The organism is Natrinema sp. DC36, assembly GCF_020405225.1.
Lineage (GTDB): Archaea > Halobacteriota > Halobacteria > Halobacteriales > Natrialbaceae > Natrinema.
In genome coordinates this window covers 1,557,909-1,671,997 of sequence record NZ_CP084472.1, presented here as the reverse complement: position 1 = coordinate 1,671,997, position 114,089 = coordinate 1,557,909, and the positions used below count along the sequence as shown (strand labels likewise).

Below are 114,089 nucleotides of genomic sequence, written 5' to 3'. Positions count from 1 at the left end.
CGGTGAACGAGCGATGATCGGGGCCGGCGCGATCGTGTTGCCCGGCGTCGAGATCGGTGAGGAGGCCCGGATCGCGGCGAACTCGCTCGTGACCCGCGACGTCCCGCCCGGGGCGACGGTCGCCGGCGTTCCGGCGGAAACGATGGGTGAGTCGACTGGCGAGACGGCCGCCGAGGATCGGGACTGAACGGGCCGTCTCGAGCGCAACAGTAGAGTGCAGCGCTGCTCGCTCCAGCGAACCGATCGGCTTCGAGTCCCTCACGCCGTACGGGTTTCGCTGGCGTGACCGTCGACTAGCGGTCAGTGACGGTCTAACAATCTACGAAGAGTCGAGGACGAAACAACCGCCACTGCTCGAACGGCAACAGCCAAAACAGGCTTAGAGAGACGACCAGGATCGGCGGGCGACGTTCCAGGATGTGATGTCCGCGATCCAGCGGGCGGCGATCATCTTTTTCAGGTTCTTCGCCGGGTAGCCGCCGAAGGTGTCGACGGGGAGGGAGATTCCGAAGGCGGGCTTGACGCCGTGGGCGACGGCCTTCTCGCCGACGGAGATGACGGTCCCCTTGTCCTCGAACTCCCAGGTTTTGAGGGGGCGGTTCTCGATCGCGCGGGCGATGTTCTCGCCGGCGACGTCCGCGGCCTGCCAGGCGGCCTGTGCCGTCGGCGGTGCGGGCTGGTCGCCCTGGTCGATGATCGCCGAGTCGCCGATGGCGAACACGCGCTCGTCCGAGGTCTGGAAGTTCGCCCCGGTGGTCACTCGGTTGTGTTCGTTCTCGAGGTCGGCGTCGTCCATCGCGTCGCGACCCGTGATGCCGCCGGTCCAGACGAGCACGTCGTGATCGAGCGGTTCGCCCTCGTCGAACTCGATGTGGTCCGCGGTGGCCTCGGTGATCGGGTCGTCCGTGTGGATCTGGACGCCGGCCTCCTCGAGCAGGTCGCGCAGCGCCTGCTGGACTTCCGGATCGTTGCCGGGGAAGATCTCCTCGAGCGCTTCGACGAGGTGGATCTCGATCGGCGCGCGGTGATTGTCGCGGAACTCCGCGATCTCGCCGGCGGTCTGGATGCCCGAGAGGCCCGCACCGCCGATGACGACCTGTGCGGGGTCGCCGCGCGTCGCCTCCTGGCTCGCTTCGGTGACGGCCTCGTTGATCTCGAGGGCGTCGTCGAGGCTCTTCAGCGTCAGGGAGTGCTCCTCGAGGCCGGAGATGCCGTAGTAGGCGGTCTGGCTGCCGAGACCGACGAGAACGTAGTCGTAGTCGACGTCATCGCCGTCGGCGAGTTCGACGGTCTGTTCGTCGACGTCGAGACCGGTGACTTCGTCCTGAATGAACCGGGTCGACGGGTCCGCGATCCGGTTGACCGGGAACGTGATGTCCGAGCGGACGTCCGGATCTCGGATCACGCGGTGGGATTCGTGCAGAACGAGGTGATAGTCGACGTCAGCGATCCAGGTCAGCCGAGCGTTGCCTTCGAGCTCCGATTGGAGTTTGTTGACCGCACCGGTACCGGCGTAGCCAGCACCGAGCACGACGACGTTCTCAGTCATATGCAACACTGCGAAACACTATGATACAAAGGTGTTGAAACGGGAATCAGTGTGTCTTCGGTTCTCATGCCGGAGCACCGCTCGTGGAGCCGGTTCAAGACATTTCAGCGAACCGATTAAAGAATGCGTTTCCCGAACGTGCTCGCCGTCAGTTCGGCCGCGAGTGTCGCCGTCTCGTTCGCCTCGTCCAAAATCGGATTAACCTCGACGACGTCCATCGATCTGAGTATCCCGTCGGCCTCGTCGCGTCGAGAAATTACCTCGAGCGCGGCGTGGGCTTCCCGGTAAGTGACGCCGCCGCGGACGGGGGTGCCGACACCTGGGGCCGCCTTGGGGTCGAGCCAGTCGAGGTCGAGGCTGACGTGGACGCCGTCGGTCCCGTCGGTTGCGACCGCGAGCGCGTCTTCGACGACCGCGGAGATGTCCCGCTGGTCGATGTCGGACATGGTGAAGGCCGTCATCTCGCTCTCTCGAATCAGTTCGCGCTCGCGGTCGTCGATGCTCCGGAGGCCGACGTAGGCGATCGACGACTCCCGGAGTCCGGCCGCGGGTGCCCACTCGGTCTCCCCGAACGCGCCGCGTCCGAGTGCTGCGGCCAGTGGCATCCCGTGGACGTTCCCGCTGGGTGACGTTTCGGGCGTGTTGAGGTCCGCGTGGGCGTCGAACCAGACGACGCCGAGATCTGCGGCTCGCGCCGAGCCGTCGAGCGACCCGATCGCGACCGAGTGGTCACCGCCCAGCACGAGGGGGAACTCGCCGTCGGCGAGCGTCGCCGCGACTCGATCGCCCACGCGCGAACAGACATCCTCGACCTCCCGGAGGAATTTCGCGTTTCCCCGACTGGGCTGGTCGGCGTCCGGATCGCGCTCCTCGGCGCGCGGCATCGAGAGGTCGCCGTCGTCGATCGGCTCGACGCCCGCTCGCTCGAGGCCGTCGGCCAGGTCCGCGTATCGAATCGCCGAGGGCCCCATATCGACACCGCGGCGGTTCGCCCCGTAGTCCATCGGTGCGCCGATGATTCTGACGGTTCGTCCCATACGTGCGCTACGCCGTCGACGGGCTTGGTCGTGGCGATGTCGACGATGGGTGTCGTGGCGACCCAGTCGATGAGTTTCGCGGTGGTTCGCCGGGAGCGACGATCCGGTCCGACGCTGGCGATAGCTTTAGGGTTAGACGCGTCTAATCCCGGGACAGCATGATGCTGAGCGACGTGATGGAAGACTACCTCAAAGCGATCTATCAGCTCCAGCGCGAGACCGACGATCGGATCAAGACCTCCGAGATCGCGTCCGAGCTAGAGGTCACGTCGCCGACGGTCACGAGCATGCTCGATAAACTCGAGGCGCGCGAACTCGTCGACCGCGAGAAGTACCGCGGGGTGACTCTGACCGACGAGGGCGAAACCGTCGCCCTCGAGGTCGTCCGCCACCACCGGCTGCTCGAGGCGTACCTCACGGAACACCTCGATTACGACTGGTCGGAAGTCCACGCGGAAGCCGACCGGCTCGAGCATCACATCAGCGAGAACTTCGAGGCCCGCGTCGCCGACGCCCTCGGCGAGCCGACGGTCGATCCCCACGGATCGCCGATCCCCGGCGCGGACCTCGAGCCGCCGGAACGGCCCGACGGAGAGGCCATCACCGAGTTCGAGGCGGGGACCGTCGTGACCGTCGCCGAAGTCGCCGACCAGGATCCCGACGTGCTGTCGTACCTCGCCGACAACGGCGTCCAACCCGGTGTCGAACTGGAGATTCTCGAGATCGCACCGTTCGGGATGGTAACGGCTCGCTCGAGCGAAGCCGACGAGCCGGTCTCGCTTCCCGAATCCGTCGCCCATCACGTCCGAGTTGCGACGCCTACGGAGCCCACACCGTCGTCATAGGTGACGGGAATCACTCGAGCGGTTCGATCAGAGTGGGGCGGTTCCAATCGAACGGATGCGAATTGCTGTAGAGCGAACGAACCGAAACTTCTTCCTAGCGCCGGCTCAACCGTCACAATACTGCCAAAACGCTCGGCTCACCCGCCGGGTTTAAGGAATCCAAATACGAATATATCACTATGTCATCCATCGAACTCACCCCCAGCCAGAAGAAAATCCTCCGCGCGCTAACGAATCTCCACAAAGAGACCGAAGACGCCATCAAGGGGGAGGACATCGCCGAACAGGTCGACCGCAATCCGGGGACGATCCGCAACCAGATGCAGAGTCTCAAAGCCCTGCAACTGGTAGAGGGCGTACCGGGGCCAAAAGGCGGTTACAAACCGACGGCCGCCGCCTACGAGGCGCTCGAGATCCAGCAGATGGACGAGCCCGCAGCGGTCCCGATGCAACACGAGGGCGAACCCGTCGACGACACCATCATCGAGGAGATCGATCTCTCGAGCGTCCACCATCCGGAACTCTGCCGCGCGGAGATTCACATCCAGGGTACCCTCAGCGACATTCACGAGAACGACTCCGTCACCGTCGGCCCGACGCCGCTTTCGAAACTGGTCATCGAAGGCACGGTCGACGGGAAAGACGATACGAACAACATCCTCATCCTGCGCATCGACGACATGGTCGCGCCCGCCGAAGAACCGGCACACTGAACGACGATCGGCCGCGTTCACCACGCTTCTTCTACGAGCGCCTGCGCTGGCGTTCGACAGTTGCGACGCGAAAACGGTCTGGAGTCAGCGTCAGTATCGCAACGGGATCTCGAGCTGTCAGTTCGGGTCGTCGACTGCGTCGTCCGCGTCGGCGACCGCCGACGCCGGGATCACGTCGACGCTCGCGACCGCGTCGCCGTCCTCGACTTCCATCACGATCACGCCCATCGTGTTCCTGCCGACGGTCGAGATTTCGTCGACTCGCGTCCGGACGATCTGGCCGCGCTCGCTCATCATTACGAGCTGATCGTCCGTGTCGACCGCCTTGACGGCCGTCACGGGCCCGTTGCGTTCGCCCGTCTTGATGTCGATTAGCCCCTTGCCGTACCGGGACTGGGTACGGTACTCGGAGAGCAGCGTTCGTTTGCCGTAGCCGTTTTCCGTGACCGTCAGCAACGCCTGTCCGTCGTCCTCGTCCGTCGCAACCAGTCCCGCCACGGCGTCGCCGTCCTGGAGTTTGATACCGTTGACGCCGCGGGCGTTCCGTCCCATCGCGCGGACCTCGTTCTCGTCGAAGCGGATCGTCATGCCGCCCTCGGTCGCGATAACGAGGTCCTGGGAGCCGTCCGTCACGTCGACGTCGACCAGTTCGTCGCCCTCCTCGAGGTCGGCCGCGATGATCCCCGTCGAGAGGATGTTATCGAACTCCTCGCCGGCGGTCCGCTTGACGTAGCCGTGTCGGGTGGCCATCGTCACGAACTCGTCGTCGCCGAAGGCGTCGGTGTCGACGATGGCCGTGATGTCCTCGCCGGGGTCGAGATCGAGGATGTTGATCGCCGATTTCCCGCGCGCTGTCCGGCCCATCTCCGGAATCTCGTAGGTCTTGAGTCGGTAGACTTCGCCCTGATTCGTAAAGCAGAGCAGGTAGTCGTGAGTGTTGGCCCGGAAGACCGTCGTAACCCTGTCGTCCGCTTTGACGTCGGCACCGATGATCCCTTTCCCGCCGCGACCCTGGGGGTCGAAGCCGTCGATCGGCATCCGCTTGACGTAGTCGTCCTCCGTCATCACGACGAAGACCTCCTCCTCCGGGATGAGGTCCTCGTGGGTGACCGTCCCCTGATCCTCGACGATCGAGGTCCGGCGGTCGTCGGCGTACTCGTCTTTGATCTCGCGGAGTTCGTCTTTGATGACGGAGAGCAGTTCGGACTCGCTCTCGAGGATCGCGGTCAGGCGCTCGATTTCGACCTGCACGTCCTCGTACTCGTCCTCGATCTCGGCGGCCTCCATCGAGGTGAGGCTCCCGAGTTGCATCCGGACGATGTGGGTGGCCTGCTCCTCGGAGAAGTCGTAGGCCTCCCGCAGCGCCGCTTTCGCGGCCGACCGGTCCTCGCTGTTCCGGATCAGTTCGACGACATCTTCGGCGTTCTCGACGGCCGTCATCCGGCCCTCGAGGATGTGCGCTCGGTCTTCCGCCTCCTGGAGGTCGTACTCGCTGCGCCGCCGGACGACCTCGCGTCGGTGGGAGATGTACTCAGCTAAGGTCTCCTTGAGCGAGAGCACGCGGGGCTGGCCGTCGACCAGCGCGAGGTTGATGACGCCGAAGGTCCGCTCGAGGTGGTTCTCGAGCAGTTTGTTCTCGACGACCTCCGCGTTCGCGCCGCGTTTGAGTTCGACGACGACGCGGACGCCGTTGCGGTCGGACTCGTCGCGCAGGTCGGAGATGCCCTCGATCTCGCCCTCGTTGACGTCCTCGGCGATCCGCTCGACGAGGCGGGCCTTGTTGGCCTGGAAGGGGAGTTCGGTGATGACGATGCGCTCGCGGTTCGACTTCCACTCCTCGACTTCGAACTCGGCGCGGACCCGAATTCGACCGCGGCCGGTCTTGTAGGCGGAGTAGATGGCGTCCCGGCCGACGATGTTCGCGCCCGTCGGGAAGTCCGGCCCCTTGACGTGCTCCATCAGGTCGTCGACGGTCGCGTCGGGGTCGTCGATCAACTCGATCGTCGCGTCGATGACCTCTCCCAGATTGTGCGGCGGGATGTTCGTCGACATCCCGACCGCGATCCCGGAGGAGCCGTTCACGAGGAGGTTCGGGAACGCCGCCGGCAACACGTCGGGTTCCTGCAGGCGGTCGTCGTAGTTCGACGAGAAGTCGACCGTGTCCTTGTCGATGTCCTCGAGCAGTTCCTCGGCGAGCGGGGCCATCCGCGCCTCTGTGTATCGGGGCGCGGCGGCCGGGTCGCCGTCCATCGAGCCGAAGTTCCCCTGGCCGTCGACCAGCGGATAGCGCATCGAGAAGTCCTGGGCCAACCGAACCAGGGTATCGTAGATCGCGCTGTCGCCGTGGGGGTGGTAGTCACCCATCGTCTCCCCGACGATCGAGGAGGACTTGCGGTGGCTGCTCCCGGAGGAGACGCCCATCTCGTGCATCGCATAGAGGATGCGCCGGTGGACGGGCTTGAGCCCGTCGCGGACGTCGGGGAGGGCGCGACCGGCGATGACGCTCATCGCGTAGTCGATGTAACTCTGCTCCATCTCGTTTTCGATACGGACGTTTTCGACTGACCGTGCCTCTACGTCCGTCGGATCGGGTACGTCTGAACTCATGTCTCTCGTAAACTCGCTATATGTCGATCCACTCTGCTTCCGGCGCGTGGTCCTTGATGAACTGCTTGCGGGGTTCGACGGCGTCGCCCATCAGGACGGAGAACATCTTGTCCGCCGCGGCCGCGTCCTCGATCGTGATCTGTTTGAGGATGCGGTTATCGGGGTTCATCGTCGTGTCCCAGAGCTGTTCGGGGTTCATCTCGCCGAGGCCCTTGAACCGCTGGACCTGCGTCGCGCTCCCGTCGCACTTCTCCTCGATGATCTCGTCGCGTTCCGCTTCGGTCATCGCATCGTAGGTTTCGCCGCGATACCGGATGCGGTACAGCGGCGGCTGGGTCGCGTAGACGTAACCGCCCTCGAGCAGCGGACGCATGTGCCGGTAGAAGAACGTCAACAGCAGCGTCCGGATGTGCGCGCCGTCGACGTCGGCGTCCGTCGCCATGATGATCTTCTTGTAGCGGACATCCTCGACGTCGAACTCGTCGCCGATTCCCGCGCCGATTGCGGTGATCATGTTCCGGATTTCGTCGTTCTCGAGGATTCGGTCCAGGCGGTGCTTCTCGACGTTGAGAATCTTCCCCTTGATTGGGAGGATGGCCTGGAAATCAGGGTTTCGGGCCTGCTTTGCGCTGCCGCCCGCGGAGTCACCCTCCGCGATGAACAGTTCCGCTTCGTCCGGATCTTTGGTCTGACAGTCGGCCAGTTTGCCGGGCAGGGAAGTCGAATCGAGCGCCGATTTCCGGCGCGTCAGTTCCTCGGCCTTCTGGGCGGCCATCCGGGCTTTGGCCGCCTCGACGGCCTTCATGACGATCGCCTGGGCGGTGTCGGGATGTTCCTCGAAGTAGGTGCCGAGTCCCTCGTGCATGGCGCTCTCGACGATCCCGCGGACTTCGCTGTTGCCGAGTTTCGTCTTCGTCTGGCCCTCGAACTGGGGATCGGGGTGTTTGATCGAGATGACCGCGGTGAGTCCCTCCCGGATGTCCTCGCCGGTGAGATTGTTATCGAGATCGGAGAGCAGGTCGTTCTCGTTGGCGTAGTCGTTGACCGTCCGGGTCAGCGCGGTCTTGAACCCGGTGAGGTGGGTCCCGCCCTCGCGGGTGTTGATGTTGTTCGCGAAGGCGTGGATCGACCCCTGTAGCTCCTGGGTGGCCTGCATCGCCACTTCGATCTGGACGTTCTGGTCCTCGTCCTCGAAGTAGATGGTGTCGTCGTGCATCGCCGAGCGCGTCTCGTTCAGATACTTGACGAACTCGCGGATGCCACCGTCGTACTCGTAGGTCTCGGAAACGGGTTCGCCCTCGTCGTCGTCCTCGCGCTCGTCGCGGAGCGTGATGCGGACGCCCGAGTTGAGGAAGGCCAGTTCCCGAAGCCGGTTCGAGAGCGTCGAGAACGAAATCTCGCCCGTCTCGAAGATGCCGGTGTCGGGCCAGAACCGGATCTGGGTGCCCGTTTCCTCGTCCGGTTCCATGTCGCGGACGCGCTCCATATCGCCGACGGGTTCGCCGCCTTCGAAGGCGTGGCGGAAGACGCCGCCGTCGCGCTTGACCTCGGCCTCGAGTCGCTGAGAGAGGGCGTTGACGACGCTCACGCCGACCCCGTGGAGGCCGCCGGAGACCTGATAGGACTTGTTGTCGAACTTGCCGCCGGCGTGGAGGACGGTCAGAATGACCTCGAGTGCGGGGCGGTCGTATTCTTCGTGTGTGTCGACGGGGATGCCGCGGCCGTCGTCGGCGACGCTCACCGAGCCGTCTTCGTGGATGGAGACGGTGATGTCGTCGCAGTGGCCGGCCAGTGCCTCGTCGATCGAGTTGTCCACCACTTCGTAGACGAGATGGTGGAGGCCTCGAGAATCGGTAGAGCCGATGTACATCGCCGGTCGCTTTCGCACAGCCTCCAGGCCTTCGAGGACCTGAATCTGTCCGGCGCCGTACTCGCTTTCCTGGGACATGTAAAACCTGCTTTCGGGTAGCGCCCCTGCCCTAATAAAAGTCACGTGTACGCGCGCGAGCGCGAGCAGTCGGGCGGCCGAGGCGGCGGTCCACTACCCGTCGAAACGGCCTAGATAACCGCGTCGAAGTCGTTGTGGCCCTGGATGTCGACGCCCTCGTCCGTGACCTCGGCGAGGAAGACGCCGTTGCCGGAGCCGGTGTCGCGCTCGACGGCGCTCTTGATGGCTCGAGCCGCGACCGTCTGTGCCTCGTCGAGCGAGAGGTCGTCGGCGTACTCGTTCTCGAGGAGGCCGTATGCTAGCTGCATCCCGCTGCCGGTGACCGTGTAGTCGTCGGCCATCACGCCGCCGGCGGGGTCGATACTGTAGACGTGGCTGCCCTCGCTATCGACGCCGCCGAGGATGGGATTGATCGCTCGGAACGGGCCGCCGCGGGCGAAGTTGCCCGCGAGCGTCGCGAGCGCCTCGATCGGCATCGTCTCGCCGCGACGGGATTCGTAGAGGTTGACCTCAGCGCGCAGCGTTCGGATGAACGACTGTGCGCCGCCGACCGAGCCGACCAGCGTCAGCGCGCCGGTGGGGTGGATCTGCTCGACCTTCTGGACGTCCTTGTTCGAGACGAACCGCCCGCCGAGGCTGGCGCGCATGTCCGTCGCGATGACGACGCCGTCGTCGGTCGTGATGCCGATCGTCGTCGTTCCCGTGGAGTTGACGTTCTCGCCGTAGTCGTCGCTCTGGTTGCCGTCGGGGAGCGAGCCCAGTTCGGGTTCGTACGGCGACGGGTCGTCGTTGCCCTGCGGCGTCGACGGCTGGGTCCAGTTATTCATCGGTCTCCTCCTCCGTCTCGTCGATCTCCGCGAGGATCGACTCGAGATGGTCGGTCTCGACCGAGTGGAACGACTCGTCCTCGGTCGTGATCGTCGCGACGTCGACGTCTTCGGCATTGACGACCCCGTCTTCGGGTTCGCTGAGCGCGCTCACGGCGAGTTCGATGCCGCCGTCGACGTCGAGGTCTTCGCGGTAATTCTCCTCGAGGTAGCCCTGAATGGTGTCGCGGTCGCCGCCGATGGCCGCCGCCTTCCACTCGTAGTCCGTCCCCGAGGGGTCGGTCTCGAACAGTTTCGGCTCGCCGGCGTCGATTCCGCCGACGAGGAGGGCGACGCCGAACGGGCGAGCGCCGCCCGTCTGCGTGTACTCCTGAATGTGATCCGTGACCGCTCGCGTCAGCGTCTCGACGCCGATCTGCTGCCCGTAGCGGAGCTGTTCGCCCTGCGCGCGACGACGGGCGAGGTCGACGAGCTGGCGCGCGTCGGCGACGTGGCCGGCGCTCGCGACGCCGATGTGGTCGTCGGTCTTGTGGATCTTTTCGACGCTCTCGCGCTCCATGAGCGGCGAGCTAACCTGTCGATTCGCGGCGAGGACCACGCCGTCGGGCGTGCGGAGACCGACGCTCGCGGTTCCGCGTTTGACGGCCTCGCGGGCGTACTCGACCTGATAGAGACGTCCGTCCGGGGAGAAGATGGTGATCCCCCGATCGTACGCCTGCTGATTGGATTGTCCTTGCATTAGTCTTCACCTCGGGTAAGGGATAGACATTTATAGGCCTTCTTCTGAAGGCAACTTCGTGTGTACTCTTCCCTTCGCCCCGGATTCCCAAGAAGGTGATGTCGGCACTCGTTGTCGCTCTGTGGCCGTTCCGTCGTCCGAGAGTGTCCGCTGGACTCACGTGTCGCACTCGGTAAATACCGAATTACTCGAGCCGGCTATTCGAGAGGTCGTCTGCTATCTCAAGCTTTCCGCTCAAACAAGTCCCAGTCCTTGCTTCAGGTACAGGATTCCGTACCACAGTACACAGGTAAAATCCGCCCGGCTGAGCCGACTCGAGGCCCGCGACCGGTGTGGCCTCGAGGGGCCAGACACCTGCGACTTTTCGGAAGACTACCATACATGGAAGACCACTGTACCGCGGTCGATGTCCCCGTCGAATCGGTGACCGAAACCATTCTCAAACGCGGGCTCGGGCTCCACCTCCCGGCGACGTTCTTCGGGGCCGGGTCCGCTTCCGCGCTGAGAGGACCCGACTGGCAGTCCGGATATCGCTCGTCGAAGTCCCTCCCGCCGTCGACCGACTGCCGATCGACGGCGTCCGAGCCGTCCGCTCGAGGCGCAGCGACCGCCGGAGTCGCGCTCGAGCCTCGGAGTGATCGCGCATGAGCAGCGAGTCGGCCTCGGCGTCGGCCTTCGTCAAGGCCATCCCCGGCGGTGAAACGATACACGGGGCGCTCTACAGATACGGGCTGGGAATCATGTTCGCTGCGAACGTGTTCGGAGCGGGGTCAGTCTATATCCTCGCCGACACGGGTGCGAACTTCGCGTACTCCCTGTTGTGGGTACTCCCGCTCGCGTTCCTCATCGATATCGCACTGCACGACATGAGCGCCCGACTCGCCGTCGCCGACGAACCCCTCGCCGATTATATCCTCGACGCCGTTCCGATCGGGGGTCGACCGCTCCTCATCGGAGTCTCGCTGATGTCCGCGCTGTGGGCCGTGTCGAACTACGCCGTCGCCGGAGCGGTACTCGCCTGGCTCGTTCCGTTCTTCGACAACGTGCTTGTCGGCATCGTACTCGCGGCCGGGTTCGGCATCGCCATCGTGCAGATGAAGGTCTACGATCGGATCGAAGCGGTTATCGCCGTGATGGTGTTCTCCGTATTCGGTTCGTACGGACTGCTCCTCGCGGGGCTCGACGTTCCGTGGCAATCCGTAGCGGCGGGGCTCCAGCCGGCGCTTGCAACCGATATCGGCTACCTGACTGCGGTCATCGCCCTGCTGGGGACGACGGTCTACTGGCCGAACTTCTTCATCCAGTCGAGCATCCAGCCGACGAAGGAGTGGTCGAACATCTGGGATTACCGCCGAGACAACGCCGCCGGAATCGCGACGACGCTCACCATCGGCAGCTTCGTGATGATCGTCTCGGCAGTCACCCTCTCCGAGGGGGACATGACGCTGACCGGGCCCGGCGTCCCGCTCGCGGAGATTATCGGCCAGGGTGCACTCGTCCTGTTCATGGTCGCGGTGCTCTGTGCCACCATCACGTCGGCGACCGGAACGCTGTTCGGTGCCGGGTTCATCATTCCGCAGTCGCTCGGGCGACACACGGTCTTCGGTGATACCGCGTTCCGACGAACGGTCATCGCACTGGTCGTCCTCTCGGCTGCGACTGCCCTGCCGATGCTGATATACACTGGATTCGGTCCCGTCGAGATGGCGATCATCATGCCGGCCGTCAACGGCGCGGTCGGGCTTCCCCTGACCGTCTTCGCCCTCATCGGTGCCGTGAACAGGTACTACGACATCGAATGGTACGAGAACGCCGGGTTCCTGGCCGCGGGGATCGTCCTGCTGATCGGGAGCCTCATGACGGTCCAGTCGCTCTACGAGACGATCGTAACCATTCTCTAACCGCGAACTAACTTCTCTAACCGCGAACGGACGACACCGGTTTGGTGAGCACGCTAGTTCTGTTCTCCGCTTTAACCGCCCACAACGACCCCAATCGGGTCTGCTCCCCCTATCGATATTCGCTGCCGTGTCAGTAGATCCGCAACCAATCGCGTGATCGCGACCATCCGGACTGCTTTTTCGGTCACGGGAGACAGTGATCCGCGATTTGCTCGGTAGCTGACCGAAAGAACTCGAAATCAGAAGAGTTAGTTCGATCGGCACGGACCACTGGATAACTCCTCTGATTTAATGCTCGGATTGCCCTTCGAACTCTCCCTGGTCCTGTTGCTCGTCTCGATCGCCTTCTTCTCGGGGATCGGCATCACTACCATCGGCCCGGGCGGAATCTTCGTGACGATCGCGCTCTACTCCCTGACGTCGCTGCCCTCGAGTCAGGTCGCCGGCACCGCCCACGCCACGTTCGTCGTCACTGGACTCGTCGGGAGCGCCGCTTACCTCCACTCCGGGGAGATGAACACCGGCGAGAGCCGCACGATCGCGATCGTCCTCAGCGGCGCGAGCATTCTCGGCGCGCTCGTCGGTGCGTACGTGAACACGTTCGTTCCACGCTCGGTGTTCGGGTTCCTGCTCGGCGGCGTCGCGATGGCCGTCGGCGGGATCATCTGTTACCGCGAGCGTCGCGGGTTCAGCCCGATCTACGACCTCGAGCCCCTGACTCGAGGCGGCCGGATCGTCCTGGCGGGACTCGGGTTCGTCCTCGGGGTCTGCAGCGGCCTGCTGGGGATCGGCGGGCCGGTGCTGGCCGTACCAGCGCTGGTACTGGTCGGCGTCCCGATGTTGCTCGCCGTCGCCGTCGCACAGGTCCAGTCGATTTTCATCGCGACGTTCGCGGCGTCGGGCTACTTCCTGCAGGGGAACGTCCTCGTGCCGCTCGCGGTCGTCATCGGCATGCCGCTCCTGTTCGGCGTTGTCGTCGGGTGGCGAGTCGCCTACGCTATCGATCCCGAGAAGCTGAAAGTCGCGCTGGGGGTCGTCCTTCTCGGCGTCGGCCCCTACCTCGCCCTGTGAGCGGCGGACCGGCGCGTCGGATGGAATCGGACTAACGTCGGAGAACCAGACTGAAGGCGATGCGCGTGGACGTCGACACATCCCCATGCCACCGCGGATCCTCGTCCCGTTCGACGATTCCGAACCCGCTCGCGACGCTCTCGAGTATGCGTTCGATCTGTTTCCCGACGGCGAGTTCGTCGTACTGGTCGTCGTCGATACCACCTCGTTGCCGTACATTCCGAACACCACCGACGATGCCGAGACCTCTGACGAGACGCAGGAGCTACTGGCCGACGCCGCTGACTTGCTGACCGAGGCCGAAGCCACCGGCGACGAACGCGGAACCGATGTCGAAACGCGAACGCGACTGGGAACGCCGGCCCAGGAGATCCGCGAGTACGCCGAACGCGACCCCGTCGATCACGTCGTCATCGGCAGCCACGGACGGTCCGGCGTCGCACGGATCCTGCTTGGCAGCGTCGCGGAGGTCGTCGTCAGACACTCGCCGGTGCCCGTGACGGTCGTTCGGTGAGTTCCTGCGGGCTAGATCGGCAGTCCCGCCTCGGACCCTTGCACACACGGGCAGCGCGTTCTTTGCGCCGAGGGAGGTGACGAGCCGAGAACCGCGATGAGCGACTGCGACGGCATGGAGAACCCCGAAACCCCATGGCGGTCCGACGTCACGGTCGTGTTGCTGTCGGTTTCGGTGACAGTGGCACACTCCGGCAAAATCCACTTATCCCCTGTTCTGGTACAGTGGTCCGATGCTTCCGCTCGTCGCGATAGTGCTCGCTCTCGTCGTCGGTGCGGTGATTCTCGAGGCCGTGTCGTATCGAGCGCTCGAACGGATCCCTTCGGTCGCCACCGAGGAGTTCCCCGAGATCGATCGGGAGTTACTGGGAAAATTCAGTAGCTTCGATCCCGAACTCGGGTGGGTACCCCAGCCCAACCGGGAGAAACAGAAGGACACGGGGGATCACCTTCCGGGCGAGGAGGTCCGGACCACGGTTACGTACTCGACCGACGAGTACGCGAGTCGGGTCTGCCCGGCGAAGGAACGCGATCCCGACGCCGACCACACGGTCTCGACCTACGGTGACTCCTACTGTTTCTGCCGGGAGGTCGACGACGACGAGACCTTTCAGAACTATCTCGCACAGGAGCTCGACACCCACGTCGCCAACTACGGCGGCGGCAACTACGGTCTCGACCAGGCCCTTATGCGCCTCAAGCGTCAGTACCCGGACGATCCGACCGACCACGTCTTCATGGTCGTCACCGCCTCATCGATCGCGCGCATCCTCAGCGTCTGGAAACACTATCAGGAGTTCGGCAACATTCTCGCGGTCAAACCCCGCTACGTCCTCGAGAACGGCGACCTCGAGCGCGTCGAGAGTCCCGTCGACGAGAAGGAGGAACTGCTCGACCTCGAGTCGAAGGCCGACTTCCTCCGGGAGTACGACTTCCACTACGACCACTGGTTCAGGCCCCACTTCGCGACGCGGCCGTACACGGCGGACTTCCTCGAGAAGAACGAACACCTCCGGTACGCCGGTTATACGGCCGGGAAGGAACTCGAGCGCCGCCTCGGCCGGTCGGTTCCGGGAGTCGACTTCGATCTGGCCCAGACCCAGTCGGCGCTGCGACTGGAGCAGCCCCGCGTGCGGTACCACGAGCGGCTGTTCGATACCCACGAGGACCTCTTCGACGCGCTCATCCAGGAGTTCGTCGACTACGCGGACGAGCAGGACTTCGAACCGACCTTCGTGATGGTTCAGCAGCTTCGGTACGCGACGTACGAGTCCGAACACGGCCCGATCTACGGCGACTTGATGGATCGACTCGACGAACGCTACGACGAACTGACGACGATCGACATGGCGACCCATCTCTCGCCCGACGACGGCGACGTCGAGTCGCTGTACGTCGAGCGCGGGGAGGGCGGTCACTACAGCCCCGAAACGAACGCCGAAATCGCGAACGTGCTGGCCGAGGTCGTCGAGCGTCGGGCAATCGTGGAATGAATCCCGTCTACCTCGTCGCCGGGATCGTCCTCCTCGCGGGTGCAATCGTAGACATCCTCTGGACGACCCTCTGGGTCGACGGGGGATCCGGTCCGATTTCCGGCCACCTGACGACCGCTATCTGGCGCGGTCTCCGGATCGTGACGGGGGATCACAACAGGGCCCTCAGCCTCGCCGGGCCGATCATCCTCACCGCCACGCTCGCGATGTGGATCGGGCTCATCTGGATCGGTTGGACGCTCATCTTCGCGAGCGAGTCGATGGCCGTGGTGAACTCGCGCACCGGCGGCCCCGCCGACTGGTGGGGGCGATTCTACTACGTTGCCTATACGATGTTCACCGACGGTAACGGCGACTACACCCCGGTGTACGGCGGTAACGTCTGGGAGGTTGCCAGCGCGTTCACGACGGCCTCCGGCATGGCCTTCGTCACGCTCGGGGTCTCGTACGTGCTCACCGTCCTCGGGGCCGTCTCCGACAAACGCTCCTTCGCCAGTACCGTCACGGGACTGGGAGATCGAAGCGAAGCGCTCGTCCGAACGGGCTGGACCGGCGAGGATTTCCAGGGCCTCGAGTTGACCGTCGAGTCGCTCGCGTCGGAACTGAGCATGCTCGCCGAACAGCACAAATCCTATCCCATCCTCCACTACTATCACAGCGAAGACGGCGAGCAAGCCGCCGCCGTCGCCGTCCCCATCCTCGACGAAGCGCTCATGCTCTTTCGGTACGGAATTCCGGACGACCAGAGCCTCGATCCCGCGATCATCGCAACCGGTCGCTCGAGCGCACAGAGTTTCCTCGAGACGCTCGACGAATCGTTTATCGAACCCGAGCCGGCCGTCCCACGCGCGCCGGATCTCGGTCGGCTACAGGAGGACGACATTCCGACCGTCTCCGACGAAGAGTTCGCCGAGGCCCTCGCGGAGGTGACCGATCGACGCCGTCGCCTGCTCGCCGTGGTCGAAGCTGACGCGTGGGAGTGGCCGCCGCTCGAGGAGTGAAACGGGCTGCTGTCCCGCGTATCGGCGCACTCGCATGGCGGGTCTCGAGTGCGCCGGAACTGACTTCCAGTCGTCCGTCCGAGCAGGACCGAGAGTCATCGTGAGCAGGGTCGAGATTCATTGCGTTCGCAGTCACCCGATCTAGTATGGAGGAGTACGACTTTCTCGTCATCGGCTCCGGCTCCGGTCTCGACGTGGCGAACGCGGCGGCGAACCAGGGACAGTCGGTCGCGGTCGTCGAGAAGGGGCGGCTCGGCGGTACCTGTCTCAACCGCGGCTGTATCCCGTCGAAGATGCTGCTGTACCACGCCCACGTCATGGAGACGATCGAGCGTGCCGGCGAGTTCAAAATCGACGCCACGGTGAACGACGTTCGGTTCGCCGACATCGTCCGGGAGGTGACCGAGGATGTCCACGGCAGTTCGGACTCCATCCAGCGCGGTCTCAGCTCGTCCGACCGCCACGAACTGTACGAGGCGGAGGGTCGGTTCGTCGACGACCGAACGCTCGAGCTCGTCGGCGGAGATCACGACGGCGAGCGCCTCTCCGCGGACACCGTCCTCGTGGCGGCGGGCACGCGGCCGGCGATTCCACCGATCGACAGCATCGATACTGTCGACTACCTCACCAGCACCGAAGCACTCCAGTTGGAAACCCCGCCGGATCACCTCGTCATCGTCGGCGGCGGCTACATCGCCGCCGAACTGGCACAATTCTTCGGCACGTTCGGCAGCGACGTGTCCATTATCGGCAGACGGCCGAACTTGCTCCCCGACGCCGACGAGGAAGTGGCCGCAGCGTTCACCGAACGCTACGCCGACCGGTTCGACGTGTACACCGGCTACAAAGCGACCGCCGTCTCCGGAGACGACGATTCGATCACCGTCGAGGCACAACCCTTCCCCGAGCCGGACGGCGACGCGGCGAGCGAGGTTGATCCCATCTCCGTCACCGGCGACGAACTGCTCGTCGCGGCCGGTCGCGTTCCCAATACCGACACGCTAACCGTCGAGGCTGCCGGTATCGAAACCGATCAGGCCGGGTTCGTGCAGACGGACGAGTACCTGCGGACGACCGCGGACGGCGTCTGGGCGCTCGGCGACATCGTCGGCGAATACTTGCTGAAACACAATGCGAATCACGAGGCGCAGGCGGTCGCACGTAATCTATTTGGCGACGAACTCGAGCCGGTCGACTACTCGGCGATGCCCTTCGCCGTCTTCGCCTCCCCGGAGGTCGCCGGCGTCGGGCTGACCGAACAGGAGCTACGCGCTGCAGACCGGGAGTACGCGAAACGCACCTATCGCTACGAGGAGACGGCCCGCGGGAGCGCGATGAAGGCTGAGGGATTCGTCAAGCCACTCATCGACTTCGAGGGCGAGATCCTGGGTTGTCACATTATCGGTCCCGAGGCGTCGAACCTGATTCAGGAGGTCGTCGTGGCGATGACGGCCGGCTCCGGGACGATACGGGACATCAGGGAGTCCGTTCACATTCACCCCGCGCTCTCCGAGGTCGTTCAGCGCGCGTTCTCCGGGCAATTCACTCGGGGAGGCGGGCACGACCACAGTCACGGCCACGACCACGATCACTGAAACCAGCCGTTAGTGAATCGAGACTCGGTCGGCGTTTCCGATCCGCGCGACCGTTTGTTCCACTGTAATTCCGCAGGCGGCGGATTTGCGTCCGTTGCACACGACCGCATTCCCCTTTTGTGAACCCGCGACCGAATACTGCCCGTAATGACGAAAGTAGCGATTATCATTCTGGCGGGTACCGAATCACACAGCGACCTCGGCCGTCTCGTCAATGGACTCGAGGCAGCGAAGGAGTTCTCCGAGAACCCCGAGGACGACCTCGAGCTCATCTTCGACGGTGCCGGGACCCAGTGGATCCCGGAACTGGAAGACGAGGAGCACGACTACCACGATCTCTACCAATCCGTCAGCGACGAGGCCGCAGCCTGCGACTACTGTTCCGGCGCGTTCGGTGTAGACGAAGCGGTCGACGACGCCGGCGTCGTTACCATCGACGACAACGACGGTCACCCGAGCATTCGCTCGATGATCAACGACGACCACGAGATTGTCACCTTCTAATCGAGGTTCCGAGCCGGCAGCGGCCTCTCGTCTTCACCTCGAACCGCTGAAAAACCCCGTGTAGATTCACTTTCACTCCGGTAGCACACACCTTTTAGCCTCCCCGTTAGTAAGGGACAACGATGACGTCGTTACAGTCGACACTCGGTGACGAGCCGGGGATCGCCGAGGAGCTGGCAGAAAGCCAGCAGTCGATCTCCATCGCCGAGTTCTTCGAGAAGAACAAGCACATGCTCGGCTTCGACAGCGGCGCTCGAGGCCTCGTCACGGCCGTCAAGGAGGCCGTCGACAACGCCCTGGACGCCGCCGAGGAGTCGGGCATTCTCCCGGACATCTACGTCGAGATTCAGGAAGCCGGCGACTACTACCGCCTGATCGTCGAGGACAACGGTCCGGGACTCACGAAAGAAACGCTGCCGAAGGTTTTCGGGAAGCTCCTCTACGGCTCTCGCTTCCATGCACGCGAACAATCCCGCGGTCAGCAGGGGATCGGTATCTCTGCCGCCGTTCTCTACGCCCAGCTGACGAGCGGGAAACCCGCGAAGATCACCAGTCGAACCCAGGGCTCGAGCGAGGCCGAGTACTTCGAGCTCATCATCGATACCGACGAGAACGAGCCCGAGATCAGCGTCGAGGGAACGACCTCCTGGGATCGGCCCCACGGAACGCGCATCGAACTCGAGATGGAAGCCAACATGCGCGCCCGTCAGCAGCTCCACGACTACATCAAGCACACGGCGGTCGTCAACCCCCACGCCCGCCTCGAGCTGCGCGAACCACAGGAACACTTCAAGTTCGAGCGGGCGACCGACCAGCTGCCCGAGGAGACCGAGGAGATCCGCCCGCACCCCCACGGCGTCGAGCTCGGCACCGTCATGAAGATGCTGACGGCGACGGACTCCCAGACGGTTTCGGGATTCCTGCAGGAGGAGTTCACCCGCGTCGGGAAGAAGACCGCGGAGTCGGTCATCGACGAGTTCCGCGACCGCCACTTCGGCCGCGAGATGCGCTGGCGGCCGCCGGCGAGCCACGAGGGAATCGATCTCCACGCCGCAGTGGAGGACGCGACCGCGAACAAGGGCCACGACGCGACGGCTGCGTTCGCCGATTCCATCGCCGACGCAGTCACCGATTCTGACCGAATCGCTCACCACGAACTGGTTGCGGCCGTCGAATCGGCCGCCGACGCGGTCGAGGACGATCACGGAACGACGTTCGGCGACACCGTCCGCGAAAACGCCGTCGAGGCCGTCTGGCTCGAGCTGATCGACGCCGTCGGAGCGGACGGGAAGACGGCAGCAGACGCAGGGGACGGCGAGGACGGGACCGGGTCCGACGGCGAGTCGCGGCTGGTCGCCGATCTGTACGACCTCGCGGACGACGCGACGAGCACCCGCAAGGACGACGAGGTGATTCACGCCTTCGCCGACCGACTCACGGCCAAGTTCGAGGACGAACACGCGGACGAGAACGTTCGCCACCGGCTCACTCACAAGCGACTCCGAGCGCACGTCGATCGAGCCGCGGATCTCACCGAGGAGTACGACGACGTTTCCTTCGGCGAGACGGCCCGCGAGAACGTCATCGAAGCCATCTGGAGCGTCATGGCGACCGTCCCGGACGATCCGCCGCTGGTTCGCGAACTGAACGGCGACCGCGACGCCACCAGCAACCTCGTCGACGCGATGCGCGCGACCGACATCATGGCGCCGCCGACGCGGTGTCTCGCGCCCATTTCCGAGGATCTCATCACTGCCGGCCTCGAGAAGGAGTTCGACGCCGAGTTCTATTCGTCCGCGACGCGCGACGCCGGCGTTTCCGGCGGGGATCCGTTCATCGTCGAAGCGGGGATCGCCTACGGCGGCGAGCTCGAGGCCGACGGAACCGGCCAAGTTATGCGCTTTGCGAACCGGGTCCCGCTGGTCTACCAGCGCGGTGCCTGTGCGACGACGGACGTCGTCAAGTCGATCGGCTGGCGCAACTACGGGCTCGACCAGCCCGGCGGCTCCGGCCTGCCCAACGGGCCGGTCGTGATCATGGTCCACGTCGCCTCGACGAACGTTCCCTTCACCAGCGAATCGAAAGACGCCGTCGCGAACGTTCCCGAGATCGAAGACGAGATCGAACTCGCCATTCGAGAGGCGGCCCGAGAGCTCAAGAGCTTCCTCAACAAGCGCCGGTCGATGGAAAAGCGTCGGAAGAAACAGAACGTCCTCGGGAAGATCCTCCCGGAAATGGCCACGAAAGTCGCCGAGGTCACCGGCCGTGACGAGCCGGACATCGACGATGCCATCGCACGCATCATGAACAACGTCCTCGTCGAACGCGAGGTCGAAGAAAACGGTGACGGAACGGTCGTCTCCGTCGTCGTCGAGAACAACTCGGGGACGAACGAGTCCCTCGAGGTGACCGACATCGTTTCGGTCGAGCCGACGAACCTCTCCGACGGGGCGACCGTCGTCGAGATGGACGGCGAGTGGTTCATCACGTGGGAACCCGAGGTCTCGAGCGACGACGAGGCGGCACTCGAGTACGAGGTACCCGAGGACGCGACGTACGATCTGGACGTCAAGGGCGTCGAGAGCGAGAAGCTGACGGTGAAATCATGAGCACGGACGATAACCAGCAGGCACGAGAGCAGTTGATCGATCTCGCGGCGCAGTTTTACGACCAGTTCGAACTGGGCGAGATTCCCCACATGTCCGTGCCGACGCGGACGAAGAACAACATCGAGTACGACGAGGACATGTCCGTCTGGGTCTACGGCGACCGCGAATCGACCCGATCGGCGAACTCCGTCCGGGGCGCGCGCAAGCTCCTGAAGGCGATCTACACCATCGAGTTCCTGTCCGATCAACTCGAGCAAGATCGCTCGTCGACCCTGCGTGAACTCTACTACCTCTCGGAGAGCTGGGACAACGACGAGGCCCAGTTCAACGATCAGGATGAGTCGAACGGCATGATCGAAGACCTCGAGATCGTCTCGGGGGTCACCCGCGAGGACTTCCACATGCGCCCGGAGGAGTCGGGTGCGACGATCATGGGACCGCTGCACCTCATCGAACAGACCCGTCGCGGCGAACGCGAGATCCACTGTCAGGAGGACGTCGGCGAGGGCGGCTACCAGATTCCGAACAACCCGGACACGATCGAGTTCCTCGACAGCGACGCCGACTTCATCCTCGCGGTGGAGACCGGTGGGATGCGCGACCGGCTGGTCGAGAACGGGTTCGACGACGAGTACAACGCCCTGATCGTCCACCTCAAGGGCCAGCCTGCACGCGCGACCCGCCGGATCACCAAGCGGCTCCACGACGAACTCGACCTTCCCGTCACCGTCTTTACAGACGGCGACCCGTGGTCGTACCGGATCTACGGCTCCGTCGCCTACGGCTCGATCAAGTCCGCCCATCTCTCGGAGTATCTCGCGACCCCCGAGGCGGACTTCATCGGCATCCAGCCCTCCGACATCGTCGAGTACGAGCTGCCGACCGACCCGCTCTCGGATTCGGACATCAACGCCCTCGAGAGCGAACTCGAGGACCCGCGCTTCCAGACCGACTACTGGGAGGAACAGATCGAACTACAACTCGATCTCGGGAAGAAGTCCGAACAGCAATCGCTGGCGTCTCACGGGCTGGACTTCGTGACGGATACGTATTTGCCCGAGCGGTTGGACGATATGGGCGTCCTGTAGCGAGGCTCCCAACTCGGAACGGATCTTGACCGGAGTGACCGACGTCTCCGCGTTTTTACACCGTACTGAGGCTCGCGCTCGAGGAGAGTCACTCCAGTTTGCGCAGTATGGTGTCCCGGTTCGGCCGTGGTCCCGATTCCGCGGACGACGTGAGCGGGCGATCGTAACGGAACCGGCCATTCGTCACGGCTCTCGTTGGACCGAGTTGTTTAGTATAGCAGCCAGCACGGTTCGTTCGAAATCGAGAGTTCAGTCGTCGTGTCAGCCGATGAGTCCGAGCCGAACCGCTGCTCCCATCGCACCGAAGAGGAGCACGAGAACGAGGCTGACGACGTAGTAGGCGTGCCAGGCCCGCGACGGGCGGAACGGCTCGGGCAGGTTCTTCTCGACGACGTACCAGTTGGCCGGATAGAAGAAGATCTCCGTGACCGCGAGGACCGCGGCGACGTAGAGCAACAGCGTCAGCGGGATCTCGCCCAGCGCGACGACCATCGCGCTGCTGACGACGACCACGCCGAGGACGACCAGTTTCCGTACTCGTTCGCTGTCGATATCGTCGTTCTCGAGTGCCATCGGAAGAATGTCACCGGTGGCGCGCGCAGCGCCGTCCAGTAGCGTGATGACGGTCGAATACAGCGCGGCGAACCCGCCGAGCAGCATGGCGTAATACGACCACTCCCCGAACGAATCGCGTAGAATGTTGCCGATCGCAAAGGCGAGGTTCGCGTCCGTCGGCGGTTCCGGATAGAGGACGTTCGACGCCAGCACGACCATCGCGACGATCAACAGGAAACTAAACACGTAGCCGATGTTGAAGTCCCGGCGACCGGTTCGGATCCACGCACGGATGTAGTCGTGGTGCTTCGGGTCGTCGGGATCGAGTCCCTTCTCCTCGAGTTCGCTCGCGCCTTCGTCTTTCGCCATGCTCCAGCTACCGATCAGGATGCTCGTACTGAAGCCGGTCGGTGCGAAGCCCGCGGCGGCGGCGAACAGTGCGATGAACACCGGGCCGGTCAGGTCGGGCACCGCGAAGGCCGTCTCGAGGACGACGTCGCCCGAGGGCGGACCGACGAGGACACCGAGCAGGACGAGGACGCCCAGCGCGATGGTAAACGCGATCAGGGCCGTCTCGAGCAGGCTATAGCGAGACGCTGCGACGAGCAGTCCAGCGCCACCGACGAAGACGATGTACGCGATGGTAGCGGTGAACCAGCCGGGGGTCAGTGCGGCGACGAACGCGGCCGTGCTCATCCCGACGCTGGCCGTGATGAACGTGTACATGCCAGTAAACACCAGGATCGTTACCCACAGCGCCCAGTTCTTGGGACCGGGAAGCTGATCGTAGGCCTCGATCGGGTTCGCGCCGACGCCGTAGTTGTAGCGGATCCCGAGTTCCCAGGCGCCGTACTTCGCGGCGTAGATGAGGCCGAACATCCAGATCGCCACGAGTCCGAACGTTCCGCCGAGAGTGGGAGCCAGCACGATGTGACTCCCGCCGATGCTGATCAGCGCCCACAGCATCGACGGCCCGAAGTGTTCCCTGAAAAAGCCGCGCCAGTCCCGTTCCGGATACTCGAGGTCCGCCCCGGAAACGTTCGTCGCCCCTTCACTGCCCATCGCGATCACCGATCACAGGTGTCGCCATCTCGGTTTCCGAAACCGGCGAGATAGGGAGGTTCGTCGCATTTACTGTGCCAACGCGAATCATAGGTGTCGAAGAATTCCCCAGCCACCACTTATATCGTGCGAATCGCCGAGGGCAACCGCTTCTTGCATGGAGGACAACACCCACATCACCGGGATGACGGAGTCGACATACTTTCCCGTCGCTCTCGTCGGGAAAAGCGACCGGTTTGGTGGCGAGTCCCTGTGACTGCAGGTACAACCGGTTCCCGTCTGTGGAGAGTGCTATCATCTAGACTGGTATGTCCGACGACAAAGACAGCGAACAGCCGATGCACAGTGATCCGGACAAGGAGGCGATCGACGAACCCACGACCTCCAGCGCGCAGGAAGCCGACGAGACCGCGTGGATGATGAAAGAGGGCGTCACGATCGGTCTCATCGCGATCGGTGCGATGCTCCTGCTCGCACTCGGTCTCCTCCAGGGAACCGGTCTCGTCGACGTCTTGGCACCGATCGCCGACACCAATTTCGGGCAGTGGATCGCGTTCGGCGTGCTGGTGCTCGTCGTCATCGCGGTGTTCGCCTGGTCGCGCGTCGGCGTCTGAACGCCAGCACCGAGCCGCTCCCCTCACTCGTCGAGGACGACCGGAACGCCGCGGTGTGCGACGTCGACGACGAACGCGTCCGCGTCGATTTCGATCGCCGCGAAGGTATCGTAGTGAACCGGGAGCACGAGGTCCGGCTCGAGTCGGTCGGCCAGCGCCGCCGCCTCGCGCCGATCCATCGTAAACGTGCCGCCGATCGGCGGAAGCAAAAGATCGACCGGGACGTCCTCGTGAACCGGGAGGACGTCGGTGTCGCCGGGCCAGAACGCGGTGATGCCGTCGACGGTGACGCCGAAGCCACAGCCCTGCCCCTCGGGATGGTACGGCGTCCCGTTTTCGTCGGTGTGCGGGCCGTCGGGGTCGTTGTACGCCGGCGTCGTGAACAGGTCGAGCGGCCCGAGGACGAACGACTCGTCGGCAGCGACGCGTTCGACCTCGAACGCCAAGTCCTCGGGCCTCTCGTCGACGCGATCGATATCGCCCGCGTCGATCGACTCGTGAACGACGACCAGCGCGTCATCACGGGCGACGCGTCGAATCGACTCGGGGTCGTAGTGGTGATCGTGGGAGACGAGAATCAGGTCGCCGTCGCGAGGCTCGATATCGTCCAGCGCGCCGTATTCTTCGGGGCCAGGGTCCAGATAGACGACTGCGCCGGTTTGGCCCTCGAGGCGGACGGTCGCGAGGCCGAACCAGTCGACGGTCACCGCGTCGAATCGGACGGTCATGTCCGCCCTGTTCCTCGAGCAGGCCGAAAAGTGTTCGACTCGCGCTCGGCCGCGACTTCGTCCGGACCGGGTCAGAGAATCCGAACCGAGTGCTCGAGCGTGCCGACGCCCTCGACTTCGATCTCGATCTCGTCGCCGTCGGAGAGCGGGCCGACGCCCTCGGGCGTGCCGGTCGCGATCACGTCGCCGGGCTCGAGGGTGAGATAGGTCGTGATCTCGGCGATCAGTTCGGGGATCGAGAAGATGAGTTGCTCGCGGGAGCCGTCCTGCTTCGTTTCGCCGTTGACGCGTGTCCGAACGGCGGCGTCCGCGGGGACTTCGTCGGGGGTCGCGAGGACGGGCCCCATCGGCGCGGCACCGTCGAAGGCCTTGCCGCGGATCCAGTTCTGTTCCTGCCGCTGGTCGTCGCGGTTCGAGAGGTCGTTGACGCAGGTGAAGCCCTCGACGACGTCCATCGCGTCGGCTTCGGGGACGTGGCGACACTGCTCGCCGATGACGACGCCGAGTTCGGCCTCGTGGTCGATGCGCTCCTTGCCCGCGGGCAGGGTGACGGTGTCGCCGTGAGCCGCGAGCGCGTTCGGCGGCTTCAGGAAGAGCATCGGTCGGTCGGGCACCTCGGAGTCGAGTTCCGCCGCGTGGTCGGCGTAGTTCTTCCCGATGCAAACGACCTTCGAGGGTTCCGACGGCGGCAGGACGTCGATCTCGTCGCTCTCGAGCGAGTAGCTCTCGTTCGCGAAGTGAACGGTTCCGTTCTCGTACTCGCCGCGGCGAACCGAACCGGCCGGATCGCGAAATCGGACGTATTTCATAGTCGGTGGATGGTCGCAGGGGATAAAAAGGATTGAGAAGGCGGCTCGCTCGAGGGTGTTCGAGCCGGTGGGTCGGTCCGGCAGGGAGGGACGCTACACGTACTCCACGAGCGCCTCGAACGCCTCCCGCGCCGCGCGGTCGGGTTCGTCAGGATAGGTGTAGAGCTCGAGCGTCGCGAACCCGTCGTAGCCGATGTCCTCGAGGGCGTCGAATATCGCTCGGAAGTCGATGTCTCCCTCGCCGGGGATCCGGTGATAGTGCTTTCCGCGGCGGCCGCCGACGATGTCCTCGAGATGGACGCCCGTGATGGAGCCGGCGCTGGCGCGGATGCTTTCGGCCGCGTCCTCGCCGTAGACGGCCGCGTGGCCGACGTCGAGGTTGACGCCCAGCGAGTCCCGCCCCATCTCGTCGATCAACTCGAGCACCTCGTCGGTGTTCTCGATCAGCAGTTCGGGTTCGAACTCGATACCGACCTCGATATCGCGGGCCTCGGCGTAGTCGAGGACCTTGTGGAGCGACTCGCGGAGGGAGTCGCGGGCCTCCTCGGGCGTCGTTCCCGGAAGGGGACGGCCGGTTGCCAGACAGACCGCCGGCGAGTCGACCGTCTCGGCGAGATCGATCGCTCGCTTCGTGTACTCGACGCGCCACTCGCGGGCCTCGTCGTCCGCGCGGATCACGCTCGGCTCGAAAAAGGCCGACGGCGGCGCGTCGTCGTAGTAGCCCATCGCCGTGTTCGCGTTGATATTCGAGACGGCGAGATCGGTGTTCGCGAGGGCCTCGAGCAGCGCGTCTCGATCGGCGTCGTCGAACGCTGGAAAGTAGGCGTGGGGGTCGTCCCCGAGCAGTTCGACGCCGGCGTAGCCGTGGTCGGCGATTCGGCGGACGGCTTCGGGGAGCGAGTGACGGGTGTACGCGTTCGTCGAGAAAGCGAGTTCGACCATCGATCTGGACCTCGTACACCGGAGGGACACTAATTCGTTGGCCCGTCACACTCGAAGCGCGAACAGTGATCGGTCGTATTTGTACAGTGGCACGAAACGAAGTCGTGCGAGGTCGTCACGAGTAGTGCGGGACCGCCGGTCCCGCACACCGTGCGAACGGCCGTTTCGCGGCCGTGAGCAGACGGAGCGAGTGAACCGGCTGAGGAGGGCGTGGAGATTCCCTGTCACCAGTATGAACAGCTCTTTCAAGTAGATCGTAACACGCTTTCTTTATTTAGAAAAACCCGTGCAACTTGCGGCAAGTACAGATCAAGGCCTTCCCGGAGCGGCTATCTACCTATCCAATAGCTGGCAAAAACAGCGTGCTGAGTACGGAGGATGAATTCAGCGACCCTCTATCATTTGTTCCAATCAATTTGTGCTAAATAAGCTGTATTGTTTTCGTCCTCACTCTTTCATTGAAGCGATCCGGGTGAACGAGGATTGAGAGCGGTTGATTGACACTACAGTTTAATCGGCGCTTCGAGCGAGGGATCGGCATCAAGGATCGTAGACAGGGTCGGCTGCACCTGATCAAATTGCTCGGTCGGTTCCACGAGTTGGCGTTCTGGCTCATAGTTTATGAGTCCTTCCGAGACCAACTTCGGGAGGTGGACATGATATAACGAGTGCCGAATCTTTGTTAGCACATCCTCAGCCACCTCTGTAATTGGCGTTTGATGGTTGTACTTGAGGACGATTTTCGTAAGGTCATTGAGCGTTAACGACCGCTGTTCTTCTGTGAACGCCCCAAGTAGGATCCGACGGTGCTGGTGTTGACACAGGTCGAGTACCGAGTCGAAGGCGATAGAATCCTTACTCATTATACGAATGCAGATGGCCAACGGAAATCACGCTGACTTTTTCATATACAAACCAGCTTTAAGCCCCTGATCAGGATCGGACTGTCAGGGCGGGGAGCGTGCTCCCGAGGACGTGCTTGGTCCCCCCTCGGATGCGGGAGCCGACGGCCTGCTGTGAGATGCCGAGTTCCTCGCCGAGGGCTTCCAACGTGACCTCGCGGGGGGACTCGAAGTACCCGTGCTCGTAGGCAAGCACCAGCGCCTCTTGCTGGGTGTCAGTGAGGGCGGCTTCGGTCGCCGTCTCAACCGGCGTCAGTGCGTGTAACTCCGTCAACGTTATCGGAATATCCCGCTCTAGACAACGTTGTTGAAAGGCGGCAATGTCACTTCGGTTATCACCGCGGAGTTCGAACGTCCACTGTTGGTTTGTACCGGTGGCCTCGATCAGTGGAACCTCCGTCTCCCCCAGTACGGTCATCACGTCGTCGTAGTCCAGCGCCCACTCGACGCGTAACAGGTACTCGTCCTCAACAGAGTCAACGAGCCGAATATCCTTCACGCCCGGGTGCTCAGTGAACGCGTTCTCGATGTCGTCAACTTCGGCTCCCCGAACCCAGAAGTAGGGTATCACCACGTCCCGTGCGGGGATAAGTCGCTCCAGTTTGACCGTCACGTTCGGCAGTTGGTGGAACACTGTCCCCAAGGGGAACTGGTCTGACGGAACCGTGAACGTCGCCTCAGTAGCCATCGTCCGTACCGTTGGCTTCCAGTGTAAAGGTCTGCTACTGATCAACTACCGTTCTCGTGATGCCACTGTACCCGAGCGCGTAATCTCTCGGCCTAAGAATCGGTACTAGGTGCATCTTGACCCAAACAGTGGGATCACTGCTACGGTATCCGAGGTCGTTACCAACTCCCTCTATACGTAACATCGAAGACCGAGAAGATGGAAGGATCGACACGCGCTGTGTATCTCGCACGACTTGACGAACCTGGCCCATACGTACCAGAAATTTCGGTGTTCGGTTCGCACATTACTTACCGAGTAGCGTGTCCGCGAATCCCGTCCTCGAGGACAGTGATCAGTACAGGGATGCGTGTATCACCAGCTTGTTCCGGTGTTACTACTCGATCTTGCGTCTGTCCGAATGTGATTTTTCGGGTGAATGAGGGAGTTATCCGTAAGCCCCCTGTTTTTGCTATGAGATCCGTCAATGAGCCAGGAAACCCAAACTGTCACGACCGAAACAGCATTACGGGTAGTGGCAGATCCATGTCGGCGATCAATCCTCACCCAGTTGATCGACAGCGAGGCGACCACGGTTCCGGCGGATACCCTCGTCGATCGCATCTCTCCCGAGATCCCCTCTTCGGAGACCGCTGCAACTCACGCTGACTCCCTTCTGGTCGACGTACACCACATCCATCTCCCAAAACTCGAGGAGGCAAATTTGATCGAGTACGACCCGCGTACGAAAACGATCCGGTATAGCCCGAACGGGCGCGTCGAGAGGGTGCTCCAATTCGTCACCGAAGAGTTAGAATAGGGGACTCGAAACGGCGGTTGCCTTTTGTCCTCGACAGGTCACTAGTTACTATGGTGAGTTTTGAAGAGGAGCAGGCCGAAGCCGAGGCGCTGGAGCGATTGCAAGACCTTGGGCTGTCCCAGTACGAGGCTCAAACACTGATCAACCTCATACGGCTCGGGACTGGAACCGCACAGGACATCACGCGAATCAACGGTGTCCCCCGGACTCGCGTGTACGAATCGGCGGAGCGACTCCACGAGTTGGGACTCATCGACATCCAGCACACGACACCGCGAAAATTCACCGTGACCTCCGAGGAGACGCTCATCCGAATGCTCAACATCAAACGCGAGAACACGATTACCGGACTCGCGGAGTCTCTCGAGGAGATCGGCCCCGCCCAGCCACAACGCGAACAGTTCGGCGTCTGGACGGTCACTGGACGGGAGGCGGTGTCATCCCGCATTGATGAGTTCATCGCCGACGCTGACGAGCAGCTCGTCTACATGACTATCGACGACTTGGTCACCGACGAACACCTCGACAGGCTTCGGGCTGCCGCAGAGCGTGGTGTCGAGATTTACTTGGCGGGGATCTCCGAAGAAGTCGAGGAACGTATTCAGGAGACGATACCGGAAGCTGAACTGTTCGAGACCCTCTGGGAATGGGAGGAGACGCCCGCTGGAAACCTGCTGATCACGGACGAAGAAACGGCGCTCGTGAGCGCGCTCGTGGACGATATGTCCACTAGCGAAGAGATCGAGGAGACGGCGATATGGGGTGCCGGTGAGCGAAACAGTCTCGTCGTCGTCCTGCGGGCGATTTTCACCTGGCGACTCAGCGGGAACCAGCCGTCGTAAGGCTACTCGACGGTTCACTCAGAAAATCACACTACACTCTTATTTCTCGATCCCATACAAAGAGTATGGCCGCAGACCGAGAAGGTGCCGATCAATCTGTCGATGCACGCGAGCCAGTATTCCGCCGAACGTACGATTGGTCGGATACAGCGGCAAGTATGGCCACGATCACTGCCCTCGGAACACTCGAAGAGGTCGATCCGGTGGAACTCTCCGATGTTCTCGGTACCACACTGTACGATTACGTCGATCCCGAAGCGTTAGACACGCTTGTCGCTGCCGAAGAACTCGTCAACCTATCGTTCCTAGTAGACGACTATCGGGTGCAGATCGATGGTGAGGAGTTGACGATTACTCGCCAGTGAGGTCGCTACCGATCTCCTCGCGAGCAGTTCGCACACGTAGTGACCAAATCGGCTATTTCAGTTTCGCGCCGATTCTGAATAAAGAAATCGTACTATCAACGACTGCTTCTTTAAGGTTCTATTGCGACACAGGTTTCCTGCTCACGTGGCCACGAGGAATTTCCACTCCCTCCCCAACCGACTCGGTCGGTCGCGATGCTCCCTCATCCCGTACCACCACATGTGGGTAGTCACGTCACGTCGAAGACGTGCGAGAGACCCACCGCCGGAACGAGAAAGACGCCGGCAGCGAGTCCCCACCGAACTCCGGCCGCGGTGGCGAAGGCCGCGTCGAGTAGCACGAGCCCGAGGACGCACGCCCCGACCGCCGGGCCGACTGTACTCGGTACCGGATCGGCGTACGCGGCTCGCAGGGGCCGACCGACCCACCAGCAGAAGGCGACGGCGAACGCGGTCGCGACTATCGCCTCGAGCGCGGTCGGACTCCCACTCACGAGGAACCAGCCGACGGTGAGCACCGCTGCAACCGCACCCGCAACGGCGACCGCCACGGCAGCCCGGTTGCCGCCCTCGGTCTCTCGAGCCGCCATGAACGTGACGGCGGTGATGTAGCCGGTGACGACCGCGGGAACGGCGAGCAGTCGGAGCGGAAACCCGAGGACCACACCCCCCGCTGCGGTCGTGCCCAGTACGACGTTCAGCCCGCGCGTCGCACCCATCGCGAGGAAGCCGGCCGCGGATCCCTTCAGGAGCCCGTCGTAGGCGACGATGGCGACGGCGACCAGTCCGGCGGCCGCGGCAGCGGGGCCGCCGGCGACGATGAACGCGATCCCGACGGCGACGAACAGCAGCGCGAATCCGAGTCCGAACGCGACGCGTCGGGACACGCGACGGGAGGGTATCGGGCGTTCGGGTCGATCTCGAGCGTCCATAGGCGCGTCGAACGCGTCGTTGAGGGTCGTTCCCCCGGCGTAGAGGCAGACGGAACCGATCGCGAGTCCGGCGACAGTGGCTGGGACGAAATCGGAGCCGGCAACGCCCACCAGTGCGGCTCCGAGGATCACATCCGGCGGCGCGGTGAAGAGGTTCGGCACACGGACCAGTTCGCCGACCGCGCCGAGGGTTGCCCGCAGACTGCGTTCGGGTTTGGTTTCGCTCTCGCCGTCGATTTCGTTCGCCTCCGCGTCTGCGTCCGCCTCTGCGTCTGCGTTCGACCCCGCGTTCCCGTTTCGGTCCGACGACAGCCCGCCGGCCACCCTACGCCCACCCGCGTTCCTCGAGGGAGGCCATCGCCTCCCGTGCGGTCTCGATCGGCGTCTCCTCGTAGGGGTAGAGTTCGACGGTGACGAAGCCGTCGTAGCCGCGGTCCGCGAGTTCGCCGAGGAAGGCGTCGATGTCCATCGCGCCGTCGCCGAGCTGGGTGTGTTCGTGTGTCCGATCGGCCGGGATGTCCTCGAGGTGGTAGTGACTCGTGTGCTCCCAGAGCGGCTCGACGAGTTCGGCCGGATCCTCGCCGACGCAGTAGAAGTGGCCGGCGTCGAAGTTGCACTTCACGCGCTCGGAGTCGACCCGCTCGAGCAGGGCGAGGAACTCCTCGCTCGTCTCGATCAGCAGGTCGGGCTCGGGCTCGACGAGGAGGTCGACGCCGACCGCCTCGGCCGTCGGGATGACTTGCTCGAGGCTGTCGACGAAGGTGTCCATCGCCCACTCGCGCGACTTTCCGTCGGGAATCGGCCCGCCGGGTTCGATCGAGATGTAGGGAAGTCCGAGGTCGGCCGCGGTCTCGAGCGCCGCGAGGGTGTAGTCGATCCGCCGCTGACGGTACTCCTCGTCGGGCTCGATGTAGGACGGATGGTGAAAGTCCTCTATCGCGGTCAGCATGAAGGCGTTACCGTTGCTGACGGCGATGTCGTGTCGCTCGAGCACCTCTGCGACGCGGTCGCGCTCCTCGTCGGTCGCGGTCGGCGGGTAGAGGTGGGGCTCGTCGAGCAGCAGTTCGACGCCCTCGTAGCCCGCGTCGGCGATGGCCTCGATCGCGTCCTCGAGTTGGTACTCCCGGAAGGCGTTGGTGGAGAAGCCAAAGCGCATCTCAGGCCTCGTAGTCGAAGTTCGGCGACTGGTCGAAGAACTCGTAGGGATTCTCGAAGACGACCTTTCGGACCTCCTCGCGGTCCCAGCCCCGGTCGAGCATTCGGTCGCGAGCCTTCGGCACCGCCAGCGGATCCGAGGGGTCCCAGTCCGCGGCGCTGTTGAAGATCACGTTGTCGGTGCCGTACTCCTCGAGCAGGTCGATCGCCGACTCGGTCTCGATCTTGCCCGGATAGAGCGTGAAGCCGATCCAGCAATCCGTCCGCGTCGAGATATCGATCGTATTCTCCGTGTTGTGATCGATGATGATCCGCTCCTGCGTGACGCCCATCTCCTCGATGATCTCGACGATTCGTTCGGTGCCAGCGGGCTTGTCCGTGTGAGGCGTGTGAACGATGACGGGGAGTTCGCGCTCTTCCGCGATATCGAGTTGGCGACGGAACGCCCACTCCTCGTCGTCGGTCACCTGATCGAAGCCGATCTCGCCGACGCCGACGACGGGGTCGCGCTCGAGGTACTCCGGGATCCGGTCGACCACTTCCTCGGCCATCTCGCGGTAGTTCGCTTCCTTCGGCTCGAGACCGATCGTCACGTAGTGGTCCATCCCGGCGGCCCGCTCGGCGCGGTCGGTCTCGTGCTCGATGATCTGCTCGAAGTAGTCGAAGAAGGCACCCGCGTGGTGTTTGTCCTGACCGCTCCAGAACGCGGGCTCGATACAGCACTCGATACCCGCCCGCCGCGCTCGCCGGTAGTCGTCGGCCGAGCGCGATACCATGTGCATGTGAGGATCGATAATCCGCATACGGGCAGTCCGACGACGAAACGGTTTGGTGCTACTGGTCGTTCGATCGCCAAACCCGAGGTTGATGACGGCGAATCGATAGCTCTCACCGGCGGAATACGGTGTTACGAGCGGGCAAAACCGTATTACTCCCGCTACGCGAGTCATAACGAAAGTCGTTCGGCCCCCACATTCGTGGGAATGACCCTGAGCGACCGAGCGACGGCAGCGAGGAACCCGCCGTGGATCGATCCCGAGGAGAGGTCGGGTGAACGTGCGTCGGCAGTCCGGACCGAGCAGCCGTCGGGAGGGGATGCGACCCGATGAGTCACGGGGAGGACCCAGCGGTCGACGACGCGGACCGAACGGGCGTCTGGCTCGTCGGCGCGCGCGGGAACGTCGCTACGATGTCGATCGTCGGCGCTCGCGCCATCGCCAGGGGAGCGACGGACACTACCGGGATGGTCACCGAGCGTGACCCGGTCTCGAGCCTCGAGCTCCCGTCAGTCGAGGGATTCGTCTTCGGCGGGCACGACATCGAACCGGAGTCGCTCGTCGCGCAGGCCGAACGCCAGCGCGATCGAAACGGCGTTCCGGACGCCGACACGCTCGAGACGGTTCGAGACGATCTGGTCGCGATCGACGAGCGGATCGAGGTCGGCACGGCGGTCAACTGCGGTGCCGCCGTTTCCGATGACAGCGAACAGCTGGACGAGACCCTGCCGATCCGCGACGTCGTCGATCAGATCCGAGACGACTACGAGACGTTCCGCGATAGCCACGACCTCGAGCGACTCGTCGTCGTCAACGTCGCCTCGACGGAACCCGAACTGCCGGAGCCGGAGCGATACGACACGCGCGACGCGCTCGAGCGAGCGATCGACGAGGACGACCGCGACCTCCCTGCCAGTGTCCTCTACGCCTACGCCGCGATATCCAGCGGGTATCCGTTCGTCAACTTTACACCGAGTACGGCCGACGCGCTCGGGGGAGTCCGCGAACTCGCGGCCGAAAACGAGGTTCCGCATATGGGACGCGACGCGAAGACCGGCGAAACCCTCGTCAAGTCCGCGCTCGCACCTATGTTCGCCGGCCGCAATCTGCGGGTCATGAGCTGGGAAGGTCACAACATCCTCGGCAACAAGGACGGCCTCGTTCTCGAGGACGAGGAAAACGCCGCCGGCAAGCTCTCGAGCAAGGGCGACGTGCTCGATTCGATCCTCCCCGACATCGGCCACAACCGGGTCCGGATCGACTACACGCCTTCCCTGGCCGACTGGAAGACGGCCTGGGACTACATCCACTTCGAGGGCTTCCTCGAGACGGAAATGAAGATGCAGTTCACGTGGGAAGGGTCGGACTCAGCGCTGGCCGCGCCGCTCGTGCTCGATCTGGTGCGGCTGATCTCACACGCCGACGAACACGGCGACGGCGGGCTCCAGCCACAGCTCGCGTCGTTCTTCAAGGCCCCCATCGGCGTCGACGAGCACGACTTCTCCCGGCAGCTGGATCGACTGTACGACTACGCCGAGGAGCATCGCTGATTCCCAACGATACCCACCGACTCCGTTCCATCCCGACACGCCCCAAGTGACCCCATGACCGCACCCACGATTCCCGAAACGACCGAGACGGCCGGCCGAACGATCGTCCTCGACGTCGTCGGCCTCCAGCCCCAGCACATCGACGCCGACCGTACGCCGACGCTCGAGTCGCACTTCCCGAGCGAACGCGTGACCGACCTCAGGCCACCGTTTCCGGCGGTCACGGTTCCGGCTCAGACCACCCTCGCGACCGGGCGCGGTCCCGGCGAGCACGGCGACGTCTCCAGCGGCGAGTACGACCGCGAGCGAAAAACCGCCGAGTTCTGGGAGCGCGACCGCGGCGGTCGCGATCGGATCTGGGAGACCGCGAGCGACGAGGCCGGGCTGACTACCGGCGTCCTGAACTTCCAGCACCTGATCGGGACGAGCGCCGACGTGGCGGTCACACCGTCGCCGATCGAGGACGAGAACAACGACATCCTCGAGATGAACTGCTGGACGAACCCCGACGGCTTCTACGACGACCTTCGGGAGAAACTGGGACACTTCCCCCTGCACAACTACTGGGGTCCCGGAGCGAACGAAGAGGGGAGCCGCTGGATCCTCGCGGCCGCGAGCGAAGCGATCGACCGGTTCGATCCTGACCTGCTGTGGATTTACGTTCCCCACTTGGATTACGCCGGCCAGAGCGACGGCCCCGACAGCGACGCCTTCGCGACGGCACTCGAGACCGTCGACGATCTCCTCGAGACGTTCCTCGCCGATTGCTCCGACACGGACCGCTGGGACGAGACGGTCCTCACCCTCGTCAGCGAGTACGGGTTTCACGAGGTGGATCGACCGATATTCCCCAACCGCGCGCTACGGGAGGCCGAGTTGCTCGAGACGGACGCGGGCGGCGACGCCGACATCCCCGATTCGAACGCGTTCGCGATGGTCGACCACCAGATCGCACACGTCTACGCTGACGAGGGAGCGCTCGACGCCGCGCGCGATGCGCTCGCGGGGCTCGAGGGGATCGACGCGGTGCTCGACGACTCGGGGAAGGCCGAGCGCGGGATCGACCATCCGAACGCGGGCGACCTCGTCCTCGTGGCGGAGCCCGACGCCTGGTTCCAGTACTACTGGTGGGACGACCGCGCGAACGCGCCGCCGTACGCGACCGAGATGGACATCCACGCCAAACCCGGCTTCGACCCCTGCGAGCTGTTCTTCGGCGACGAGGGGCTCGTCTCGCTGGACGCCTCGCGGGTGAGCGGCTCCCACGGTCGCGTCGACGAATCCGCGTTCGGTTGTTTCGGCCTCGGCGGACCAGCAGCGCCCGAACTCGAGGGCGACGGGCCGGTCGACGCGACGGACGTGACGCCGACGATCGTGGAGTTACTCGGGCTCGAGGGGGGTCACTCCGACAATCTTGAGTGAAACTAGATGCCTGTGTGATAGCATAACATCTCCAGTCCGGAACGGAACCCTTTTTACTAGCCCCCGGCAACGACCAGTTGCACACAGCGCGTGTGGCAGATGGCTCCGTTGCTGAGATGGATGAAGTCCGTCGATGCTCGGGGCAGAGAGCGTAGCGATATGCTCCGTTGGTGTAGTCCGGCCAATCATTTCGGCCTTTCGAGCCGATGACCTGGGTTCAAATCCCAGACGGAGCACTTTTCAAGCGGAACGTAGCACCGCGGAGTGGAGCGAAGAAAAGCGCGCACGCTCTGGGATTTGAATCAGAGAAGTCGCAGTCCGCGAGCGAACGAAGTGAGCGAGTAGGAACGTCTTCGCGTGGTCCAAATCCCAGACGGAGGCTACTGAACGGTGTGTACTTCACCGGTATGCAACAACCCCTTTTCTCACGTTCGCATTTTGCTCGCTCGTTGTCTCTATATTGGTATCTCCGGGAGAACGCCAATATAAAAAAGGCGATCGAAGCGATAACTGATCCTACGGCGTATGTCCCAGATGTGATCATCTGAGACCTCAGATTCTTTCAACCCGGTGATAAATACAAGACCAAGAACTACTTCTTCCACCATCTATTTATTAGTATATTGAAGATAATTATATCTATTTGTTCGTCAGTATGAAGTGTCTTTTCAACTGTTTGACGCTCTGATTAAGACGTTCACAATTACGTCAGTCGTTATCCGGAGAGGCGATTTTGGTATCGAGGACTGGGGTCGATGACCCAGTTGTCTGTACTGAGCGATCACCGACTCTCGTAGATTGCCTCCATCTCGCCGCACTATTAACCCGGGGAGTTGGAATCGTAGAAATTATTATAATGGTCCAAATTATTAGTAACACTGATGGTCCAAACCACGCGACGAAGACTGCTCCAGGGGGCAGGCGCAAGTGCGGCTACGGTACCGGGAATGGCAGGTTGTCTGGGTCGAAATGGCGGCTCACTCGAGTCAGTGACTGTCGCGTACATCCCTATTTATCCGAATATGCAGCACTACGTGATGGAACAAGAGGGGTACTACGACGATATCCCCGTAGATGTCACTATGGAACAGTTCAGCTCTGGACCGAACGTCGTCAAGGCCTTCGCCAGCGGAGACGTCGACGTTGCGTTCTTTGGAATTACCCCTGCGATGATACTTGTCGATAAGGGTACCGAAGCCGGTATTCTCGCGGCAAACTCGAAAAATGGCTTCAAGATCATGGCGACAACCGAGCTCGTCGATCTGTACGAACAGGAAGGGGCAGGCGCGTTCGAGCACTTCGAGCAGGAGCACGGCCGCAAGATACGATTCGGTGCCCCTCCGGACGGGAGCGTCCCCGACATCGTGCTTCGGTACTGGATTCAGGAGGACCTCGACCTCGGTGAGATGGAGGCCGCCATCAACAAGTCGAACGTCTCTCCGGCGAAGGCGGTCCAGACGATCCAATCGAGCGACATCGATGCGACGATCATCCAAGAGCCGTTCGCGACGATCATCGGCCAGGATGACGACTTCGGCGAACTCGCTTGGTCCGGGACTGTTTTTGAAAACCATCCGGTCACGGTGCTGTTCGCGAACCAGCAAGTGATCGACGATAGCGAGGTTTCGCAGTCATTGGTCGAACAGCATACGGCGGCAACCGAGTTTACGACGGACTCACCGGATGCAGCCGCTACCGATGCTGCGTCGGTGATCGGGTCCGGAGTGAGCGAGAATCTCGCTACGGCGGCCATGGACTCACAGGCGTCAGATTTCCTCTCGGACCCACACGCGATTACTGACCAAACCGCGACGATGGGTGAGTTCGTCTCGAACGTCGGAAACATCGAGGAACCGATTGCGGCCGAGAACCTGTTCGCGTTCGACCCCTACGACGCTATCCAGTAATGAGCTGCCAAACCGATACCAGTTCCGACACGGTGGTCGCGGCCAGATTCGAGGGAGACGTACGGAGGTATCTACGCGGTCTTGGCGGTCTGCTCGTGTTCCTCCTCGTCTGGTGGGTCGGCGCGATGACGACCCAGCCGTCGTATTTGGTACCGGGGCCGGTCGATTCGGTGCGCGCGTTCATCGATCTGTTCGCAACGCCAACTGCAATTGTAGTTCCCCTCTTCGGGTCGGAACTGGTACTTCCAACGGGGCTCGCGCACCTCGCAGAGACGTTGTTCCATTACGTTCCTGGCCTCCTCCTCGGAGCTAGCTGTGGGATCTCGCTCGGGTTGGCGATGGGCTGGAACGGAGTGCTCTACGACTGGTTGCGGCCACTCGTCCGAGTACTGCGGCCGATCCCGCCACTGGCGTGGGTCGTCTTCGCGATCGTCTGGTTCGGCATCCATCACACCGGCGCGGCGTTTATCGTCTTCGTCGGCGCGTTCTGGATCAACTTCTATGGAGCGTACGGTGGCGTCGAGGGCGTCTCGAGCGAGTTGACCGACGTCGCGTCGACGCTCGGTGTGGAACGCGATCTCTCGATGCTGAAACTCGTCGCGCTCCCGAGCGCAGCTCCGCAGGTGTTGACGGGGTTCCGGACGAGCATCGGTCGGTGCTGGATGATCGTCGTCGGCGCCGAGTTGTTCGGCGCACCCGGTGTGGGCTACGAGATTATCAACGCCTCGAACAACCTCGCGATGGCGACCAGCGTCGCGTACATGTTCCTGATCAGTCTGGCGTTCCTCTGTATGGACGTCGGGTTCCGGCTCGTCGAACGGAGGGTACTCGTATGGCGCTGAGTACGGATCCGTCCAGCGAGAAGATCACTGTACGGAACGTCAGCAGATCGTACGAGTCGACGCAAGCGCTCGCAGATGTCTCGTTCTCGGTTACGGAGGGTGAGTTCTGCTGTATCGTCGGTCCGTCCGGGTGTGGGAAGACCACGCTGTTGCGGGCAATCGCTGGGCTCGACGACCCGGACAGTGGGTCGATACTGGTCGGCGGAGATCCGGTTACCGGTCCCGGGTTGGACAGGGGAATGGTCTTTCAGGAGTACGCACTGTTCCCCTGGCGAACTGTCCGCGGGAATATCCGGTTTGGCCTCGACCGGCCTGCGTGTGATTGCCCCGACTGCGAGGCACGGGTCCGAGAGTTGATCGACCTGGTGGGGCTCGACGGTTTCGAGGACGCGTATCCGAAGGAACTGTCCGGCGGGATGAAGCAGCGCGTCGGCATCGCTCGTGCCCTCGCCGTCGATCCGGAGATCCTGTTGATGGACGAACCGTTCGGCAGTGTCGACGCTCGGACGCGCGACCGCTTACACGCCGAATTGCTCGATATTTGGACGCAAACCGGACAGACCGTCGTGTTCGTCACGCACAACATCGACGAGGCGGTGACGCTGGCTGATCGCGTGGTCGTCATGGACGCCGACCCAGGAACCGTGCAGTCGACCATCTCTATCGACCTGGAGCGCCCACGTGACCGAACGGCTCACGATTTCGTGGACTACGTCGCGCGAATCAGGAATGAACTCGGAAGTCCAGTTGACACTAGTCACTGATATCCTCTTGCAAAAGTATTATTAATAGTACTACTCTGGACCGCTACTTCTACCATCTTTAATATATGCCTCTCGTGAGCTCTTCGATGACGGAGCGACTCCGGGACGATCTCGATACGGTTGCGGACGAACACGGCTACAGCGGACGGAGCCAACTGAAAACTACAGTGGCCACTGAAACGAATGACACACTGATCGCATAGTCCGCGACTCTCACTCGCGGTACTCGCTCCGAATCCCGCTCCCGTCGTGCGATCGGGTGTATATTGACTTCTACTTCACGACTTGTCCCACGGATTCCAACCGCAGGAACAAGTGGAAGACTGCAACCCGTACTCTCCCAATCCAGCGGTGCGGTGCCGTGGGATTCCTCCGCGTTCACGCCGAGACGGATGCCAATCTGAGCAGCGTCAGTACGCAGGTTTATAAGCTTTAAATACATCTTTTTGAACGTCTTATGGCTGACCCGAAGGAATCCATCAACATCGAAAACGTGGTGGCGTCGACCGGTATCGGGCAGGAACTCGACCTCCAGAGCGTCGCAATGGACCTCGAGGGGGCCGACTACGACCCCGAACAGTTCCCCGGTCTCGTCTACCGCACCCAGAATCCCAAGTCCGCCGCACTGATCTTCCGTTCGGGGAAGATCGTCTGTACTGGCGCGAAAAGCACTGACGCCGTCCACGAGAGTCTCAATATCGTCTTCGACGAACTTCGTGACCTCCAGATCCAGGTCGAAGCGGATCCAGAGATTATCGTCCAGAACATCGTCAGCAGCGCTGATCTCGGCCGCAACCTCAACCTGAACGCGATCGCCATCGGGCTGGGGCTCGAGAATATCGAATACGAACCGGAGCAGTTCCCCGGACTCGTGTATCGCCTCGATGAGCCGAAAGTCGTTGCCCTCCTCTTTGGCTCCGGGAAACTGGTAATCACCGGCGGGAAGAAGGTGGAAGACGCCAATCAGGCCGTCGACGTGATCGTGAGCCGCCTCGAGGATCTCGGCCTGCTCGAGTAACGCGTCTTCTTCCGTCGCTGAACCGTGTTGTTTGTACTGGTTCCCATCTCAGGAGAGCTATCGCAACAACTGAACGGTTCACACACCGACTGCACAGTCCGCGGTTCTCGCTCACTGCGTTCGCTCACGGCTCGCTTCGCTCACCGTTCGCGTCCCCGCGGTTCTCGCTCACCGCGCTCGCTCCGAACCGCGCTACTATCGTGCGATTGGGTGTGCAGTGACTTTCAGCTACTAGAGGGCCAAAACCCGCTGTGATACGTACAGACGAAGGCGTTACCGCGACGAGCGTCTGCAAACATAGTGAGCACGTCACGTATCATCGACCAGAGGACTACCGGATGAGCTACGATCCCGCTTCGATGAGTTCCGCTTCTCCGTGCGTCTCATCGACGGTGGTAACGCGAACCGTGGCCTCGATCGCTGCAATGTCTTCCTCGAGAAAGAGGACGAATCCACTCTCGGTTTTGCAGACGAGCGTTCCGTCGGATTTCTCATCGACGATATCGACGGTGACCTTCTCTCCGGGCTCGGGTTTCCCGCCGAGGGGCTCCCCACACCGCCAACAGTCCGTTTCGTATTCTGCAGACCCTTCTGGGGCATTGTTTGCCCCACATCGAGGCGTATCACACTTGATGAACGAGTCGTGTTTCCCTGGATGATAGCGTCCCACGTCGCAACCGATGCCGGTAGTCCCTAAAAATATGCCGCTGATCACCGGTCGTGTTTCGTTTGTAGCATTGTGCCAGACAGCGAAGGCTTGGAGCCATGACTCTGCTGTTGATGATTTTGCGTGACTGAAGCAGTTTGGGAACGAAGAGGTACGTCGTTTTATCTCACGAAAGACACGTTCTACAGCGTTCCGATTTCCATGTTTTTCGTATCGAAATCGGAGCCCAGATCGATGGAGTGCAGTCTGGAGATGTTTTGCTCCATCGACGAGAAACACGGCATCGTCGAGGTCATGTTTCTCAGTGAGTTCCTGCAGAACTCGTTCTGTCAACACGGCCTTAGTCGTCGAATACAGCCGTATATGGTCGATTTTGTTCGTTTCCGGATCGACAGTAGTGAACAGCCAATACCGATATTCATCGAGTTGAATCACTGTCTCGTCAAGCGCGACGTGATTCGGCTTCTCATCATCTGCCGGCTGTAGATCGCACTTATGAACCCAATCGTGGACTGCCTTGCGACTCCGTTCGACACCGAACTTCTCCAATTCTCGAACGGTATTCGAAAGCGAAAAACCTGCAAGATGGAGCCGAATACCGAGCTCCATCAGCTGACGCGGCGTCCGCTCTCGCTCCACGAAACTCAAATCGATCCAGTCGCTACATCCACTGAGGCGGTGGATTTTTGGCATAGAGCACCACAAAATCGTACCGCCTCACTTTTCACGCTTAACGAAACAGAACCACCCTGACACCTGCTAAGATTCAATATAAGGGCCGTCTAAGAGTGAATGATATGGAGTTGCCGCGCCTCGATCATATGGGTGTTGTTGTCGATGACCTTGACGCTACGGCTGCGTTCTTCTTCGATCTGGGATTCGAGCGCGAGGGCGGCGGGCCGGTCGAGGGTGAGTGGGTGGACGAGGTCGTCGGGCTCGACGGCGTCCGAGTGGAGATCGTGATGGTGCGGACGCCGGACGGCAGCGGCAAGCTGGAACTCATCAAGTTCCATGAGCCGGCTGACACCGAGGGTGCGAACCCCTTACCGGCGAACCGGCTGGGCTTCCGCCACATCGCTATCGCGGTCGATGACCTCAACACGATCGTCGACGGACTGCGAGCCAAAGGCTTCGACACGGTCGGCGAGATCCGTGATTTCGAGGACACGTATCGCCTCTGCTATGTCCGCGGTCCTGAAGGATTGATCGTCGAGCTCGCCGAGCAGATCGCCTCCGAGGGAGCGAGCTAGGCGGCCGTACGGCTCTCGGCTTTTATATCTGGCCGGGACGAGCGGCGATATCGCGGACGAGGATCCCCGCTCAACGTCATCGGCGGTACCCGCCTCGGGTACGTCCGGCCGCGAAACCATCGACGCCGCAGCTGGTTTCGTCAATTCCGCGAACTCGTCCTCGTCGCCTTCGTATACAACAGCAACTGGGCGATTCAGCGTTGAATCCCGTCGCCGTCTTGGGATCCAATTGAGCCCTTTCAACAGATTCCCCCCGAGAAAACCTCTGTCGGACGGGAATACACATGACTCGGCGCTTGTCCGACACGTTAAATCCGTCCGTTCGTTCTCGGAATCCTTAACTGCTAACACACGGAAACTTCGATATGCACGATCTCACTGGTTTCCAGCGCGACCTGCTGTATACGATCGCCGGGCAAGACGACCCGCACGGCCTCGCGATCAAAGACGAACTCGAGAACTACTACGAAAAAGAGATCCATCACGGGCGGCTCTATCCGAACCTCGACGAGGTCGTCGACAAGGGCCTCGTCGAGAAAGGCGAACTCGACCAGCGAACGAATTACTACACGATTACGGCTCGCGGTCGGCGTGAACTCGAGGCTCGCCGAGAGTGGGAAGACCAGTACGTCGGCGAGTTGCTTTCCGAATCGGAGTAACGGATCGCAGTAGGCGAATCTCCGTACTCGACAGTGCGTGGAGCTCTCGTGACACCGCTCTCCGTTCTTAAATGGGGATATCACCCTCTCTCAGTTCTCTATTGCGTTAGCTATACGAACCTCAGCGCCGCTGAATCGATCCCCGCTCGAGGGAGGAGCACAGGAGTGAATCCCGCTCAACCGACAACGGACACGTTCAGGACGTCTCTGACTCGTCCTCTGGTGACGGGGGACGCTGGGATAGCTCGTCAAATCGCCGTTGGGCTCGCTCAGAGCGCTCCACCGTCTCACGTTCTTCGGACGTGATGTCGATCACTTCTTCGTCCTCGAGTTCGACGCTCACTACTGCATCGACGTAACGAGCGTCTTCAGGGAGTCGCTCCGTGTCGAGGACTGCTTGGTCGACCGCGTCGCCATCGTCCTCGAGCAACAATACCGCGAGGTCGTCCTCAAACCGGTCCACGACCGCCGTATAGATTCCGTCGGGTGTCATTAGTATTCCTCCTCGAGTACGACGGTCCCGCTGTCGTTTCGCACGGTAACGGTATCGCCGTCGTTGTTCCAGATTGCACGGCCCGAATCCCAGTAGAGACCGCTCGATGAATCCGTTCCGCTGCCGGTGTGGAGGGTGACCTGTGCGCCCGGGTCGAGCGCGAACTCGCTCGGGAACGTGTAGGTGTGATCCGCTTCATCGGCGACCGACCAGCCGGCGAGCTCGAGCGGTTGGTCGCCGGTGTTTTCGAAGACGATATACTCGTCGTTCAGGTTGTCGCTCTCGTCCCCGGAGGCGTCCTCGTGGATCGTGGCGATCGACAACGCTCCCGCTTTCTCTGTCGGCTCTGTCGGCTCTGTTGGGTCGGTTTCCGTTCCACCATCGGGCACGGCCGGTGCTGTCGTCGACTCCGTAATCGAGATCACTGTCCGAATCTGGAGATCATCATCGACACCGGGTTCGATCGGCTCCCCGTCTCGAAGTGCCAGCGGCGCAGTCGGTGCATCGCGCTGGGTCGCGACCGTGATCGCGGACCCGTTGCTCGTCAACCGGACGTTTCCGTGCGTCGCCGTCCAGTAGGTACGAATCGACTGCTGGGAAAACCGATCGAGGACCGATTCGTGGGGATGGCCGTACTGGGAGTCGTACGCGCTCGAGACGACGGCGATGTGCGGGTCGGTGACGTCGAGGAACTGGCTTCCCGAACTCGATTGACTCCCGTGATGGCCGGCACTCAAGACCGTCGCGTTGAGGCCGGCCCCGTATTCGTCGACGAGGAACTGCTCACTGGTCGTCCCTCCGTCCCCGGGAAGCAGGAAGCTCGAGCGGCCGAAGCCGAGCCGAAGGACGATACTGTTCTCGTTTCGATCACCGTCCGCGATATACCCCTCAGGCGGCGCGAGCACTTGCGTTTCGACCCCCTCGAACGGAATCGGGTCACCCGCTCGCGTCTCGTACAACGTCACGTTGTGTTCGTCGATCGCATCCAGATATCCCTCATAGGTCTGGGACGTCGACGTGATCCCGGAATCGTACACGGCGCCGATTCCATCGCCTTCCGTCTCGAAGTAGTCGATGACGGCCTCGTGGCCGCCGATATGATCCGCGTCGGCGTGTGTCGTCACGAGGGAGTCGATTCGATCGATATTGTGCTTCTTGAGAGAGGCGAGCACGTCTTCGCCGTCGTCAGACCAGTCCCCCGAGTCGATGAGCATCGTCTCGTTCGTCGGGCCGACGATCAGCGTACTCGAGCCTTGGCCCACATTGATGAACGTGACCGACAGGGTTCCGTTCGGACTCCCCGTTCGCTCGTCCCGTGTCTCACCCGGCGATTCAGGTGTTGGCCCCGTCGTTTCATCCGGCGACGTGGATTCGTCACTGATCACTCCACCACACCCTGCGAGAGTGACGAGGACGATAACGATGAGTACGCTGAGGAGCCGCCTCCGCATCATGGGTCCCTCACAGGACGGAGATGCATAGCTGTACCCGCCATCGACGACGGAGAACGGACTACTCTCACACGTTGTCACTCGTACTCGATCTGACCGTTCGTCGCCCCGATAGCCGACTCCCACTCGTCGAGTACGCCCGTACCCACGCTTCGTCTCAGGGGAACGGGCCGGCTGAGCCGACAGGGCGCGTCTTTGTACGGAATACGGTTGCCAACCCTGTTCCGTGCTGTGCCCAGTGACCGAAACGGGACTCGAGAGAAGAGCGGTTAGAAGTAGAGGTCGCCGATGCGATCGGCGGTTCGCAGTGCGAGCGCCTGCCCGGTGTTGGTCGGGTTCGGGCCGCCGACCCCGTTCGCCAGCGCGGAGTGGTCAGCGACGAACAGCCTCGAGACGTTCTTCGCCTCGGCGTTCTCGTCGAGGACTTTCCCCATTCGCATCGTGGACTGCATGTGGAGCAGCAAGGGTGGCCACTCGCTGCGGTGGACGTGTTCGGCGCCGGCCTCTCGATGGATGTTCGCGGCGATGCGTGCGAGTTCGTCGCGCTTCGCGTCGTCGTCCGGATGCGGTTCGTACTTGACCTTCGGGACCGGCCCGTGCTCGTCGCTGAAGGTATTGTCCAGCGAGACGCCGTTGTCCTGGCGCGGGAGGTCGTCAGTGAGAATCAGGAGCGCCTTCGTCTGCCTGTAATCCGACATCTTTCGCTTGAGCTCCTCGCCGACGACGTAGCCGCGGGTGTCCCACGGCTCGCCGGGGTCGACCGGGGTGTCGAAGCTGTACCCGGCTTCGGTGAAGAGGTAGTCGGCGTAGGAGACGAGGCCGGGAGACATGCCGATGTCTTCCATGCCGCCGACGCCGGGCTTGTCGAACCGAACTGCAGAGTTGTGCCCCACGTAGGGGTCCATGTGTTCGTTCTCGGGGTTGATCTCGGCGACGGTATCGTCGTCGTAGACGCCGACGACCCAATCGAACCAGTGGGTCGTGAGCCCCTTTCCGACCCAGCCGTCGTCCGGCAGGCCCGAGTTGAGCCAGAGCCGTGGCGACTCGATGCAGCCGGCAGCGAGGACGACGGCGTCGGCCGAAACGGTTTGTGAGGAGCCCGACCAGGAGTCGCGGAACGTGACGCCGGTCGCCTCTATCGTCCCGAACCCGTCGTTCGTCTCGATATTCGTGACGAAGGCGTTCGGGCGAATCGCGACGTTCCCCGCGTCGGAGTTGTCGTTGGTGTCGAGCGCTCGCGGAACCCAGCTCACGTTGGCGGACTTCCGAGACTTTTCGCGAACCGGTGCGTCGACGGGTGTCGACCCACCCTGGAAGTGATCCCCGACGAGCGTGTCGCCGCGGAACCCGTCGTCGTAGCTGAACGACCCCTCGTAGTCGGCGTCGAGCGGTTGGTTAGTCGCGGTCTCCTCTCCGGGGTCCGAGACTGCGTTCGCCTGGGGTCGCCAGCCCGTCTCCGTGACGTTTTTCGTGTCGATCCGCGGGTAGCCGACGTTCGTCGCGCCCTCGATGAATACCTCCTCCTTCGCCGTCATCGGCGCTTGCTGGGTGCTCGTCACTTCTTCGTTGAGCTGGTAGTACGGGACGAGTTCCTCGTAGGAGATGGGCCAGTGATCCTGCTCGTCGATGGCGTGGGGGTATGCTCGAGGATGGTTCGCGAAGTAGTGGAGCGAGGTGCCACCGACCGCGCCGACCTGCCAGATAAACGCGTTCTGGTGGAGGTTTCGGAACCACGGCGCTCGCGAGTGGTCCGCCGGCCCCACGCGGAGGTACCCGTGGGTAGGGTCGTTCGCGTCGGCTTCCCGGTGGGTGAACTGCTCGTCCAGGAGCTTTCCGTCGAGGTCGTCGGGATCCGTACTCACCGTCCCGCCGGCGTCGGCGTGTGGCTCGGGCCACTGGTCGTTGCCGTGCCACGGGCCACCCTCGAGGATAAGAACGTCGAGGCCGTGCTCGCGGGCGAGTCGTGACGCGGCGGCGGGACCGTCCGCACCGGCACCGATCACGACGACATCGGGATCGTTCATCAGGTGTCACCTCCGATCCCGTCGATGACGTCGTCGCCGGTCAGATCGTCCGGAAGGTTCAGGTTCTTCGCTTTCGGGTCGCTGAATCCGCCCGGAACGGCGTGGCGCCAATCGGCCGCGTACCCCGGTGCCGGCCCCGGATAGCCGCTTTGCTGGTGACTCTGGACTGCTCCCGGTTCCGTCTGCATTTCGCGTTCGTTGGGCGTGTTCGTCTTCGTGTCACCGTATCCCGACCACTCGGTGTAGTAGCCGAAGCCGTGGAGGCCGTTGACCGCCATGACGACGTACTTCAGGATGCCGGCGTCGGGCACGAGCGGCGACAGGAGGTCGTCGAGCCTGTCGATGACGCCCCCGTCGATGATGGTCCACAGACACCGAAGTCGGTCCTCTCGAGAGAGCCTGGTGAACGTCCCGCCGCCCGGGAACTGCTCGTTCGGCGAAACGGGGTCTTCGTTCTTTCCGAGCGCGACGAACTCCGCGGCTGCGAGGTCGAACACGAGCGTAAAGAGCGCCGCATAGGGGTAGTTTTGGAGGACGCGGTGGACGGTCTCGTTGGCCGTCTCGACGACTAAGTCGAACTCGGCCACTCCTTCGGCCGCATCGTCGAGGTCAGCGAACCCGATCTCGAAGCGTTCGATCGGTCCGAACGTGAGGTGTTCCTCGAGGGCTTCGCCGTCCAGATCGAGGTCCAGGAGGCTGATATCCGCGAGGTCCAGGAGCGCATCCAGATCGGAGCCGAGCCCCGTCGTATCGACCGTTACCTCGAATAGGCTCCGCGGCATCTCCGGTCCCGAATCGCTGGAGAGCGTACTCTCGAGGAGGTCGTCCTTCTCGGTCACCATCTCGGCGCGGATCTCCTGAAAGTGGTTGAAGTCCCAGATGAGGAACTTCTCCAACTCGACGTCGATACCGCCCGGAACGTGCTCCGGCCCGAGCTCGTCCTCGAGCTGTGGCGTCCGTGGCACGATCGCGTCGACGATCGATCGGTACGTGTCCGCGGTGTGCGGATCACTCTGTAGTGGCGAATCCATCGCTGCCTGTGCAGTCGCGAAGGTCGCGTTCGACATGGACAGCGCTGCGAGTCCGCCGATGCCCTTCACGACTCCCCGTCGGCCTATCTGACTCCTATCGTTCTCTTGCATGGTGTGTCCGGGCCACGTCAGCAACTATCGGTCAGTCACTGTGTGACTCCATCACAACTGAACCAGAATATAGCGTATAAATCTATGCAACTGATACAAACTACATTATTATAGAGTTACACCATCATATATGTGGGCCATATAGGGCGACCAATAGGCGTTATAGGTTCTATAATAATATCTCTAACCGCCATATCGAATTCAAAATTTCCGCCTCGTAGTAATACTAGTATTTTTATATTTCCTAATTTCTGTAATACTGAATGTGTGTAATTGAGGCAGTTCCGTCCCACAATGTCGCACAGTTTCAAGGGGAGCCAACACCCACGAGAGTATATGGACGAGGACCCATCTGTCCCGATCAACTCGATAAAACGGTCGTATACGATCGTCGACGAGATCTGCGACCGTGACCGAGCGGGGGCGACCGAGCTCGCGGACGCGCTGAGGCTTCCGAAGAGCACCGTTCACAACCACCTCCGCACGCTCGCGACGCTGGGCTATCTCGTCGAAGAAGACGGGACGTACCGCCTCGGGGCTCGATATCTCCACCTGGGGCAGAAATCGCGAAACTCGCGGGCGGTATTCCAGCACGGTCGCGACGCCATCGAGGCGCTCGCGGAGCAATCCGGCAGATACTGTCAACTCGCCGTCGAGGAAAACGGAGAGACGGTAGTCATTCAGTCGACGCAGTGGGTTCCCGACGAGGGAGCCCGGCCCGTTCAACGGACGTATCCGATGCGCGCGTATCTCCACACGAATGCGCCGGGCAAGGCGCTCCTCGCTCACCTGCCGCCTGAACGGATTACGGCGGTGATCGATCGGACGGGTCTGGCGCCCCGGACGGAACTGACCGTAACGGACGAGGACGAGCTCCGATCCGAACTCGAGACGATACGCGAGCGGGGGTACGCCGTCGATCAGGGAGAACTCGTCAGTGGAATGCTCGGTGTCGCCGCTCCCATCGCGACCGAACGGACCGTTCACGGCGCAGTCGCCGCATACGGCGCTGGGCACGAGATGCAAGAGGCACTCGACGAGGGGCTTCCCGGCCTCGTTAAAGAAACTGCGGACGACATCAGGGCAGACATCGTCTTCGATAGCCTCGAGTAAGCTCAGTCTCGAGAAGGGTCCTGCCGCGTGGTCTCCATCACGGAGTTCGCTCGCACTTCCGTCCCACAATATGGCACACGTAGGGGAATTTCAGATCAGCGCGTGAGTCGAAATCTCGAAGTAAACGACTTACAACTAGTTATGAGTTTAATCTGACATGTAGCTGGTTTTTCAAAAAGTCAGATGGTCCGGTAGGTAATTCGTCCGCCTATGAACTTCGGAAACGTCGTCGACCACATCGCGAGGAATACTCCGGATGCGCGGGCGGTAGGGGACCCGGAGCGGCAGTTAACGTACGCTGAACTGTCGGCAGCGTCCAACGCAGCAGCGAACGTCTTTGCGGCGCGCAGTGTGGCGCCCGACGACCGCGTCGCAATCTGTCTCCGAAATCAGGTCGCGTTCCTGACAGCGTACCTCGGCGCGATGAAGCGCGGGGCCGTCCCCGTTCCCGTCAACACGCGATTCACCGACGAGCAGATCCACTACGTGCTCGACACCAGTGACAGCTCGGTAATTGTGACCGACCAGGCGTTCGAATCGGTTGCAACTCACGTGGAAACAGCGGTAACTATCGATGGAAGTGTGGGTGCTAACTTCCATACCTTGCTCGAGGAAGCAGCCGACACGTACACTGTACATCCGCGGCGGAGCGACGAGACGGCAGCGGTCGTCTACAGCAGCGGGACGACCGGGCGGCCGAAAGGCGTTCGGCATACTCACGGCAACGTCATCGCCAACGCGCGCGGAATTCGTATCTATCATCGCCTGACGCGGGACGATGTCGGTCTAACGGTGAGTAACTGTTTCCACGTCACTGGCCTCAACGTCACGACGACCCCACTACTCCTCGCCGAGGCGGAGAACTGGCTTCTGCCGAGCTGGGATCCCATTTCCGTCGCGGAGACCATCGAAAATCGCAACGTCACCTACACTTTCCTGACACCGGACATGATGAGCTCTCTGCTTGCCGATGACGACGTCGACGACTACGATCTCTCGTCACTGCAGCGGGTCGTCGTCGGTGGTGCACCGATGCCGACGGAACAGTTCGAGGATGCGGAGGCGACACTCGACGCGACGGTGCTCGAGGGGTACGGGATGACCGAGACGACACCGCTAGCGGCGTTCAATCGACCTGATACGGCGGTGCGAAAGCCGGGTAGTGTCGGCCCACCCGCTCGCGAAGTCGTCGACCTGCGCATCGAAGATATCGAAACGGGGCAGCCGGTCGACCGCGGTGAGCGCGGCGAACTGCTCTGGCGGGGCGACACGGTGACACCGGGATTCGAGCGACGACAGCGCGAGGCCGAGTCCTTCGTCGAGAGGGATGGAAACCGATGGCTCCGCTCGGACGATATCGGATACCTCGACGAGGACGGTCACCTCTTCGTCGTCGGTCGACGCGGGGACATGTTCACCGTCGGTTGTGCGAACGTCTTCCCGCGCGAAATCGAGGAGGTCCTCTACGAGATCGACGGCGTCACGGGGGCGGCGATCATCGATGCCCTCGACGATCGTCAGGGAGCAGTCATCACGGCCATCGTCACGCGTGACGGAGATATCACCGAAGCTCGAATTCGCGAGGTTTGTGCCGCCCAACTCAGAGAACACGAGGCGCCGGAACGAATCGAATTCGTCGACGACATTCCTCGGACGGCGACAGGGAAGATCGATCGCGTCGCGCTCGGGGAACTGTTTGGGACACTCTCGTCTACCTGAATCCGGGCTTTTGCTCTCAACGATCTGCGCTTCACTGGATCGGGTCGTCGCCGTTGAACAGTGCGTTCGGAAAGTACAGACTCGATACTGATCCTCGAGGGTATGTTGAAATCCCACCATTCAGGTATGTTTTAGCGCGGAATACACGCTCACTATACGTTCCAACATTTTGCTCTGCGCTCCCTCGCAAGCGCTCGGTCGCTCGGCAAAATGTTGATTAAATGCACTCCTCCCTCCCCTACGGGTCGGTCGTCGGCCCGCTCGCTCACTCGGTTCGCTCGCGGTGAGTGTGCACTTCTCCGCCTATACGTACCGCGAGTTTCGTGAGTTCTTCTGAATACCGAAACCGTGCTACTATCCCCTGTATAGAGTTCTCAGGAGTGAACCCTCAAGAATTGGCCGCTGACGAGAAGGGCAACGAAGAGTACCGTGCTGGTTGCTACGATACCGCCCCGACTCATGGTGGAGGTGGAAGTAGCCTGATTACGGAGGCAGGAAGCAGGCTACCGATTCATTCAATTTCATTATGCAACGAAACTAATGCCACGCGCGATAAGGGAGCGGATAGGACCGGTATCCGCATACTCAACTCCGTCGATTGTATCCACTGCTTCGAGATGTGGTTGAAAGAGAGCTAATCGGTCAGTTGGTCGGACGATTCCGCGTTGCTGGTTGTATTCAATAATTCCCTTCGTATCGAGTTTCGGGAGATGTTCTTGGTAAAGCGGGATATAGACGCGCTGGCGTTGGGTGGAGGTTAGCTCTGCGACAGTCGTATCGTGTTCTTTTGCCGAAACGATCTCGGCGAGGTCCCCCATCTTGATCGGTTCATCGTTATCCATCAGGTAGGCGATTACATCTCTTCTACGGCTTGCTTGGAGGAGATGAAAGATTTCGTCTTTGGAGAGTTTCGATATCTCGTCCGGTTTTCCATCGCTAGAGGAAAAGTCTTGTTTGCCCATCATTTCGTTCATTAGGTGGTTGATTAGAGAATATACTTCAGGGGTGAAAACACATTTTCCATTGTAATTTGGTATTAGAGAATGTCACTATTACTGGCGAAACGCTTGGGAAATTAAAGGTAATATCTACTACGAACGCCTTTTTCCACCTTGTGTCAATAGATAATACCCCGATTGCATACTACTACTGTCCTATCCTATGGATGACGCTTCACGGAAGCAGAGCCTTGGCGTGATGGGCTGAAACCAGTATACCATGGCTTCGATCGTTCTCTTCGGAACGCTCTCGGCCTCCGCTCGCCACAATCGTCACGACGCCGGTCGTCATTACTACTCGTACCATGCGATAATGCTATGTTGGTCACCGCTGATGACTCAGTCTCAACGGATCCGGCATCCTACTCCGAACGTATTACATTCTTCTTGGTGACAAAGAGCGTGACGACCAGAAAATCAAGCGACTTGCCCGTCAATACGAGGTACGTCCACTGATCAAGCATTTGAGTTCACCTCGTTTGTCGTTCGATCCGAAACTGTACGCGGCAGGGAATTTCCAACTCTGGCGCACAGAACGAACTCAATTTTCTGACACCGTTACACGAAGTTCATCATCGACTTCGTAGAAGTAGCCCCGCTCGAGCAGTCGGGTAATTGCATGGTCCGCGTCCGCAGACTCGAGTTCCAGTTCGTCGGCTTCGAGGAGGATCTCGAACGCTTGCTCGCGCGAGATCGACTGCACGTCTTCGTGATCGTCCGAATCGTGGCTGTGAGTACAAAGGAGGTCGTACGAATCCAAAATCCACTCCGGAAGCGGTGGCCGCGGATCGGTGAGATCGTTCATCTCGGGTTCGTGTGAACACCATCGCTCTCTCATTGCTTAAGAATACTCCCCAGAATGCGTAAATTAGCTACACGTACGAAGACGGTCTCGAGAAACGAATCACACGAGCAGCGATCCCAATCTCAAGGGAGGCTACTGGTACGACCGGAACTGTAGCCAGACCGGAATCGTCGTGACGAGTTCAGTAACCAGCGTGAACCACTAGCACTACTGACTCCACTCGAGGCCGGTGGCTACCTGCTCAACGAGCCGCGAACGTATTGTGCACTGTGCGAGGCCGTGGACATCTGCTTCGCCGCGGTTGGCGTCCAAATTTGATGAATGTCAGGTGCGCGAGCACCATCGTATGCAGCCGAACAACGTAACGCGAAGGTGAACGATCCCGATCCCTCATCAGCCGTTTCTGGTCCGTGTTGTTGTAAAAGTCTGAAATCAAGTAGTTATGAGGATTCATCTCTTTATTTATATTTCTACACGGCTCCGGTTTCCGTCTCTGTAACCGAAACCGTATCGTTGACAGGTGCCGTTCAACGATCGCTCTTTATCGACGAGCAACACGGCATCCTCGACGTCTTGTCTCTCGATCGAGAAAAACGGATTACAATACCCTCGTTTCTGTGCGCCCCAACGGTTGTATATTCAAATTCGCTCGTTTCGGGATCGTCGGTGGCGTATAGCCAAGATCCTGCGCTGTCAGGACAGATTGCCGTCTCGTCGACCGCGGCATGATTCGGGCCATAGCCAGTATCGGGATGCAAATCGGCTTTATCTACGACTGTTGATCGCGCCGGTTAATACCGAACCATTCTAGAACCTTAATAGTATTTGAAAGAGAAAGCTTAGCAAGATGAAGTTGGATATTGAGCGTCTACTGGTTGCGGCGTTCCATTTCGCTCCACGAACGTCTGGTTTAGATAGCCGATACGAGGACCGAGTCGTGCGTTTTAGAGCATGGACACGTTGAAACGCCACGCCGTACTCTTTCAACTATCTCTGCACACCGTCACGAGGTGGTCTCGTGATGGAGCGTCGCAGAAATCAGAAAGTTATAGTTTCTCTAGGTAGTATGTGGCATGGGTATGGAGTACACAGTTGTCGATAGCGAGGATGTACCGCTTACCGACCTCTCTGAAATCGACGAAATGCCGCCGGATCTGGACGTTCGGGCCGTCGACGAGGAGCTCGACTGTCAGAATAGTGCGGTGAAGATCTGGTACTTCGACGAGGGCGAAGAGATCGGATATCACGCGCACACGGAGCAGGAGGAACTCTTCTACGTCCTCGAGGGAACGTTCTCGCTGAAACTCGGCCGCTCGGGAGAGGAGGAGTTCGTCGAGGCCGACGAGGGGACCTTCTGGGTCGCTGCCCCGAAGATCGGCCACGGCCATCGCTGTATCAGCGAGGATGGTGGCGCTGTCCTCGCGTTCGGCGCGCCATCAGTCGACGACCCCGGCCGTGATCCGCACTCGCTTTCCGACGAAGAGATCGACGACTGATAGCCCGTGACATCGACTGTGTTGCCGCTAATCTCCCTCGAATTTTCGGAACTGGAACGGTGGTGTGGGGTAGTCCACCTGAGCGAGCGGAAGGGGCGAGACGATCCCAGCCAGACGGCTGTTGCCATGGATCCCGTCGCTCGAGTCGTCGTTCCGACTTACCCACAATCGGTCACGTATCGCCGTTGTGGGTATGGTCGTGTTCGTGCCCATGCTGGTGTCCGTGCCCCGCATCCGGCGTTTCGAGAACGTCCTCGCACTCGACGTTCGTGTACCCGGAATGGAACAGTTCGACTGAGCCACCGTCGGCGTCGAACGCGTGCCGTTCGATACAGCCGACATCCGCACCGAGCAGGTGTACGCTGACGCTGGGTTCGTCCGACGTCGTCTCGACGGAGTGGATGTCGTTGTTCGGCGGGATCAGTTCGTAGTAGTCACCGCGTTCCATGCGCTCGGTCCGAATCCGTTCGAGTTCCGCCTCACCTTCGTCGTTCGTCCCGTCATCGACCCGCCGGTAGAAGTCCTCGCGCTGCGTTCCACCGTAGATTCCGACGAGTCCCCAGGCGAGATGATCGTGGACCGGCGTCGAGGCGCCCGGCGGAAGGACGAGCGTGAACACCGACAGTTTGTTCCCCTCCCGGTACAGCAGCCACTGGGCGATGTCCTCTCCCATGTTGCCCTTATCGTCCACGTCGTCCATGGCGAGTTCTTGATACCGTTCAGCGAGCCAATCATCGTCCGCGAGGAGTTCCTCGAACGGGTCCGCCAGCGACTCGAGTAGCGGTGGAACCTCCTCGTGTTCGTCGGCGGTCGCTTTCACCGTCTCGACGAATTCTCGCAGTCGATTGGTATCGTCGATGAACTCCGGTTCGGGGTCCGATTCGGTTGACGCCATCGTGTCGTGGTGCATGTCATCAGCGATCATAAACGCTCGCCCGTCGTCCCACAGTCGGAATTCTCCGATCCCTCGAGTTCACAATCGGCGCGAGTAGCCCCGTCCCGTTCGGAGCGGCAGCCGAACGCGACTTCTTCGACGAGGGGGTCACGATACAGACCGTCTCTGCGGCCGGAATGCTCCACCTGGCGTTTCAAATTCCCGAAAATTGATGCTCGTTGCGACGACCGGTACACGGTAACCGCCCGTCGCGTCCGAGTCGGAGAACTGCTCACAGCAAGCGAGTCCTCCGTCTCGCCCGGAGACGCCGAAACGGAGCGTCGATCGACGAATCCCTCGTTCGCAGCGCTTCGCACCGCAAACCGACTGTCGATAACTCGTCTCGCCAACGACGACACAATACTTTTACCACGTTCCACCGATATGCGACTGATGGCCCACCTCCTCAGCGACGCCGTCACGCTGACCGAAAGTCAGCAGTTGGTACAGACCAGCGTCCGCGACGTTTGTTCGAACTTCGACCGCCAGTACTGGCGCGACCAGGCCGAAGCTGGCGAGTATCCTCGAGAATTCGTCGATACGCTTATCGACCACGGATGGATGGGCGTCCTCATTCCCGAAGCGTACGGCGGTGCCGGAATGGGGACCCGGGAAACCGTCGTCATGATGGAGGAAATCGCCGCGAACGGCGGCGGATTCAGTGCCGCACAGGCGGTCCACGGCGGCGTATACAACTCCGTCCCCATCGTCGAGTACGCCAGTGAGGAACTGAAACGCGACCTACTTCCCCGGGTCGCGGACGGCGAGGCGTCGATTCAGGCGTTCGGCCTGACCGAGCCGAACGCGGGCTCGAACTCGACGGCGATCGAAACACGCGCGGAGAGAGACTTCGCCAAGGAAACCTCGGCTGACCCCTCGGAAGCCGTCGCTTCCGAGGATGGGGACGAGTACGTCATCAACGGTCAGAAGATCTGGACCTCCCGCGTCGACGTCTCCGACTACATCGTCCTCGTCGCGCGGACGACTTCGCTCGAGGACGTCGACAAGCGAACGCACGGAATCTCGATGTTTCTCGTCGACATCGAGGACGCCATCGAGCAGGGTGCACTCGAGATGGAGGCGATCCCCAAGTCCGCCAGCGACTTCGTTCACTCGTTCGAACTCTGGTTCGACGACCTGCGCGTCCCCGCCGAGAACCTGATCGGCGTCGAGGGCGAGGGGTTCTATCAGGTGCTGGACGGCCTCAACGAGGAGCGGCTCGTCATCGCCGCCGAGTGTATCGGACTGGGGCGACTGGCGCTCGAGCGGGCGGTCGACTACGCCAACGAGCGAGAGGTGTTCGACCGTCCGATCGGTTCGAATCAGGCGGTCCAGCATCCGCTGGCGGAGGCCTACGCGCGGTTGCAAGCGGCCAAGCAACTGACGTACAACGCGGCCGACCGAGCGGCCTCGGACGAGGACGTCGATCTCGGCGCGTACGCGAACGCGGCGAAGTTCCTCGCGGCCGACGCGGCCTACGAGGCGGCCGACGCCGCGGTCCAGACCCACGGCGGATTCGGCATCGCGACGGAGTACGACGTCGAGCGCTACTTCCGCGAAGCCAGACTGACTCGGCTCGTGCCGATTACTCAGCAGCTCGCCCTGAACTACCTCGGCGAGAACGTACTCGGCCTGCCGCGCTCGTACTGATCGAAACACGACTCACGGCCCACGATAGAAACCCATGACGGACCACAGCGAGACGACGGACGACAGCGAGGAAACGACAGATAAACGGCTCGTCGAGGGCTGGCACGGCCGCTACTACGAGGACTTCACGGTCGGCGACGTCTACAAGCATCCCTTCGGCCGGACCGTCACCGAGACGGACAACGTCTGGATGACGAACGTGACGATGAACCTCAACCCGATGCACTTCAACGAGGCCTATGCCGAGGAGACGGAGTTCGGCGAGCGCCTCGTCGACGGCACCTTCGTCATCGCGCTCGCGGTCGGGATGAGCGTTATCGACGTTTCCGTGAACGCGACGGCGAATCTCGGCTACGACGATATTCGTCACCACAGCCCCGTCTTCCACGGAGACACCCTCTTCGCCGAGAGCGAGGTCCTGAGCAAGCGAGAACTCGAGTCCCGCGACCACGTCGGCATCGTGGAAACCGAACTCCGGGCGTACAACCAGCACGACGACCTTGTACTCAGCCTCGAGCGCACGCCGATGGTGCTGAAACGCTCACACGCCGACCCCTCCGCCGCGGAGCCGCCGGGCTGGCCGGAGGGGATCGGAACCCAACCGGAGGACCTCTGAGCATGTTCGCACTCGACGAAATCAGGGCTCAGCCTCGAGAACGGAATCAGCGCGCCGCTGTGAACGATTGCCAGCGGTTTTACTCGCCATGGTCAGCTGTCTCCCTGAAGAACGAAAGACGTTGAGTACCGCGGGCGGGATCGTGATTCGCGTGAACGGACGCCACAAGATGTTCAGCAGTACGGAACACACTTCCCAATCGCGTCTTTGTTCTTCTCCCATACACTCTACTACACTCTAGAAAATATGCCATTCATGCCGCGGGACGGATTAGAGAGCATCGACGCTATGTATTACAGCTGTAAGATTGTAAATACCGGGCCCGTTCGATGATCGGGGCGTGGTAAGAATACTTGTCAGGGTCTATATCAAGGAATGCCGGCGTAACAGGAATAATTGCTCACTTCTGAACTGAGGATTGAGTAAGAGGGGTATCAGTCGCTGTGGGTAACTCGCCAGGGGTGTCGAAGAACCGAGTGCTGAGAGGGAGTTGCAGCTATCGCCTACACGATTTGACTGAATTCGGTTCCGTCGAATACGCCGGCAGCGCGACGATTACAAGGTCATCACTGACCTCGCGGCCTGTGACAACCGACGCCAGCAAGTACGGTGCTCCATCCAGAACTAGGATCGAGTCATCTTCGAATACGTTGTATACTGCAAAAGTGAGATGTTCCGGATGGGTTGCGGTAACATACGCTTCGGATCGAAAGAAAAAAGGGATCACCATCCTCGGTGATCACGCCCGGGAGACACGTCCAGCCGCATTGCCTGAATACTTCGACAGACAGCCGCGAACCGTGCGGAACCCACGCGGCTTGACTTGGACGGATTTCTTGGTTTGGTCAAGAGAGACCACCATGGCGTCCATTTCCCGCCGCTTTTTTCGGGTTCCTTACGAAACGTTTCTTGCTTGTCAGGCTCATATTCCGCGGCTGTACGGCGGGTTTTTGACACCTCAATTTCGCTTCTTTGAGCAGCCGCCGACAACTCGGGATCGAGTAGTCGACAGCAGAGCTTTCGTCGAGATATTGCAGGACGAGTACTGGCGTCCACGCCGGCGCATCGAAACCAACTTCCTCGGGTGATTCGTGGACAGCTTCCTCGAATTCGTATTGATATTTTTCTCATGCTTTTCATTTCATCTCAGATTATGAACATCATACTGCCTGCTCGAGCGACTCGTCAGTGTCGAGTCGTTTGAGCCAGCTATAGATTGTCCGTCGTTGAACGTCGTACCACTCGGCTAGCTCGGTCTGGCTGAGACCATTTTTGTGCGCTATTGCCGCTAATAGACGTTGTGTCGGCTTCTTCTCTCTACGTTGTCGAGGGCATCTTGTGATTCTTCGACAGCGATCTCGTCGTCACTCGCTGGTGAAATCAGAAAACAGGTAGACGATACGTCCGTTCAGGACATCCGTGATCAAGCCCAGCGCAACAGCGATCGGGTGTAACCTTCTCTGACACCGCGAGATCTTCGAGAACCGTGAGAACGTTCGACTCCCACTGTACAGCGGCTGTAGTGACGTGCAGGGACGATTCCGAGAAAGTTGGAATTGGGACGAAATTGATAAAAGTCGCACCGAATAGTCTCACCGTCGCGTTTCCCACTACGCGACATGGACGATCCAATTGCACCCCTAACATTGTCCCAGCCTCACCCGGCGGCGGCCGTTGCCCCCGGCTCTCCGGGTCTTTTGAGGCTTCTCGAGAAAACCACCACCGAATCTCGAGCGACGTCCCTCCGATGTATATCTGGTATCGTGAGTAGAACCGTCTTCATGGTAGATCGGTACCTCGAGAAATGCCGGCCGGTGGCCAGCATTTGAGCCTCCATTCCCACGCTGTGTCGATCTAAGAGTGGGTCCGAGATCGGTGTAACAACGTGGGTAGTGGCTTCACGTCGGAACGTGATTCGATCTCGGAAGGAGGGGATCCGCATTTCTCGGAGTGGATCGCTACCGACTCACCGCGTGATCCAAACCCACAATGGTGGCCGTTCGCGGTGCCGGCCGCCCTTGAGGAACTTGGACCGGACATCTTCGTCCCACGGGCCGAGATATCTCAGTTACCTGCTACGTTCCCTTGAGAAGGTGGGTCACGCCGACGGTTTCGGCGATGATCCACGTGACGAACAGGCCGTAGGCCAGGAGTAGCACGACCGACTCCCGCCTCGTAACCGAGAGATCGGTGCGCAAAAACGTGAACAAGAGAACGGTGGCCAGGGTGAGGACTCCGAGCATCGGGACGGCTACCGCGAAATCGACGGACACGCTCCCGACGATGAGAACGCCGATCGGAATCGCTACCAGGAGATCGAACGTGTTCGACCCGAGCACGTTCCCGAGACTCGTGATCCCCTTGTCCGCCTTGGCAGACCGGACGCTCACGAGCGTGTCCGGAAGGCTCGTCGCCGCCGCGATGATGGTGACACCGGCGAGGAACTCGGGGATACCGAACGTGTGGCTAAGCGACTCGACACCGCCGACCAGCTGTTCGACGGCCACGAGGATGACGAGTAAGCCGACAGCGAGTTTTCCCCACTCGCGACCGACGGAAATCCCGGCAGGTGCGTCTTCGCCCTCGTAGTCGCTGACGTCTTGCCACTGGATGAAGAGATACAACCCGTAGAGGAGGAGGGGGAGCAACGCCAACGGACGCGTGAGCCGTCCGGCGAATTCGGGTCCGTCGGGAACGGGAACGTAGATGACGGCGAGTGCGAAGGTGATGATCAGCGCGGCGACGGCGATCATGTAGAACTGTGCTTCCTTGTACACGATGGCCCGGTTCGTGTCCAGGTCGCCGTCCGTCGCGATCCCGGAGAGTGCGGGGATGACGAGAATGTTGAAGATAGCGGAACCGACGATCGCCCCGATACCCATGTTGAACGTTCCGGCGAGCGACGTGAAGACGACGCTCGACAACTCGGGAAAGCTCGAGCCGATAGCGACGACGATCGATCCCTGGACGACTGCTGGCAATCCGTAGTACGCCGAGAGGTGTTCCGCCGAGTCCTCGAGCCAGTTACTGCCAAACCAGATGAAGCCAGTTGCGACGACGATGACGAGCCCATTGACAACGGGCACGTCCGGGAGTACACCACCGAGGGGCATTGCCTGTCGATACCGACTCGGATCCTTTTAATGATTCTATTACCCCTTGCATGGGTTCGTTGCAGAGACCGTCGGGGAGCGTATGGGAGATGGTATCACTGATTGATAACTAACCGAGAGTAGCCACTGAAACGAATCACACACTGATCGCATCATCGGCGGTTCTCGCTCACTGTGTTCGCTCACGGCTCGCTTCGCTCACCGTTCGCATCCCCGCGGTTCTCGCTCACTGTGTTCGCTCCGAACCGCGCTCGCTCCGAACCGCGCTCGCGTCGTCCGATCAGGTGTGCTGTGGGGTAGTTGACGTAGCGACAGCTGTAGTTAGTCACAGAGACCTGACCGTCAAAGAGGTAGTAGACGTTTCTCACTGCATCTGAACGTGAGTGTCGTACGGAATTTGCCGTGAGTCGCACGGTAGAGCGAGGATGCCCAGTCGCGATACCGACGAACGTCGGCTCTCGAGGCAGCGTCTACAGACTCGGATTCGAGCCGGCGGTCGAGCCGACGGTACCCTGATCGAACGTCGTGCCGGTGATCGACTTTAGCCGGTCGACCAGCGAGTCCTTCTTCGGTTCGCCCATGAGGGCGACGTCGAGGACTTCGCTGATGTTCGAACAGGGGATGATCTCGACCATCTCCTCGTACTCGTCCTCGATCATCACGTCCTGCTCGTTCGCTTCGGGGATGATGACCTTGGTGCAGCCGGCCTTCGCGGCGGCTTCGATCTTGTGGGTGACCCCGCCGACCGGTAGCACGTCACCGCGCACGGAGAGCGAGCCGGTCATCGCGATCGACTGGTCGATTGGAATGTCCTCGAGCGCGCTGATGACGGCGGTCGCCACCGTGATGGAGGCGGAGTCACCGTCGACACCGCCTTCGCCGGCCTGGACGAACTGGATGTGGACGTCCTTCTCCGAGAGATCGACGTCGGAGAACTTCTTGATGATCGCGGAGACGTTCTGGACCGACTCCTCGGCCATCTCCTTGAGCTGACCGGTCGCGATCACCTGACCGCCGCCCTGCGCGGGCGCGATCTCGGCCATCACGGGGAGCATGATACCGGAGTCCTCGCCCATGACGGCGAGGCCGTTGACGCGGCCCTCGACGCCGCCGTCGTTGACCTGTAGCTCGTAGTCCTTGCGGCGCTCGATGTAGTCGTCGGCGAGCTGTTGCTCGATCGAGCGCGATCGGTCTTTGGCTCGAAGAACGTCGTCTCGAGTGGTGTACTCGCGATCCTCGGCGCGGGCGATGTCCCCCGCGACGCGGACCAACCCGCCGAGGGTACGGAAGTGTAGCGTGAGGTGGTTTTTCCGACCCGAGCGCCGCTTGGCCTCGAGGAGAAGTTCCTCGACGGCGTCGTCGGTGAAGTGGGGGAGGCGGCCGTCGCGTTCGACCTCCTGAGCGATGAAGCGGGCGTACTTGCGCCGCATCTCGGGGGTGTCCTCGATGGTGTCGTCCATGTAGACCTCGTAGCCGTACCCCTTGATCCGGTTGCGGAGCGCGGGGTGCATGTTCTCCATGGCGTCGAGGTTCCCCGCGGCGACCATGATGAAGTCACAGGAGACGGGTTCGGTCTGGACCATTGCACCCGAGGAGCGCTCGGACTGGCCCGTAATGGAGAACTCGCCCTCCTGGATCGCCGTCATCAGCTTCTGCTGGGTCCGGATATCGAGCGTGTTGATCTCGTCGAGGAACAACACGCCCTTGTTGGACTTGTGGATCGAGCCGGGTTCGACCCGTTCGTGACTCGGAGTCCCCATACCGCCGGACTGGAAGGGGTCGTGGCGGACGTCGCCCAGCAGCGCGCCGGCGTGGGCACCGGTCGCGTCCTCGAAGGGGGCAACGCGCTGCTCGCCGTTGTTGACGAGCAGGTTCGGCACCATCGCGTCCCCACCATTGCCCATGGTCCGAAAGATCAGCCAGATGACTCCCGCTGCAAGGAAACCGAGCAGGAGAGGACCGACGATAATAGCGTACCCGATAATGGCTGCGATAATGACCCACATCAGGATCGAGCGCCGCCGGTTGTGCTTGTTTGCCTCCTCCCTGTGAGCGGCGACGATCTGGTCGCCCTTTCCGGCAGGGACGGTCCGTACTTTCGGCTCGTTGTCGTCGTCCGGGTTGGGATAGACTAAGACGTCCTGCAGGTCTTCCTGCGGAAGCAGTTGGCTCATCGCCTTCGCCAGCATCGACTTGCCGGTCCCCGGCGAGCCGATCATCATGACGTGGCGGCGCTGCTTCGCCGCCTTGATAATTATGTCTCGTGCTTCGTCCTGACCGATGACCTGATCGACGAGTCGATCGGGGACTTCGATGTCCTCCGTCGAGTCGATCTTCAGACCGCCCAGCAGGTCGTCCTCGGCGATCTCCTCGTCGACCTCGACGCCGGGATCGACCTCGACCGTACTCCCCAGGTCGTCGACGGTCTCGATGTCGTCTCCCTCTTCCTCGTCGGACGACGGCTCGAACTCGTCGATCGGCTCGTCGACGTCGGGACGACGGTTGCCGTCCTCCTCGAGCGACGACTGATCTCCCTGCCGCTCGGACCGTTCCTCGTCGGCGGTGTCCGAAGCGTCTTCGGGAGAGTCATCAACGTCTGTATTGTTACTCATAGAATTCGATTCAGTATCGAAGGCGAGGGGATTGCGACAGATATACTTTCTCCATATGGTGGATAGTGGCAGTTGCGTCTCTCGTGGAATACAACGGTTGTCGCCGGAAAACAGGCACCGATGGCGACTCCGTGTTCCGTCTGTGGGAAAGCGGAGAGACGATCATCGAGGCGAAATCGTGCGAACGGGCGAGCGTATCACAGCGCGAGGGTCCACTAACCGAACTGTTATCCCTCGTAGTCACCGAAACCGGATATGGAACTCTCCGCCGTCGATCTGTCTCCAGTTCCCGACGACGGCACCGCAACCGATGCCTACGCGAACACCGTTGAAGCGGCACAGCAGGCCGAACGACTCGGTTACTCGCGGTTCTGGGTCGCCGAACACCACGGAATGGCGAACAGGATCGCGGGGACGACGCCCGAGGTATTGCTCGGGCACCTCGCCGCCGAAACCGACTCGATCCGCCTCGGCTCGGGGGCGGTGTTGCTCAACCACTACAGCCCGTTCAAGGTCGCCGAACAGTTCGGCGCGCTGGACGCGCTCGCACCGGGTCGCATCGACGCGGGTCTCGGGCGGGCGAACGGGTCGCCGGCCGCCGACCGCGCCCTCGGGACGGACCGGCGCGTGCAGAATCCCGACGACGACCACGCCGAGAAAATCGAGGCCGTCATCGATCACCTCTACGACGACTATCCCGAGGGGCACGCCTACAGCGACCTCGAGCTCCCGCGCTCCGGCGAGGACGAACCGGTGCCGTGGGTGCTCGGCTCGAGTCCCTCCAGCGCGGCTATCGCGGGCGAACTCGGCTTGCGGTACTGTTTCGCGGCGTTCATTCGGCCGCAGTTGGCCGCGCGTTCGTTCGAGGCGTATCGCGAGCAGTTCCAGCCGTCACGGCTGGCCGACGGCATCGACGAGCCCCAGGGGATGATCGCGGTGAACGCGGTCTGTGCCGAGACCGACGAGGAGGCGGCACGGGTGCGAGCGGTGGCTGAGGCGTCGTTCAAGCGGATGCAACGCGGAGAGGTCGGCACCAGACCGTCCATCGAGGAGGCCATCGACGAACTCGGTGGCGTCCCCGAGCCAACGCCTGCAACGCTCGGTCCCGACGAGTGGCCGCGCGCTATTTCCGGCGATCCGGACACGCTCGCGGGCCTGTTGGAGCAACTCGCAGATCGCGTCGGCGTCGACGAAGTGATGATCCAACACGTCGTCGCCGACCACGACGACGCGCTCCGCTCTCACGAATTGCTGGCCGATGGCGTCGGCCTCACGTCTCGCTGACGGGGGCTGCCAGTATCGGAGACCGCTGTCGGGAATCGGGGCTTTCAGCGGAGCGGCTCCCCTCCCGGTGATCACTCTTCCGGACACTCCCTCCCAGCGACTGGCAGCCGTCGGTATCCTCTCCAAACGAACGGTCTACCTTTTCCCGTACCGACCCGGGAGTGGTGACCGAACGATCGTTCACGAGTCTCGACACCCCCTGGAACGAACTCGAGCAGCGGGAGCAGGGCATCGCTGGAACGGACTACTCGACACGAAACCCATTCTAGTTACTAGTCGGCAATTATGTACCCAATAGTGGTTATTTATGGGGTCACTCTCCGAGAACGCAGTATGGGACGGAACGTGGTCTCCCGGTCAGCGATTCAGGCCCGGAAACGGGCTATCGTCAAAACGCTCTGCTACCGGCTGTTCATGATGCTGATCACGATACTCGTCGCGTGGCTGATCGTCGGGGACGTAAGCGCCGCGATAAATATCGGTCTCATAACTAATTTACTGAAGACGGGGACGTACTACGTCTATGAGCGGACGTGGGACCACATCTCGTGGGGGGTACTGCCTGACTCGTAATCTCCGTCGAGTCCTCGCTCGTACCGGCTCGCTCGGCGTCTGAGCCGACGAGAGTACTCGATCCGTTCTCAGATCCACTCGATTCGGAGCCACGCAAAGCGGTTCATCGGAGGTGCGGATGAGCACCATCTCCGTGACCGAGCGGTGAGGTCATTCAGAGCTGATTCTTCCAATATATGCATCGCTCTGCAACCGCCTTTCGGCGGTTATCGAATCCCCTGCCACAATAATATTGGAACAGACACTTATCAAGATCCCTAATATATATTATATTTCTGGAAGCGTTCCGAGTCCCATACATGTCGTCTCGAAATTGGAGTTCGTGGCGATGGAGTGCAGCGTAGATTCGGGATGCGGACTCGACGGGGAACGCGGCGACTGTGATGTCATGTTTCTCTTTAAACGTAGTGAGACGAGAGATGATAGTGGTGCCTCTCGAGTCGAGAAACGTCGAATACGTCGAATAAGCTGGTTACGGGATCGACGGGAGCGGCCAGCTAGTCGCGCTGAGTATCGAGTCGGATCGCAGTTTCGTCGGCCGAAACGGGATTCCGTCGTTCCCGTCGCTCGGTCGTCGGTCAGCTTTTTGCACCCGATTGTAGCACCTCAATTTCAACCGATTGACGCCGACCTCTATGAAATAGATACATTATTCGAAATCGGTACTATGGCCAGGTGGAGCGCGGTACTCGATCGAACGATCTCGTAGCATCGCTTCGCGCTCCCCGGAGTACGATCATCCACGGAAATGGGAGTCGACAGAGCGATGACGAGCCGAAATGTGACCGGATGGGAGCCGAAATTGATCCCGCGACGGATATTCGCGAGCGTTTCCGCACCGGTGGAACTCGTTCTCGAGTCCACATCGACTCCGCGGTCTCGCTGACAGCTAGTATCGATGCCGTCGTAGCGCTACAAGATCGGATCGACTATTTCAACGTCGTGGACGAACAGTGGACTTTGATCGAAAACACGTCTCGTTTCCACAGAGAATGCCAGATTTAGCTGTAGGTATGGCAAATATAGCCGCCATCAGGATATTAACTGCCGTAATCAGCTATGGGGAACGTGTATGCTCGAAGCTCCGTTACACACCGGTGCACAGCACCCCGATCTCCTCTGGATACTCGTCCCCAGTTTCCTCTCGTTCGTGGCGGGACTCGGACTCGGTTCGGTCTCGGATCGGCTGCGCGACTGGATCCGTCCACAGCGGGACGCCGCAAACAACTGACCGCTACCAATGACGAGTACACGTGTTATCACGGTCTCCGATACCGCGTCCGGAGTGATCGAGGAATGAGCGAGTTCGTTCCGGGTGAGTTGCTCCCGGCCGACGAGCCGGTACCGATAAACGAGGGACGGCCGACGACGACGGTGACGGTCGAGAACACCGGCGACCGGCCCGCACAGGTCGGCTCACACTTTCACTTCTTCGAGGCGAACCCGGGACTCGAGTTCGATCGCGAGTCGGCGTACGGAACCCGACTGGATATTCCGGCGGGGACGGCCGTTCGATTCGAGCCCGGCTGCGAACGCGAGGTCGATCTCGTCGATATCGGCGGCGACCGAATCGTTCACGGGATGGGCGGCCTGGTCGGCGGCGACCTCGACGACGAGGACGTGCGGGCTCGAGCGATCGAGCGCGCTCGAGAGCGGGGCTATATCGCGGAGGCCGACGAATGAGCCGGGAACTCCCGCGCAGGGAGTACACGGAACTGTTCGGCGCGACCGAGGGCGACCGGCTTCGGCTGGGCGATACGAACCTGTTCGCGAAGATCGAGACCGACTACGGCGTCCCCGGCGAGGAGGCGGTCTTCGGCGGCGGGAAGACGATGCGCGACGGGATGGGGATGCAATCCGGCACGACGCAGGCCGAAGGGACCCTCGACTGGGTCTTTACGAACGTCGTGATCATCGATCCCGTACTGGGCGTCTGCAAAGGCGACATCGGCGTCCGTAACGGGAAGATCGTCGGCGTCGGAAAGGCGGGCAACCCAGACACGATGGACGGCGTCGACATGGTGATCGGGCAGAGCACCGACACCATCCCCGCCGACGGGCTGATCGCGACGCCCGGCGCGCTCGACATCCACGTCCACTTCAACAGCCCACAACTGGTCGACCACGCGCTCGCCTCGGGCGTGACGACGATGCTCGGGGGCGGGTTCGGCGGCGGTGCCACGACGTGTACGCCCGGCCCGCGGAACATCCAGCGGTTCCTGCAGGCGGCCGAGGACTGGCCCGTCAACGTCGGCTTCTACGGGAAGGGCAACAGCAGCCGACCGGAATCGCTCCACGAGCAGGTCGAGGCCGGCGCGTGCGGCCTGAAACTCCACGAGGACTGGGGCTCCACGCCGGCGGCGATCGATACCTGCCTCGAGGTGGCCGACGAGGAGGACGTCCAGGTCTGTATCCACACGGACACCCTGAATGAGTCGGGGTTCGTCGAGGACACCTTCGACGCCATCGACGGCCGCGCGATCCACACGTTCCACATCGAGGGCGCCGGCGGCGGCCACGCGCCGGACGTGCTCGAACTGATCGGCCACGAGCACATGCTGCCGTCGTCGACGAACCCGTCGATGCCCTACACCGAGAACACGTTCGACGAACACCTCGACATGGTGATGGTCTGTCACCACCTCAATCCGGACGTCCCCGAGGACGTAGCCTTCGCCGAGTCGCGCATCCGCGCGGAGACGCTCGGCGCGGAGGACGTCCTCCACGACACCGGCGCCATCTCGATGATGACCACCGACTCGCAGGCGATGGGCCGGATGGCCGAGATGGTGTGTCGGACGTGGCAGACCGCCCACAAGATGAAAGCCCAGCGCGGCCCGCTCGAGGCGGATGAGGGCACCGAGGCTGACAACGCTCGCATCGAGCGCTACGTCGCCAAGTACACGATCAACCCCGCGATCACGGCGGGAATCGACGACTACGTCGGCTCGCTCGAGCCCGGAAAACTCGCGGACATCGCGCTGTGGGACCCGGCCTTCTTCGGCAGCAAGCCGGAAGTCGTCATCAAGGGCGGCTTCCCGGTCTGGTCCCAGATGGGCGAGGCCAACGGCTCGCTGATGACCTGCGAGCCGGTGATCGGTCGCGAACGCGCCGGCGCACAGGGGCGAGCGAAACACGGCCTCTCGGTGACGTTCGTCAGCGAGGCCGCCGACGAGAACGAGGTCGGCGATGCCTACGACCTGAAAACGCCCGTCCGGCCCGTCAGCGGCACGCGATCGGTTCGAAAATCGGATATGCTGCACAACGATCACTGCCCGGACGACATCGAAATCGACGCGCAGACGTTCGAGGTTGAGGTCGACGGCGAACACGTCACCTGTGACCCGGCCGACGAAGTCCCGCTGGCGCAGCGATACCTGCTCTGAATCATGGACCGCAAGACAACCACACCGACGATTCCGACCGTATCGACGCTGCGACCGACGACCGAGTGCTCGAGTTCGACCGCCTCGAGGACGCCGCGCTCGAGTCGCTCGAACCAAACTCCCGTCCGAACGGAGGGGGACCGATGAACCTCTCGCCCAAGGAGATGGAGCGACTGACGGTGTTCGTGGCCGCCGAACTCGCCCGCCGGCGAAAGGACCGCGGCGTGAAGCTCAACCACCCCGAGACGGTCGCGTACATCTCCGACTGGGCCTGCGAGGCCGCCCGCGAGGGCAAGTCCGTCGCGCAGATCCGCTCGGAGGCGACCCAGTTACTCACCCGCGAGGACGTCATGGACGGCGTTCCGGCGATGGTCGACATGATCCAGATCGAGCCCGTCTTCCCCGACGGAACCAAGCTGGTGACCGTTCACGATCCGATTCGCGCGGACGGTCCCGACCAACTCGAGACGGTCGATCCGGACCCCGACGAGGACGTCGTGACCGATCCCGACGCACTGGGAAGCGACGACTCGAGCGAGGCACGTACCACGGGCGGCGGCCCCGAACCCACGGAGGGAGACTGATGGGGTACCGCGACGTCGCGAAAGTCGGTCTCGGCGGCCCCGTCGGCTCCGGGAAGACGGCGATGGTCCGGCGGATCGTCCCCGAACTCGTCGACCGGGGCTACGAGGTCGGCGTCATCGCCAACGATATCATGACGCAGGAGGACGCCGACGTCTTCCGGGAGTCGTTCGCCGATCTGCTACCCGCGGACCTCGTCGAGGGGGTCGAAACGGGCGCCTGTCCGCACACGGGCATCCGCGAGGACCCCTCCATGAACCTCGCCGCGATCGACGAGTTCACCGAACGCCACCCCGATCTGGACGTGGTCCTCGTCGAGAGCGGCGGCGACAACCTCGCCGCGACCTTCAACCCCGAACTGGCCGACTACTTCCTGTTCGTCATCAGCGTCGCGGAGGGCGAGGACATCCCCCGAAAGCGCGGCCCTGGCGTCATGCAGGCCGACCTGCTGGTCGTCAATAAAACGGACCTCGCACCGCACGTCGACGCCGACTTGCAGGTGATCGAGGACGATACGAACGCGGTGCGGGGCGACGACCCGTTCGTCTTCACCAACTGCAAGGACGGCGAGGGGATCGACGCGGTCCTCGAGCACGTCGAGCGGGAGGTGCTGTTCGCGTGAGTGCGGGGCGCTCGGGGACGACCGCGGACGACGGACTCTCCCTTCCGCCGTCTTTCGAGGCCTACGCAGACGAATCGCTCGCCCAGGCGCCCGCTGGGGGTCCCGGGAAGAACGGCCTGCTCGAGGCGACGTTCGCCAGGCGGAGCGATGGACCGACCCGGCTGATCCGCGACCGCGTGACGGTCCCCTACCACCTGACGGGGACGCTCGACACCGATCCGGTGCCCGGTCTGACGACGCTGGTCGCACAGGAGCCGACCGGCGGCGTCGCCCAGGGTGACCGCCACCGGATGCGCATCGACGCTCGAGCGGGGGCGCGAGCGCACGTGACGACCCAGAGCGCGACGAAGGTCCACAGCATGAACGCGAACTACGCCCACCTGAACACCGCGCTCCGGGCGGCCGAGGGGAGCTACCTCGAGTACGTTCCGGGACCGACGATCGTTAACGAGGACGCGCGCTGTCTCCAGACGGTCGACGTCGAACTGGCAGACGATGCGGTCGTCGTGATGGCCGACGTCCTCGTTCCGGACGGACTGAGCGATCACGAGCCGTTCGGCTTCGATCACTACCAGTCGCGCGTCGAGGCCGAACACGACGGGCGATTGGTCTGTGCCGACGCGGTCGACCTGCGACCGAACGAGCGCGATCCGCGCGATCCGGCCAGCGTCGGCGAGTACGGCGTCGTCGGCTCGCTGTACGTCTTCGCACCGAGCGGTGACGATCGCGACGACGCGACCGCGCCGGGCGAGAGCGACCTCGAGACACTGATCGACGGGATCTACGACGAGATCGCGGACCGCGACGGCGTCGAGGCCGGCGTCTCGCGGCTCCCCCACGACGTCGGCGCAGTCGTCCGTCTCCTCGGCCACCGGGAGGCGGACGTGACCGAGACGCTGCGCGCCGCGTGGGACGCGACGAGACGACAGCTACTGGGGGTCGGCGTACCCGCCGACCGGCGATACTGATGGAACGAATCGACGGTATCGTCGGCAACGTCCACGCCGACGACGACCTCGCGGCGCTGTACGCCGACCACGAGTCTGCGGGCACGCTCGAGCGCGTCGTCATCGACGCGGACGACCGTCGGCGGTCGCGGTTCCGGGCGACGACGGATGCGGGCACCGACGTCGGCGTCGTCGTGGACAAGGCCGCGGTCTCGGCGGGCGACGTGTTGCTGGCCGAGGACGACCGGCTGATAGTCGTCGCGTTCGAACCCCGCGACGCGCTGGTCGTCTCGCTGCCCGACGCGACGGCCGAGCGACTCGAGGCGGCGGTCGAACTCGGCCACCGAATCGGCAACCAGCACTGGGATCTCGCGATCGACGACGGGGACGTCTACGTCCCGCTCGAGGCCGATCGCCACATCGTCGAGCGGGTCGTCGCCGACGTCGTCCCCGGCTCGGAAATCCGCGAGACGACCGTCGAGGCCGACCTGTTCGTGACCGATCTCGAGGACGCGGATCCCGGCGGCGCACGCGGCGTCAATCACGGCTCGGAGCACGGACACGGGCACGGGTCTGGACACGGTCATGGGCACGAGAACGGTCACTCCCACGATCACGACCACGCTCACGGTCGCGACCACACACACGAACAACCGCACGACTCTCGCCATGACCACTGACCCGAGTTCGTTCCTGACGGCGCTCCGACTCTCGGATTCGTTTCTTCCCGTCGGCGGCTACACGACCTCCTACGGCCTCGAGCAGTACATCAACGAGGATCGGGTCGAGACCGGCGACGATCTGCGGGAATTGCTCGCGGCCTACCTCCGTCGCGTGGTCGGTCCCTGCGAAACCGTCGCGCTGGCGAACGCCCACGCCGCGTGCGCAGACGCCGATCTCGAGCGGCTGCTGGCCGTCGACGAGCGACTCCACGCGGTGACCCTGCCTCGAGAGTTCCGCGAGAGTTCGACCAAGGCGGGCGCGAAGCTCTCCGAACTGTTCGGGTCGAACGGGACGGCGGGCTCGAACGCGGGGGAGAGGAACGGGCACGGGCACGGAGCCTCGTCCGACGCGACCGAAGCGGCGACCGACGGTGGCGAGTTCGCGACCGCCGTCGCCGACGCCGTCGATATCGGTTCGACGCCGGGCCACTATCCGGTCGTCTTCGGGGTCGTCACCGCGTCGCGGGGCCTCTCGCGACTCGAGGCCTGTCTCGCACACGCCTACTCGTTCGTGTCGGGGCTGCTCGGGGCGGCCCAGCGGCTCGGTCGGTTCGGACACACCGAGATCCAGTCCGTGCTCGAGCGACTCGAGCCCACGATAACCGAGGTCTGCGAGCGCCACGTCGACGACGAGCCGGCGGCGATGGCGTCGTTCGCCCCACTAGCCGAAATCATGGGAATGAACCACGAACGCGCCGGGAGACGGCTGTTCATGAGCTGAGACGGAGTACCGTCGGTCAGTTCCAGTGCACCCACGATCCGCCAGACGAACGCGGCGGGACACAGTGTCAGCAGCCCGTAGACGCCGCAGTTGTTCTTCGATCGCGACGCTAGAAGCAGTCACACCCGCTCGAAACTACCGAGTCGAGTATCGCAGCGTCCCCGAATTCACCGAGCCGGAAACGGGCTCACTCGAGTCCGACGAGCCGGGGCCCGGAGGTGGATCGATCGCCCTCTCGAAGGACCGAGACATCTCCGAACCGCACGGTATCGCCGGCCGAACTGTCGTCTCCGAGCTGTGCGACGATCGTCACGTCGCCGTCGAACCGCACCATCCCGAGCCGGTTCGGCGAGCGAACGCCGGGCGGCGTCGCGTGGACGGTCGTCGCGGTGACGACGGTTCCCTCCCGAAGCCGGTAGGAGTGGGTCGCCGTCGACCGACACTCCGAGCACCGCTCGCGCGTGTAATACCAGCGGTTTCCGCACGATTCACAGACGAACGCGTGGTCGGTCGGAACGTCTCGAGTCATGGTCCCTGCAGGATCGTACAGACCGCGTTGTTTCCGAATCCGGCGACGTTGAGCGCCAGCCCCGTCCGCGGATTCTCGACGCGTCGCTCCTCGGGGGCGTCGCCGCGCAACTGCCAGGTCAGTTCGATTATCTGGGCGACGCCGGTCGCGCCGAGCGGATGGCCGCGAGCCTTGAGTCCGCCGCCGGGATTGACCGGCAGCCGTCCGTCGAGGGCCGTTTCGCCGTCCGCCGTCGCCCGCCAGGCGTCGCCGGGGTCGTAGAACCCCAGCTCCTCGAGTTCGAGCAACTCGAGGATCGTGAACGCGTCGTGAATACAGGCGACGTCGACGTCATTCCGCGTGACGTTCGCGTCGGTCAGCGCCCGCCGACCGGCCCGCTCGACGCTCTCGATCTCGAGCGGATTCGGTCGTTCGGCGACCGCGTGGGTGCCGGTCGCGCCGGTGACGCTCGCCACCCGGATCCCGTCCGTTTCTTCTGACTTCTCGAGGACGACCGCGGCGGCACCGTCGCTCGTCGGACAGCAGTCGTACAGGCGAAGGGGTTCCGCGACGGGCGGCGAGGTTCGCGCCTCCTCGAGCGTGATCGGCTCCTGAAACTGCGCGTACGGATTCGTCGCGGCGTTGCGGTGATTCTTGACGGCCACCCGCGCGAACGCAGACGGATCGACGTCGTACGTCCGCAGGTAGTGCTCGGCCGCGAGTCCCGCGAACGACGGGAGGGTGACGCCCTGCGCGTACTCCCGGTCGTGGACGAGACGACTGATGAGCTCCGTCGCCGCGTCCGTCTCGGCGGACGTCATCGTCTCGACGCCGACGACGAGGGCGCGCGACGACGCGCCCGCCTCGAGCGCGTGGACGGCGCGAAGGACGGCGCTCGCACCGCTCGCGCTGGTGTTCTCGATCCGATCCGCGATCGCTCCCTCGACGCCGAGGGCACCGCAGAGGGCGTTCTCGAGCCCCGTTCGCCCCTCGAACGCCTCGGCCGCCATGTTGCCGACGTGGACGGACGTCACGTCCGCAGGTTCGACGGCAGCGTCGGAGAGGGCTCGCCACGCCGCCCGTTCGGCTAACTCGAGTGCAGATCCGGCACTCTCGGATTCGAATCGCGTCATTCCGACGCCGGTAACGAACGCGTCGGTCATCTCGATCGACCTCCCATCACTCCGACCCGAACGCGCCGCGATCGGTGAGTTCGTCCAGTTTCTCCTCGTCGTAGCCGAGGTCACGGAAGACGCTCCGGGTGTCCTCGCCCAGTTTCGGGGGCGGCGACTCGAAGCCGCTGCTCGAGCGGTCGTACTTCAACGGGTGCTCGATCACGGGAATCTCGCCGTGTTCCGGGTGTTCCATCGACGTGACCGACTCACGAGCCGCCGTCTGCTCGTTGTACAGCGCGTCCTCGACGTCGTGTACCGGACCCGCCGGAAGCCCCGCCTCGTCGACCAGCAGGGTCATCCACTCGTCGGTCGTCAGCTCACGGAACGTCCGTTCGAGCTCGCTCTCGAGTTCGTCCATGTGTTCGACGCGGTCGGCGTTCGTCTCGAAGCGCTCGTCGTCGGCCAGTTCGGGGCGATCGATCGCCTGGCACAGCCCGTTCCAGAGCTTCTGATTGAGACAGGCGACGTTGAGGTAGCCGTCGGCGGTCTCGAACGTCTGGTAAGGAGCGAGCACCGGATCTTTCGTTCCCATGCGCGAGGGGCACTCGCCCGCGAACACCTTGCCGGCCTGTTTCGTCAGCCACGGAAGCGCGGCGTCGAGCATGCCGAGATCGATGTACTCGCCCTCGCCCGTCCGCTCGCGCCGGTAGAGCGCGTTCGAAATACCGAAGGCAGCCCACATTCCGGTGATGAGATCGGTCGTCGGGAGGCCGACTTTCACCGGCCGACCGTCGGGCTCTCCGGTGACGCTCATCATGCCGCTCATCCCCTGAATCAGCAGATCGTAGCCGGGCCGTTCGCGCCAGGGTCCCGTCTGTCCGAACGCCGAAATCGCACAGTAGATGACGTCGTCGTTGTGCGAACGGATCGTCTCTTCGTCGACGTCGAGGCGCTCGGCCGTCCCGGGGCGGTAGTTCTGGAGGAAGACGTCGGCCTCGCTCGCGAGGTCGTACAGCGCCTCCCGTCCGGCGTCGCTCTTCAGGTCGAGTTCGACGCTCTTCTTGCCGTAGTTGACCGTCCAGAAGTACGGCGACTCGCCGTCGATGAACGGCGGGCCCGAGTGTCGGTTGTCGTCGCCGACGCCGGGCCGCTCGACTTTGATTACTTCCGCCCCCTGATTGGCGAGCATCAGCGAGCAGAAGCCGCCGGTAACGAACGTGGTCAGATCGACGACTCTCACGCCGTCGAGAATGCGATCACCGGTAGTCATGTGATACCATGAGTGATTCGGACAGTCGGCAAAAAACCTTCCTATCGGCAGTTCCGACTCCGACGCATTCGAGGGTGGCCGTCGAGATCACCCAGCCTCGCCTCATTCGAGACTGTCCGTCGGAATCACGTCCACCCGCGCTCCGGCGTCGAGGGGCTCGGTCGTGAGCACGAAGCCGTCGGCGGCCGCCGCGCGCGAACTCGAGGAGAGCACGCTGGGGTCGAACGTCTCCTCGTACACCGCGAGCGGGGAGTCCACGTGCCCGAGCGGCGTGGCGTCGTCGTCCTCGAGGGTGACCGGAATCGCGTACTCGAAGCCCTCAGGGCCGAGTCCGACGTCGTGGGTGAACGTTCGCTCGAGCGTCGGCGTCGTTCGATCGCCCGTGAACAGCGGACGTGCGACGAGGGCGGCGCTCACGTACGCCCCGATCGGTTTTCCGGGAATAGCGACGGCCAGGGCGTCGTGGTCGGGCAACCGAGCGACGGCGATCGGCTTCCCCGGTCGGATCCGAACCCTGTGGAAGACGACGTCGCCGAGGGACTCGAGCGCGTCGATCACGTAGTCCTTCTTGCCGACGCTCGTCCCGCCGGTGGTGACGACCACGTCGGCCTCGCTCGCGAGGTCGGCGATCCGCCGTTCGACTCGGTCGCCCTCGTCGGGGACCGATCCCCGATACGAGGGGGAGTGCCCCCAGGACCGAACCAGGTTACGGAGCATCGGCGAATCGAGGTCCGTGTGCCGGCCCTCGTGGATCTCGGTTCCCGTGGCGAGCACCGCGACCGACAGCGGCGCGGTGACGACGACCGACTCCCGACCGAGGTCCCGAAGCAAAATGGCGTCGAGCGCGGTGAGCCGATCACCGGCCGCGTAGAGTCGCTCGCCGGCCTCGACGTTCGAGCCGCGCTCGTAGACGTACGTTCCGGCCGCGAGGTCGGGCGTCCGCAGGCGGTCGCCGTCGACGACCGCGTCCTCGCGCTTGACGACGGTGTCGGCCCGGTCGGGAAGCGGCGCCCCCGTGGCGATCTCGATCGCCTGTCCGGCCTCGAGCGCGGGCGGTTTCGTCTCCGGGAACACCGCGTTCTCGACGATCTCGAGTGGCCCGTCGTCGCCGGCGGCGAACGCGTAGCCGTCCATGGTGGCGCGATCGATCGTCGGCTGGGCCGTCTCGGCGACGACCGGCTCGGCGAGGCGACGGCCGGCGATCTCGGCGACCGGAACGGTCGACGTCGCTCGATCCTCGAGGAACTCCTCGCGAGCGGCGAGAACGTGGTCGACGGCCTCTCGCCGCCAAAGCATCTCATCGTGATCGTCCATGCCCCAGAATCGTCAGTGACCGGAAAAAAAGGTTCGGTTGGGACGATCGCGGCGCCGCAGCGCTCGCCGAGTCGTTCGTTGCGGTCGAGAGAAACGGTCCCACGGGTCGGCTTCGTCGCGAAACGTGAACCGCTCCTGGTCGTCTTCCTCGACCGGCCGAGGAAGCGCGACGATCGGCGTTCGGTGATCGGCGATCAGTCCGCGCGATCGACGGGTTTCGATCCGCCGTCCGAGCGGAGCCGATCGAAGACGCTAACGAAGTCGTCTTCGTCCTCCGAGAGCTCGTCCCAGGCGTCGAGCCCGCGTTCTTCGGTCGTTCCCTCGATGGTGTTATCGAGGACGAACGCGATGATGCCACCGATGGCCATTCCCGTGCCGAGGATGACGAACAGCGTCTGCGAGACGAGTTCGGTTCCCAACACCGGGCCGAGGACGGCGACGCCCTCGAGTCCGGCCTGGAAGTCGGTTACGGCCCCGACGTTGCTGATGTAGTTCGGAATCGCGAGCCCCGAGAACAGCGCGAGACCGACGATGAACACGTTCCGGTTCTTATCGAGATCGACGTACTTCAGGTTCGAGAGACCGACCGCGGTGATCTGTCCGAACATCGCGAGGAACAGTGCCCCGACGATCGGATTGGGGATGGTCGCGACCAGTTGACCGAAGTAGCCGACGTAGCCGACGACCAACATGACGAGCGCACCGATCTGGACGACGTAGCGGGACGCCACGCCGGTGATCCCGATGGCGCCGACGTTCTCCGAGTAGGAGGTCGATCCGTTCCCGGTCCCCATGATGCCGGCGAACAGGTTACCGAGTCCTTCCATGCCGATGCCGTGGTTGATGCGTTTCTTGCTGGGTGCGGCCATTCCCGAGAGGCGGGCGACGGCGAAGTAGTCGCCGTAGCTCTCTATCATGGACGCGACGACGCCGGCGAACATTCCGATGATGAACGACGTCGTGAATGTGGGCATACCCCACTGGAACGGCGAGACGGGCTGAATCGCGGACGCCGAGGTGACGGCTCCGAAGTCCACGTATCCAGCTGCGCCGGTGCCGTAGACGCCGCCCACCGAGAGAAGGGCGGCGATAATCCACGCGAGACCGACGCCGAGGAGGATCGGGAACAGTCGGAACACGCTGTGGTACTTGTCGAGGTACTGTGAGAACGCGATGATGAGCACCAGGGTGAGGCCGAACAGCCACCAGTCCTGGGCCCCGCTCGTGATCTGTGGCGTATTGAACAGGGCGAGACCGATCAGCGCGATGGTCGGTGCGATAACGACCGGCGAAAGGAACCGTTTCAGTGCACCCATTACGCCGGTGTAGCCGATCACCACTTCGACTAGCGCTGCGACGATGATCGCACCCTGTAGCTCCCGCAGCATGAGTTCGTACCCGACGCCCTGGGCGCCGAGGGCGGCGATGATCGCGAGTGCGGGGGCGATCATCGAGAACGTCCCGCCCTGAACGATCGGGTACCGGTTACCGATCGTCGTCTGCGCGAGGGTCGCGACGCCCGAAACGACGAAGAAGGTCCCGATCAGTTGCGCCTGGGCCGACGCGGGCATGGACGCGCCCGCACCCTGCATCGCCCCGATGAGGACCAGCGGGATAGCGATGGTCGAACCGATCATCGTAAGGTAGTGCTGGAACCCCAACAGTATCGACTCGAGGAGCGGCGGTTTGTCTTCGATGCTGTATTCGACGAAATCCGACTCCTGTGGGGCCGGAATGTTCCCCTCTGCAGCGGCTATGCCGTCGCCGTCGTTCGGTGGATCGTTGTCTGTCATATCGTGGCTCCGATTGTGTGAAGAGCTGTCATCCCCACATCCCTCATAATTCAAAGACAATTACTTAAGTCTGTTGCTAGCTCTTGACAAAGCATGTTCAAAAATATCCGCATTTATTGCATAGAGCCGGTCCGAAGTCGGAATAATAACTTCCATATTTGACCGAAATCTATATTTGATTGTTCTATCTAAATACGATCGTATATGGTAGACATACTCATACGAGGAGGGACCGTCGTCACGGCCACGGACATGTTCGAGGCCGATGTCGGAATCATCGGCGAACGCATCGTTGCCGTCGGGGACGGCGACGAGATGAGCGACGCCGAGACGGTCGTCGACGCGACTGACAGACTGGTGCTGCCCGGCGTGGTCGATCCCCACGTCCACATCGACGACATGTTCTCGTTCGACACCTACGAAAGCGCCTCCAAGGCGGCGGCCCTCGGCGGAACGACCACGTTCATCGACTTCGCCTGGCAGGCCTGGGTCGGCGAGACGAGCCTGTGGGACGAGGAGGGGTCGCTTCTGGAGGGAATCGAGCGCAAACGCGACAAAGCGGAGAACCCGGTCGTCGACTTCGGACTCCACGCCGCGATCACTCGAGAAGACGAGGGGGTCTTCGAGGAGTTCGAGGCCGTTATCGAGGCTGGCGTCCCTACGTTCAAGCTGTTCACCGCCTACGAGTTCGGGTTGACGAACGGGTTCATGGACCGGACGTTCGGCGAACTGGCCGACCACGACGCGGTCGCCGTCTTGCACTCCGAAGACGGCGCTCTCTGTGATTATCTGGCCGAGCGCTTCCAGGCCGAGGGGAAGGGAGATCCCGAATGGTATCCACAGTCGCGGCCGGATTACGCGGAAGCGATGGCCGCCGAGGACGCCGTCCGGATGGCGATGGAGGCGGGGTGTCGGTACTACGGGATCCACACGACCTGTCGGAAGTCCGCCGAGGTGCTCGCGCAGTTCCGGGAGGAGTTCGGCGAGGAGATGATCCGGGCGGAGACGTGTACCCACTACACGACGCTGGACGATTCCATCTTCGAGGAGATGGGGCACCTCCCGATGATCGCCCCGCCGATTCGGAAACCCGACGACAACGAGGCGATGTTCGAGCACCTCGAGCGCGGAACGCTCGACGTCGTCTCGACGGACCACTGCGGGTACACGGAGGAGAGCAAACAGGTCGAGAACTGGTGGGACAGCAAGTTCGGCGCGAACGCCCTCCAGACGAGCCTGCCGGTGTTCCACGACGAAGCGGTCAACGAGCGCGGCTACTCGTATCCGTTCCTCGTTCGCGCGATGTGTACGAACCCGGCTCGAGTGTTCGGGCTTTCCTCGAAGGGAACGCTCGAACCGGGGACCGACGCCGACGTCCTCGTGTTCGATCCCGACGCGTCCGACACCATCGACGCCGAGGACAACGCGAGCGTCGCCGATTTCTCCATCTACGAGGGCAGAGAGGTCACCGGTCGCGTCGAGAAGACCTTCGTTCGGGGCGAACTCGTAGCCGACGACGGCGAAATCGTCGGGGAGCCCGGACACGGCCAGTTCGTCGAGCGGGACCTCCCCGACTGGGAGTTCTGATCTGGGCCGAGGACCAATCCGGTATCGGCCGGCGGCCGTCCGGTGTCCGCCCGCGTACTCGGCTATTTTTGTCGACTACTCGCCGTTTGCGAGTCGGAACGCCGCGTTGGCGATCGTGTTCGCCGACGAGTAGCAGTCGTCCCAGCTCGTGTACTCCGCTTCGGTGTGGCTCTTGCCGTCCTCGCTGACCGCGAACACCATGCTGGTATCACAGACGTCGGCGAGGTGGACGGCGTCGTGGCCGGCGCCGCTGAAGATGCGCATGCTGTCGTAGCCGAGTTCGTCGGCCGACGCCTGCACGGCGTCGACGCACGTGTCGGCGAAGCGCACGCTGTCCGACTCGTGGCGTTTCTCCCACTCCCACTCGAGGCCCTCTCGATCCGCTGCCGCCTCCGCTTCGGCGAGCACTCGGCGTTTCGCCTCCTCGACGATGTCGTCGGACGGGTCCCGGAATCCGAACGTGAACGTCACCTCCTCGGGGATGATGTTGATCGAGTTCGGCTGCGCGTCGACGTAGCCGACCGTTCCGACGGTTCGATCGCCCAGCGTGCTCGGGATGCGACGGACCTGCGTGATCACGTCGGCGGCCCCGACGAGCGCGTCGTTGCGGAAGTGCATCGGAGTCGGACCCGAGTGGTCGGCTTCGCCGTAGTACGTGATCGCACCCCAGTAGAATCCGACGACGCCCGTCACGACGCCGACCTCCTTGCCCTCCAGTTCGAGGTACGGACCTTGCTCGACGTGAAGCTCGAGGTACGCCTCGTACTCCTCCTGGGGTTCGGCCGGGACGTCGCCCCGGTACCCGATCCGTTCGAGCTCGTCGACCAGCCGATCGCCGTTCTCGTCGGTCCGCTCGTACTCCGTCTCGATGTCGTGGGCACCGACCCAGACGCCGCTGCCCTGCATCGCCGGCTGAAAGCGCGACCCCTCCTCGTTCGTCCAGTTGACGATCTCTATCGGGTGTTCGGTCTCGATCCCGTCCTCCTCGAGTGTGCGAAGTAATTCGAGGGGGGCGATCACGCCGAGTGCCCCGTCGTAGATCCCCCCGTACGGCTGGGAGTCGAGGTGCGACCCGACCAGGACCGGCGCGGCGTCGGGATCCGCGCCCTCGCGACGCCCGAACGTGTTTCCGAATTCGTCGATTCGGACGTCGAGCCCGAGTTCCTCGAGCTGCTCGCGGAACCAGTCCCGGATCTCCCTGTCCTCGTCGGACAGCGCTAGCCGGTGGAGGCCGCCGTCGTCCGTGCCGCCGATCGTCGCCTGTTCTTTCATCGTCTCGACGAACCGCTCCCTGTCAATCCCAATCGACATACGTTCACGACTGTCACGGCACGTATTAGCTCTTGTCCCAATGACGGAGAAATACTCGAATACTGCTCCTCCTTCTCCCCGATAATCGGACACATCGATACAATACTGCGGTTTCGTCGCGGTGGAACCAAGGTATATGTAGACGTGGGCTCGTTCGTGGGGTATGCACGCCACACACACTGCCGTCACGGTGAGCGACCTCGAGGCGACGACCGATTTCTACGAGGGGGTGCTCGGGCTGGAGTACCAGCGAGAGTTCACGGGAGACGACGGCGTCGTTAACTATTACGTCGGAACCGACGCCGGCGCTTCCCTCCAGTTCAAGTTCGACCCGAACGCCGACGGGGCCGTCGATCCGTCGGGTATCGACCACCTCGCGTTCTCGGTCGAGGACGTCGACGCGACCTTCGCGCGGGTCCTCGAGGAGAGCGGGTGCGACGTCCACCTCGAACCGACGACGTTCGACGCGGCGAACAGGCGAGCGGCGTTCGTCTACGATCCTGACGGCTACGTCGTCGAGTTCGTTCAACCGGTCTAAGTCGCGCGGACTCGTCCTCGCTGTCACACAGCGTCTCCACCTCGTTGTCCCGCGGGTAGTCGGTATCCGCTTTCGTCCGCACGTCCCAGTCTGCCCGCTCGAGGGTCCGGTTGGGAGTGCGATCCTCGACCCGACCATAACAGTAACGACAGTGACCGCTCATGCTGTACTCGTGACCACCGACAACGCGCTCGACGATGTCGACGCCGCTGCCGCGGAGACGTTCGCACTTCGTCGCGGCGACGCGTTCGCGATCACAGCGGACCACATCTACGTCGCTCGCGGCGATGGAGAACCGATACGCATTGCCTTCGAGGACGTCGTAGAGGTCGAGTACAACGCCTTCGATTGGTTTCTCGCCGTGCTCAGCGTCGGACTCGTCGTATTCGGCGGATACTCGACGACGGAACACGTACTCGGCGGCATCGCGTTCGCCGCCGTCGGCGTCGCGAGCCTCTTCGTGACGTACCGGAAGCGCGGCAAGCTCTCGTTCAAAGTCACCGGTCGCACGAAACCGCTCACAGTGTTTCCCGAGCGTCCGAACGCTGCCTACGAGGCGCTTCGTCCACGTCTGTCGGAGTGACCCCCATCTGGATACAGACTCGTCACGGTGCCCGTTTTTCGTGATCCCCGCTCGTCACGCCCTTCCGATTCGTCGAAACGGCGTCACTATATAACTGTTCGATATACACCAAGTAAATTGGATCCAGGCCAATCTTGAGCGATACTATACCAACAGCTTTTAACTTTTGTTTCGTACGTAGTCTCATGGGAGACGAGTTATCACCCCTCAACGACATCGAACAGACAGACAAACGACACGTCTTCGGCACGTGGTCGTTCCAGAGCGAAGTCAGCCCGACGCAGGTCGTCGGCGGTGACGGAGCGCGATTCACGACGGCCGACGGCGAGGAGTACATCGACTTCTCCGGACAGCTCATGTGCTCCAATCTCGGCCATTCCGCGGACGGCGTCGCGGATGCGATCGCCGAGCAGGCCCGGGAGGGCGCGTACTTCGCGCCCGGCTTCACGACGGAGGCACGCGCCCAACTCGGCGAGAAACTGGCCGAGGTCACACCGGGAGACCTCACTAAAACGTTCTTTTCGACCAGCGGCACCGAGGCCGTGGAGGCCGCGATCAAAATCGCGCGCTTCTACACGGGAAAGCAGAAGATCATCTCGCGGTACCGCTCCTACCACGGCGCGACCGCCGGTTCGATCAGCGTCACCGGCGATCCGCGGCGGCTGCCGGCCGAACCCAGCGTTCCCGGCGCGATCAAAGCGCCCGATCCGTACGCGTACGGCTCGACGCTCGAGCCGATGGAGAGCCTCGAGTACATCGACGAAATGCTCGACCTCGAGGGCGATACGGTCGCGGCGGTGCTCGTCGAACCGATCGTCGGCTCGAACGGTATTCTCGTTCCGCCGGACGAGTATCTCCCCGAACTCAAGCGAATCGCCCACGATCACGGCGCGTTACTGATCTGTGACGAAGTGATGTCCGGGTTCGGCCGCACCGGCGAGTGGTTCGGCTGCGACGTCTTCGACGTCACGCCCGATATCATGACGATGGCGAAAGGCCTCACCGGCGCGTACGCCCCTCTGGGCGCGACGATCGTCACCCCGGAAATCGCGGACTACTTCGAGGACGAGCTGTTCTGTCACGGCCACACCTACGCGGGGCATCCCGTCGCCTGTGCGGCCGGGCTCGCCGCCGTCGAGACCTACGAGGAGGAGAACCTCATCGAGCGCGCGAGCGAGATCGGCGACGTCCTCGGCGAGCGACTCGCGGAACTCGCCGCGGATCATCCGAGCGTCGGCGAGGCGCGCGGCGTCGGGCTCTTCCGCGGTCTCGAACTCACCCGGTCGACCGACGAACGCGTTCCGTTCGGGGAGCGATCGGACAAGATCTCGACGGGCACGACGGTGGTGGACGAAGTGGCCGCCCGCGCCCGCGATCACGGCGTCTACGTCGCGAACATGATCAACACGCTCATCATCGCGCCGCCGCTGGTACTGACGGAAGCGGACCTCGATCGGGGTATCGAAGCGTTAGACGCCGCGCTCGAGCACTCTGACGCCGCGATGGAGGACTAAACGAATGAGCGACCTCCCGCCGGCGTACGGCGGTGAAATCCTCCACGTCGACCTCGAGAGCGGCGAGAGCGAGCGCGAGGAAATCACGCCCGAGGACGCGCGCCTGTTCCTCGGCGGCAACGGCCTCGCCGTCAAGCTCGTCGCCGAACACGTCCCCGCGTCGGCCGACGCGTTCGATTCGGAGAACGTCGTCGTCTTCGCGGTCGGACCGATGAACGCCACGCCGTTCCAGAGCACGAGTCGCGGCGTCGTCGGGTTCGTCAGTCCGATGACCGACGGGTTCTTCGACAGCACGTTCGGCGGGACGTTCCCGCGAGCCCAGAAGACGACGGGGTTCGACGCGATCGCGTTACACGGCGCGGCCGACGACCTCTCGTACGTCAACATCACGGCGGACGGCGCGACCGTCGAACCCGCCGCCGACCTGGCCGGCCTGGACACGTACGAGACCTGCGAGCGGGTACGCGAACGAGAGGGCGTCGGCTACGACACGCACGTCATCGCCGCCGGCCCGGCCGGCGAGAATCGAGTGCGCTACGCCTGCCTGTTGCACGAGTCGAAACGGCGCGAAGGCGTCGCCGGTCGGGGCGGCAGCGGGGCGGTTCTCGGCTCGAAGAACGTCAAAGCCGTCGCCGTCCGGGAGGGCGACTTCGAGCCCGAACTCGCGGCACCCGATCGACTTCGGACGCTCGCTACCGGGCGGATGAAACCGCTGATGGAGGGGACCGAGATGCTACAGGACTTCGGGACCAGCGGCCTCGTGAACCCGGTCAACGAGACGGGAAAGCTCGGCCAGCGCAACAACCAAACCGAGCGGACGTCCCGGGAGAACGCGGAGGCGATCAGCGGCGAACGGCTCCGCGAGGAGTTCGTCACCGAGGACACCACGTGCGCCAACTGCGCGGTGGCCTGCGGGAAACACGTCGCGGTCAAATCGGAGGGGATCACCGAGGCGAAGATTCCGGAGTTCGAGAGCCTGTTCGGGACCGCGACGATGCAGGAGGTGTACGACATCAAGCGCGTGATGAAAGCGAACGATCTGTGCGACCGGCTGGGGATGGATACCATCAGTTGGGGCGTGACCGTCGCGTTCGCGCGGGAGTGCTACGAGGAGGGGCTGCTGTCCGCGGACGCCTCACCGCACCTGGCGTTCGGCGACGCCGACGGTCTCGTGGAACTCGCCGAACAGACCGCGCGACGTGACGGAATCGGCGATCGGCTCGCGGCGGGCTCGTTCCGATTTTCCCACTCGCTGGACGACGCGGCGGAGCGGTACCTGCACGGGGCGAAGGGGCTGGAGTTCGCGGCCCACTCGCCGCGGGGTCTCAAGGGGATGTCGATCGGATACGCGACCGCGACTCGAGGCGGTTCGCATCACGACACGCGGCCCACGCTCCAGTATCAGGGGGAACACGACGAGACGACGGACGGGACCGCCGAGTTCGCCGCTCGCTCGCAGCACTTCACGGCCGTCGGAGACTCGCTGACCCAGTGTCGGTTCGTCAGCGAGGGCGGGTGGGGCGAACGACTGAACGAGCGCTACAGCGAGGCGGTGAACGCCGCGACCGGCTGGGACCTCGACCCGGCCGAACTCGAGCGGATCGGCGAGCGCATCTACAACCTGGAGCGACTCGTCAACGTCCAGCGCGGGATCGCCGGTCGAGCGGATGACACGCTCCCCTACCGAGTCATGCACGAGGCGATTCCCGACGGACCGTCGGCCGGAATGTTCTGTCCGCCGTCGGAACTCGAGGCCATGCTGGACGAGTACTACGCGTTCCGCGGCTGGGACGACGACGGCGTTCCGACCGACGAGACGCTCGAGCGGCTCGAGATCGCCCCGTTCGCGAACTGAGCGGACGGACGAGTGCATCGGCCCGTTTTTGCCGACCGCTCACCGATCGGACGGTCGATCCCGAATTTCGTCGACACAGCCGCCGCTTCGGCCGAATAGCGCGGCGGCTCCAGATCGGAGGGAATGAACTATTACAGTTCGACCGTATCGGTAGACGTGATGGCATCTGATCCGGAGTACGCAGTCACTGCTGAACTTGATGTGATGGTCGAGATGCGCGACGGTGTCGAACTGGCGACCGACGTCTACCGTCCGGCCGACCCCGACACGGGCGAACCGATCGACGATCCCAAGCCCGCGCTTCTCGATCGAACCCCCTACGGGAAACGCGGACGAATGGAACGACACGGCGAGTGGTTCGCCGAGCGCGGCTACGTCGTCGCGATTCAGGACTGTCGCGGTCGATTCAACAGCGGCGGCGACTACTATATCTTCGTCAACGAACCCGAGGACGGCTACGACACCGTCGAATGGCTCGCCGAGCGGCCCTACTGTGACGACCAGGTCGGGACGATCGGCACCTCCTACGGCGCGTGGGTGCAGAACGCGCTCGCCACGCAGGACCCGCCGCACCTCGAGGCCATGTTCATCAATCAGGGGGCCGCCAACGGACGGAAGGCGACCTTCCGGCACAACGGGGCCTTCGAGCTCCGGTGGCTCTGCTGGGCGTACACCCTCGGCGGCGGGTTCGCCAAGCGGGCGCTCGAGGATTCGGACGTCCAGCGCCGACTCGCCAACGTCGACGTACGGGACGTGCTCGAGAACGGGCCGATCCAGCGGGGGCAGTCGCCGCTGCGGCACATCCCCGACTACGAGGAGTGGGCGTTCGACATCATGACGCAGGGGGCCGCGAGCGACGAACTCTGGCAGGAGCCGGGGCTCAACTTCGAGGCGTACTACGACGAGTCGGCGGACGTTCCGACCGTCTACTCGGGCGCGTGGTACGACTCCTACACGAAGGCGACCTGCGACAACTTCGAGGCGCTCGCCGAGCGAAAGGACAGCGACCACTACCTCCTGATGGGGCCGTGGACCCACGGCTGGAACACCTATCCCCTGCCCTCGTGGAACAAGTCCTACTCCGGCGAACTCGAGTTCGGCGAGCAGGCCTTGCGCGACTACCAGGAGACGCGGCTGCGCTTTTTCGATCACTACCTCAAGGGCGAGGACACCTGGGGCGACCAGCCGACGGTCCAATACTTCCAGATGGGGACCGGCGACGGCTCGCAGACTCGCGACGGGCGGCTCTTCCACAGCGGCGAGTGGCGCTCCGGCGAGGAGTGGCCCCTGTCGGACACCGAGTTCACGACCTACTACATCCACGAGGACGGCCGGTTGTCGACGGACGAGCCGACCGTCGAGGACGCCGCCACGAGCTACGAGTTCGATCCGAGCGATCCGGTCCCCACCCTCGGGGGCAACTGCTCGTCGTACATCACATACGAGCCGCGAGACGAGAACCTCATCGAGTACCCGCTCGCCAATCGAAACCTGCAGGACATCACCGGCCGCGGCGGCTTCGACCAGCGAACGCGCCCCGATACGCTCGGCGCCGAGTCGCCGTACGGCCCCCTCGACGAGCGCAACGACGTCCTCGTCTACCGGACGCCGCCGCTCGAGGAAGACCTCGAGATCACCGGATCGATCAGCGTGAGCGTCTTCGGCTCGACCGACGCGCCCGACACCGACTTCACGGCGAAACTCGTCGACGAGTACCCGCCCAGCGAGGAGTTCCCGAACGGCTTCGCGGTGAACCTCGCCGACTCCATCTGCCGCGGCCGCTACCGGGGCTACCGGGACGAGCCCGACCTGCTCGAGCCCGGCGAGGTCTACGAGTTCGAGATGGAGCCGTACCCGACGGCGAACGTCTTCAAGGCGGGCCACCGCATCCGGCTGGACATCTCCTCGTCGAACTACCCGCGCTTCGACGTGAACCACAACACCGGCGGGCCGCTGTACGGCGACCGCGAGTCCGAAATCGCGACCAACACGGTCCACCACGACGCCGAGTACGCGACGCAGATCGAACTGCCGGTTCAGCCGCGGTAACGCGTTCGCGGTCGATCCACCGACCGGCGGACGTTGGACCACGCCGCTCGCTCGAGGCGTACACGATCTCTTCTCGCCGGGGCCGCGAGTTGGTTTCGCTCTGTTTTCGGCACGGTTCTCGCCCGCTTCCCGTTCCCGGTGATACGCCGAATGGGGCCGCCGCGCTATCGGACTCGAGAAGCGATCGAAAAGCGACCGAAAAACGAACCGCTGCGACCGGATTACTTGAACGCGACGACGCGGGAGACGCTGGATTCCCCGCCGCGGAAGCGCCACGGGAAGGTCCCGATCTGGACGCGCTCGTTGAGCAGTTCCTCGGGGACCTGTGCGTTCTCCACGTGGATGATCCCCTCGGGGAAGAGCTCGTTGTGCATGAGCTGGTAGCCCTCGGGCGGGAAGACCTCGTCGAGGTCGTCGACGCCGAAGTGGTCGGCCGCTTCCTCGGCGAGTTCGGGTCGAATCTCCTGGATGACCGTGTTCATCGGGTGATCGGCGCTCCCGCAGTCCAGGATGAGGTAGTTGAGGTTCATCTCCTTGCACCAGTCGGCGAACTCCGCGTTCGGACCGGGGTGCTTACAGAAGTACCGGTGGGGATCCGCCTCCTCGGTGTGCCAGGCGTAGTCCTGGTAGCCCGTATGGATGAACAGGATGTCGCCCTCCTGGACGTCACAGACGTCCTCGATCATCTCGCTGGTGTAGACGTCGTAGTCGTCGACCTTGTCGGAGATGTCGGCGACGACCGCGTCGCCGACGAGCTCGTCGAGACCGACCTCTTCGATGTCCCGGCCGTGAGCGACGAAGTGTTTCTCGCCGTCGAGGTGCGTCCCGGTGTGGTTCATGAACTCGATTTTCTGCCCGTTCACCTTCTCCGTGTCCAGGCTCTTTTCGTACCAGACCTTGGGGTTGTCGTACGTCGGCCACGCTGGCGTGTCAACCGACCACGGCTGCGTCAAGTCGTACATCTCGTAGCCATCGAGCATGGATGCTACATTCCGGGCTTCTCACTTAAACCTACGTAAACCGGGTTGTCGGATACCACCGCGGGTAGCCGGCTGCTATCGAGCGGATCGTTCGGACGCCCGACACGGATCCAGTCAGCCGGTTTCTCACAACGAGTTGTGACAACATTTATTACTGCAGTTGATCAAATCGTTTGGTATCCGTGTGACAGACCCATGATTACCCATACCACCCACACGCATCGGTTCAGTTTCGACTGCCAACGGGCCGCCGTCGGCTCCACGATCACCCGCCCCGAGGGAGTATGAAGCCAGCACCGTTCACCCACCACCGACCGGAGACGGTCGACGAAACCCTCGAGCGCCTCGAGGAACTCGAGGACGCCGAACTCCTCGCGGGGAACCAGTCGCTCGGTATCGTGATGGCGAACCGGCTGGCGACGCCCGACCACCTCGTCGATCTCAACGGCGTCGACGAACTCGCGTTCATCGACGTGGACGACGACGCGGTCAGGATCGGGGCCATGACCCGGCACCGAACGATCGAGCGCTCCGACCGACTCGCCGAGACCATGCCCATGCTCCCCGAGTCCGCCGGACAGATCGCCGGTCCGTCGGTTCGCAATCAGGGGACGCTGGGCGGAAGCATCGGCGAAGCCGATCCGGCCGGGAACTATCCCGCAGCGCTGGCCGCGCTCGAGGGGACGATCCACCTCCGTTCGCTCGACGGGACCCGCGACGTCCCCGTCGACGAGTACTTCATCGCCTACATGTTCACGGACCTCCGCGAAGAGGAGCTCATCGAGTCCGTCTCGATCCCGACGGAGCCGTTCCCGCCCGAGCGAACCGGGATGACGTTCCTCGAGCTCAAACGGGCGGCCCAGACGTTCCCGACCGTCAGCGCGGCGACCTCGATCCGGGTCGACGATCCGACCGCGGACGAACCAATCGTCGAGGACGCCCGGATCGCCATGGCGAACGCCGCCGACATCCCGCTTCGCGTCGAGGACGCCGAGGCCCACGTCGAAGGTGGCTCGCTCTCGGCGGAGGCCCTCGAGGCAGTCGTCGAGACCGTTTCGTCAGCGGTCACCCCCGAATCGGAGATGCACGCCGATCGGGACTACAAGGAGGAAGTGGCCGGCGAGTACGCCAAACGCTCGCTCGAAACGTCGTACGAACGCGCAGTAGCAACCGAGACATAATGTTAGAATTCACCGGCGAAAACGAGATGGAACAGTCGAAAGAGGAACTCTGGCCGTACTTTACGGACACCGATATCCTCGCCGAGTGCGCGCCCGGCTGCAAGGAGATGACCCTCGTTTCACCACACGAGATCGAGGCGGTCATGGCCGTCGGCGTCGGGAGCGTCAAGCCCGAATTCGACGTCGACGTCGTCGTCACTCGCGCCGATCGGCCGGACGTCCTCGAGATGAAAGCGGTCGGCCACGCGCCGCGAAACGAGTTCGAGACGGTCGCGCAGATGGAACTGAAAGAGAACGCCAGCGGCGGTACGACCGTCGTCTGGTCGGCGACCGCCGACGTCTCCGGAACGATCGCGAGTCTCGGCGGCCGCGCGCTCAAGAGCGTCACCAAGCGGCTGGTCAAGAAGTTCTTCTCGAAGATGCAGGCGAAAGCCGACGAGGGCGTCGAGGCCGAGTCCGAACTCGAGGCCGCGCCCGAGGAAGACGCCACGCTCGAGACGGACGACTAATCGCGCAGTTTTCGGCCGAGCGCGGCCCCGATTTCGTTTCGGCCCGTTCGATGGTTTTCGGTCCGTTCGATGTGTTCTCGCTCGAGTGTCGACTGTCGGTTCGACAGCGCGTTCTCGGGCCGTCCGTTCGCCGGGCTGTGGAGAGAACGGACACTTGCCACTCGGCGGTGCACTGTCGCTACTCGGGGAAGCACTGCCGTTCCGTGCGGATAGTGCGGGAGTGTTCCGTGCGAATAATGCGAGAGTGTTCCGTGCCGATGGTTCGAACCGAACAGCGAACGAACGGGAGCGGAGACGCCGAATCGCCTACTCTTCGGACTCGCGGAGCTTCCGTCGGAGGTGGTCCGGGGCGACGGGGATCTGATTTGCGGGTTCCTCGACCGAGAGCGGATCGAGGGCCGCGTTGATCGAGGTCGCGATGCTCGCGGGCGCATCTATCATCCCGCCTTCGCCGACTCCTTTCGCGCCCGTTTCGGTGAACGGTGACGGCGTCACGGTGTGTTCCATCTCGATCTTCGGCACGTTCTCGATCGACGGCAGCAGGTAATCGAACAGCGTGATCGCTTGGGGCTGGCCGTTCTCCTCGTAGCCGAACTCCTCGAGCAGGGCGGCACCGATCCCCTGTGCGATGCCGCCGTGGGCCTGCCCCTCGACGATCATCGGGTTGAGCATCGTTCCGCAGTCGCGGACGGTGTGGAACGTGAGGATCTCGACCTGACCGGTCTCGACATCGACCTCGACGATGGGCGCGTTCGCGCCGAACGCGGCCGTCGGGTAGACCGGAAGCTTCTCCGTCAGCGCCTCGTCGAACTCCTCGAGGCCCGTCGCGGGATGGTCGTAGTTGTAGCTCACGCGCGTCCGCCGCTCGCCGGCGGCGTTCGTCTCCGCGTCGAGTTCGGCGATCTCGGCCAGCGAGAGCGAGTCGCCGCCGCCGAGCCGATCGACGGTCCCGTCGTGGTAGGTGACGTCGTCGGTCGAGACGCCCCAGTGGTCGGCCGCGAGTTCCTCGACGTTGGCGAGGAGTCGCTCGGCGACGCCGACCGTCGCGCCCGACAGCATGACGGCCATGCGGGACGCCGCGCTTCCATACTCGGTCGGCGCGTCGACGCTGTCGAGGTAGCCGACGTCGATGTCGCTCGGTAGGACCTCGAGTTCGTCCGCGAGCAGCTGAGAGACCAGCGTCTGGTGGCCCTGTCCGGAGGAGTCGGTCGCGAGGAACGCGCGGACGGAGCCGTCCTCGCGGATCTCGGCGCGGAGGTGCTCGGGCAGTTCCTCGACCTCGTCGCGGGAGCGCGTCGCGAGATCGTCCTTGTCGGTCCGCTGGCGGTCGGTCCAGTCGGAACCGCTTGCGCCGGGCTCGATGATGACGCTCGGCTGGACGCCGCGGTACTTCCCTTCCTCGCGTTTCGCGGCGACGATCTCGGGATCCAGCAGGCCGCCGTCGCGCTCGTCCGCGATGATCTCCTCGATCCGGTCGAGCGTCGCGGGATAGTCGCCCGAATCGTAGAGGTTCTTGGAGGGGAGCGTGTACGGCATCTGCTCGGGTCGGATCAGGTTCCGGCGGCGGAACTCCGTCGGATCCATGTCGAGCGTTCGAGCCGCCTCGTCGACGATCATCTCGAGAGCGTAGATGTGTGGATCGACGCCGAACCCGCGGTAGGCGGTCTGGGACGTCTTGTTGGTCAGTACGAGGTCGTACTCGTAGGTGACGTCGTCGATCTCGTAGGAGTTCGTCAGCACCGACAGCGGCTTGAGCACCTGGTTGATCGGATAGCGGGGGTACGCGCCGAAGTCGTCGACGAACCAGACGTCGAGTCCGCGCATCGTTCCGTCGTCGTCGACGGCCATCCGAATCCGATACTCCCGGTCCGAGGAGTGCATGTCCCCGCCCTGGAGGTTCTCGAGCCGGTCTTCCTCGAACTTCACCGGGCGATCGAGTTGCTGGCTCGCCATCGACGTCAGGCAGCAGTAGCGGTGGATGCCGATCTTCGTCCCGTAGCTGCCGCCGACGTCGGCGGGGACGTTCACCCGCACGTCGTCGGCCTCGTAGCCCAGCGTCTCGTAGATCATGTCGTCGACGAGGGTGTGCAACTGGATGTTACAGTCGATGTCGAAGGAGTCGGACTCCTCGTCGTAGGTGGCGACGGCGCCGGCCGTCTCGAGTGGCACCCCCGAAATGCGTCCCCACGTGTACTCCCCTTCGACGACGTGATCGGCGTCCTCGAACGCCGCGTCGGGGTCGCCGAACTCGAGGCGTTCGTTGTCGACGACGTTCGAGCCGACGGATTCGTGGAGCACGACCTCGTCTTCGCGAGCGGCCATCCCGTCGGCGACCGCCTCCATGGCCTCGTACTCGACATCCACCAGGTCGGCGATGTCCTCCGCGGCGTATCTGTCGGACGCGACGACGGCGACGACCGGTTCACCGACGAATCGGACCTTCTCGTCGGCCAGCGCCCACTCGGGGAGTTCGACCGGCTCGCCGCCCTCGCCCGTCGCGACGCGGCCGACGCCGGTCGGCATCGGGTTGTAGTCTGCCTTGATATCCTCGGCGGTGAGGACGAGTTCGCAGTCGGGGTGGGCCTCCGCTTCCGCCGTATCGATGGAGACGATTTCGGCGTGGGCGTGCATGCTGCGCACCAGCGCCATGTGCAGGCAGTTCTCCGGCGTGATGTCGTGGATGTACTCGGCTTCGCCCGTCAGAATGCGGTGGTCCTCGACTCGCGGGAGTCCCTGCCCCGTGAACGACTCGCGGCTCGAGTCCGATTCGGCGTCGGCGTCGGTTTCGGCCGGGTGTGACGTAGACATGGTCAGTCCTCCATCGCGTCGGCGGCCCGTTCGACCGCCTCGTAGATGTTCTGGTAGCCGGTACAGCGGCAGATATTGTCCGCCAGCCCCTCCTCGATCTCCTCGCGCGTCGGATCCGGATTCTCCTCGAGGAGTTCCTTGGTCGCCATCACGAAGCCGCTGGTGCAAAAGCCACACTGGAGCGCGTGGGTCTCGTGGAACGCTTCCTGAATGGGATGTAGCGAGTCCGTCTCCTCCTCGGCGAGTCCCTCGACGGTCTCGATCTCGGCACCGTCGGCCTGAACGGCGTAGGAGAGACAGCTCTTCGTGGTCCGCCCGTCCTGCTGGACGGTACACGCGCCGCAGACGCCGTGTTCACACCCCACGCGGACGCCGTGGAGGTCGCACTCGTACCGGAGGAAATCCGAGAGTTTGAGTCGCGGTTCGACTTCCGCAGTGACCGGTTCGCCGTTGACGATCACGGTGATCTCTTCGGTCGGTCGTTCGGCAGCACCGTCTGTGCTATCAGTACTCATGGAATATGTTCACTCTACCTCCGAACAGCCCATAAACGTTGTGTTGCGATCCGGGTGCCCGCGCGTTCGAACGATTACACTCAAGTAGGGTGGGAAGAGTACACATTGTATGGTCGAATCGACTGTAGACCTTCGAGTGGTCAACGCACGAGTGGTCACTCCTGATGGTACTATCAACGGCGGAGTCGCGGCGAACGACGGCGTCATCGTCGGCGTCGGCACCGAATCGAACCTCCCCGAGGCCGATCGAGAGATCGACACCGAGGGCAACTATCTGATCCCCGGCTTCATCGATCCGCACGTCCACTGGGGGCTCTCCCGGTACGAGTTCGACTACCACGAGGGCCTCGAGCACGACTTCGAGACCGAGACGCGCGGGGCGATCCACGGCGGCGTGACGACGGTCGTCAACTTCCTTCTCCAGAAGGAACCCTACCTGCCCGACATGGACTTCTTCAAGCGTGCGGGCGAGGAGAACTCCTACATCGACTTCGCCTACCACGCGATCGTCCACCAGGACCACCACGTCGAGGAGATCGAGGAACTCGCCGCGGAGGGGATTCGATCCTACAAGATCTTCTTCAACTGGTACAAGAACGCCTCCCCCGAGCTCGGGATCGACCACTCCGACGCGGGCGGCGTCTACAAAGTGCTCGACAGGGTGTCCGATATCCCCGGCGGCGTCGTGATGTTCCACGCAGAGAACGAGGACCTCGCGATCGAGCGCCGGAAGGAACTGCAGGCGGAGGGACGCAACGACCTCGAGGCCTGGTCCGAGTCGGCCCCGAACATCTGCGAAGCGATGCAGATCGAGCAGATCGGCCGTCTGACCGAGTACACCGACTCTCGGGCGTACATCGTCCACATGAGCACGGCCGAGGGCGTCGACATCTGTAAACGCTACCAGGAGCAGGGCGTCAACCTCCACGCCGAGACGCTGCCGGCGTTCCTCTCGCACACCTACGAGCAAGAGGACCTCGGCGTCTGGGGGAAGATCTCGCCGCCGCTTCGCGGCGAGGAGAGCAAGACGCGCCTCTGGGAAGGGATTCGAAACGGCGTCATCGACTACGTCGGCACCGATCACTGTCCGCACAAACTCGAGTTCAAGGAGAAGGACACGGGGAAACACGGCGACATCTGGGACGCGATTCCCGGCGACAACAACGGTATCGAGTACTTCCTGCCCGTGATGATGAGCGAGGGCGTCAACAAGAATCGCGTCAGCATGGAGCGCCTCGTCGACGTCTGTTCGACCAACAACGCCAAGCGCTGGGGACTGTACCCGCGCAAAGGCGCACTCGCCGAGGGCTCCGACGCCGATATGGTCATCGTCGACCTCGAGAAGAGCACCGTCGTCGACGACGACTTCTACCACACGATGGAGCCGGGCTACTCCACGTTCCACGGCGACGAGCTGACCGGGCTCCCGACGCACACGATCGTCGGCGGCGAGGTCGTCGTCGAAGACGGCGAACTGCTCGCCGAACCCGGCGACCGGAACTACCTGCCCCGCGGCCCCGAGGGCGTCTCGCTCGAGTGAGCCATGAGTGACGTCGTGGGCGTACTACTGGCCGCCGGTACCGGTTCGCGGTTCGAGGACGGCAACAAGCTGCTGGCTCGACTCGAGAACGAACCGATCGTCAGTCACGCAGCGCGCACGCTCGCGACGTCACCGCTCGATCACACGATCGGCATCGTCGGCCACGACGCCGAGCGCGTCCGTCCCGTGGTGGCGGCGTTCGTCGACGATACGATCGATAACGACGACTACGACCGCGGACAGAGCCGCTCGGTTCGACTCGGCGCTCGCGCCGCACGCGACGCCGATGCGGACGCCGTCCTCTTTCTTCCCGGCGACATGCCCTGCGTCGATCCGGCGACCGTTCGAGCGGTTGTCGACGGCTACCGCGACGGCAACGAGGGAATCGTTGCACCGATCGCCGACGACCGTCGCGGAAATCCGGTACTCTTCGATGCACGCCACTTCGACTCCCTGACGGCCGTTTCGGGTGACGTCGGCGGCCGAGCGCTGTTCGAGTCGGCCGACGTCCGTCTCGTCTCCGTCGACGATTCCGGGATCGCGGTCGACGTCGATACGGTGGCCGATCTCCGACGCCTGCGTTACTCCGGATGCGACTGAACCCGGTCGTGAATCGGTCCCTCCCGATCCCGTAGCCGCCCGCCGTCACGACCGTTACTCGCCGCGACGACCTCTCCGACGATGCTCAGCGCGATTTCGACGGTCTCTCCGCCACCCAGATCGAGACCGACCGGCGTGGCGATGCGGTCCCGGTCGGCCGCCGACAGCGTCACCCCGTCGTCCTCGAGGGCCTCACGGATCCGCTGAAATCGGTCGCGCGGTCCCATCAGTCCGATGAACGTGACTTCGGTCTCGAGCAGCGCCTCGAGGGCGAGCCGGTCGTCGAGGAGATTGTGAGACATGAGTACGACCGAGGTCCGGTCGTCGACTAACTCCGCGAGATCGGTCGGGTGCGTCGCGACGACGCGATCCGCGTTCGGAAACCGGTCCGGGTCGGCCTGCCCGCCTCGCGCGGTCGCGACTGTCACGTGGAGACCGACCGACCGCGCGAGCCGCGAGACCGGGCGGGTATCGGGCTGGCCACCGAATATCAGCAGCCGGTCGATCGGGTCGATTCCGTCGACGAAGACGTCGACGGATCCGTCCCCCGTCGTCACGGTTACCGTCTCGGACCGACCTGTGGCCGCCAGTTCCCCGGCTCGCTCGGAGACGGCCTCGAGAACGGACGACGGGAGTGACGGCTCGTCGGTTTCGATCGGCGTTCCGTCCGCCGTGAGACTCCCACGGGCACCCACCGGAACTGACGCCGTGTCATCGATTACCGTGACGAGTGCGATCGACTCCCCACGATGATACGCCTCGACCGGCGCTCGCCACGATCGGGTCACTGGTTCGACCAGTATGTCGACGACCCCTTCACACCCGAGACCGAGGCCCCAGCCATCGTCGTCGGACGTCAGGTCGAACGTCACGACCTCCGGCTCGCCCGCCCGACGAACCTCGCTGGCGACGTCCGCGAGGGGCCCCTCGAGACAGCCGGCCGTGATACCGCCGAACGCCGAGTCGTCGGGCCCGAACAGCATCTTCGCACCCGGTCTGCGGTACGCGGAGCCGTCGACGGCGATGACGGTCGCGACTGCCCACGACCGGTCTGACTGAACGGCGTCCTCGAGCAACTCGAAGAGGTCGAGCGTCGTTATTCCCCACGGGTCTTCGTTCCCTGTCCGACTCATACTCGCACACACTGGCTCGAATAGTATATGTGTTATTCCGCACCACGCCCGTTCCACGATACAGGACGGAACTCGAGCGGGGGTTCGTGAGTATGTGCTTCGAACGAGTCGTTTCTGAAGTTGCAGTGATGAACTGCATGGGGGATTTAGAATCGGAACGTGTACGACGCAGGAAGAATAGTAAACAATTGTCCGGGAAAATGAGTGCCGTTCTACGACACCGAACAACTATGTGGGTGGGACCACATACCTACTCCATGGCAGAGGAAGGCACGACCGGCATACAAGCGATCGAGCGGACGTTCGGAATCGTCGAAGCGATGATCGAACTCGAGGGAGCGGGAGTGACGGAACTGGCGAATCACGTCGACCTTCCGAAAAGTACCGTTCACCATCACCTGTTAACGCTAGAGCGAGCGGGGTACGTCGTCCGAGACAACGGCGAATATCGAACGGGATTGAAATTCCTCCGAGCCGGCGAACGCACGAGAGGACAGCATGCGCTGTACCAGGTCGCTCACTCCGAAGTCGAGAAGCTCGCCGAAAAGACCGACGAAATTTCGGGGTTGATGGTCGAAGAACACGGAGAGGGCGTGTTCATCTACCGAGACAGCGGCGCAGAGGCGGCCCATATCGACACCGGCATCGGAGACCGCGTGCCCCTCCACTGTACGGCGCTCGGAAAAGTCATTCTGGCACACCTCCCTGACGACCGGCGCGACGGTATCATCGACCGATATGGCCTGGTCCGTATCACCGAGAATACGATCACGGACGAGGACGCCCTCCGCGAGCAACTCGAGGAAATCCGCGAACGGAAGATCGCGTTCGACGACGAGGAGCGGTTGAACGGGCTCCGAAGTGTCGCCGCGCCCATTTTCGACGCTACCGGTCAGGTTATCGGGTCGATCAGCGTTGCCGGCCCCACGCATCGCATGCAGGGTGCGTATTTCTACGAGGAACTCCCGGAGACGGTTCTGGGAATCGCGAACGTAATAGAGCTCAACATTCAACATCAGTGACTTCCGTTTCACGATATAGAACGGCGGGCTGTCGGCCGTCCGTTCGATCTCGATTTCCCTTCTGCTCTTTCCGCCCGTCTTTCTCCGCCGTTCGGACCCTAAATTGTATAATGAGATCGATAAAGCGGCCGTTTACAATTATACGGTTGTAAAGCCAAATGACTGGGAGCGGTCGGGCATCCCGTTGCGGAAGTGCGATGCAAAGGGGCCGTAGTAACCGGAGCGCGAGACGGGCGAAAATAATTCGTTTACTGCGACTGACGGCGGAGATGATGAGTTTGCTCCACGGTATTCGATGACAAGAGAATCGTCGTCATGGTTCAGGACCATTTTGAGTTACATCCATACACTTGTAAATGCAGCCGCGGTCGACAGCAGCCGTTCGGAGCCGACTACAATCGGAAGTGACACAGCTCGAGGCGTACTCCACGGACGTGATGACGTACGTGTGAATCCTCTTGGCAACGAGCGTCTTCCTCGGCGCTTGTACCGAATCCGGGATGATCACTGAAATGCCGGGCATCCTGGTTCGATCGTATCGGGGCGGATAGTCGTACATAGCGGCCTCGTCGGCCGTATCGCGATGCCAGCGAGCCTCGTGTTTAGCCACGGTATTTTGGTATAGGCATATATAATTTATGACGGGGAGATTTGGGACGTTCCACGCCTCTACCCACAGATGTCGGGAGAATTGGACATATGAATACTGCACTTGGTTAGCTCAATAATCAAGCGTACTTTTATGAGAATCACCTTCCTGTCCGAACTACGAACGATAGAATCCAACAGGAAATCGGCTCTCGAGGGTGAGACCGTGACGAGACACACGGCTATCTCGCACCACACAGTGGACATCGCGGTGCCGGCGAGGAAGTGATCGCGGTCGTCACCCGTACGGATGACGAGTTGACTCCTGACGAAATCGTTGCATGGGGCGCCGAGAACATGGCCGCATATAAGCGCCCGCGGGAGGTACTGATCCGGGACGAGATGCCGCTGACGGACATGGGCAAACTCGACAAGCAGGCACTCAAAGAGGAGGTGCTGTAGGCCATACAGTGTTGAGCACTGACGGAGCGCGGGCTCGACGCCACGGTAGCCCTACGCAGCTTCGGGCCGACAGTAAAGAAAATTGATTCGCAGAATTTTCGTGTGCCTTCGGGCCAGCCAAAACGTCGTAGGCTGTTGTTGTGCCTTCTGCGAATCGGTACGATGGCAGTAGGAATGACATGGCTATTACACGCGGATAGAGAGAGAGGGGGCGGCGATGGTGCTGCATGCCAGTGGCACCGCATGGTCACTTTCGATCTCGTCGGGAACCCACGAGTGAGTCTCGGTGAGGAAGATCGTGTTGCCTACAACAAGAGCCGTTTGGACCATAATTGATGCTTTGTCTGTCAGTATTAGAGGGGCATAGTATTGTTAATATGTAACAAGAATGTGGGGTCTCGGTTTTTTGTTGACGCAATCGTTAGACGACAAGGAACTGCCAAACCGATGCCTTTCTGCACCGAATAACAGAGAAATACGGTTTCTGTGACACAGTCTTTCTCGGCGATGGACACGGATATCTAATTATTTTCTCCTGGTCAAGGGTGAGTAGTCAGCTCGACTGTGTCGAGCGAAACAGCATCGAAAAGTGATTTAGGACCGAAAATACGGGTTGGCTGCCTCCATTCCTCATAAGTTGACCATCGGGAAGTGTTCGTGTATATATTGTGTGTCTCTCCCACTACTACAATAGATAATAACTTCACTAGTCAAGATCCATATAAACTACGGTAGATATCTCTGGGGTTTGTGCTTCGGACCGTATTCGTCGGTACCAGGAGAACGCTCGATACCTGCAGATGTACGAGGAACTGGTCGATCCAGAAGAGTACTCGGTATAAGTACAAGTAAGGCAGCAGACGCTCGCTAGCTGTGCCTTCTGCGACGCCCCGCCCGGTACCAAGACGGGCGAGACGCATTCCTGTGGACAGGACGAGCGGGTCACTCACGCGATCTGTGTCGACTCCGCCATCCAGACGCGGTCGGACCCAACGAGCGCAACCACCACGCCTGCGACGGCTGTGGACTCGTCGACGACTTGCTCGTGGCGTCACCGGCGTTTCACGCCGGGTTCCAGCAGGAAGGTCCCGCCTGGCTCACGCGGTTTCGCGTCGAATATAGCCATCTCGAGGGACTGATTCAGCTCTGCGACCGCTGTAGCCCGGCGGGCCAGCCACCTCCTGGACACGCGACCTCGAAGCGCATCGCGTGTCTGGCCGCCCGTCGGACGGGAGGCCATCGACACGAGCCCGGAGATGCTCATATCGTACACACGAAATACGAGGTCGTCGTCCCAACGACGGTCATCGAGGAACTCCAGGAGATTGCCTCGTACGATGATGCACACGTCGTGCTGCAACCCCGTACTCGACCGAACTGAGACGCTCGAGACACGATTGGTCGACCTCGATGCGGAGATTCCGCTTGATGACGGCGAGAACGCCGCTGTCACCCTCGCGAACGAACTCGATGCTACACTGTTTCTCTGTGACGAGTTCAACCAGCTCGGCTTGATCCACGCATCGCTCGCTGATACTCGGCTCGTGACGACGTCAACGCTGCTCTCGGTCCCCGTTCGAACCGAACAGACGAGTCGTTACGATAAAGGTTATAATGTGCGTGTAAAACACCATCCTATGAACGATCAGCCTGCCGTCTTCGCTAACGGATTAACAAAGCGATATGGCGATACGACCGCCGTTAGTGGTCTCGATCTTTCTATCCCGAGTGGATCAGTCTACGGATTTCTCGGGCCAAACGGCGCAGGGAAAACCACGACGATGCGACTGTTAACTGGGCTTACACGGCCAACCAATGGAACCGGTTCCGTTGCTGGCGTCTCAATCACGGACCGAGACGGCCTCCGCACGCAGATCGGATACTTACCCGAGGAACCACCACTGTACGACCAGGCGACGGCCTCCGAACAGCTCGAATACGCCGCCGGCCTCCGCGATCTCCCCGCGGAAGCGACACGCGACCGAATCGATGCACTCCTCAGCAAACTAGATCTCACGGCAGATGCTGACACGCGGATTGCGGACTATTCGAAAGGAATGCGGCAGAAAACAGCCTACATACAGGCCGTCCTCCACGAACCCAATGTGGTCTTCCTTGACGAACCCACATCTGGGCTGGATCCACGCGCTGCACGGACGCTCCGGGGAATGATTACGGAACTCGCCAACGCGGGAACGACCGTCTTCCTCTCGACGCATATCCTCCCTGTTGTCGAGGAGGTCGCCGACACGGTCGGAATCCTCTACGACGGAGAGTTGGTCGCCGAAGGGTCGCCCGCTGCTCTCGAACGCCGCGCAGAGACCGGTGAGACGCGCTCGTTGGAGGATGCGTTCCTCGAACTCACGACCGACGAGCGCGGTACCGCAGGAGCAGCGGACGGTGAGGCCAGTGCCGCCGATACCGCGAACCAGCGGGTCGTCGGGGAGAACACCGATGGCTGAATCGGGCTGGTTCGGGCATGCCATTCGGATGGGCTGGTTCGACTATCAGCGTTCTGTCCGGGCGATTCGGGACGACACTGGTCGGCTGATATTGATGGCTGGCGGTGTAGTGCTCCCGACGCTCCTGCTAACGGGACTCGCGGTCCTGTTCGTTCCAGAACTCCGGGGGACGGATCCAGCGTTCTCGGTAAACCGGCCCGTTAGAGGAACGCTCGCCATGCTCTGGATATTTGGTGTATTCATGCTCGCGCAGCGGACGACAACGGCACACAGTAAACCGGTCGCCGATGCGTTCGTGCTGACGTCCGTCTCACCTAGAACCGCCGTCGTCGGGGGCATCGTCGCCGAGAGCCTGCGAGTGCTGACGTATGCGTTCCCGGTCGGCCTCCTCCTCGCCCTTGCCGGGGCGTACGCCTTCAGTTCACCACTGCCCCTTCTGGTAGTCCCGCTGGTCGGCAGTCTGTACGTCGCCAGCGCAGTCACGGCCGGTCGCCTGCTGGGATATTGTGCCGCATGGCTCGTGGCCACGGTGCCGTTCGTTGCTCGTCACAAGGGCGTGCTGGGCGGGACGGTTACGATGCTGTTCTTTGGTACCTACTTCCTGTTCCAAGTACCGCAACTGCCGATCTCTATCAGTCAAGCCACGCTCGGAGTGATTCCGACTGGGTGGCTCGCAGACTTGCTGGTGGTTGGCACGCCCATCGGCTGGTCGTCGACACACGTTCTCGGGGGAGTGGCCGCGGTTGGTGTGGTGCTCGTCGGTGGAGGCTGGCTGGCCGAGCATATTGCAACCTCGTTCTGGTTCGACGAGCCAGTCGACGTTTCTGACACCGGCAAGACCCCCGTCTCCACCCGCATGGAGGGCGATCAGCGAGCCCTTGAGCGGGCCATCAGCCCCCTTGGCGTACCGTTCATCACCGGCCCAACCCGTCACGTTGCTGAATGGTCCCTTTTGCGAGCGCGTCGGGAACCCCAGCGGTTAAACTTCCTGCTGATCCCGGTGTTCGGTGGCGGCTCAGCAGTAGTGAGCATGATGCTACAGGGGTACGGCTCGCTCGCGATACTGGGACCGGTCAGCGCCGTGTTGCTGGGGTGGACCGCCGGCGCGGCGTTCGGTCTCAACCCGTTCGGTGACGAGGGAGTCGTCCTGCCGACGACCCTGACCGCCGTTTCGGGTCGGGCGTTCGTCCGCGGGCTCATCGCCCCGAGTCTGCTGTTCACGCCCGCCATCACCGTCGTCACGCTCGTGACGGCACTCGTCGGAGGATACGGACTACTGGCAGCGATAGCGCTGACACTGATCGGATGCTTCCTCACCGTCGTCGGGGCGATACTCGCACCGATACTCGGAATGCGGCTCCCGCGCTACAGCGCCATTCGCATCGGCAACAGCGACGGAGTACGACCACCCCGGTTGCTCGCAGGTGTGCTTCACGTTGTGTCGGTGTGGCTTCCCGGCGCGGCGCTGGTTGGACTCGTGGCAGCACCGGAGTTGGTGAGGCTGGCGCTCTCTGGGATCGGTTACGTTCCAGGATTCGTTCTCGGGTTGATCGCCGACGGCGGAGTGTTCACCACCCTCGCGTTGTCGCTGACCGACGCTGGTGCGACAATTCGGGGGCTCCCGCTCACTGCCTTCCGGGGCGGATTCGGCATGCTGCTGGTTTTCGGTGGACTACTAGTCGCTTGGCGCGCCTATCGTGGGGCGATACGACGGTTCGAGACCCACGAACTGCACTGACAGTGCACCACAGCACGAGTGCTACTACTCCACCAACGAGAGTAAACGGGGACCGTGGTCCTGTCGTCCCTTTCGGCCGGCGGTACAGCCGAGTTCCTTGAGTACGTCAACACCGAATACGCCGGAGAGTATCAACGGGAGGACCGGCCGGCTACCGACGTCGCCCAAGAAGAACGGCACCTGGACGGGGACGACATCGACGAATCAGCTGACGAGCAAACGAGGCTTCCCTTCCGTTCACCCACTGGTAACATCGTTGTTACCAACATATACAGCCAATAGAGCTATTCGAAAACGGACCCGACATGATGACGACGAGGGGGAATGGGTTCAGTCGTTGCCTGACAGAATCCGTCCGACACGAGACAGACGGTCCCTCGTCTTCCGAGATCGAATCACGTTCCGACGTGAAGCCAATTGTCACGCACATCGGTCTCGGACCCTCCCCTGGCGACAGATCACCTACAGGGGATGGGGGCTCAACGCTGGCCGCTGGCCGGCGTTTCTGCGATGCATGTGTTTATACGGGAAGCCGCGGCCAACGGCGGTGATGTCACTCACCGATAGACGCGAAGATCTCTCGATCGCCGTCGCAGTGAACTCCCCTCTCCTCCTCGCTCACGGCTGACGCCGTTCGCTCCTCGAGGGTAGCGTGAGACCTTCGGTCTCGCGGACCATGCAAACGGCGGCGAAGCCGCCGTGAGCAGATACGGCTTCCTGCTTCCAAGACGCGCTTTGCAGACACAGGTGTATCCACAGGGAGCGTAGTCTCCACAGGCGTTCGAAAATCACTGTGCGATTTTCGCAGCCTCTCGGAGAGCAGCGCTCTCAGTGGTCGGCGAATCTCTGATTCACCTCGACACCAGAATCGCGCCGCGATTCTGAGGACGGTTCTTCGGAGTGTCCCACTCCTATATCTTCGCGGCCGGGCAGATGGCCGTGTTCAGATTAATAGCTTCGCTCGATCAAGCGGGTACATGTATGGGGTCGCATCCTCGAGATCGAGGATCAGTTCATCGGTACTGCAGAGATGTCTCAATCCGAGTGTCGAGTTGATCCGGCAAGTACTGTCACGGAGCGACCGGAGGAAGCGAGGAGGCTGGGGTAGTTCACACGAGGAGCTGAATGTCGGATTCGGCCATGTGTTGCAGCGCGGTGGCCGCGCCGACGCCCGTCGTCACGCCGTCGTAGAAGTCGTCTTCGTCGTAGTCCATCAGCTCGATGGTCATCTGGCAGGCCTGCAGATCGACGCCGCTCTCGAGCGAGAGGTCGATTAGTTCCTCGATGGTGGCGGTCCCGTTCTCGTCGATCTTCTTCCGCATCATTCTCGTTGCCATCGCGTCCATCCCGGGCAGTGCAGCGACGGCGTTCGGAACCGGCATGTTCGGGTTCCCGACGGCGCTCAGCTTGAGGTCCGTCGACTTCTCTTCGTGAAGGATGTCGAGCCCCCAGAACGTGTGGAAGACGACGACCTCCCAGCCGAAGGCGGCCGCCGTGCTCGCGAGGATCAATGGTGGATACGCCATGTCGAAGCTCCCCTGCGTCGCGACGATGGTCAACTTCTTCTGCTCGTCGCCCGCGTTCGCCTCCGCGACTGATTCCTCTAATTCCTCGACGCGCTCGCGCAGTGCCTGCAACTCGGCGGCGTCGAACTCGGGCTTGGCGTCCGTCTCGTCGGCCGACGATGTTGGGTTATCCGTACTCATTATTCTGTTTTCTTCACGTAGTGGGTGTAGAGATCGTCGGCTTCCTCTTGCTCGAGGAGTTCGACGCCGCCGGTGCCGTCAGCCCACCCCTGAATGTCGCTCATGCTGCCCGAATCAGTCGCAACGACCTCGAGGACGTCGCCGGCCTCGAGATCGTCGATCGCTTGCTTGGTTTTCACGATGGGCATCGGGCAGGACTGTCCTTTCACGTCGAGCGTCTCCGTAACGGTGTATTCCGAACTCATGTTCATCTATGTGCTCTGTATTGGAGCTATCACACAATATCATTTGCGACCATAAAACCCGTCGATTATTGTTCAATATTCGAACAACTGCGGCGCGGGATCGGTTGCGACAGCAATATCGAAATTTCACAAACGCGTTCAAACAAACTCATTTCGCATATTCGAGCATCTAATCAGTATTGCTCCGAACTTCGCACACATTGGTATTGTGTAATAAGTAAAATACCATGCAAACTCTTAAGTGATCGCAGGCGGTACTGAGGGATGTACAACATGGACGAGACGGACTTTCCAACGCCAGACGTTGAAGTCGAATCGGTCAGCCCTGACAGGCTGAAGGAGCGAATCGACGCGGGTGATGATGTCACACTCCTCGACACCCGCATGGAATCGGAGTACGAGGAGTGGCGAATCGACGGCGAAACCGTCGAATCGATCAACGTGCCGTACTTCGAGTTCCTGGATGACGAGATCGACGACGACGTCCTTGCGCAGATTCCCGACGACCGCGAAATTACGGTCCTCTGTGCGAAGGGCGGCTCGAGCGAATACGTCGCCGGAACGCTGAAAGAGCGCGGCTACGACGTCGATCACCTCGAGGACGGGATGAACGGCTGGGCGCGCATTTACGAACGCGTCGAAGTCGAGCGCTACGACGGCGACGGAACGCTCTACCAGTACCAGCGTCCCTCGAGCGGCTGTCTCGGCTATCTCGTCGTCGACGGCGACGGGGCGGCCGTGATCGACCCACTGCGCGCGTTCGCGGATCGATACCTCGAGGACGCGGACGATCTGGGAGTCGATCTGCAGTACGCGATCGATACGCACATCCACGCGGACCACATCTCCGGCGTCCGTGAACTCGCCGACGAGGGCGTCGAGGGCGTCATCCCCGAGGCGGCGGTCGACCGCGGCGTCACCTACGCCGACGAGATGACGCTCGCAGCGGACGGCGACGAATTTCGGGTCGGCGACGCGACGATCGAAACCGTCTCCACGCCCGGTCACACCTCCGGGATGACGTCGGACCTGATCGACGACTCGCTGCTCGCTACTGGCGACGGCCTATTCGTCGAGAGCGTCGCCCGTCCCGACCTCGAGGAGGGCGACGACGGTGCTCCCGAGGCGGCGGCCCAGCTCTACGAGTCGCTACAGGAGCGCGTCCTGACGCTACCCGACGACACGCTCATCGGCAGCGCTCACTTCAGCGATGCTGCCGAGCCCGCCGATGACGGCACGTACACGGCACCGATCGGCCAGCTCACGGACGAGATGGACGCCCTGACGATGGACGAAGACGAGTTCATCGAGCTGGTCCTCTCGGCCATGCCGCCCCGACCGGCCAACTACGAGGACATCATCCCCACCAATCTCGGACAGCAGGAGGCCGACGACGAGGAGGCGTTCGAGCTCGAGCTCGGCCCGAACAACTGTGCGGCCAGCCAGGAATCGCTGGCAGGCGACTGATCACCGTGCTCGAGATCGCAATGCTCGCCGAACTCCTTGCTCCGGGTCAGATCGTGCCCGCCGAGCCGTTTCCCAACGGCATCTCCCGGTACGCGATCGGTGGACTGCTTGTCGGTCTCGGCGCGGTCGTCATCTACCTCGGGACGGGAATCGCCGCGGGCGCGAGCACGTTCCTCGAGTCGACGCTGTCGTACGTCTCGGACCAGTCACGGTTCCAGCAGTACCGCGCCTCCCGGGACTGGCGCGTCGTCTTCACGCTGGGAATCATCCTCGGAGCGGCCGTCTACGCCGTCGTCTGGCAGGGCGGGACGTGGACGACCAACGTCCAGCCCTGGCGGCTCCTGCTCGGCGGCGTCCTCGTCGGAATCGGGACGCGCGTCGGCAAGGGCTGTACGTCGGGCCACGGCGTCTGCGGCGTCGGTTCGGCCTCGAGAACGTCGATCGTCGGCGTGATCACGTTCCTGACGGTCGCGATTGTGACCGCTCAGATCGTCGCTGCACTGGGGGTGAGTCCGTAAGATGAGCGTCGAGACGCAACAAGCGCGGGATCAGCGATCCCGCGAACCGTCCGCGCGGCCATGCCGCGCGGAGACAACGGGCGGGTCTCGAGACGGCGAACGGGGAGGTGACGACCCGTGAGCAGCAATCGTCACCAGCTGTTCATGCCGCTGATCCTCCTCGGCGGCCTGATCTTCGGCTTCGGACTGGCGTACAGCCACATGGCCCGGCCGGAAGTCGTCCTGGACTTCCTCCAGTTCGACGACTTCGGCCTGCTGTTCGTCATGTTCGGTGCGGCGATCGTCTCCGGGATCGCGTTCGCCGTGATGCCCCGAGTCCGAGACGGTGCGCCGCTGACGGGCGACCGGTACGAACGTCGGCTGAAGTCGTTCGACCGGAACGTCCTGATCGGCGGCGGGATCTTCGGTATTGGCTGGGGGCTCTCGGGGATCTGCCCCGGTGCGGCCTACGCCAGCCTCGGGATCGGAAACGTCGCCATCCTATGGGCGCTCGTCGGCATGTTCGTCGGTGCGTACCTCCAGGGCGTCTGGCGCAGCAAGCGCGCCGTGACCGACGCCGCCCCGGCGGGAGGCGACTGACGCCGTTCGAATTCCGTGTTCCGAGAACTGAGACGGAGGATTTTCGTCCACTACTGGATCCGGGAACGAGACTGCTGTTCGCCACCGCGGCCGTCGCGAGCCTGTTCATGGTCTAGATGATCGGCGCCGGCTCGAGCGGCACGACGCCCTCTTTGCACCGGCCGTCGGCGCGAACGCGATTCCGAGGATGCGCGCGGCGTCACTTGTCGGTATCCTCGGTTTCGCCGGCGCGGTGACGCAGGGAAGGAGCGTCTCCGAAGCCGTTAATAACGGCCTCGTCGAAGGAATCAGCCTCGCGGCCAGCGGCGTCATGGTCGAGGCGAATTTCTTGTACTCTCGTGACGTTCCCTCGGTATGGGAACGCACGTACTCGTCCCGCTCGACGGCTCACCGCAATCGTGGGCCGCATTCGACCACGCGGTTTCGAATTACGACGGCGAGACGATCACGACGGTACACGTCGTCGATCCAATGGAGGGAATATACAGCGATTACGGAGGCGGCGGGTACTACGATGCGCAGGTCCACGATCGGGCCGTCGAACGCGGCGAAGAACTCGGCGAACAGGCGCACACCCGAGCAGACGACGCGGGGATTCTCGAGACGACCGTCCTCGAAACCGTAGTCGAAACGGGGCCGCCCGTACGAACGATACTCGAGTACGCTGATGAGAACGATGTCGACCACATCGTTATGGGTAGCCACGGTCGGACCGGCGTCGCACGGATTCTGCTCGGGAGCGTGGCTGAAACCGTAACGCGGCGATCGCCGGTGCCAGTGACGATCGTTCGATGACCGAGCGCACCGATCACGAAGCCTCGCGACGACTTCGGTTCGGAACGGCCTCGAGTTCGACTTCGACCTCGTTCCCTTGCCCATGTGAACTAGACGCACGATTCCGACGGTGAGGAGGGAAGCGACGGAAACGGAAGGACGACGTGGCGATCATCGTCAAAACGGTCGACGAGGAAGCCGGTTTCCGCTCGATCGCGACGAGCACGGCGACGCCCTCATCCGAATCAACTACGAGCGGGTCGTTCCCATGCGCGAGATTTTCGAGTACGTCGAACGATAGTAGCTACTGAAAGTCACTGCACAGCCGATCACACGATAGCGGTGCGATCAGTGTGTCCATCGTTTCAGTGGCTACGAGAGAGTCATTCAGAACCATGACCGGCATGCACAAACCGGTTCACTGACCGGTCGGGCCCGATTCACAGCCGGCGTCAGGCCGTTCGGTCCGGTGGAACGAGCATGACGTTTCCGTCCGCCCGTGCGACGACGTCTTCGGAGACGCTCCCGAGCAACAGTCGGCGGAGTCTGCTGTGCCCGCGCGAGCCGACGAGGATCGTCGTCGGCTCGTACTCCACCTCCGCGGCGAGGATCTCGTCTGCTGGATCACCCTGACGGACCGCTGTTCGCGTCTCGATTCCCCAGTCCTCGAGTTGCGTCACCAGCTCCGCCAGTCGCGCTTCGGGGTCGGCGTCCTCCGGAAGTTTCGGATCCTTCGGCGTTTCGACGTGGACCAGCGTGGCCTCCCGCGTCGCGTGACGGAGGTACGAGAAGGCTTCGAACGCCCGTTCGGCGTTCTCCGAGAAGTCCGTCGCGTACAGCATCCGCCGAAACAGGTGTTCGCGGACGACGGCCGGCTCGTCCGCCCCGCGTTCGATCCGGTTGACCAGCAGCGGAACGACCGTCGTCCGCGCGAGGTTGCGCGCGGTCGAGCCGATGATGCGGTTCTCGAGCGGGCTCTTTCCTCGCGAGCCGACGACCGTGAGGCTGGCGCCGACCGCCTCTGCGATCCCGTTGATGCGTCGATGGGGCGTCCCGCGAACGACGTGTGCCTCGACGTCGAAGCCGGCGTCTTCGATGACGCGGCGGTAGCGCTCGAGCGCCTGCTCGCGTCGTTTCTCGAAGTCCATCCCGGGCATGCCCGCGTGGACGTTCGACGGGATCACGGTCACGAGGTGGATCTCCTCGACGCCGATTCGGCCGAGACACTCGAGGCAGGTCTCGTTCTCGATCGTCGCCTCACTGGCGGCGGAGAGGTCGGTCGCACAGATCGCTTTCATACTACTCGTAGGACCGACGCCATAATATTGTTTGTGGTTACCAATACCAAATCCGCGCTACCGGTCGTGACCGACGGAGACGGTGATCCGGTCACCGGCAACTATCAGCCAGTAACACTCTGTTGATCTGAATGGTGGAACCGCGCGACGTAGTCGATCCGACCGCGCGCGAACTGTACGGGCCGATCGTCGAACGAACTATATGGCTGTATAAGTTATTTGAATATCTCCGTAGGTTAGCCGTGAGATTGACTGCAGTAATATTGTGCGCAATTCCCAAAAGCGTTATACCCCTCCTCCGGGTAGTCGATATTGAGTAGAAAACCATGGTTCGCACACAACCGAACGGTGATGGTCGATCCAGATGATCGATCTCGCCGCGTATTCGCCAGCAGTACAAGCAGGCGCGCTCGTTGGCGCCGTCCTCCTCGAAGCGTTCGTCCTCTACGTGGCGTACGGGGGACTCGAGCGGGTCGCAACGCCAGTCGTCGAACGAATCAAACACGCATAGATGGAGCTATTCGGAATCGCACTGATGACGCTCGTACTGTTCGTGGGCTTTGGCTTCATGGTCGGCGTACTGTTCGGCTTCTTCGGTATGGGCGGGTCGTTCCTCGTCACGCCCGCGTTACTCGTGATGGGGTATCCTGCCCGGGTCGCCGTTGGGAGCGGAATGGCGTTCGTCTTCGGGACGGCCGTCATCGCGACGCTGAAACACCACGACCTGGGACAGGTCGATTACAAACTCGGCGGGTTGATGATCGTCGGAACGTCGGTCGGCATCGAGATCGGCCGAATCGGGGTGTTCTACCTCGAGGGACTGGGCCTCGCCAGCGGCGTTATCGGTGTCACGTATGTCGTCTTGCTGGGCGTGATCGGCGTGTTCGTCACGCGTAACGCGCTCAAAAACGACGGCAGTGATAGTTCCGGTGGCGGGCACCACGACACGGCTGACGAAGCGATCGATCCGGACGCGATCCCCGATATCGCGAAGAAGATCCAGTCGTACCGCGTCCCGCCGATGATGACGATCGCGGGCGGCATCCAGGTCTCGCTGTGGATGGTCCTCGGCGTCGCGTTCACGACGGGGCTGCTGTCGGGCTTCCTCGGCGTCGGCGGCGGGTTCATCCGCATGCCCGCGATGTTCTACCTCATCGGGGTGCCCGTTCCCGTCGCGGTCGGGACCGATCTGTTCGAGATCGTCTTCTCGGGCGGAATCGGTTCGTTCCTCTACGGGATGGAAGGCGGCGTCGACCTCTCGATCGTCGCGCCGCTACTCGCGGGGAGCGCGCTGGGCGCTAGAATCGGGTCGGCCGCGACTGGCATCGTCAACGAAGACGACATCAAGATCTACTTCGGGCTGATGCTCCTGGGTGGATCGATCGCCGTGGCGTTCCAGCAGGCCGGCGACTACCTCGGGATCGAGATCTTCAACACGATCGGCTTCGCCCTGATCCTGCTCTCGGCGTTCATGGTCAGCGGGGCCGTGGTCTACAGCACGATCTCGACGATGCGAGCCCAGACGAAGGCGTCTGTAACGTCCGCGGACTGACGCAACAAACGCCGCTCACCCCGTTCTGGTCCCGGCTCATTGAGATTGTACAATACTCACAAAATCCTTATACGGACGCGTTCCCTCTCTCGAGATAGTACAATGGCTAACTCGATGGCGGAACAACTGCAGCAGGACATGGAGTGTGAAGGGCTACTCGAGTGCATCCACGGGCTCAAGCAACTTGACAAGGAGTGTTTCCGCGTGCTCGTCGAAAGCGAGGAAGCGCTGACGATCGACGAGGTCGCCGACCGGGTCGACCGCGAGCGCTCCACTGCGTATCGATCGATTCAGCGACTGCTCCAGAGCGGTTTCATTCAGAAAGAGCAGATCAACTACGACCAAGGCGGCTACTACCACGTCTACTACCCGACTGATCCGACCCAGATCGCGAACGACATGCAGCGGATGCTGAACGACTGGTACGCGAAGATGGGGCAGCTCATTCAGGAGTTCGAGGACAAGTACGAACACGCCGAGGCTGACACCGAAATCCCCGCCCAGAGCTAATTGTCAAACGGACACTACTTACTTTCACTCTTACTCACCTCAACCGCTCTCGGGTCGTTTCGCTGACTGGAGTCCGCTGACAGGCCTACCGCTTCACAGTAGTTAGTAATGACGACCGAATTCTCGAGTCGTCAACGTCACGTCCGAGAATTCGAATCGGGAAAGGACGAGTGATACCGGCAGTTTCGATCGGTCCGTCGGGTAGTGACGTTCGTTCGGTTGGCGGATGCACATGACTCCGAAGCGGTGATGACGATTCGTCTATTTGCAGCAATCCACGCCCATACGAGGCTCGTCCGTTTATCTCACAACATCGTCTCAGTAGCCACGGATAGAACTGGATATTCGTAAACTCCTAGTAGAAGGAGCACCTCATACCAGCTAATGACCTACGAACACTTGGACTCAGATCTGGTAAACAAACTGCTCGACGACGGCCGAGCGAGCCTCCGCAGTCTCGCCGAGGAACTCGACGTCTCCGTCACGACGGTCTCGAACCACCTCTCCGACCTCGAGGAGGAAGGTGTGATCGAGGGCTACACGCCGAAAGTAGACTACGAAGCGGTGGGGTACGATGTCACTGCCGTGATGCAGTTGAAAGCCGAAGGGAGTGCGCTTCCCGAAATCACGCAGACGCTGAAGGACCACCGCCAGATGATCTCCGTCTACGAGGTCACGGGGGATTACGACGTGATCGCCATCGGGAAGTTCAAAGATACGGACGACATGAACGACGAAATCAAGTCTCTGATCACCGATCCCGACATTAACCAGTCGAATACGAGCATCGTGCTGAACGCCGTCTCCGAAAACGAACAGTTCGAACTCGATACGGAGTAACCGCGTTCAGTCATCGAGCTATTGAGAGGGCTCGATGGCAACCCCGGACGGCCGATCTCCGCTCGTTCGGTAGCGACGGCTCGAGTGTGATTCTCCGAGCGGAGTGCCGAATTACTCCGTTCTCGAGGACGGAAACAGCCGATTGCCCGTCAGGGCGGTATACTAACAGTCGGTTATTGTGTGATACTAACTACCGCTGTCCAACGAGACAAATACAGCGAATCGACGCTCCCGAAGAAATATATTCCATACCATAAACTGTGGAAGCTTCTATTGAGTCGGACGGTCTCTCTCGAGAGGCACCATGGCATATGGTATCAACCCCGAAGAGAGGTACAGCTACGGGGAGGTGAGCGACGCGGATCGTCGTGACTTTCTCAAAGCCCTCGGCGTCATCGCCGGCGGCGGTATCGCCGGTGCGACGCTGCACGATCTCCGCGCGGAGGTCTCGAGTGGCGCCGCGGAGGGGCTCGCCGAGATGGGCGAGGCCGTTCGCGGTGGACTAACGGGAACGCTCGACGCGGCGCTGTTGAACGAGCAACTAGCGGGGCTCGAGGAGAGCTTCGAACTGTTGCCCGAACTGGAGTCGATGGGAATTCCCGAGCAGGGGGCGTCGGCGTACCAGGAGCTGACGACGGCAGCGTGGGCGATCAATGACCACCTCTCGGAGGTCGGCTTCTTCGCGAGCGCCGAGGAGAACTTACCCGCGTTCGAGCCCGAACACATCGAGGCGACGACGCGACAACTCCTGCACATCGAGGCGCTGCCGGCGACGCTTGCCGAGATCGGGTTCGCCGAGGCGGAACAGACGGCGCTGGTGACCAACATCGTGAACTCGCGCGAGCAGCTGTCGTGGTGGATGGCGACGCCGGATTATCCGCCGGCGGAGGCTGTCGACGACGGCGTCGTTCACGAGTACGTCGCGCCGCTCCACCAGCGGGCCGCGGAGGGGTCGCTGCTGTGGATCGACGGACTCGATCACTATCTCTGGCAGCGGGAGCCGCTGGTCACTGACGAGATGATTGGCAGAGGGCTCTGGGACACCAAGACGATGCTCGGCGGGTACTACCTGCTGGGCGCTGCCGCGCGCGACCTCGCGGCCGGCGACATCGCCGACGACCATCTGACGACGCTGACGACCGCCAGTACCGCGATCATGATCATCGGGCAGGAGTTCCTCATCAACGACGTCATCCGGATTACGGACGACAAGCGTGCGCCGAGGAACCCGGCACCGCTATCCAGGTGAATCCGAATATGACCTACGAATCCCACCTCATCGAACTACCGGAAGACGCACCGTGGAACGAAAAACCGGGCGAATCAGTCATCGA

General features: G+C 62.5%; 103 protein-coding genes, 1 tRNA gene and 8 pseudogenes (2 of these 112 cut by a window edge). 71 read left to right on the top strand and 41 right to left on the bottom strand.

The window, feature by feature from the left end; translation table 11 throughout:
- Nucleotides 1-187 carry the 3' portion of an acyltransferase gene (locus LDH74_RS08890; protein WP_226042144.1) on the top strand. It extends 356 nt beyond the left edge of the window, so only the last 187 of its 543 coding nucleotides appear in the window; its start codon lies off the left edge, out of view; it ends in the stop codon at nt 185-187.
- Between the two features lie 192 nt (nt 188-379).
- Here the strand turns inward: LDH74_RS08890 and LDH74_RS08885 are convergent, their stop codons facing one another.
- On the bottom strand, nt 380-1,549 hold the full coding sequence (locus LDH74_RS08885; protein WP_226042143.1) for an NAD(P)/FAD-dependent oxidoreductase: 1,170 nt from the start codon (nt 1,547-1,549) through the stop codon (nt 380-382).
- Between the two features lie 116 nt (nt 1,550-1,665).
- Entirely contained in the window at nt 1,666-2,586 is a 921-nt protein-coding gene (gene rocF, locus LDH74_RS08880) for an arginase (protein WP_226042142.1), read from the bottom strand.
- A gap of 158 nt (nt 2,587-2,744) precedes the next feature.
- On the opposite strand from rocF, the gene LDH74_RS08875 reads away from it, so the two are divergent.
- Nucleotides 2,745-3,431, top strand: coding sequence for a metal-dependent transcriptional regulator (locus LDH74_RS08875; RefSeq protein WP_226042141.1), 687 nt, complete (start codon nt 2,745-2,747; stop codon nt 3,429-3,431).
- Nucleotides 3,432-3,610: 179 nt separating this feature from the next.
- On the top strand, nt 3,611-4,144 hold the full coding sequence (locus LDH74_RS08870) for an Rrf2 family transcriptional regulator (protein WP_226042140.1): 534 nt from the start codon (nt 3,611-3,613) through the stop codon (nt 4,142-4,144).
- 117 nt (nt 4,145-4,261) lie between these two features.
- Here the strand turns inward: LDH74_RS08870 and gyrA are convergent, their stop codons facing one another.
- From gyrA to psmA, 4 genes are all read right to left on the bottom strand, one after another.
- Nucleotides 4,262-6,751: a DNA gyrase subunit A gene (gene gyrA / locus LDH74_RS08865; protein ID WP_226042139.1), complete on the bottom strand. Its 2,490-nt coding sequence runs from the start codon at nt 6,749-6,751 to the stop codon at nt 4,262-4,264.
- Nucleotides 6,752-6,767: 16 nt separating this feature from the next.
- Nucleotides 6,768-8,699: a DNA topoisomerase (ATP-hydrolyzing) subunit B gene (gene gyrB, locus LDH74_RS08860; RefSeq protein WP_226042138.1), complete on the bottom strand. Its 1,932-nt coding sequence runs from the start codon at nt 8,697-8,699 to the stop codon at nt 6,768-6,770.
- Nucleotides 8,700-8,809: 110 nt separating this feature from the next.
- Nucleotides 8,810-9,526, bottom strand: a complete 717-nt coding sequence (gene psmB / locus LDH74_RS08855; RefSeq protein ID WP_226042137.1) for an archaeal proteasome endopeptidase complex subunit beta — start codon at nt 9,524-9,526, stop codon at nt 8,810-8,812.
- Entirely contained in the window at nt 9,519-10,265 is a 747-nt protein-coding gene (psmA, locus tag LDH74_RS08850; RefSeq protein ID WP_226042136.1) for an archaeal proteasome endopeptidase complex subunit alpha, read from the bottom strand. Before psmA ends, psmB begins: the two co-directional genes overlap by 8 nt.
- Nucleotides 10,266-10,646: 381 nt before the next feature.
- Here psmA and LDH74_RS08845 point away from each other — a divergent pair, with 381 nt between their 5' ends.
- The 10 genes from LDH74_RS08845 to LDH74_RS08800 all read left to right on the top strand — a co-directional run bounded on the left by LDH74_RS08845 (nt 10,647) and on the right by LDH74_RS08800 (nt 22,040).
- A complete protein-coding gene (locus LDH74_RS08845; protein ID WP_226042135.1) occupies nt 10,647-10,913 on the top strand; it encodes a hypothetical protein in 267 nt (88 codons plus the stop codon).
- Nucleotides 10,910-12,166, top strand: a complete 1,257-nt coding sequence (locus tag LDH74_RS08840; protein WP_226042134.1) for a divalent metal cation transporter — start codon at nt 10,910-10,912, stop codon at nt 12,164-12,166. The genes LDH74_RS08845 and LDH74_RS08840 overlap by 4 nt, the downstream gene beginning before the upstream one ends.
- Before the next feature lie 291 nt (nt 12,167-12,457).
- Nucleotides 12,458-13,237: a sulfite exporter TauE/SafE family protein gene (locus tag LDH74_RS08835; RefSeq protein WP_226042133.1), complete on the top strand. Its 780-nt coding sequence runs from the start codon at nt 12,458-12,460 to the stop codon at nt 13,235-13,237.
- A gap of 85 nt (nt 13,238-13,322) precedes the next feature.
- On the top strand, nt 13,323-13,751 hold the full coding sequence (locus tag LDH74_RS08830; protein ID WP_226042132.1) for a universal stress protein: 429 nt from the start codon (nt 13,323-13,325) through the stop codon (nt 13,749-13,751).
- Nucleotides 13,752-13,983: 232 nt separating this feature from the next.
- A complete protein-coding gene (locus LDH74_RS08825; protein ID WP_226042131.1) occupies nt 13,984-15,243 on the top strand; it encodes a hypothetical protein in 1,260 nt (419 codons plus the stop codon).
- Complete coding sequence (locus LDH74_RS08820; RefSeq protein ID WP_226042130.1) at nt 15,240-16,244, top strand: two pore domain potassium channel family protein; 1,005 nt, start codon at nt 15,240-15,242, stop codon at nt 16,242-16,244. Before LDH74_RS08825 ends, LDH74_RS08820 begins: the two co-directional genes overlap by 4 nt.
- Nucleotides 16,245-16,390: 146 nt before the next feature.
- Nucleotides 16,391-17,839: a dihydrolipoyl dehydrogenase gene (locus LDH74_RS08815; RefSeq protein WP_226042129.1), complete on the top strand. Its 1,449-nt coding sequence runs from the start codon at nt 16,391-16,393 to the stop codon at nt 17,837-17,839.
- Nucleotides 17,840-17,986: 147 nt separating this feature from the next.
- On the top strand, nt 17,987-18,343 hold the full coding sequence (locus LDH74_RS08810; RefSeq protein ID WP_226042128.1) for a hypothetical protein: 357 nt from the start codon (nt 17,987-17,989) through the stop codon (nt 18,341-18,343).
- Between the two features lie 122 nt (nt 18,344-18,465).
- Nucleotides 18,466-20,952 carry a DNA topoisomerase VI subunit B gene (locus LDH74_RS08805; protein WP_226042127.1) on the top strand — a complete coding sequence of 829 codons (2,487 nt, stop codon included), beginning with the start codon at nt 18,466-18,468 and terminating at the stop codon, nt 20,950-20,952.
- Nucleotides 20,949-22,040: a DNA topoisomerase IV subunit A gene (locus tag LDH74_RS08800; protein WP_226042126.1), complete on the top strand. Its 1,092-nt coding sequence runs from the start codon at nt 20,949-20,951 to the stop codon at nt 22,038-22,040. The genes LDH74_RS08805 and LDH74_RS08800 overlap by 4 nt, the downstream gene beginning before the upstream one ends.
- 261 nt (nt 22,041-22,301) lie before the next feature.
- Here the strand turns inward: LDH74_RS08800 and LDH74_RS08795 are convergent, their stop codons facing one another.
- On the bottom strand, nt 22,302-23,657 hold the full coding sequence (locus LDH74_RS08795; protein ID WP_226042125.1) for an Nramp family divalent metal transporter: 1,356 nt from the start codon (nt 23,655-23,657) through the stop codon (nt 22,302-22,304).
- A gap of 308 nt (nt 23,658-23,965) precedes the next feature.
- On the opposite strand from LDH74_RS08795, the gene LDH74_RS08790 reads away from it, so the two are divergent.
- Nucleotides 23,966-24,271 (top strand): hypothetical protein, encoded by a 306-nt coding sequence (locus LDH74_RS08790; protein ID WP_226042124.1) that lies wholly within the window; start codon nt 23,966-23,968, stop codon nt 24,269-24,271.
- A gap of 23 nt (nt 24,272-24,294) precedes the next feature.
- Here LDH74_RS08790 and LDH74_RS08785 read toward each other — a convergent pair whose 3' ends face one another.
- The 5 genes from LDH74_RS08785 to LDH74_RS08765 all read right to left on the bottom strand — a co-directional run bounded on the left by LDH74_RS08785 (nt 24,295) and on the right by LDH74_RS08765 (nt 28,340).
- On the bottom strand, nt 24,295-24,999 hold the full coding sequence (locus LDH74_RS08785; RefSeq protein WP_226042123.1) for an MBL fold metallo-hydrolase: 705 nt from the start codon (nt 24,997-24,999) through the stop codon (nt 24,295-24,297).
- A 71-nt stretch (nt 25,000-25,070) separates the two neighbouring features.
- Nucleotides 25,071-25,808: a fumarylacetoacetate hydrolase family protein gene (locus LDH74_RS08780; protein ID WP_226042122.1), complete on the bottom strand. Its 738-nt coding sequence runs from the start codon at nt 25,806-25,808 to the stop codon at nt 25,071-25,073.
- A 93-nt stretch (nt 25,809-25,901) separates the two neighbouring features.
- Nucleotides 25,902-26,750: a sugar phosphate isomerase/epimerase family protein gene (locus LDH74_RS08775; RefSeq protein WP_226042121.1), complete on the bottom strand. Its 849-nt coding sequence runs from the start codon at nt 26,748-26,750 to the stop codon at nt 25,902-25,904.
- 503 nt (nt 26,751-27,253) lie between these two features.
- Entirely contained in the window at nt 27,254-27,613 is a 360-nt protein-coding gene (locus tag LDH74_RS08770) for a hypothetical protein (RefSeq protein WP_226042120.1), read from the bottom strand.
- A gap of 70 nt (nt 27,614-27,683) precedes the next feature.
- Entirely contained in the window at nt 27,684-28,340 is a 657-nt protein-coding gene (locus LDH74_RS08765; protein WP_226042119.1) for a helix-turn-helix domain-containing protein, read from the bottom strand.
- 514 nt (nt 28,341-28,854) lie between these two features.
- Between LDH74_RS08765 and LDH74_RS08760 the strand changes: the two genes are divergently transcribed.
- From LDH74_RS08760 to LDH74_RS08750, 3 genes are all read left to right on the top strand, one after another.
- Entirely contained in the window at nt 28,855-29,139 is a 285-nt protein-coding gene (locus LDH74_RS08760) for a winged helix-turn-helix domain-containing protein (protein ID WP_226042118.1), read from the top strand.
- Nucleotides 29,140-29,189: 50 nt separating this feature from the next.
- The gene (locus LDH74_RS08755) at nt 29,190-29,981 is read left to right on the top strand and encodes a helix-turn-helix domain-containing protein (RefSeq protein WP_226042117.1); all 792 of its coding nucleotides are present in this window, start codon (nt 29,190-29,192) and stop codon (nt 29,979-29,981) included.
- 65 nt (nt 29,982-30,046) lie between these two features.
- Nucleotides 30,047-30,346 (top strand): HalOD1 output domain-containing protein, encoded by a 300-nt coding sequence (locus tag LDH74_RS08750; RefSeq protein WP_226042116.1) that lies wholly within the window; start codon nt 30,047-30,049, stop codon nt 30,344-30,346.
- Between the two features lie 230 nt (nt 30,347-30,576).
- Here LDH74_RS08750 and LDH74_RS08745 read toward each other — a convergent pair whose 3' ends face one another.
- The 3 genes from LDH74_RS08745 to LDH74_RS08735 form a co-directional block, all read right to left on the bottom strand.
- Nucleotides 30,577-31,515, bottom strand: coding sequence for a UbiA family prenyltransferase (locus LDH74_RS08745; RefSeq protein WP_345778552.1), 939 nt, complete (start codon nt 31,513-31,515; stop codon nt 30,577-30,579).
- Between the two features lie 88 nt (nt 31,516-31,603).
- Entirely contained in the window at nt 31,604-32,434 is an 831-nt protein-coding gene (locus tag LDH74_RS08740) for a sugar phosphate isomerase/epimerase family protein (protein ID WP_226042114.1), read from the bottom strand.
- Nucleotide 32,435: 1 nt separating this feature from the next.
- Nucleotides 32,436-33,236 (bottom strand): TatD family hydrolase, encoded by an 801-nt coding sequence (locus LDH74_RS08735; RefSeq protein ID WP_226042113.1) that lies wholly within the window; start codon nt 33,234-33,236, stop codon nt 32,436-32,438.
- 302 nt (nt 33,237-33,538) lie between these two features.
- Between LDH74_RS08735 and LDH74_RS08730 the strand changes: the two genes are divergently transcribed.
- The 7 genes from LDH74_RS08730 (at nt 33,539) to LDH74_RS08700 (ending at nt 40,712) form a co-directional block, all read left to right on the top strand.
- Entirely contained in the window at nt 33,539-34,759 is a 1,221-nt protein-coding gene (locus LDH74_RS08730) for an inositol-3-phosphate synthase (RefSeq protein ID WP_226042112.1), read from the top strand.
- Nucleotides 34,760-34,813: 54 nt separating this feature from the next.
- Nucleotides 34,814-36,181: a nucleotide pyrophosphatase/phosphodiesterase family protein gene (locus LDH74_RS08725; RefSeq protein ID WP_226042111.1), complete on the top strand. Its 1,368-nt coding sequence runs from the start codon at nt 34,814-34,816 to the stop codon at nt 36,179-36,181.
- A 161-nt stretch (nt 36,182-36,342) separates the two neighbouring features.
- Nucleotides 36,343-36,417: transfer RNA gene (locus LDH74_RS08720), tRNA-Glu, on the top strand.
- Between the two features lie 645 nt (nt 36,418-37,062).
- Entirely contained in the window at nt 37,063-38,088 is a 1,026-nt protein-coding gene (locus tag LDH74_RS08715; RefSeq protein ID WP_345778542.1) for an ABC transporter substrate-binding protein, read from the top strand.
- Entirely contained in the window at nt 38,088-38,930 is an 843-nt protein-coding gene (locus LDH74_RS08710; RefSeq protein WP_226042109.1) for an ABC transporter permease, read from the top strand. The genes LDH74_RS08715 and LDH74_RS08710 overlap by 1 nt, the downstream gene beginning before the upstream one ends.
- Nucleotides 38,921-39,694, top strand: coding sequence for an ABC transporter ATP-binding protein (locus LDH74_RS08705; RefSeq protein ID WP_226042108.1), 774 nt, complete (start codon nt 38,921-38,923; stop codon nt 39,692-39,694). The genes LDH74_RS08710 and LDH74_RS08705 overlap by 10 nt, the downstream gene beginning before the upstream one ends.
- Before the next feature lie 457 nt (nt 39,695-40,151).
- A complete protein-coding gene (locus LDH74_RS08700) occupies nt 40,152-40,712 on the top strand; it encodes a TATA-box-binding protein (RefSeq protein ID WP_226042107.1) in 561 nt (186 codons plus the stop codon).
- Nucleotides 40,713-41,055: 343 nt separating this feature from the next.
- Here LDH74_RS08700 and LDH74_RS26645 read toward each other — a convergent pair whose 3' ends face one another.
- Nucleotides 41,056-41,382: a TRAM domain-containing protein gene (locus tag LDH74_RS26645; protein WP_345778551.1), complete on the bottom strand. Its 327-nt coding sequence runs from the start codon at nt 41,380-41,382 to the stop codon at nt 41,056-41,058.
- Between the two features lie 57 nt (nt 41,383-41,439).
- A pseudogene (locus LDH74_RS08695) lies at nt 41,440-42,072 on the bottom strand (IS6 family transposase); the annotation flags it as partial.
- Between the two features lie 104 nt (nt 42,073-42,176).
- Between LDH74_RS08695 and LDH74_RS08690 the strand changes: the two are divergent.
- Both LDH74_RS08690 and LDH74_RS08685 read left to right on the top strand, forming a co-directional pair.
- Entirely contained in the window at nt 42,177-42,629 is a 453-nt protein-coding gene (locus tag LDH74_RS08690) for a VOC family protein (protein WP_226042106.1), read from the top strand.
- Between the two features lie 365 nt (nt 42,630-42,994).
- A complete protein-coding gene (locus LDH74_RS08685) occupies nt 42,995-43,288 on the top strand; it encodes a PadR family transcriptional regulator (RefSeq protein ID WP_226042105.1) in 294 nt (97 codons plus the stop codon).
- Nucleotides 43,289-43,484: 196 nt separating this feature from the next.
- Here the strand turns inward: LDH74_RS08685 and LDH74_RS08680 are convergent, their stop codons facing one another.
- The 4 genes from LDH74_RS08680 to LDH74_RS08665 all read right to left on the bottom strand — a co-directional run bounded on the left by LDH74_RS08680 (nt 43,485) and on the right by LDH74_RS08665 (nt 48,398).
- Nucleotides 43,485-43,781 carry a DUF3006 domain-containing protein gene (locus tag LDH74_RS08680; RefSeq protein ID WP_226042104.1) on the bottom strand — a complete coding sequence of 99 codons (297 nt, stop codon included), beginning with the start codon at nt 43,779-43,781 and terminating at the stop codon, nt 43,485-43,487.
- A complete protein-coding gene (locus LDH74_RS08675; RefSeq protein ID WP_226042103.1) occupies nt 43,781-45,235 on the bottom strand; it encodes a lamin tail domain-containing protein in 1,455 nt (484 codons plus the stop codon). The genes LDH74_RS08680 and LDH74_RS08675 overlap by 1 nt, the downstream gene beginning before the upstream one ends.
- 266 nt (nt 45,236-45,501) lie before the next feature.
- Nucleotides 45,502-47,256: a GMC family oxidoreductase N-terminal domain-containing protein gene (locus LDH74_RS08670; RefSeq protein ID WP_226042102.1), complete on the bottom strand. Its 1,755-nt coding sequence runs from the start codon at nt 47,254-47,256 to the stop codon at nt 45,502-45,504.
- Nucleotides 47,256-48,398: a hypothetical protein gene (locus LDH74_RS08665; protein ID WP_226042101.1), complete on the bottom strand. Its 1,143-nt coding sequence runs from the start codon at nt 48,396-48,398 to the stop codon at nt 47,256-47,258. The genes LDH74_RS08670 and LDH74_RS08665 overlap by 1 nt, the downstream gene beginning before the upstream one ends.
- Nucleotides 48,399-48,734: 336 nt before the next feature.
- Between LDH74_RS08665 and LDH74_RS08660 the strand changes: the two genes are divergently transcribed.
- Both LDH74_RS08660 and LDH74_RS08655 read left to right on the top strand, forming a co-directional pair.
- Nucleotides 48,735-49,511 carry an IclR family transcriptional regulator gene (locus LDH74_RS08660; protein ID WP_226042100.1) on the top strand — a complete coding sequence of 259 codons (777 nt, stop codon included), beginning with the start codon at nt 48,735-48,737 and terminating at the stop codon, nt 49,509-49,511.
- Nucleotides 49,512-49,721: 210 nt separating this feature from the next.
- The gene (locus tag LDH74_RS08655; RefSeq protein ID WP_226042099.1) at nt 49,722-51,230 is read left to right on the top strand and encodes a class I adenylate-forming enzyme family protein; all 1,509 of its coding nucleotides are present in this window, start codon (nt 49,722-49,724) and stop codon (nt 51,228-51,230) included.
- Nucleotides 51,231-51,838: 608 nt separating this feature from the next.
- On the opposite strand, the pseudogene LDH74_RS08650 reads toward LDH74_RS08655, so the two are convergent.
- Nucleotides 51,839-52,192, bottom strand: a pseudogene (locus tag LDH74_RS08650) (hypothetical protein); the annotation flags it as partial.
- Between the two features lie 416 nt (nt 52,193-52,608).
- On the opposite strand from LDH74_RS08650, the pseudogene LDH74_RS08645 reads away from it, so the two are divergent.
- Nucleotides 52,609-52,692, top strand: a pseudogene (locus tag LDH74_RS08645) (IS5/IS1182 family transposase); the annotation flags it as partial.
- 77 nt (nt 52,693-52,769) lie between these two features.
- Here the strand turns inward: LDH74_RS08645 and LDH74_RS08640 are convergent.
- Nucleotides 52,770-53,033, bottom strand: a complete 264-nt coding sequence (locus tag LDH74_RS08640) for a hypothetical protein (RefSeq protein WP_226042514.1) — start codon at nt 53,031-53,033, stop codon at nt 52,770-52,772.
- A gap of 1,079 nt (nt 53,034-54,112) precedes the next feature.
- On the opposite strand from LDH74_RS08640, the gene LDH74_RS08635 reads away from it, so the two are divergent.
- Nucleotides 54,113-54,529: a cupin domain-containing protein gene (locus tag LDH74_RS08635; protein ID WP_226042098.1), complete on the top strand. Its 417-nt coding sequence runs from the start codon at nt 54,113-54,115 to the stop codon at nt 54,527-54,529.
- Nucleotides 54,530-54,701: 172 nt separating this feature from the next.
- On the opposite strand, the gene LDH74_RS08630 is transcribed toward LDH74_RS08635, so the two are convergent.
- The gene (locus tag LDH74_RS08630; RefSeq protein WP_226042097.1) at nt 54,702-55,424 is read right to left on the bottom strand and encodes a cysteine dioxygenase family protein; all 723 of its coding nucleotides are present in this window, start codon (nt 55,422-55,424) and stop codon (nt 54,702-54,704) included.
- 432 nt (nt 55,425-55,856) lie between these two features.
- Between LDH74_RS08630 and LDH74_RS08625 the strand changes: the two genes are divergently transcribed.
- Both LDH74_RS08625 and LDH74_RS08620 read left to right on the top strand, forming a co-directional pair.
- Nucleotides 55,857-57,113 (top strand): acyl-CoA dehydrogenase family protein, encoded by a 1,257-nt coding sequence (locus LDH74_RS08625; protein ID WP_226042096.1) that lies wholly within the window; start codon nt 55,857-55,859, stop codon nt 57,111-57,113.
- 34 nt (nt 57,114-57,147) lie between these two features.
- The gene (locus LDH74_RS08620; protein ID WP_226042095.1) at nt 57,148-57,729 is read left to right on the top strand and encodes a MaoC family dehydratase; all 582 of its coding nucleotides are present in this window, start codon (nt 57,148-57,150) and stop codon (nt 57,727-57,729) included.
- A 400-nt stretch (nt 57,730-58,129) separates the two neighbouring features.
- Here LDH74_RS08620 and LDH74_RS08615 read toward each other — a convergent pair.
- From LDH74_RS08615 to lonB, 4 genes and pseudogenes are all read right to left on the bottom strand, one after another.
- A pseudogene (locus LDH74_RS08615) lies at nt 58,130-59,110 on the bottom strand (IS630 family transposase).
- A gap of 694 nt (nt 59,111-59,804) precedes the next feature.
- Nucleotides 59,805-60,842: a sodium:calcium antiporter gene (locus LDH74_RS08610; RefSeq protein ID WP_226042094.1), complete on the bottom strand. Its 1,038-nt coding sequence runs from the start codon at nt 60,840-60,842 to the stop codon at nt 59,805-59,807.
- A gap of 182 nt (nt 60,843-61,024) precedes the next feature.
- On the bottom strand, nt 61,025-61,171 hold the full coding sequence (locus LDH74_RS08605; protein ID WP_226042093.1) for a hypothetical protein: 147 nt from the start codon (nt 61,169-61,171) through the stop codon (nt 61,025-61,027).
- 141 nt (nt 61,172-61,312) lie between these two features.
- Nucleotides 61,313-63,454: an ATP-dependent protease LonB gene (lonB, locus tag LDH74_RS08600; protein ID WP_226042092.1), complete on the bottom strand. Its 2,142-nt coding sequence runs from the start codon at nt 63,452-63,454 to the stop codon at nt 61,313-61,315.
- A 255-nt stretch (nt 63,455-63,709) separates the two neighbouring features.
- On the opposite strand from lonB, the gene LDH74_RS08595 reads away from it, so the two are divergent.
- From LDH74_RS08595 to LDH74_RS08550, 10 genes are all read left to right on the top strand, one after another.
- Complete coding sequence (locus LDH74_RS08595) at nt 63,710-64,738, top strand: LLM class flavin-dependent oxidoreductase (RefSeq protein WP_226042091.1); 1,029 nt, start codon at nt 63,710-63,712, stop codon at nt 64,736-64,738.
- A 333-nt stretch (nt 64,739-65,071) separates the two neighbouring features.
- The gene (locus LDH74_RS08590) at nt 65,072-65,311 is read left to right on the top strand and encodes a DUF2061 domain-containing protein (protein WP_226042090.1); all 240 of its coding nucleotides are present in this window, start codon (nt 65,072-65,074) and stop codon (nt 65,309-65,311) included.
- Between the two features lie 1,072 nt (nt 65,312-66,383).
- The gene (locus LDH74_RS08585; RefSeq protein WP_226042089.1) at nt 66,384-66,542 is read left to right on the top strand and encodes a hypothetical protein; all 159 of its coding nucleotides are present in this window, start codon (nt 66,384-66,386) and stop codon (nt 66,540-66,542) included.
- Nucleotides 66,543-66,607: 65 nt separating this feature from the next.
- Nucleotides 66,608-66,994 (top strand): urease subunit beta, encoded by a 387-nt coding sequence (locus LDH74_RS08580; RefSeq protein WP_226042088.1) that lies wholly within the window; start codon nt 66,608-66,610, stop codon nt 66,992-66,994.
- Complete coding sequence (ureC, locus tag LDH74_RS08575; protein ID WP_226042087.1) at nt 66,991-68,697, top strand: urease subunit alpha; 1,707 nt, start codon at nt 66,991-66,993, stop codon at nt 68,695-68,697. Before LDH74_RS08580 ends, ureC begins: the two co-directional genes overlap by 4 nt.
- A gap of 143 nt (nt 68,698-68,840) precedes the next feature.
- Nucleotides 68,841-69,281: an urease subunit gamma gene (locus LDH74_RS08570; protein WP_226042513.1), complete on the top strand. Its 441-nt coding sequence runs from the start codon at nt 68,841-68,843 to the stop codon at nt 69,279-69,281.
- Nucleotides 69,281-69,901, top strand: coding sequence for an urease accessory protein UreG (ureG, locus tag LDH74_RS08565; RefSeq protein WP_226042086.1), 621 nt, complete (start codon nt 69,281-69,283; stop codon nt 69,899-69,901). The genes LDH74_RS08570 and ureG overlap by 1 nt, the downstream gene beginning before the upstream one ends.
- Nucleotides 69,898-70,869: an urease accessory protein UreD gene (locus LDH74_RS08560; RefSeq protein WP_226042085.1), complete on the top strand. Its 972-nt coding sequence runs from the start codon at nt 69,898-69,900 to the stop codon at nt 70,867-70,869. Before ureG ends, LDH74_RS08560 begins: the two co-directional genes overlap by 4 nt.
- Nucleotides 70,869-71,528: an urease accessory protein UreE gene (gene ureE / locus LDH74_RS08555; RefSeq protein WP_226042084.1), complete on the top strand. Its 660-nt coding sequence runs from the start codon at nt 70,869-70,871 to the stop codon at nt 71,526-71,528. The genes LDH74_RS08560 and ureE overlap by 1 nt, the downstream gene beginning before the upstream one ends.
- The gene (locus LDH74_RS08550) at nt 71,518-72,291 is read left to right on the top strand and encodes an urease accessory UreF family protein (protein ID WP_226042083.1); all 774 of its coding nucleotides are present in this window, start codon (nt 71,518-71,520) and stop codon (nt 72,289-72,291) included. Before ureE ends, LDH74_RS08550 begins: the two co-directional genes overlap by 11 nt.
- A 187-nt stretch (nt 72,292-72,478) precedes the next feature.
- On the opposite strand, the gene LDH74_RS08545 is transcribed toward LDH74_RS08550, so the two are convergent.
- The 5 genes from LDH74_RS08545 to LDH74_RS08525 form a co-directional block, all read right to left on the bottom strand.
- Nucleotides 72,479-72,820, bottom strand: coding sequence for an OB-fold domain-containing protein (locus LDH74_RS08545; RefSeq protein WP_226042082.1), 342 nt, complete (start codon nt 72,818-72,820; stop codon nt 72,479-72,481).
- Nucleotides 72,817-73,962: a thiolase family protein gene (locus LDH74_RS08540; protein WP_226042081.1), complete on the bottom strand. Its 1,146-nt coding sequence runs from the start codon at nt 73,960-73,962 to the stop codon at nt 72,817-72,819. The genes LDH74_RS08545 and LDH74_RS08540 overlap by 4 nt, the downstream gene beginning before the upstream one ends.
- Before the next feature lie 16 nt (nt 73,963-73,978).
- Nucleotides 73,979-75,184: a CaiB/BaiF CoA-transferase family protein gene (locus LDH74_RS08535; protein ID WP_226042080.1), complete on the bottom strand. Its 1,206-nt coding sequence runs from the start codon at nt 75,182-75,184 to the stop codon at nt 73,979-73,981.
- Nucleotides 75,185-75,286: 102 nt separating this feature from the next.
- Nucleotides 75,287-76,498 (bottom strand): molybdopterin molybdotransferase MoeA, encoded by a 1,212-nt coding sequence (locus LDH74_RS08530; protein ID WP_226042079.1) that lies wholly within the window; start codon nt 76,496-76,498, stop codon nt 75,287-75,289.
- A gap of 194 nt (nt 76,499-76,692) precedes the next feature.
- Nucleotides 76,693-78,291, bottom strand: coding sequence for a solute carrier family 23 protein (locus LDH74_RS08525; RefSeq protein ID WP_226042078.1), 1,599 nt, complete (start codon nt 78,289-78,291; stop codon nt 76,693-76,695).
- A gap of 204 nt (nt 78,292-78,495) precedes the next feature.
- On the opposite strand from LDH74_RS08525, the gene LDH74_RS08520 reads away from it, so the two are divergent.
- The gene (locus LDH74_RS08520; protein ID WP_226042077.1) at nt 78,496-79,878 is read left to right on the top strand and encodes an amidohydrolase family protein; all 1,383 of its coding nucleotides are present in this window, start codon (nt 78,496-78,498) and stop codon (nt 79,876-79,878) included.
- Between the two features lie 75 nt (nt 79,879-79,953).
- Here LDH74_RS08520 and LDH74_RS08515 read toward each other — a convergent pair whose 3' ends face one another.
- Nucleotides 79,954-81,189, bottom strand: coding sequence for a Zn-dependent hydrolase (locus tag LDH74_RS08515; protein ID WP_226042076.1), 1,236 nt, complete (start codon nt 81,187-81,189; stop codon nt 79,954-79,956).
- A 163-nt stretch (nt 81,190-81,352) separates the two neighbouring features.
- Between LDH74_RS08515 and LDH74_RS08510 the strand changes: the two genes are divergently transcribed.
- The 5 genes from LDH74_RS08510 (at nt 81,353) to LDH74_RS08490 (ending at nt 87,728) form a co-directional block, all read left to right on the top strand.
- The gene (locus LDH74_RS08510; RefSeq protein ID WP_226042075.1) at nt 81,353-81,727 is read left to right on the top strand and encodes a VOC family protein; all 375 of its coding nucleotides are present in this window, start codon (nt 81,353-81,355) and stop codon (nt 81,725-81,727) included.
- Between the two features lie 172 nt (nt 81,728-81,899).
- Nucleotides 81,900-82,310: a hypothetical protein gene (locus tag LDH74_RS08505; protein ID WP_226042074.1), complete on the top strand. Its 411-nt coding sequence runs from the start codon at nt 81,900-81,902 to the stop codon at nt 82,308-82,310.
- Nucleotides 82,311-82,495: 185 nt separating this feature from the next.
- Nucleotides 82,496-83,824: an aspartate aminotransferase family protein gene (locus LDH74_RS08500; protein WP_226042073.1), complete on the top strand. Its 1,329-nt coding sequence runs from the start codon at nt 82,496-82,498 to the stop codon at nt 83,822-83,824.
- A 4-nt stretch (nt 83,825-83,828) separates the two neighbouring features.
- Nucleotides 83,829-85,679: an aldehyde ferredoxin oxidoreductase family protein gene (locus tag LDH74_RS08495; RefSeq protein WP_226042072.1), complete on the top strand. Its 1,851-nt coding sequence runs from the start codon at nt 83,829-83,831 to the stop codon at nt 85,677-85,679.
- A 159-nt stretch (nt 85,680-85,838) separates the two neighbouring features.
- Complete coding sequence (locus tag LDH74_RS08490) at nt 85,839-87,728, top strand: CocE/NonD family hydrolase (protein ID WP_226042071.1); 1,890 nt, start codon at nt 85,839-85,841, stop codon at nt 87,726-87,728.
- A 221-nt stretch (nt 87,729-87,949) separates the two neighbouring features.
- Here LDH74_RS08490 and LDH74_RS08485 read toward each other — a convergent pair whose 3' ends face one another.
- Nucleotides 87,950-88,708, bottom strand: coding sequence for a cyclase family protein (locus LDH74_RS08485; RefSeq protein WP_226042070.1), 759 nt, complete (start codon nt 88,706-88,708; stop codon nt 87,950-87,952).
- 284 nt (nt 88,709-88,992) lie between these two features.
- On the opposite strand from LDH74_RS08485, the gene LDH74_RS08480 reads away from it, so the two are divergent.
- Together LDH74_RS08480 and LDH74_RS08475 are read left to right on the top strand one after the other, a co-directional pair.
- Nucleotides 88,993-89,889: an FAD binding domain-containing protein gene (locus tag LDH74_RS08480; protein ID WP_226042069.1), complete on the top strand. Its 897-nt coding sequence runs from the start codon at nt 88,993-88,995 to the stop codon at nt 89,887-89,889.
- Nucleotides 89,889-90,398, top strand: a complete 510-nt coding sequence (locus LDH74_RS08475; protein ID WP_226042068.1) for an SRPBCC domain-containing protein — start codon at nt 89,889-89,891, stop codon at nt 90,396-90,398. The genes LDH74_RS08480 and LDH74_RS08475 overlap by 1 nt, the downstream gene beginning before the upstream one ends.
- Nucleotides 90,399-90,704: 306 nt before the next feature.
- Here LDH74_RS08475 and LDH74_RS08470 read toward each other — a convergent pair whose 3' ends face one another.
- Complete coding sequence (locus tag LDH74_RS08470) at nt 90,705-93,206, bottom strand: xanthine dehydrogenase family protein molybdopterin-binding subunit (protein ID WP_226042067.1); 2,502 nt, start codon at nt 93,204-93,206, stop codon at nt 90,705-90,707.
- Between the two features lie 2 nt (nt 93,207-93,208).
- Entirely contained in the window at nt 93,209-93,721 is a 513-nt protein-coding gene (locus LDH74_RS08465; RefSeq protein ID WP_226042066.1) for a (2Fe-2S)-binding protein, read from the bottom strand.
- Between the two features lie 109 nt (nt 93,722-93,830).
- On the opposite strand from LDH74_RS08465, the gene LDH74_RS08460 reads away from it, so the two are divergent.
- Both LDH74_RS08460 and LDH74_RS08455 read left to right on the top strand, forming a co-directional pair.
- Complete coding sequence (locus LDH74_RS08460; RefSeq protein ID WP_226042065.1) at nt 93,831-95,261, top strand: amidohydrolase family protein; 1,431 nt, start codon at nt 93,831-93,833, stop codon at nt 95,259-95,261.
- 3 nt (nt 95,262-95,264) lie between these two features.
- Entirely contained in the window at nt 95,265-95,861 is a 597-nt protein-coding gene (locus LDH74_RS08455) for a nucleotidyltransferase family protein (protein ID WP_226042064.1), read from the top strand.
- Here the strand turns inward: LDH74_RS08455 and LDH74_RS08450 are convergent.
- Complete coding sequence (locus LDH74_RS08450; protein WP_226042063.1) at nt 95,843-96,994, bottom strand: XdhC/CoxI family protein; 1,152 nt, start codon at nt 96,992-96,994, stop codon at nt 95,843-95,845. The two genes, LDH74_RS08455 and LDH74_RS08450, sit on opposite strands and share 19 nt — an antisense overlap.
- Nucleotides 96,995-97,251: 257 nt before the next feature.
- On the opposite strand from LDH74_RS08450, the gene LDH74_RS08445 reads away from it, so the two are divergent.
- The 7 genes and pseudogenes from LDH74_RS08445 to LDH74_RS08415 all read left to right on the top strand — a co-directional run bounded on the left by LDH74_RS08445 (nt 97,252) and on the right by LDH74_RS08415 (nt 103,548).
- The gene (locus tag LDH74_RS08445) at nt 97,252-98,016 is read left to right on the top strand and encodes an IclR family transcriptional regulator (RefSeq protein WP_226042062.1); all 765 of its coding nucleotides are present in this window, start codon (nt 97,252-97,254) and stop codon (nt 98,014-98,016) included.
- Between the two features lie 873 nt (nt 98,017-98,889).
- Entirely contained in the window at nt 98,890-99,066 is a 177-nt protein-coding gene (locus tag LDH74_RS08440) for a hypothetical protein (protein WP_226042061.1), read from the top strand.
- Nucleotides 99,067-100,019: 953 nt separating this feature from the next.
- A pseudogene (locus LDH74_RS08435) lies at nt 100,020-100,296 on the top strand (hypothetical protein); the annotation flags it as partial.
- Nucleotides 100,297-100,339: 43 nt separating this feature from the next.
- Nucleotides 100,340-100,655 (top strand): annotated as a pseudogene (locus LDH74_RS08430) (hypothetical protein); the annotation flags it as partial.
- Nucleotides 100,656-100,703: 48 nt separating this feature from the next.
- On the top strand, nt 100,704-101,528 hold the full coding sequence (locus LDH74_RS08425) for an ABC transporter ATP-binding protein (RefSeq protein WP_226042060.1): 825 nt from the start codon (nt 100,704-100,706) through the stop codon (nt 101,526-101,528).
- Between the two features lie 94 nt (nt 101,529-101,622).
- Nucleotides 101,623-103,266, top strand: coding sequence for a hypothetical protein (locus LDH74_RS08420; protein ID WP_226042059.1), 1,644 nt, complete (start codon nt 101,623-101,625; stop codon nt 103,264-103,266).
- 54 nt (nt 103,267-103,320) lie between these two features.
- Entirely contained in the window at nt 103,321-103,548 is a 228-nt protein-coding gene (locus LDH74_RS08415) for a hypothetical protein (protein ID WP_226042058.1), read from the top strand.
- A gap of 827 nt (nt 103,549-104,375) precedes the next feature.
- On the opposite strand, the gene LDH74_RS08410 is transcribed toward LDH74_RS08415, so the two are convergent.
- Nucleotides 104,376-104,972, bottom strand: a complete 597-nt coding sequence (locus LDH74_RS08410; RefSeq protein ID WP_226042057.1) for a DsrE/DsrF/DrsH-like family protein — start codon at nt 104,970-104,972, stop codon at nt 104,376-104,378.
- Nucleotides 104,972-105,217, bottom strand: coding sequence for a sulfurtransferase TusA family protein (locus LDH74_RS08405; protein ID WP_226042056.1), 246 nt, complete (start codon nt 105,215-105,217; stop codon nt 104,972-104,974). Before LDH74_RS08405 ends, LDH74_RS08410 begins: the two co-directional genes overlap by 1 nt.
- A 273-nt stretch (nt 105,218-105,490) precedes the next feature.
- On the opposite strand from LDH74_RS08405, the gene LDH74_RS08400 reads away from it, so the two are divergent.
- The 6 genes and pseudogenes from LDH74_RS08400 to LDH74_RS08375 form a co-directional block, all read left to right on the top strand.
- Nucleotides 105,491-106,684, top strand: a complete 1,194-nt coding sequence (locus tag LDH74_RS08400) for an MBL fold metallo-hydrolase (protein ID WP_226042055.1) — start codon at nt 105,491-105,493, stop codon at nt 106,682-106,684.
- A 20-nt stretch (nt 106,685-106,704) separates the two neighbouring features.
- The gene (locus tag LDH74_RS08395) at nt 106,705-107,202 is read left to right on the top strand and encodes a YeeE/YedE family protein (protein WP_226042512.1); all 498 of its coding nucleotides are present in this window, start codon (nt 106,705-106,707) and stop codon (nt 107,200-107,202) included.
- Nucleotides 107,203-107,346: 144 nt separating this feature from the next.
- The gene (locus LDH74_RS08390; RefSeq protein WP_226042511.1) at nt 107,347-107,781 is read left to right on the top strand and encodes a DUF6691 family protein; all 435 of its coding nucleotides are present in this window, start codon (nt 107,347-107,349) and stop codon (nt 107,779-107,781) included.
- A gap of 53 nt (nt 107,782-107,834) precedes the next feature.
- Nucleotides 107,835-108,097: pseudogene (locus tag LDH74_RS08385) on the top strand (inorganic phosphate transporter); the annotation flags it as partial.
- Between the two features lie 38 nt (nt 108,098-108,135).
- Nucleotides 108,136-108,576, top strand: coding sequence for a universal stress protein (locus tag LDH74_RS08380; protein ID WP_226042054.1), 441 nt, complete (start codon nt 108,136-108,138; stop codon nt 108,574-108,576).
- Between the two features lie 84 nt (nt 108,577-108,660).
- Nucleotides 108,661-108,850, top strand: a pseudogene (locus LDH74_RS08375) (DUF5785 family protein); the annotation flags it as partial.
- 157 nt (nt 108,851-109,007) lie between these two features.
- Here the strand turns inward: LDH74_RS08375 and LDH74_RS08370 are convergent.
- On the bottom strand, nt 109,008-109,853 hold the full coding sequence (locus LDH74_RS08370) for a universal stress protein (protein ID WP_226042053.1): 846 nt from the start codon (nt 109,851-109,853) through the stop codon (nt 109,008-109,010).
- 364 nt (nt 109,854-110,217) lie between these two features.
- Between LDH74_RS08370 and LDH74_RS08365 the strand changes: the two genes are divergently transcribed.
- The 6 genes from LDH74_RS08365 to LDH74_RS08340 all read left to right on the top strand — a co-directional run.
- Nucleotides 110,218-110,364: a hypothetical protein gene (locus LDH74_RS08365; protein ID WP_226042052.1), complete on the top strand. Its 147-nt coding sequence runs from the start codon at nt 110,218-110,220 to the stop codon at nt 110,362-110,364.
- Complete coding sequence (locus tag LDH74_RS08360; RefSeq protein WP_226042051.1) at nt 110,365-111,405, top strand: sulfite exporter TauE/SafE family protein; 1,041 nt, start codon at nt 110,365-110,367, stop codon at nt 111,403-111,405.
- A 102-nt stretch (nt 111,406-111,507) separates the two neighbouring features.
- On the top strand, nt 111,508-111,915 hold the full coding sequence (locus tag LDH74_RS08355; protein WP_226042050.1) for a helix-turn-helix domain-containing protein: 408 nt from the start codon (nt 111,508-111,510) through the stop codon (nt 111,913-111,915).
- Nucleotides 111,916-112,299: 384 nt separating this feature from the next.
- Nucleotides 112,300-112,755, top strand: a complete 456-nt coding sequence (lrp, locus tag LDH74_RS08350) for an HTH-type transcriptional regulator Lrp (RefSeq protein WP_226042049.1) — start codon at nt 112,300-112,302, stop codon at nt 112,753-112,755.
- 304 nt (nt 112,756-113,059) lie between these two features.
- A complete protein-coding gene (locus LDH74_RS08345; RefSeq protein WP_226042048.1) occupies nt 113,060-114,004 on the top strand; it encodes a twin-arginine translocation signal domain-containing protein in 945 nt (314 codons plus the stop codon).
- Nucleotides 114,005-114,012: 8 nt separating this feature from the next.
- A protein-coding gene (locus LDH74_RS08340) for a PQQ-binding-like beta-propeller repeat protein (RefSeq protein ID WP_226042047.1) crosses the window boundary here: on the top strand, nt 114,013-114,089 show its 5' end (the start). The gene runs 1,987 nt beyond the window's last position; the window shows 77 of its 2,064 coding nt (coding positions 1-77); it begins with the start codon at nt 114,013-114,015; its stop codon lies beyond the right edge, outside the window.

Bases quoted from the DNA above. Each gene is read 5' to 3' on its own strand.
- LDH74_RS08665 (WP_226042101.1), bottom strand. From the start codon at position 48,398: ATGCAAGAGAACGATAGGAGTCAGATAGGCCGACGGGGAGTCGTGAAG.
- LDH74_RS08775 (WP_226042121.1), bottom strand. From the start codon at position 26,750: ATGGTCGAACTCGCTTTCTCGACGAACGCGTACACCCGTCACTCGCTC.
- LDH74_RS08365 (WP_226042052.1), top strand. From the start codon at position 110,218: ATGATCGATCTCGCCGCGTATTCGCCAGCAGTACAAGCAGGCGCGCTC.
- LDH74_RS08420 (WP_226042059.1), top strand. From the start codon at position 101,623: ATGGCTGGCGGTGTAGTGCTCCCGACGCTCCTGCTAACGGGACTCGCG.
- LDH74_RS08355 (WP_226042050.1), top strand. From the start codon at position 111,508: ATGGCTAACTCGATGGCGGAACAACTGCAGCAGGACATGGAGTGTGAA.
- LDH74_RS08750 (WP_226042116.1), top strand. From the start codon at position 30,047: ATGGCCGCAGACCGAGAAGGTGCCGATCAATCTGTCGATGCACGCGAG.
- LDH74_RS08535 (WP_226042080.1), bottom strand. From the start codon at position 75,184: ATGACTACCGGTGATCGCATTCTCGACGGCGTGAGAGTCGTCGATCTG.
- LDH74_RS08530 (WP_226042079.1), bottom strand. From the start codon at position 76,498: ATGGACGATCACGATGAGATGCTTTGGCGGCGAGAGGCCGTCGACCAC.
- LDH74_RS08520 (WP_226042077.1), top strand. From the start codon at position 78,496: ATGGTAGACATACTCATACGAGGAGGGACCGTCGTCACGGCCACGGAC.
- LDH74_RS08550 (WP_226042083.1), top strand. From the start codon at position 71,518: ATGACCACTGACCCGAGTTCGTTCCTGACGGCGCTCCGACTCTCGGAT.
- LDH74_RS08790 (WP_226042124.1), top strand. From the start codon at position 23,966: ATGTCCGACGACAAAGACAGCGAACAGCCGATGCACAGTGATCCGGAC.
- LDH74_RS08640 (WP_226042514.1), bottom strand. From the start codon at position 53,033: ATGAACGATCTCACCGATCCGCGGCCACCGCTTCCGGAGTGGATTTTG.
- gyrA (WP_226042139.1), bottom strand. From the start codon at position 6,751: ATGAGTTCAGACGTACCCGATCCGACGGACGTAGAGGCACGGTCAGTC.
- psmA (WP_226042136.1), bottom strand. From the start codon at position 10,265: ATGCAAGGACAATCCAATCAGCAGGCGTACGATCGGGGGATCACCATC.
- LDH74_RS08395 (WP_226042512.1), top strand. From the start codon at position 106,705: ATGCTCGCCGAACTCCTTGCTCCGGGTCAGATCGTGCCCGCCGAGCCG.
- LDH74_RS08485 (WP_226042070.1), bottom strand. From the start codon at position 88,708: ATGCTCGATGGCTACGAGATGTACGACTTGACGCAGCCGTGGTCGGTT.
- ureC (WP_226042087.1), top strand. From the start codon at position 66,991: ATGAGCCGGGAACTCCCGCGCAGGGAGTACACGGAACTGTTCGGCGCG.
- LDH74_RS08845 (WP_226042135.1), top strand. From the start codon at position 10,647: ATGGAAGACCACTGTACCGCGGTCGATGTCCCCGTCGAATCGGTGACC.
- LDH74_RS08455 (WP_226042064.1), top strand. From the start codon at position 95,265: ATGAGTGACGTCGTGGGCGTACTACTGGCCGCCGGTACCGGTTCGCGG.
- LDH74_RS08735 (WP_226042113.1), bottom strand. From the start codon at position 33,236: ATGCGGATTATCGATCCTCACATGCACATGGTATCGCGCTCGGCCGAC.
- LDH74_RS08595 (WP_226042091.1), top strand. From the start codon at position 63,710: ATGGAACTCTCCGCCGTCGATCTGTCTCCAGTTCCCGACGACGGCACC.
- LDH74_RS08570 (WP_226042513.1), top strand. From the start codon at position 68,841: ATGAACCTCTCGCCCAAGGAGATGGAGCGACTGACGGTGTTCGTGGCC.
- LDH74_RS08495 (WP_226042072.1), top strand. From the start codon at position 83,829: ATGAGCGACCTCCCGCCGGCGTACGGCGGTGAAATCCTCCACGTCGAC.
- LDH74_RS08475 (WP_226042068.1), top strand. From the start codon at position 89,889: ATGTTAGAATTCACCGGCGAAAACGAGATGGAACAGTCGAAAGAGGAA.
- LDH74_RS08630 (WP_226042097.1), bottom strand. From the start codon at position 55,424: ATGGCGTCAACCGAATCGGACCCCGAACCGGAGTTCATCGACGATACC.
- LDH74_RS08610 (WP_226042094.1), bottom strand. From the start codon at position 60,842: ATGCCCCTCGGTGGTGTACTCCCGGACGTGCCCGTTGTCAATGGGCTC.
- LDH74_RS08835 (WP_226042133.1), top strand. From the start codon at position 12,458: ATGCTCGGATTGCCCTTCGAACTCTCCCTGGTCCTGTTGCTCGTCTCG.
- LDH74_RS08635 (WP_226042098.1), top strand. From the start codon at position 54,113: ATGGAGTACACAGTTGTCGATAGCGAGGATGTACCGCTTACCGACCTC.
- LDH74_RS08655 (WP_226042099.1), top strand. From the start codon at position 49,722: ATGAACTTCGGAAACGTCGTCGACCACATCGCGAGGAATACTCCGGAT.
- LDH74_RS08815 (WP_226042129.1), top strand. From the start codon at position 16,391: ATGGAGGAGTACGACTTTCTCGTCATCGGCTCCGGCTCCGGTCTCGAC.
- LDH74_RS08450 (WP_226042063.1), bottom strand. From the start codon at position 96,994: ATGAGTCGGACAGGGAACGAAGACCCGTGGGGAATAACGACGCTCGAC.
- LDH74_RS08465 (WP_226042066.1), bottom strand. From the start codon at position 93,721: ATGAGTACTGATAGCACAGACGGTGCTGCCGAACGACCGACCGAAGAG.
- LDH74_RS08500 (WP_226042073.1), top strand. From the start codon at position 82,496: ATGGGAGACGAGTTATCACCCCTCAACGACATCGAACAGACAGACAAA.
- ureG (WP_226042086.1), top strand. From the start codon at position 69,281: ATGGGGTACCGCGACGTCGCGAAAGTCGGTCTCGGCGGCCCCGTCGGC.
- LDH74_RS08885 (WP_226042143.1), bottom strand. From the start codon at position 1,549: ATGACTGAGAACGTCGTCGTGCTCGGTGCTGGCTACGCCGGTACCGGT.
- LDH74_RS08470 (WP_226042067.1), bottom strand. From the start codon at position 93,206: ATGTCTACGTCACACCCGGCCGAAACCGACGCCGACGCCGAATCGGAC.
- LDH74_RS08660 (WP_226042100.1), top strand. From the start codon at position 48,735: ATGGACGAGGACCCATCTGTCCCGATCAACTCGATAAAACGGTCGTAT.
- LDH74_RS08510 (WP_226042075.1), top strand. From the start codon at position 81,353: ATGCACGCCACACACACTGCCGTCACGGTGAGCGACCTCGAGGCGACG.
- LDH74_RS08515 (WP_226042076.1), bottom strand. From the start codon at position 81,189: ATGTCGATTGGGATTGACAGGGAGCGGTTCGTCGAGACGATGAAAGAA.
- LDH74_RS08765 (WP_226042119.1), bottom strand. From the start codon at position 28,340: ATGGCTACTGAGGCGACGTTCACGGTTCCGTCAGACCAGTTCCCCTTG.
- rocF (WP_226042142.1), bottom strand. From the start codon at position 2,586: ATGGGACGAACCGTCAGAATCATCGGCGCACCGATGGACTACGGGGCG.
- LDH74_RS08585 (WP_226042089.1), top strand. From the start codon at position 66,384: ATGCTCGAAGCTCCGTTACACACCGGTGCACAGCACCCCGATCTCCTC.
- LDH74_RS08680 (WP_226042104.1), bottom strand. From the start codon at position 43,781: ATGACACCCGACGGAATCTATACGGCGGTCGTGGACCGGTTTGAGGAC.
- LDH74_RS08380 (WP_226042054.1), top strand. From the start codon at position 108,136: ATGGGAACGCACGTACTCGTCCCGCTCGACGGCTCACCGCAATCGTGG.
- LDH74_RS08400 (WP_226042055.1), top strand. From the start codon at position 105,491: ATGGACGAGACGGACTTTCCAACGCCAGACGTTGAAGTCGAATCGGTC.
- lrp (WP_226042049.1), top strand. From the start codon at position 112,300: ATGACCTACGAACACTTGGACTCAGATCTGGTAAACAAACTGCTCGAC.
- LDH74_RS08770 (WP_226042120.1), bottom strand. From the start codon at position 27,613: ATGAGTAAGGATTCTATCGCCTTCGACTCGGTACTCGACCTGTGTCAA.
- LDH74_RS08715 (WP_345778542.1), top strand. From the start codon at position 37,063: ATGGTCCAAACCACGCGACGAAGACTGCTCCAGGGGGCAGGCGCAAGT.
- LDH74_RS08405 (WP_226042056.1), bottom strand. From the start codon at position 105,217: ATGAGTTCGGAATACACCGTTACGGAGACGCTCGACGTGAAAGGACAG.
- LDH74_RS08710 (WP_226042109.1), top strand. From the start codon at position 38,088: ATGAGCTGCCAAACCGATACCAGTTCCGACACGGTGGTCGCGGCCAGA.
- LDH74_RS08705 (WP_226042108.1), top strand. From the start codon at position 38,921: ATGGCGCTGAGTACGGATCCGTCCAGCGAGAAGATCACTGTACGGAAC.
- LDH74_RS08360 (WP_226042051.1), top strand. From the start codon at position 110,365: ATGGAGCTATTCGGAATCGCACTGATGACGCTCGTACTGTTCGTGGGC.
- LDH74_RS08700 (WP_226042107.1), top strand. From the start codon at position 40,152: ATGGCTGACCCGAAGGAATCCATCAACATCGAAAACGTGGTGGCGTCG.
- LDH74_RS08805 (WP_226042127.1), top strand. From the start codon at position 18,466: ATGACGTCGTTACAGTCGACACTCGGTGACGAGCCGGGGATCGCCGAG.
- LDH74_RS08730 (WP_226042112.1), top strand. From the start codon at position 33,539: ATGAGTCACGGGGAGGACCCAGCGGTCGACGACGCGGACCGAACGGGC.
- LDH74_RS08875 (WP_226042141.1), top strand. From the start codon at position 2,745: ATGATGCTGAGCGACGTGATGGAAGACTACCTCAAAGCGATCTATCAG.
- LDH74_RS08580 (WP_226042088.1), top strand. From the start codon at position 66,608: ATGAGCGAGTTCGTTCCGGGTGAGTTGCTCCCGGCCGACGAGCCGGTA.
- LDH74_RS08725 (WP_226042111.1), top strand. From the start codon at position 34,814: ATGACCGCACCCACGATTCCCGAAACGACCGAGACGGCCGGCCGAACG.
- LDH74_RS08690 (WP_226042106.1), top strand. From the start codon at position 42,177: ATGGAGTTGCCGCGCCTCGATCATATGGGTGTTGTTGTCGATGACCTT.
- LDH74_RS08670 (WP_226042102.1), bottom strand. From the start codon at position 47,256: ATGAACGATCCCGATGTCGTCGTGATCGGTGCCGGTGCGGACGGTCCC.
- LDH74_RS08830 (WP_226042132.1), top strand. From the start codon at position 13,323: ATGCCACCGCGGATCCTCGTCCCGTTCGACGATTCCGAACCCGCTCGC.
- LDH74_RS08480 (WP_226042069.1), top strand. From the start codon at position 88,993: ATGAAGCCAGCACCGTTCACCCACCACCGACCGGAGACGGTCGACGAA.
- LDH74_RS08445 (WP_226042062.1), top strand. From the start codon at position 97,252: ATGGCAGAGGAAGGCACGACCGGCATACAAGCGATCGAGCGGACGTTC.
- LDH74_RS08780 (WP_226042122.1), bottom strand. From the start codon at position 25,808: ATGAAATACGTCCGATTTCGCGATCCGGCCGGTTCGGTTCGCCGCGGC.
- LDH74_RS08590 (WP_226042090.1), top strand. From the start codon at position 65,072: ATGGGACGGAACGTGGTCTCCCGGTCAGCGATTCAGGCCCGGAAACGG.
- LDH74_RS08425 (WP_226042060.1), top strand. From the start codon at position 100,704: ATGAACGATCAGCCTGCCGTCTTCGCTAACGGATTAACAAAGCGATAT.
- LDH74_RS08390 (WP_226042511.1), top strand. From the start codon at position 107,347: ATGCCGCTGATCCTCCTCGGCGGCCTGATCTTCGGCTTCGGACTGGCG.
- LDH74_RS08755 (WP_226042117.1), top strand. From the start codon at position 29,190: ATGGTGAGTTTTGAAGAGGAGCAGGCCGAAGCCGAGGCGCTGGAGCGA.
- psmB (WP_226042137.1), bottom strand. From the start codon at position 9,526: ATGAATAACTGGACCCAGCCGTCGACGCCGCAGGGCAACGACGACCCG.
- LDH74_RS08825 (WP_226042131.1), top strand. From the start codon at position 13,984: ATGCTTCCGCTCGTCGCGATAGTGCTCGCTCTCGTCGTCGGTGCGGTG.
- LDH74_RS08795 (WP_226042125.1), bottom strand. From the start codon at position 23,657: ATGGGCAGTGAAGGGGCGACGAACGTTTCCGGGGCGGACCTCGAGTAT.
- LDH74_RS08525 (WP_226042078.1), bottom strand. From the start codon at position 78,291: ATGACAGACAACGATCCACCGAACGACGGCGACGGCATAGCCGCTGCA.
- LDH74_RS08410 (WP_226042057.1), bottom strand. From the start codon at position 104,972: ATGAGTACGGATAACCCAACATCGTCGGCCGACGAGACGGACGCCAAG.
- LDH74_RS08870 (WP_226042140.1), top strand. From the start codon at position 3,611: ATGTCATCCATCGAACTCACCCCCAGCCAGAAGAAAATCCTCCGCGCG.
- LDH74_RS08490 (WP_226042071.1), top strand. From the start codon at position 85,839: ATGGCATCTGATCCGGAGTACGCAGTCACTGCTGAACTTGATGTGATG.
- LDH74_RS08540 (WP_226042081.1), bottom strand. From the start codon at position 73,962: ATGACCGACGCGTTCGTTACCGGCGTCGGAATGACGCGATTCGAATCC.
- lonB (WP_226042092.1), bottom strand. From the start codon at position 63,454: ATGAGTAACAATACAGACGTTGATGACTCTCCCGAAGACGCTTCGGAC.
- LDH74_RS08785 (WP_226042123.1), bottom strand. From the start codon at position 24,999: ATGACCGTCCGATTCGACGCGGTGACCGTCGACTGGTTCGGCCTCGCG.
- ureE (WP_226042084.1), top strand. From the start codon at position 70,869: ATGGAACGAATCGACGGTATCGTCGGCAACGTCCACGCCGACGACGAC.
- LDH74_RS08545 (WP_226042082.1), bottom strand. From the start codon at position 72,820: ATGACTCGAGACGTTCCGACCGACCACGCGTTCGTCTGTGAATCGTGC.
- LDH74_RS08685 (WP_226042105.1), top strand. From the start codon at position 42,995: ATGCACGATCTCACTGGTTTCCAGCGCGACCTGCTGTATACGATCGCC.
- LDH74_RS08740 (WP_226042114.1), bottom strand. From the start codon at position 32,434: ATGCGCTTTGGCTTCTCCACCAACGCCTTCCGGGAGTACCAACTCGAG.
- LDH74_RS08625 (WP_226042096.1), top strand. From the start codon at position 55,857: ATGGCCCACCTCCTCAGCGACGCCGTCACGCTGACCGAAAGTCAGCAG.
- LDH74_RS08370 (WP_226042053.1), bottom strand. From the start codon at position 109,853: ATGAAAGCGATCTGTGCGACCGACCTCTCCGCCGCCAGTGAGGCGACG.
- LDH74_RS08810 (WP_226042128.1), top strand. From the start codon at position 17,987: ATGACGAAAGTAGCGATTATCATTCTGGCGGGTACCGAATCACACAGC.
- LDH74_RS08460 (WP_226042065.1), top strand. From the start codon at position 93,831: ATGGTCGAATCGACTGTAGACCTTCGAGTGGTCAACGCACGAGTGGTC.
- LDH74_RS08345 (WP_226042048.1), top strand. From the start codon at position 113,060: ATGGCATATGGTATCAACCCCGAAGAGAGGTACAGCTACGGGGAGGTG.
- LDH74_RS08820 (WP_226042130.1), top strand. From the start codon at position 15,240: ATGAATCCCGTCTACCTCGTCGCCGGGATCGTCCTCCTCGCGGGTGCA.
- LDH74_RS08675 (WP_226042103.1), bottom strand. From the start codon at position 45,235: ATGATGCGGAGGCGGCTCCTCAGCGTACTCATCGTTATCGTCCTCGTC.
- LDH74_RS08800 (WP_226042126.1), top strand. From the start codon at position 20,949: ATGAGCACGGACGATAACCAGCAGGCACGAGAGCAGTTGATCGATCTC.
- LDH74_RS08840 (WP_226042134.1), top strand. From the start codon at position 10,910: ATGAGCAGCGAGTCGGCCTCGGCGTCGGCCTTCGTCAAGGCCATCCCC.
- gyrB (WP_226042138.1), bottom strand. From the start codon at position 8,699: ATGTCCCAGGAAAGCGAGTACGGCGCCGGACAGATTCAGGTCCTCGAA.
- LDH74_RS08620 (WP_226042095.1), top strand. From the start codon at position 57,148: ATGACGGACCACAGCGAGACGACGGACGACAGCGAGGAAACGACAGAT.